Origin of the sequence: Arthrobacter sp. StoSoilB13, from assembly GCF_019977255.1 — a bacterium.
Taxonomy (GTDB): Bacteria; Actinomycetota; Actinomycetes; order Actinomycetales; family Micrococcaceae; genus Arthrobacter.
Window position 1 is genome coordinate 1 of the sequence record NZ_AP024648.1, and the last position, 115,343, is coordinate 115,343.

Consider the following 115,343-nt stretch of genomic DNA (forward strand, 5'->3'; position numbering starts at 1 on the left):
AGCTGCTCCAGTGGCGTTACCCAAGCTGCCTGACGGTAAGCTCGATTTATGCAGGAGACGAAGCCGCACCGGCAGCGAAAACGTGCCCGCTTTGTGGTTCCAAGCCGCAGCGACTCCCTGCTTCGTAACTTCACGGAGGTTGTAGGCGGGCCCTTGGGGCCGCCACTCTGCTCCAGGACAGATCTCCCCCGCGCCGTTCACGGTTGAACGCGTCCTCGTTGTCCTCACAGTGATCGCTGCCCTGCTTGCCGTGCTGGCGAAGGACTATTGCCGCGTCAATGGCTGGGAGACGCCCACACAGTTTTACGCCACGTGCTACTCCGACTTCCCTGAGCTCTTCCGCAACCGTGGCCTGGGCGATGGCGTGTTCCCCTTCTTCACGCAGGGCAGCTTGTTTGAGTACCCGGTCCTCATGGGGATCATCGCAGGCTTGACCGCGCTCCTCGTACCAGGACAAGGGCCGGGCACGGAACGCATTCTGGGCTACTTCGACGTCAACGCAATGCTGATTGTTGCCGTATGGATAATTACCGTCCTCCTGACCGCCCGAATGAACAAGCGTCGCCCCTGGGATGCCGCCATGGTGGCCCTGGCCCCCGGAATCGTGCTTGCGGGGTTCATCAACTGGGACATGTGGGCTGTGGCCCTGCTCGCGTTGGCCATGTACTTCTTCTCCCGCGACAAGTTGATCCTGGCGGGAATCTGCATCGGGCTGGGAACGGCCACCAAGCTGTACCCCGTCCTCATTCTCGGTGCCATTTTGGTGTTGGCGCTACGCACTGGTCGTCCTCGGACCTTCTGGATGACTGCCGCTGCGGCTGCCGCGGCATGGCTGGCCGTCAACCTGCCCATCGCCGCGATGAACCCATCAGGCTGGCGCTACTTCTTTGAATTCACCCAGGAACGGCCCGCCGGATACAGCTCGCCGTGGTTCGCGTTCAACCTCGTGGCCGATCGGCTTCATTGGACCCAACTTGACGCCGCCACTATCAACTCGCTTGCGCTGAACCTCTTTGTCATTGCGTGCGCATTGATCGGTGCACTGGCTTTGACGGCGCCCAGGCGCCCCCGCATCGCCCAGCTGGCCTTCCTGATTGTGGCGGGGTTCATCCTCACAAACAAGGTGTACTCCCCCCAGTTCGTCATCTGGCTCATTCCCCTCCTTGCCCTTGCGAGACCGCGCTGGCGGGACTTCCTGGTTTGGCAGGCGGCTGAAGGCCTGCACTGGGCTGCCATTTGGATGTACCTGGGCATGGCCACCAGCGGTGGATCCGTGCAGCACAACATTGATATGTCCTACTACGTACTGGCTGTGGCGCTGCACATGGTTGCAACGGCGTACCTGATGGCCAGGGTGGTGATGGATATCCTGGATCCAACGCAGGATCCCCTACGCGCTTTGGGCGAAGACGATCCCCATGGCGGGCCCTTCGAAGGCACCAGGGATTGGCTCAGGATTAACCTTCTTCATCCGTCCATGTCGGTTCTGCCCTGGCGTTCAATGGTTGAGCCTGCCGCACCCAAAGCACCCAAAGCACCCCAACAGTCGGAGGTGGGTAGCGATGGCTGATGTCGCCGTCGTTGGTTCTGGTCCCAATGGTCTGGCCGCGGCAGTGACCATGGCCCGCGCCGGGCTGGAGGTGCATCTGTACGAGGCCGCCGATGCCATCGGAGGCGGGACCCGGACAAGCGAGCTGATCGAACCGGGATATCTGTACGATGTATGCTCCGCGGTGCATCCAATGGCATTGGCGTCTCCTTTCTTCAAGGAATTCGACCTGTCTAAGCGCATTGAGCTGCGCGTGCCTGACGTCCAGCACGGCACGCCGTTGGACGTGGGAGGTGCCGCCCTCGCGTACCAGTCGTTGGAACGGACCACCATGGAGCTGGGGGCGGACGGCCCAGCGTATCGTCGCCTGATTGCGCCGCTCCTGGCACGCGTGAATGGCGTGGTGGACTTTACGTCGAACCAACTGCTCCGCGTGCCCAAGGATCCCCTTGCTGCTCTGTTGTTTGGGCTCGCGACCCTTGACCAAGGAACACCGTTCTGGGGCCGGCGCTTCCGTGAAGAAGCTGCTCCGGCTTTGTTGACCGGCGTAATGTCCCACGCGTTGGGTTCCCAGCCCGCGCTTAGTTCCACGGGTGCCGGACTCTTGCTCGCCGTCCTGGCCCACGCCGGCGGATGGGTGGTGCCCGTGGGCGGATCCGCGGCTATCGCAGGTGCAATGGCCGAGGACCTCGTTGCCCACGGCGGCACCATCCACACCGGTGAGCGCGTGGATTCTTTCGACCAGGTCAGGGCCGGCAAAAGCCATCCTGCTGGATGTTGCTCCTCCGACGCTCGCACGTCTGGGTGGTGCTGAAATACCGGACAACTATCGTCGGGCATTGGATGCATTCCGCTTCGGGAATGCAGCCTGCAAAGTCGACTACATCCTCTCCGAACCTGTTCCCTGGCTTGCCCCTGGCCTGAGGCGGGCGGGGACGGTTCACGTGGGCGGTTCGCGAATGGCCATGGCCGAATCCGAGAACCTCGTGGACATGGGCAAACACCCAACGGAGCCCTACGTGCTGGTTTCCCAGCCGTCCCTCGTGGACTCGTCGCGGGCACCGGCCGGGCGACACGTTCTGTGGACGTATTGCCATGTGCCGGCTGGCTCCGATGTGGACATGGCCGAAGCCGTCACTGCACGGATTGAGCGATACGCTCCAGGCTTCCGGGACGTGGTGGTTGCCTCGAAGACCACGACGGCGGCTGATCTGGCCGCGTACAACGAGAACTACGTGGGTGGCGACTTCAGCGCAGGTTTGTTGGATATGCGGGGTCTGGTGCAGAGGCCAGTAGTGTCCAATGTTCCGTGGCGTACACCGATGCCGGGCGTCTACTTGTGTTCTTCATCCACCCCGCCCGGGCCTGGTGTTACAGGGATGCCCGGGTACCATGCGGCGAAGCATGCCCTCAAGGACATATTTCAGATGCCGGTACCCGGGCTCGGCCTGACTGTCGGTTAGCTGGTGTTTTGCAGCCGCGAAACGTTAGTTTGCAGCCGTGAAGCGTGCCCGGCGGTGGGCCGGGCTTTCGATTTCATCCAGCATGGCGACGGCGTAGTCCTGCGAGGAAATGGTGGTGCCGGCAGGAGTGTCCTTGGCCACGTTGTATTTGCCGGTACGCTCACCGGGCTGGATAACGGCAGCGGGGGCAAGGACCGTCCAGTCGACGTCCTCGGGAGTCTGCTTGACCGCTTCCAGTGCCTTCGCGGCGGTGGTGGCTTCCGCCTTGTATGCCTCGGGGAAGTCCGGGGAATCGAGGAGTCGGACGCCGTCCACCTCGAGAGTGCCTGCACCGCCAACGATCATGAGGCGGGTTCCTTCGGCGTTGCTGTATGCAGTGGCCATGGCATCGAGCCACTCTCCATGGTCCCCGCCGGTGCGGCTGGGACCCGTAGCCAGCACAACGACGTCGTGGTCCTTTGCAATGGAGGCGAAGACCTCCGCGTCGGCCAAATCGGCTGCCTGGGCCGTTGCGCCGGTGATCTCGGCGCCCTTGCGGGAGATGGCCGTGACTTCGTGGCCGCGGGTGATGGATTCATTGACGATTTCACTGCCGACCATGCCCGTTGCGCCGTAGACTGCGATTTTCATGACTCTCCTTTGGATTGCTATCCTTGCGATAACACGAAGGTATCTATTGGATACTGATAGCTTCAAAGGAACTGAGTTACCTCATGGATACTAATGCCCTGCCAGGGAACATCCTGGATCCCAATTGCCCATCCCGCGTGATCTTCCAAAGAATCGGCGACAAGTGGGCGTCTTTGGTGATCCAAGTCCTCGGTGACGGGCCCGTGCGGTTCTCGGAGCTGCGCAAGATGGTCCACGTTGTCACGCCGAAGGTCCTGACGCAGACGCTGCGTGCCCTGGAACGCGATGGGCTCATTACGCGGACCGTCCACGCCCAGGTGCCGCCGCGGGTGGATTACGAACTAACGCCGATGGGTGAATCCCTCCTGCAGCCCCTCACCCTTCTACGTCAGTGGGCGGAGAGCCACGTCCCTACGATTCTCGAAGCCCGCGATACGTACGACGAGGCGCAGGACGATCTGCTGCTCGGCTCACCCAACTAAGTAGCAGTTAAGCGCGTTCTGAACGTCCAAAACGCGCTCTACTGCGACCTAGTTGGGCAGAACGGACGGGTGGATGGCGGGGCTGATTCGTCCGTCACGCATGGTGGCCACTGAGTCTGTGAGGGGCAGGAATTCGGCGTCGTGCGTGACCATCACAGTAGCGGTGGAGAACTCGTCCGTAATCCGCCGCAACAACCTGACGATCGATTCACTGCGTTCGTGGTCCAGGGCTGCGGTAGGTTCGTCCACCAGCAACACGGTGGGGCGGCCCATGAGCGCCCTGGCGATGTTCACCCTCTGACGCTGCCCGCCCGATAGCTGGTGCGGCCTCTTGTTAGCCGATGCGGCCAAGCCCACGATCTCCAGGAGTTCATGCGCTTTGCCAAGGGGCCGCGCGGACAGCCTTGCCGCGCAGGTGGTCCCGGATAAGCAGCTGCTCGACGGCGGTCAGGGACGGAAGAAGATTGGGCTGTTGGAAGATGATGCCCACCTTGTCGCGCCGCAGGGCTGTGCGTTCGGCATCCTTGAGCGCGGAAACGTCCTGGCCATCGATGACGACGAGTCCGGAGGTGGGCTTCACGAGCGTGGCCGCAACAGCCAACAGCGAGGATTTGCCGGAACCGGACGGACCCACCAAGGAGAGGAACTCGCCCCGCCCAACTGCAAGGCTTACAGCGTCCAGGGCCTTGAGCGTGGAATCGCCGTCGGGGTACTCCAGAGTGATGTTGATGAGGTTCAAAGCAGGGGTCACAATGTATGCCTTTCTGGGAATGTTCAAGACCTAGTTACCGCCGAGGGCAAACAGTGGATCGACTTTGGTGACATTGCGGACCGCGAGGACAGCGCCGCCCAGGCCCCAGGACAACGACGCCGGCAACGGGCACCAAGGTGGTCAAAGGCGTGACGAGGAAAGGCGCTGCGCTGGCCGCGAAAAGTCCGCCCGCCAAGCCCAGCAAACCGCCACATGCTGCTCCGGTCAGCAGCACGATTGCGGCCTGGCCCAACGCATCACGGAGGACGTACCCGGAAGAGCCGCCAAGTGCTTTGAGGACCGCGATGTCACGAGTCCGCTGCACTGTCCACACGGTAAGGAAAGCCACGATCACCAAGGCAGAGATTCCGTAAAGAAATGCCTGCATGAGCATGAGTGAACCGTTCTCACTCTTGTACGAGGCCAGAGCCTGGAACGAGCCGACGGGATCCATGCTCACCGTGCCAGCCGCAGCGTTGGCGGCATCAACGCTGACTGAAGCACCGGCGTCGTAATTTACGGCCAGGACCGTGGCGGTGCCCTCAGGAGCGTGGGCGATCTTCCGCCAGGTATCGAGCGTCGTCCAGGCCACGCCGGTGTGCGAGTACCACTGGTCCTGCACAACTTCTGAAACAGTCAGCTCCGTCCCGCCGACGCGGACACGGCTGCCGACCTGGAGCCCCAGGTCCTTGGCCACGGTTTTGCCGATCACGACCGTCCCGTCCTGGACGGGGGCAGGAGCCGTCAAACCGCCAAAGATTGCGACATTTGCGGTCCCGTTTGGAGCACCACCGCCAGCCAAGGATTGGATGGGGGTTTGGCTGATGCCGACGGCGTGTGCTGATGAAACGCCGGGTTGCTCCCGCCAGGCCTCGAGCTGGGCATTGGAAACCTCAGACTCGGTGTAGGAGGCCTTCGGCTCCCCGCCCGCCGGTGCACCGAAGACGATCTGCTGTGCGGGCAGTGATTCAATAGCCGATGTCGACTGGTTTCCGAGTCCCGCAGTAAGCCCCGAAAGCATGACCAGCAGCAGGGTAATAAGGGCCACAACGCTTCCCATGAGTGCGAAGCGGCCCCTGGCGAAGCGGATGTCGCGGATGGCTAGAAACATCAGAATCCTTTGCTTGGATGCGGGCTTGGTCCCGGCTGAATCCACTCTTCCGTCCAATGGATCCGGGCACATCGGGAACCTGATGGATTCGAGCACTTCGAGGGGTTGAACCGGCCATCATCCGATTGGTTGATTCCTGCCTCGGGACGCGGAATTTCGAGGGAGTGGAGCGACGGGCGGGGATAGGCTGGGACGCATGCAGGAGACTCCTACCGGCACCGCCACCATCCTCCGTGTGCTGCGGATAAGTCTCCATGTTGGCTTCGCCGTGCTGCTGCTGGTGGCAGTGGTGCGGCTCCTGGCAGGCACTGCGGGCAGCCCGTCGCCGTTGGCGGTCATTGGTGGACTGGCGCTGTCAGCCGCCTTGGCCCTGGTGTACCTCGTGGGAACCGTCCTCGAGAAACGCCACGCGGGCAATGCCACCCGGTTCGATCCCACACCTTACTCAGGCTGGTGGCTTGGTGCCGTGATGGTCCTGTGGCTGATGCTTCTGCTGGTCAGCGGCGATTTCACATGGGTTGCCTTCCCACTCTTCTTCCTCCAATTGCACATACTCCCCCGGCGCCTCGCCTTGCCGGCAATCGTGGTGAGCACGGCTCTGCTGATTGGTGCTCTCTGGTTTCACAGCCGGGGCCCGGCCGACGGCGGTCTGCAGCTCGCGATGGTTCTGGGACCCATATTCGGGGCTGGGTTTGCTGTGGTCACCGGACTGGCATACCGTGCCTTGTTCCTGGAGGCCGAGCACCAACGCATTGTTGCTGACGATCTCCGGCGAACACGGGCAGAATTGGCCAAGACCCAGCATGACGCCGGGGTCCTGACAGAGCGCGAACGGCTGGCCCGGGAAATTCACGACACCTTGGCGCAGGGATTCTCCAGCATCATCCTGATGGGCAGGTCTGCGGGGAAAGCGTTGGACGAGGGGGACCTGAAGACCGTGAATGAACGGTTGAGGATCGTACAGGAGACCGCATCAGCCAACCTTGCCGAGGCCCGGAGCTTCGTCCGCGATCTTCGGCCACCCGCTTTGGAAGAGTCTGGTCTGGTGGATACCTTGCGGAGGCTTTGCGAAAAGACCGAGACCGAAGCAGCCGCCCGGGGAACCGCACTGCGCTGCCGTTTCGAGCTTGTGGGCACGCCCCTGGACCTGCCCAATGCTTACCAGACCACCCTGCTTCGGGCCGCCCAGGCTTCCCTTGCAAACGTATGGGCGCACGCCCGCGCAAGTGCCGTCGTCGTGACTTTGTCCTTCCTCGGTTCGGAGGTAACCCTGGATGTTTTCGACGACGGCATCGGTTTTGAACCGTCGACGGCGGCCGGTACAGCGCGCGGCGACGGCACCGGCGTCGGGCTTCAAAGCCTTCGCGAACGCCTGGCTGCGCTGGATGGCAGCCTGGATATCGAATCGGCGCGTGGCGAGGGAACAGTGGTTGCCCTTCGGGTGCCGCTGCCTGCCCGGGAGGGCGGGGCATGAGTGACATCCGCATCCTCCTGGTGGACGACCATCCTGTTGTGCGGGCCGGACTCCGGGCGATGCTCGCCGATTTTCCTGGTGTCAGCGTGGTGGCCGAGGCCGCGGACGGTGACGCGGCTCTGGCCGAACTGGGCAGGTTGAACACCCAGGGCGAGCCTGTGGACCTGGTGCTGATGGACCTGCAAATGGGTACCGGTATGGACGGCGTGACGGCCACAGGCAAGATCAAAGCAGGGCTGGCCGGGACTCCCCCGCCGCCTGTCCTTATCCTCACCACCTACGACACGGACGCTGACATCCTCGCCGCTGTTGAGGCCGGCGCCAGTGGCTACATGCTGAAGGACGCCCCGCCTGAACAGATCCAGCAGGCTGTGTTATCCGCGGCCGCCGGTCAAACCGCGCTGGCACCGGAAGTGGCGGCCCGGCTCATGGGCAGGATCCGGAATCCGTCACCTGCATTGAGCCCGAGGGAAGTCCAGTTGCTGGAACTCCTGGCCACCGGAATGGGCAACCGCGCCATGGCCAAGCAGTTGTTCATTTCCGAGGCAACAGTGAAGACGCACCTGGTGCATATCTACTCCAAGCTGGGCGTTGATAACCGAACCGCGGCGATAGCGGTGGCGGCGCAACGCAGGATCATTCGCGGCCACTGACGGCCACTGACGCCCAGGCGTCTTGAGGGACAGTTAGCGTCCTAATGAGGCCCCGACAAAGCAAGTGCCGTCCCCAGTGGCGAAGAAATTCTTTGTTAAACGATTGACCTTTTGCCTTTTTGCAGTGACGATTAGTGCACGTTTCGCCATGAGTTAGATCACAAAAAGTCACTCGTCGAAAGTTGGCCCCCATGTCCGCACCCCTCAAGGGCTTATCCAGTGCTGCGCCCAACAGCCCTGGATGCGTCCGCAATTCTTTCCTCAAGAAAGCAGCGTCCCTCGGATTGGCGTCGCTTCTGCTTGCTGGCGGCATCCCCGCCCTGACCTTCGCAACGGCAGCAAATGCCGCTCCCGGCGACCCCGCCCCCATCAAGGCAGTCACCCCTGAAGTACCTGTCGATGCAGCGGGAGTACCCCTCGGAGCGGTAACCGGATTCACCCAGTCCGGAAACGTCGTCGACCTCTCCACCGAGCGAGGCGCCATCCGCGTCACGTTCCTGGACGACGGCAACTTCCGCCTCGAAGCCGATCCCAGCGGCAAGTTCACCGACCCCGCCAACACCGATCAAGGGGACCCGGCACGGACTGCCAACATCGTGGTGGGGAAGGACAAGTTCCCCGGCAGCGCACCAACAGTCACTGACGGTGACTGGCTGGTCCTGAAGACTGCCAAGATCAGTGTCGAGATCAACAAGGCCACCACCCAACTCCGGCTGCTGAGGGCCGATGGGTCCCTGGTCTTCGAGGAGTCCGCCCCCATCACCTTTGGTGCGAACTCGGCAACACAGCACCTGGCCCCGCAGGACGGTGAGCAGTTCATCGGCGGCGGCATGCAAAACGGCCGCTCCGTCCACACCGGCGCGCTGATCAACATCGCCCGGAATTTCGACTGGGATGACGACGGCTATCCCAATGCGGTTCCGTACTATATGTCTTCCAAGGGATATGGCGTCCTGCGGGACACGTTCGCCCGCGGCTCCTACAATTTTGGTGGCCAACCCACCACCACCCATGAGGAAAAGCGCTTCGACGCCTACTACTTCGTGGGCGACTACAAGCAGTCCCTGAACGCTTACACCACGTTGACCGGCAAGCCGATGATGCCGCCGGTCTACGCCTTGGAATACGGCGACGCCGATTGCTACAACCGCTCCAACCCCGGCTATTCGTCATCGGGATTCGGCGATCCCGACGGCGCCAAGCAGCGCACGCCCGACGCCATCAAAACGGCACGGAAGTTCGTTGAGAACGACATGCCCGCGGGCTGGATGCTGGTCAATGACGGCTACGGCTGCGAGTATCAGCAACTTCCCGAAACCGTGAGCAACATCGAGGAAGAAACAGACCTCAAAGTTGGTCTGTGGACGCAGCGTTCCCTCACCAACCAAGAATACGAAGTAGGCGAGGGCCGGTGTCCGCCTGCGCAAGCTCGACGTCGCTTGGGTGGGCCAGGGCTACCGTCAGGCACTCACCGGCTGCGAAGCTGCGCATGGAGGGATCGAGCAGTACTCGAACGCCCGCGGCACGTCCTTGATGGTTGAAGGTTGGGCCGGCTCGCAGCGTTGCGGCATGCAGTGGACGGGTGACCATTCAGGAAACCTCGACGCCGTTCGCTGGCAGGTCCCGGCCCTCACCGGTGCCGGCAACTCGGGCCTGGCGTTCACCACCGGCGACGTGGATGGCATCTTCGGCGGATCCCCGGAGTCTTACGTCCGCGACCTCCAGTGGAAGGCCTTCGCCCCGGCGCTCTACTCGATGTCCGGCTGGGCAGCGACGGACAAGCGTCCATGGCTTTACGGCGAGGAAGCCACTGCCATCAACCGTCAATACCTTCAGCTTCGGCAGCAGCTCATGCCGTTCATCTACTCACTCGCGCACAACGCTTCTGACACAGGCGTCTCCATGATGCGTTCCATGGCCCTCGAATTCCCTGACCAACAGTGGTCTTACGGCGCCGAGGCGAATAACCAATTCATGCTCGGATCCGACTTCCTGGTGGCCCCGGTCTTTACCCAGACCGACGTCCGCAACGGCATCTTCCTTCCTGCCGGCGAGCAGTGGGTGGACTACTGGACAGGCAAGCTATACCAGGGTGGCCAGATCCTCAACGGCTACAACGCACCACTGGACAGGCTGCCGGTATTCGTCCGTGCAGGTGCGGTGATCCCACAAGGCATCGTGGCCCGCAACGCGTCCTTGGTTCCCGAAGATTCCATGATCACTTTGGATATCTACGCCAAGGGGCAAAACACTTTCACCCTGTACGAAGATGACAAAGTCACGCGGGAATTCAAGGACGGAAAGTCTTCCACCCAGCTCCTCGCCGTGGAGGCACCCGGCACGGGCAACGGCAGCGTCAAGGTAACTATCGGTGAGCGAAAGGGCGAGTACACGGGCAAAGCTGCCGCCCGCCCCTACCAGCTCAGGGTCCATGCAGGTGCGGCGCCCAAAGACGTCAAAATTGGAGGCACCACACTGGCCCGGCACGGCACCAGGGACGCCTACGATGCCGCTGCCGCCGGCTGGTTCTTCGATGAGGCCAACAACGGTACCGTCCTCGTGAAGACAGGTGTGATCGCCTCCAGCCAGTCAGCCACCATCCAGCTTCAGCAGGCCGGACCCCTGGGCGGCAAGAGCCAGGAAGATACGGCAGCCGAGGTGCGCGTAAGCACTGGCCAGCAGGTATTCCAGGACCAGGAAACCACCGTCACTGCAGATTTCGTAAACACCGGGATCAAGGCCAAGACAAACGTTGTGCTGACGCCGGTGCTGCCCGACGGGTGGACCGTCATCTCCTCCTCCGGGGCTACTGCCGCGAAGGTTGAGGGCGGCGCGACAGCCACAGCGACATTCGTCATCAAGCCCGGCCCCACCGCGAAGGCGGGTCAGCAGACCGTGCGGGTCTCGGCGTCGTACGCTGCTTCTGACTCAAGCGAGCAGTCGGTGACTGGGGGCAACCAGATCTACGTGGCCTATGGCTCCTTGGCAGCTGCGTACAACACCGTCGCCGTGACCACAGTGGCGGGGAAGGCGCTCGGAAACTTCGACGGCGGAGGGGCCACCTTCGCTGCCGAGCAGCTGGCTGCCGCTCCCATCCCGGCAGGCGGCGTACGGCCGGGCAGCACTGTGACAGTGGAAGCGGGCACGCCCAAGCAGGTGGACTACACGTGGCCCGCCGTCGGTGCTGACGTCCCCAACTCCGTTGCGCTGTCCGGACAGACAATCGCGGTCAAGGGTAAGGGAACGCACCTTGCTGTTCTCGGATCAGCGGCTGTTGGCAATGGAACAAGCCCTGAGTTGACCCTGACATATGCCGATGGAAGCATGGAAAAGCAGTCGATCTTCTTCCCCAACTGGTTGCAGCCCTCGGTCCTGAATGGCGCCGTGGTTGCGGTGTCCGAACAAGGCCGCAACAACGCAAACGGACCGTCGCCGGAATACACGCAATACAAGTACCAGGCGTTCTCCAACACGGTCCGGCTCAACCCCACGAAGGAACTTGCCTCTGTCGCGCTGCCCACAGACACGCGGGTGAAGTTCTTTGACTGGAAGGTTACTTCGCAGCCGCTGCCCGACGTGCCGCACGGATCGGTCTACGCGTCTGAAACTCCGTGGATCCAGGCCATCAACGGCTACGGCGTGATCGGCAAGAATGTGGCAAACAAGGATTCGGCGTCGTCACCGGACAAACCGCTGACCATCAACTACATCGATCCTGCAACAGGCCAGCAGCCTTCCTTCGCAAAGGGTCTGGGCGTTCACGCGGCCTCCAGGATCACGTATTACCTGGGCGGAAAATGCACGTCGTTCACCTCGCAAGTGGGCCTGGAAAGCGGCTTCGGTGGCAACATCATCTTCAAGGTCAATACCGACGGCGTGAACAAGTACCAGTCGCGAACGTACACGCCCGGGTTCGCTCCGGAAGCCGTTTCCGTAGACCTGACGGGTGCGGCATACGTGGAACTCGTGGTGGACCCCTCCGGATCCATCAACGGCGCGCACGGTGTCTGGGGTGATGCCAGGTTCACGTGTGCCCCGTAATCTGACTCGCCAGAGCCCGCCCGCCCAGCTCCTTTGGGTGGGGCGGGTCCGGGTTGTGGTCCCGGAGAGAAACTGTCGGGGGAACGGGGCATAATGTCGCAAATGGGGAAAATGAGAACACGGAATCTTGTCCTTGGCTTCGTAGCGCTGGTGATGGTTGGTTCGCTGACGGCCTGTGATGACGGCCGCGCCGGTGCGAAAAGTGCAGCGAAGCAGCTCGCCTCCTCTCTGGCCGCGCTCGACGTCGGTTCACTCGCCGTAGAGGGCAAGGACGCTTCCGCGGCCAACGATCAACTCAAAGCGGTGTTTGAGGGACTCGATGCCAAGCCATCGGTTCAGTCAGGTGACGTGAAGCTCGACGGCGAGACCGCCACCTTCCCTTTGAACTACAGCTGGAACATTGGCTCAGCAAAATGGGAGTACAGCTCCGAGGCCACGTTGAAAAAGTCCGGCGATAAATGGGCTGTCCAATGGAATCCCCAGCTCCTTGCCCCGGAGCTTTCGGACGGCGAGACGCTCTCCGTCAAGACGGTTCCTGCCCAGCGCGGACAGATCCTCGGCGCAGGGGATGCCCCCATTGTCCAAGACCGTCCGGTTTTCCGCGTTGGTATCGACAAAACCAAGCTTGCCGCTGATCAGGCGGATTCCGCCGCGCGGGCAATGGCTGCTTTGCTCGGCCTTGACGTTGAAGAGTATGCCAAGCAGGTGGCAGCCTCGGGTCCACAGGCTTTCGTGGAGGGCATCGTCCTCCGCGCCTATACCCCCGAAATTACCGAAGCAAAGATCACTGCCATTCCGGGCGGCGTGAGCATCCTGGACTCCATGGCGTTGGCACCAACACGCACCTTCGCCAGGGCACTCCTGGGAAGTGTCGGCCAGGCCAGTGCAGAGCAAATTGAAAAGTCCAACGGTGCCCTGCGGGCCGGGGACACCACAGGAACCGGCGGCCTTCAACAGAAATACGATTCTCTGCTCCGCGGGAAGGACGGCGTGGAGGTGGTCGCCAAGCAGGAAGCGAAGTCGGAAGGCGAGACCCCTGCAAGCAAAGTATTCTTCTCGTCCCTCCCTGTGCCCGGAACAACCCTCAAGACCACGCTTGACCTGAAGCTGCAGCAACTGGCCGAAGAGACGCTTGCCGGGGTTGGGCCGGCGTCCGCCATCGTGGCGCTTAAGCCGTCTACCGGAGCTGTTCTGGCGGCCGCGTCCGGTCCGGGCAGCAACGGCTACAACACGGCGATGCTTGGCCAATACGCTCCGGGGTCCACGTTCAAGATCGTCGATTCCCTGGCGCTGTTCCGCGACGGCGCGACGCCTGATTCCAAGGTCGAATGCACCCCGACGCTGACAGTTGACGGCAGAACCTTCAAGAACTCCGAGGGCTACCCGGAAAGCTCCTTGGGTTCCGTAACGCTGCGGGACGCTTTTGCCCATTCCTGCAACACCGCTTTCATCAATGCCCGTGACACGGTCAGCCAGGACCAGCTCGAGTCTGCCGCCATGGCATTGGGCGTGGCCGTGGAAGCGCCCAAGCTGGGCGCCGACGCCTTCCTCGGTTCAGTCCCCGGCGCCGCAGAGGGAACCGAGCACGCGGCATCCATGATCGGCCAGGGGAAGGTGCTCTTCTCCCCACTGTCTGCGGCGATCATGGCAGCCTCCGTTGGCAACGGCGCTCCGGTGTCCCCTCAACTCGTGCTGAACCCTGAAGCCGGGAACTCCAGCGCGGCAGCTACGCCCACGGAAAGTGGCAGCGCGCCGGCGTCGTCCGCTTCCGTTAGCGCAGCGCCCGCGTCACCGCCCTCAAGCAAGCCGATCACCAAGGAAGAAGCGGCCGCGCTATCCGACATGATGCGGGCCGTGGTTACCTCCGGGCATGCTGGATTCCTCGCCCAGGTGCCGGGAGCGCCCGTCGGGGCAAAAACGGGTACTGCTGAGTTCGGCAATGAGGACCCGCCCAAGACCCACGCGTGGATCGTTGCCGTCCACGGAGACCTGGCGGTTGCTGTGTTCGTGGAAGACGGCGGCCTGGGGGCAACCACCAGCGGCCCGTTGTTGAAGTCGTTCCTCACCGCCGCCGGCTAAATCGGGAGAAGCCATGGGAAGCAGCACGCAGTGCGTTGTAGTTGGCGGAGGTCCGGCCGGGATTGTGCTGGGCTTGCTCCTTGCCCGGGCCGGAGTTGAAGTCACTGTGTTGGAGAAGCACGCCGACTTCCTGCGGGACTTCCGTGGCGATACTGTGCACGCCTCCACTATTCGACTCCTCGACGAGTTGGGGTTGGGCGAAGGGTTCCGGCAGCTACCGCAGAGCAAGCTGGGTAATTTCCAGCTGCCTGCAGGCACCGGGGATTCCGTGATCCTCGCTGATTTCGGGCTCCTCAAGGAGCCGTACAACTATGTGGCAATGGTGCCGCAATGGGACTTGCTGAACTTTCTGGTGGAGGCAGCCAAGCAGGAACCCACGTTCACGTTGCGGATGAACACTGAGGTCACAGAGCTGCTCCGCGACGGGTCCGGCGCAGTATCGGGTGTGGCGTACAGAACCCGGGACCCCCTCACCGGCGAAAACCTGGGGACGGGCGAACTGAAGGCTGCATTGACGGTGGCGTGCGACGGCCGTAGTTCGATGCTTCGTGCACGGGCGGGTTTGGTCCCACGCGAATTTCCGGTGCCGTTCGACACGTGGTGGTTCCGGCTTCCGAGGAACGCCGATGAAAGGGATCCCGTGGCGTCGATTGCCCCGAGTTTCGGGACTTCGGACGTTCTGCTGAGTTTGACCCGCAAGGACTTTTATCAGATCGCCTACCTCGCGGCCAAGGGACTGGATCCGAAGTTGCGGGCAGAAGGCGTAGAAGCGTTTCGTGCACGCGTCGCAAGGTTGCGGCCAGACCTATCAGACCGTGTGGACAACATCCGCTCCGTGGATGATCTCCACCTGTTGGACGTGAAGCTCAACCGCTTGTCCGAGTGGCACAAGCCGGGCCTGCTGCTTATTGGCGATGCTGCCCATGCGATGTCCCCCGCCGGTGGGGTGGGGATCAACCTGGCGGTGCAGGACGCCGTCGCAGCGGCCCGGATCATTGCTTCGCCGCTGCTGAGTAAAACGCTGGACGACCGCCACCTCGCCGCCGTCCAGAAGCGGCGCTGGCCTCCAACCGTGATTGTGCAGACGTTTCAGCGGGTGCTGCATCGCGTTATCTTCGCACAGGTCATGGCGGGCAAGCAGCCAAAGCCCCCCAAGCTGTTGCTCATTGTGCTCCGTAATTTTCCCGGCCTCCGGAAGTTGCCTGCACGGATGATTGCCTTCGGCCCACGACCCGAACATGCACCGCAGTTTGCCCGGCGAAAGCCTGACGCTTAGCTCACTCGGGGCACCCAGGCCAAAGTTCCGCCGTCGGGCCTTAATACCTGGGCATGGGAAGATTGGGCGGTGGCCCATATTGACGTTTCCGGCATCGACTACTTCCTCTCCGACGGCACCCAGCTGCTCAACGGCGTGACTTTCAAGGTGCCTGATGGCACTAAGACCGCGTTGATTGGGCCCAACGGAACCGGCAAAACGACGCTGTTCAAGATCATTTCCGGCGACCTCACACCCGACGAAGGCGTCGTAGGCAAGTCCGGGAACATGGGCATCATGCGGCAGTTCGTGGGCCAGGTCCGGGATGAATCAACCGTCCGGGACCTGCTGGTCTCAACGGCCCAAGCCGGGCTGGCGGCAGCTGCCAAAGCGGTTGAAGAGGCCGAACTCGCCATGATGGAGCACGACGACGAACCCACCCAGATGAAGTACGCCCAGGCGATCGTGGATTGGGGAGACGCCGGCGGTTACGACGTCGAGACGGTCTGGGACGAGGTCTGCATGGCGGCTTTGGGAATATCCTTCGACAAAGCACAGTTCCGACGTGCCTCCACGTTGTCCGGTGGCGAGCAGAAACGCCTCGTGCTGGAAGCCCTGTTCGCGGGCCCGGATGAACTCCTGCTCCTGGATGAACCGGATAACTACCTTGACGTCCCCGGTAAGCGCTGGCTGGAGTCAAAGCTCAACGAATCCAAGAAGACCGTGCTGTTCATTAGCCACGACCGCGAGCTGCTCAACAACGCCGCCGGACGAATAGTCACGCTTGAACCAGGCATTAACGGTGCCGGTGCGTGGATCCACGGTGGCGGTTTCGGCTCCTACGTGGAGGCGCGTGCCGACAGGAACGCCCGGTTCGAGGAACTCCGCAAACGCTGGGACGAGGAGCATGTGAAGCTCAAGGAACTCGTCAACATGTACAAGAACAAGGCTGCGTTCCGGTCCGACATGGCCAACAGGTACCAGGCGGCACAGACGCGTCTTGCCAAGTTCCTGGAAGCTGGGCCGCCCGAGGCCCTGCCAATCGAGCAGAACGTCAAGATGCGCCTCAAGGGCGGGCGAACAGCCAAACGCGCCGTCGTGGCGGAGAAGCTTGAACTCACTGGGCTCATGAAGCCGTTCTCCACGGAAATCTGGTTTGGCGACCGTGTGGGCGTACTCGGTTCCAACGGTTCCGGAAAGAGCCACTTCCTGCGCTTGCTCGCCACCGGAGGCACCGACCCTGAGCGGGAGCACTTGCCGGTGTCGGACGTTGTCATTGCTGAAGTGCCGCACGAAGGAACTGTGAAGCTGGGCGCCCGTATCCGCCCGGGATTCTTCGCACAGACGCACGTTCGCCCGGATCTGCTGGGCCGGACTTTGTTGGAGATCCTGCACCGCGGCGATGAACACCGATCGGGCCTTCCCCGCGAAGCTGCCGCAGGTGCCCTGGACTCCTACGGTTTGGCTGGCCAATCGGAGCAAAAGTACGAGTCCCTGTCCGGTGGCCAGCAGGCGCGGTTCCAGATCCTCCTGCTGCAGCTGTCCGGAGCAACCCTCTTGCTCCTGGACGAGCCTACCGACAACCTGGATCTGCACTCCGGCGAGGCCCTGGAGAGAGCAATCGATGCTTTCGAGGGAACGGTCCTTGCTGTCACCCATGACCGCTGGTTCGCCAAGTCTTTCGACCGCTTCCTGATCTTCGGCTCCGACGGCAAGGTCTACGAGTCCGAGGAACCCGTCTGGGATGAGAAACGCGTGGAGCGCGCCCGCTAGTCCGCACGTTCTCTCACATCATTGCCCTTTTCGCCCGATGCTCTCTCAGTTGATGAGAGAGCATCGTGGTTTAAGGGGGGGGATGTGAGAGGGCATCGGGGGTTAAGGGGGTGGGATGTGAGAGAGCATCGGTGATCAAATGATCACATTTCATGATTAAATGAGCGTCGGCCTGATACCGTTGAACTATGGGAACTCCTGACCGCCATCGGCTCATTGGCGAGCTGCTGCGCAAACGCGAAGAAGTATCAGTGGACGAGCTGGTAGCAGCCACTGGAGCCTCGGGCGCCACGATCCGCCGCGACCTGGAAATTCTTGCGGCCAACGGAGTACTGAAGCGGGTGCACGGCGGTGCCCGCAGTTTAGTCGCGCGTGGTGACAACCCAGGCTATGGGCAGCGCGAACTGGAAGACCACGAGACGAAGCTCAAGATCGCAGCAGTTGTTGACGCTCTGCTGAAAGACCGCGAGCACGTGTGGTTGGACAGCGGATCCACTGCCACGGAAATTGCTCGGCGGCTGAGCCAGCGTGAACTCACTGTGATGCCGATGTCCTTGCACGGCGTCGAGGCACTGACCCACGCCAAGGAGGGCCGCCGGCCCGCAGCTCATTCTCCCCGGAGGAAGCCTCATTCCCGGCGAACAGTCTTTTCGCGGACCCATGACCGAGGCGAACATACGCTCGTTGCGATTCGACACCGCGGTGGTCACCCCGTGCGCCCTCAACCTCAAGGACGGACTGCTGGCCCATGACCTTGACGACGCCGCAGTGAAGCGCGCTGGCCTGGAATCGGCGTCGCGGGTCGTCGTTGCCTCCTCCGGCAGTAAGTGGAATGCCAGCGCGGTCGCCCTGGTTGCCGCGATAGAGGCCGTGGACGTCATCGTGACGGACCTGAAGCCATCCTCCGAAGATCTTGCCCGGCTCGACAAACTCTCTGTGGAAGTTGTGATTGCATGACCACCAGCACCAGAAGCACCACCAACGTCAACGCCGCGGCGGTGGCGACGTTCCTGATCTTCGCCATGAACGGCCTGGTGTTTGCAAGCTGGGCGGCACGCATCCCCGCCGTCACCGAAGCTCTCAGCCTAACGTCCGGCCAGATGGGCACCCTGCTGCTCTGCACCGCCGTCGGGTCCTTGATGGCTTTGCCTTCCGCAGGTTGGGTGGTGGGCCGAATCGGTACAGCCGGCACGGTTCGCCTCGCCGGGATCGTGGCGGGTGCCGCAGGTGCTGCGATTGCCTTCTCCCTCATGGCTGCATCGGTTCCGGCCACGGCCATCGCCCTCTTCTTCTTCGGCATTGGCATTGGGCTGTGGGACGTAGCCCAGAACATCGAAGGGGCCGACGTCGAACACCGGCTCAAGCGGACCATCATGCCGCAGTTTCACGCAGCGTTCAGCGGCGGGGCGTTTGTGGGTGCTTTGATCGGTGCGGGGCTCTCGCACCTTGGAGTTGGCCTCCCTGAGCACCTGCTTGTGATCGCCGGACTTGCTGTCCTCCTCGCGCTAACCGTGCCGCGGTACTTCCTGCCGCACGAAGCGTCAGTGGCTGAAACGCTCGACGACGGTGCGCCGGCTCCCAAGGGACCCACGGCTTGGCGGGACGGCCGGACGCTGCTCATCGGTGTGGTGGTTTTGGGTGCGACCCTTACGGAGGGGGCCGGCAATGACTGGATTGCCAAGGCGGCCGTTGATGGACTCGGTACCTCCGAAGCGACCGGCGCCCTGCTCTTTGCGCTCTTCGTTGCTGCCATGACCGGGATGCGGTTCCTCGGCGGCAAGGTCATCGACAGGTTCGGCCGCGTGGCTGTACTCCGTGCCAGCATGGCAGCGGCCGCGCTGGGCCTGCCGCTGTTCGTCTTCGCCGGCAACGTGGTGCTGGCTGGCCTTGGTGCCGCGCTTTGGGGCGTTGGTGCGGCGTTGGCCTTCCCCATGGGCATGTCCGCTGCGGCCGACGATCCCAAGCACGCAGCGGCACGCGTTTCCGTGGTCTCAACCATTGGCTACGTGGCGTTCCTGGCCGGCCCGCCGCTTCTGGGTTACCTCGGCGACCAAACCGGAATTCACATGGCACTGCTGGCGATCGGATTGCCTATTCTTGTTGCCCTGCTTCTTGCTGGCGTTGCACGGCCCTTGCGCGCCAAATAGCCGCCCGACCAGCGCTTTCATTCTCCTGAATGCATATGTTGCAGAACGGCCACCACAACAGCAGGACGACACCGGCTGCTAGGCACGCACCGCCGAGGACATCACTTAACCAGTGAGCGGACAGGTAGGTTCGGCTGACCATCATCGCGAGTATGCCAAGAACTGCCACCACTTTCGCCCACTGCCGGCCGATGAGCAACGCCATCACGACAAGGAAGGCGGTGGTCGCGGAAACATGCCCCGAAGGGTATGAGCCTGTATCAGAGAGGACCCTGGCGCCTTGAGGCCGATCACGCCCAACAAGTGCCTTGGCCAGTTGAGTGAGGCCCAGGGCAGCAAGGCCGGCGAGTGCAGAGAAGGCAGCAGCCCTGGGACGTCGCCAGAGGAGTAGCGCGGCCGCCAAAACACCATGCAGCACCAGCATGCCCACATACCCGGCCCAGTTGAGCGCCACGTTTACCGCGTCCCAGAACGGCGCGTGCAGGGTGAAGGAATAGGCCTGCCATGTTGTATCAATTCTGTTGAAGGCGGGCTCCCCTTGACCGGCCACAATCAGGCCTCCCGGTACCGCGAACGCGCACAGCAAAAGCAGGGCAGGCGTGACAATCTGCCAGCTGGGGCCGCTGGCGTGGACGCAGGACGCGAATCATTCACTCATCGTAGTCACGGCCGTTGGGCAAGGTTGGTGGAGTTCTGGAATGCCGCCGGGTCCTGCCGCCGGGCTCGCGCTACTGTGGTGGAATGCGAGGTTTCCTGGGCAAAGGCCCCAAGCACGTGGCAAGGTTCGATCATTTCCTTGTCAGGGCGGTTTCGCGCCAGCCGCAAGGCGAACATGATGATCTCTTCCGGCGGCTCTCAGCAGCGGCCACCAAGGGAAAGCTCTGGTTTGGCATCGCGGGAATCATGGCCACGGTTCCAGGAAAACCGCGCAGGGCGGCCCTGCATGGACTGCTTGCCCTGGGCGTTGCCTCCGGGGTCACTAACCTCATCTTCAAAACGGCGCTCCCCCGGCGGCGGCCTTTGCCGGAACACCTGCCCGTTTTCAGGTTCGTACACCCGCAGCCGGTCAGTTCCTCCATGCCATCCGGACACTCAGCTTCGGCCGTGGCTTTTGTCGTGGGAGCAGGGATGGTTTCGCCCGTCCTGGGCGCCGTCCTGGCGCCCATCGCCGCGGGCGTTGCGTATTCCCGTGTGCACACAGGTGCGCACTGGCCGTCAGACGTCGTGTTTGGTTCTGCACTTGGCGCGGGTGCTGCCCTGCTGACACGCACGTGGTGGCCAGCCAAGCCCGCCGAACCCAAACCCCGCCGGACGCCGGCAGAGGCCCCGGGAATTCCCGACGGCGAGGGGCTGAGCATCGCTGTTAATGTCCTGGGCGGTTCCTACTCCCCCGAAACCGGCGAACTGCTACAGGAGGTATTCCCCAAAGCGCATATTCAAGAAATCGCTGAGGGCGAGGATGTCGCCGCTGAGATTGAAGCAGCCGCGGCCCGGCCAGGCACCGTAGCGCTTGGCGTGTGGGGTGGTGACGGGACGGTTGGCACCGCGGCCGCTATCGCCGTCGAGCATTCCCTGCCTCTTCTGGTATTGCCGGGTGGCACCCTCAACCACTTTGCCCGTGACCTCGGGACCAATTCCATTGACGCCGCAATCAAGGCAGTCACAGAGGGGCAGGCCGCGCTTGTGGATTTCGGGCATGTTGCCGTCCATCGAGGTTTGCCTGACAACCCTGAGTCCAGTGAGATCGCCATGCTGAATACGGCCAGCGTGGGTGTCTATCCGAACCTCGTACGCCGCCGGGAGCGATTGCAGCCTGCCATGGGCAAACCCCTGGCCAGTCTGGTGGCATCGCTGCGGACTTTCGGAGTGAACTCGCCCACGACGCTCACCGTTAACGGCGTGAAGCACAAGCTGTGGATTCTGTACCTGGGACGTGGGCGTTACTACCCCAGCGACCATGCCCCACTTCGACGCCCTGTGCTGGACGACGGCGTCTTCGATCTCCGCATGATCACTGCGGATGAACCATTTGCCCGTGCCCGGCTGCTTTGGGCCGTCATGACAGGCACCGTTGCGGCTTCCAAAGTCACGCATCTGACCGAGGCCACTACCGTCACCATTGAGGCGATCGGAGAACCGTTGGTCCTCGCCGTGGATGGTGAGCCCAAGCCCGGGGTGCGCAGTGCCGTGTTCACCGTCAAGAGCCACGAGCTACGCGTGTACTGTCCGCTGCCGGTGGACCCAGCTTCGTAGCGTCATCCGGGAGGACTACCCTGACTGGACCCTGAATCATCCCTGAGACAGGCGATTTCCGCACCCTCTGTGACTAGCGTTGTCAGTACAGTCAACAACTCATCTGCACGTACACGTGCTCCGAGGAGGGAACGCTTCCATGATCGAAGCAACAGGCCTGACGAAGGTCTACGGCGAGAAGACCGCCGTCGGCGGTGTCAGTTTCACCGTCCAAGCCGGACGGGTAACGGGTTTCCTGGGCCCGAACGGTGCCGGCAAGTCAACCACGATGCGCATGATCATGGGACTGGATACTCCCACCGCGGGTTCGGTGACCGTGAACGGTGAACCGTTCGCCAAGCACGTTGCGCCACTGCGTGAAATCGGTGCACTGCTTGATGCCAAGGCGGTCCATACCAGCCGCACGGCGTACAACCACCTGCTCGCCATGGCCGCGACGCACAGCATCCCCAAGAGCCGGGTTCGGGAGGTCATCGAGATGACCGGGCTGGGAGAAGTCGCCAAGAAGAAGGTGAAAGGTTTCTCGCTCGGCATGGGCCAGCGCCTGGGCATTGCGGCAGCGCTGCTGGGTGATCCGCAGACCATCATCCTGGACGAGCCGGTGAACGGCCTGGATCCGGAAGGCGTGGTCTGGGTTCGCAACCTGGTCAAGTACCTCGCTTCCGAGGGCCGCACCGTGTTCCTGTCCAGCCACCTCATGAGTGAAATGGCATTGACTGCAGACCATCTGATCGTGATTGGCCGCGGCAAAATCATTGCGGATGCACCCATCGCAGAGATCATCACCGGCAAGGGCCACGCCCGCACACGAGTCCGCACGGACCAGCCGGAGCAGCTCATGCAACTGCTCGCAGGCACGGGTGTATCCGTGGAAGTCCACGAGCGTGAGCTGCTGGAAGTTTCGGGCCTGGATCCTCGCGGAATCGCCCGGACGGCCCTGGAGAACCAGATCATGGTCTACGAGCTGACCCCGCTCCAGGCAAGTCTCGAAGAGGCGTACATGGAGTTGACCAAGGACGAGGTGGAATACCACTCGCACATCACCGCCGGGACCTCTGTTCCCGTTCAGGCCGGAGGGAAATAGACATGAGCACCACCACTTTGGACCGCAAGTCCATGCGTAACTCCGTTGGGCCGGGACCGGCCTTCCACCGCGTACTGAACTCCGAGTTCATCAAGTTCCGCACGTTGTTGTCCACGCTGATTCTCCTGGCGTCCACGGCGTTGGTCATGGTTGGCTTCGCAGCACTCTCGGCTTGGGGTACGGGACAGTTCGCCGAGCAAGCTGCGAGGGATCCCGAAGCCGCCGCAGCCATTGCTGCGCAGGGCGGCGACATCGCAGTCAGCATTCCCACCTCCGGCATCGCATTCGCCCAGTTGATCCTCGGTTCGTTGGGCGTCCTGCTCATGAGCTCGGAATTCACCACGGGAATGGCGCGCTCCACTTTCGCTGCGGTCCCGAAGCGGCTCTCGCCGTTCCTGGCCAAGCTGATAGTCGTGATGGTCAGTGCCTTCCTGTTGACGGCTGTGTCCACCTTCATAGCCGGCCTCGTGTCACTCCCCATCGTGGATAACTACGATCTCAAGCTGGACCTCAGCAGCTCGCAATCGGTCAAGCTTTTGCTCGTCAACAGCATTTACGTGGCGGCCGTGGCAGCGATTGGCATGGCACTGGGAACCATCGTCCGCAACTCGGCGGGAGGCATCATGAGCCTCGTGGGCCTGTTCTTTGTGGCCCCGATTGCATTCCAGCTCATTCCCGGCGATTTCTTCGTGGAAGCCCGCAAGTACCTTCCGGGCAACACCATCAACCCGATGACCGCCGTCGAGCATGTTCCTGACACCCTGGAAGTCTGGCAGGCCGCCCTGGTTCTCGGCGCCTGGGTTGTGGTGCCCGTTGCCTTGGCCATGGTCCTGTTGAAAAAGCGGGATGTCTAGGCCGTTTAGGCTCAATCCATGACTGAAGCTTCCCAAGTGAAGGACGCGCCGGCTGTAACAGCTGACGCGTCCTTCGCTGAAATTGCCCAGCGCCGCAGGGGCCGGATCCGTCGCTATTTTTTCGAACGTCCCCGTGCGATGGATGCGGTGGTTGTCCTTTGCTACGTCCTTTTGGCCTTGCCCACCATCATTACTTCGATCATCGAGGGCAAGTGGCTCGTCGTCGGGCTCTTGCTGCTGATCGCGACGGTCCTGATATTCCGGCGGCGCTACCCGCTTCAGGTGGTTGCCGCCGTCGTGGTTCTGGAAGTCCTGGCCACTGTGCTGAATCCGTGGGGCTCGAACGTGTCCGCGGGGTTGTGGTTTGCTCTCTACGCGGTCGCCACAACCCGGAAGCGGCCAATTTCGCTGGTGGTGTTTGGCGCTGCGAGCCTGCCGCTCAGCCTGTTGTACCTTTTCATGTGGACAAGTCCCAGCAGTATGAACACCCTGCAGGACGTCCCCGAGAACTTCCACCTCATCAACAACATCGCCACTGCCGTGACCATCATGTTGTCCAACCTGCTGGCCACAGGTATTGGTATCTCGGTCCGCCAGCGGCGGGAGCATGAGGCAGAGATCGCCGCATGGGCAGCGCGGACAACGCAGTTGGGCAAGGTCACCGAGCGCAACAGGATTGCGCGGGAAATGCACGACGTCGTTGCTCACTCCCTGACGGTAATGATCAGTTTGTCGGACGGTGCGGCAGTGGTGGTCAAGAAGGATCCCGACCGCGCCGGCGACGTCCTGGGTGAGCTGTCCCGAACGGGCAGGGCGGCACTTGCGGACATGCGGCGGGTGCTCGGAGTCCTGCGTGACGATTCCGGCCGCCCGGCGCCACTGACTCCGCTCGAGTCCGGGCTTAACCTTGCCAAGCTGCTGGATGGTTTCCGTACGGCAGGCCTGCCGCTGCACTACGCGCACACTGGGCCCGCGCTTCCGGCCGATCCTGCTTTCGAGCTCACCGTGTACCGGATTGTGCAGGAATCGCTGACCAATGTTCTCCGCTACGGGCGCTCGCTCAGCCGCGTGGACGTGCAGGTAGCCCGCGACGGCGATCTGGTCACCATCGACGTGCACGACGACGGCCGTGGAACCCGGGAAGGTGGCGAGTCGATGGACAGCCTGGGAACACGGCAAGGCATTGCCGGAATGCGTGAACGGGCTGGAATCTATGCTGGAATCGTTACTGCCGGTCCGGGTAAAAGGGGAGGCTGGGCGGTCCACGCCGAGCTGCACTGGAACGGCGAAAAGGGGGAATAGTGGTAGATCAGGGCGTCATCAAGATCCTGCTGGTGGATGACCAGCCACTGCTGCGGATGGGCTTTCGACTCATTCTTGAAGGTGAAGAGAACTTCCATGTGGTGGGCGAGGCATCAGACGGGAACGAGGCCGTCCGGAAGGTTGAGGAGCTGCAGCCGGATGTGGTGCTCATGGACGTCCGAATGCCCACCATGGATGGCATAGAAGCGACGCGCCGCATTTCGGACGCCGGTTCCGAAGCCCGGGTCATCATCCTCACCACCTTTGACCTGGACGAATACGCGTTCTCGGGACTGCAGGCGGGTGCTTCTGCATTCCTGCTTAAGGATGTGGCCCCGGTTGAACTCGTGCACGCTGTGCGGCTTGTGGCCAGCGGCGACGCCGTTGTGGCCCCCCGCGTAACGCAGAGGCTGTTGGAGACGTACGTACGCGGCGGCAGCGTGCCCGGCCAATCGCCCAGCCCACACCGCGATCCGTTATTGGACGATCTCACACCACGCGAGACCGAGATCCTCACGACCATCGCCGAGGGGCTTTCCAACGCGGAGATAGCCCATAAGTTCTTCCTGTCCGAGGCAACTGTCAAGACCCATGTCCGCCGTATCCTCAGCAAGCTGCAACTGAGGGACCGGGTGCAAGTGGTTGTGTACGCGTACGAGACCGGACTTGTTGTGCCGAGCAACCCGGACTACTAATGCGTTAGGCACTTGGCGTGCAACATATGCATTAACAAATGTTTTTAATGACCACATGCGGCGAAAATGTGTTACCTTCGTCACTACAGACGCCCTCTTTGGCACCTTAAGTCCGGATGTCCTCAGGCGTACCGTTCGCATCTGTCATTAACCGGAGACACCACATGGAACCTTCAGCACCCCTGCAACTGGACCATCTACCTGATGCTCCCGCTTCTCCCGGCGCTACTGCCTCGTCCACCGCTCCTGCCGAAACCGGCCTCCGCCGAACGATGGGTCCGCGGCACCTCATCATGATCGCGATGGGAGGTGTTATCGGATCGGGCCTGTTCCTCAGTTCGGGCTACACGATTTCCCAGGCAGGCCCGCTCGGTGCTGTCATTGCCTACCTCGTGGGGGCATTCGTGGTCTATCTGGTGATGGCCTGCCTTGGAGAACTCGCGATCGCCTACCCGGTATCGGGTGCCTTCCACATTTACGCCGCACGATCCATCGGTCCGGCCACGGGCTTCACCACGGCCTGGCTCTATTGGCTTTGCTGGGCGGTCGCGATCGGCTCCGAATTCACGGCGTCAGGACTGCTCATGCAGCGGTGGTTCCCTGGCGTCGAAGTCTGGGTGTGGTGCGTTGTGTTCGCAGCAGTCCTCTTCGGATTCAATGCCATCTCCTCCCGGTTCTTCGGAGAATCTGAATTCTGGTTCTCCATCGTCAAAGTGGGGGCGATCATTGCCTTGATCGTCCTTGGCGGAGCCGCACTCCTTGGATTCCAGCCCCTCGCGGAGTCCGGTAACCATCCGTTCCTCTTTGAGAACTTCAACACCTCAGGCGGACTCTTTCCCAACGGCTTCTCCGGAGTACTGGTTACCGCCCTGGCGGTCTTCTATGCCTTCTCCGGGTCTGAACTCATCGGGGTTGCTGCCGGAGAAACCACCGATCCTGCGCGGAACATCCCCAAGGCCATGCGTAGCACTGTCGTCCGCCTCCTGATCTTCTTCGTCGGTGCCATTGCCGTCATCGCAGCAACTGTTCCTTTCGATCAGGTGGGACTGGATGAGAGCCCGTTCGTCACCGTGTTCTCCTCTGTGGGTATCCCCTACGCGGCCGACATCATGAACTTCGTCATCATCACGGCACTGTTGTCCGCCGGAAACAGTGGCCTGTTCTCCTGTGCACGCATGCTGTACTCGTTGTCTGATGAAGGGCACGCACCAAAGGCCCTGAAGCGACTGACGCGGCGCGGTATCCCCCTCGTTGCCCTTTCTGTAAGCATGCTTGGCGGGCTGGCATCGCTGATCAGCAGCGTGGTTGCACCGGAAACGGTGTACCTGGCCCTTGTTTCCGTGGCCGGATTCGCGGTGGTGGGCGTATGGATGTCAATCACGGCATCGCACTTCTTCCATCGCCGGGCCTTCGTCCGAAAGGGTGGGCAGGTGGCCGACCTTGCTTACAAGGCCCCGTTCTTCCCGCTGGTTCCGATCCTGGCATTCACTCTTTGCCTGATCTCACTGGTAGGTATCGCGTTCGATCCAAATCAGGTTGCTGCTCTCTACTTCGGTATTCCGTTCGTAGCCGCCTGCTACATCTACTTCCACTTCAGGCACGGGCGGCACGCGGTTAAGCAGGTCGCCTGACCAATCCAGCACAGGGCTTCGCGGCCGGACTTCAGAGAGAGTCCGGCCGTGAAGCCGTTCATCGTCTGCCCATGAGGTCCTGATTCCTGCCGCTGACATGGGCGTGTGAGAATGGCGTGAGCGCTTGGCGGAAGGAGCGGGATTCTTGGAGGTGTCACCGGAGGCGTCGTCGTTGGCGCAGGGGCTTCGTCTCGTTCGGCTGGTTACTGACCGCGAAAAGCAGGGCCGTCAGTTACTTGGCGTATCCCAACTCGCGGCCGAGCTGGACATGGAGCAGAGCAGGGTTTCGCGCCTGGCCCAGGAACTGTGCGATTTGGGGTTACTCGAGCGGCTGGAGCGCGGGCCTTTCCGTGCGGGACCTCGGTTCTTCAGCCTGGCCGCCTCCCTCAATGTTGGCTGGGTCCATGATTCGCGTGCGGAGCTGGAAGAGTTGGTCTCGTCCCTGGGACTTAGGTCCCGGCTGTCAGTGCGGGATGGTGTCAGGGTTCTGCTGCTGCGTTCCTCCACCAACAATTCAGTCCTGGGCGGGTTCGCAAAGCCGGGAATGGTCACGCCCGTGTGGTGTACAGGTTCCGGGCGGGCGTTGCTGTGGGACCACTCCCGGAACGAGCTGGAAGCCCTGCTTAAGGACGTCAACTTCATCGGCGTCGGCGGGCCTGCTGCAGCGCATTCCCAAGCGGAAGTCGACGCCCTCATGGAGCGCGACAGGCTTCGGGGTTTTGTATTGGCTGCTGAGGAGTTCGAATACGGTGTATGGGAACTGGCCGTACCTGTCCGGGATCCTTCAGGCGGCATCCTTGCTGCGCTCAGTATCCTGGGTACCCGTTCCGATCTTGAGGGGGGCGCACCGGAGCTTGCCCCGCTGCTGCATTCGGCAGCGCACCGGCTCGGTTCCGGGACTTAAGCTCTTGGCGGCTGTTGAAGCCGTCCGCCAACCATCGACTCAAGCCACTCCTGCCAAGCATGGAGGGCGACTGCGTAAGTTTCGCGGTGGGGCTCAATGCGGGACTTCGGGCCCACTATCTGAAGGGCTGCAGCAACCTCTCCCTTGAAGTCGCGTACGGGGGCGGCCAGTGAGTAAAGTCCCGGCTCAGCTTCTTCGTCCACGATTGAGTAGCCGCGCACGCGAGCTTCCTTGAGTCGCGCCAGGAAGTCCTCAACAGAGGAAGGGGTATTGGGTCCATGCTTCACGAACTCAACAGATTCGAAGATCTTACGGACTTCTTCGTCCGGGGCGTCCCACAGAAGTGCTTGGCCGGCGTCACTGCAATAGGCAGGATACGGACGTCCAAGCCACGATCCTACGAGGTTGGCGCTGGCTGGCACCTGTTCACCGATGGTGACCGTACTGTTGCCGCTGAGCACGCCAAGGAAGCACGCTTCGTTGGTTTCAGAAGCGAGACCCTCGAGCGCCGTCAGCCCGTCCGTCTTCAGCCGTTGTTCAGCGACCAGTTGGGCGTCCGTGAGGATGGTCCAACCCAAGCTGTACTTCCGCTGATCCCTGCGGGCCAGGAATCCCTCCTGCAAGGCACCCTTGAGGCTTCGCGATACTTGGCTGCGGTCCTTGTCCAGGTCGGCCGCGACGTCGGCGACCGTCCCGCCGTCGTGTCCTTGCGCGTGACGGGCACCGACCGCAAGGATGGCCATCATGCCCCGGCCCATGCTTGAGGTCTTTGACATGGATTGATTCTAGCTTTTGGGCGGAAGGTTCTTCGGGACCGGCACCGGGGACCAGCCCCGGGGGACGGCCCCGACGGCGGGCCTGAATGGGCAGGTCCTAGTGGATGGCGAAAACCCTGGCAGGAAATCCACTGCCTTCCAAGGGCTTGGCCCATGTTGCCACCAGGACGCCGCCGGCCTCGGGCACGTTGTCCAGATTGGCAAGAAGTTCAATCTGCCACTTGTCACGGGCCAGGACATAAGTTTCCAGGCTGAAGTCCTGCTGGGAGGTGGCGACGCCCGGATCAGTGTCCGTTTGTTCGTGGCCCACGGCAGCCACGGCACGGGTCTCGATCAGGAATTCCAGAACCTCCTGTGACCAGCCGGGAGTGTGGCTGATGCCGGCTTGGTCCTTGTTTGCCATTGCTTGGGCATCAGGCCAGCGATGGCTCCAACCAGTCCGGAGTGCCACAAATGAACCTGCCGGAATCTTCCCGTTCCGCTCCTCCCAGGACTGGACGTCGGCGAGTGTTGGAGTGGCATCTTCATCGAGGCGAATACGGTCACTGATATCCAGGACAACCAAGGGCAAGAGCATTTGTTCCACGGGTATCTGGTCCAGTGTTCGGCCGCCCCGCACAAAGTGCGACGGCGGATCCACATGGGTTCCCCATTGGCCGACGATCGAGTACCGGTGGGCAGTAAAGCCGTCCCCCTTTTCCATGTCAAAGAGGGCTTCGCGGGACTCATCCGGGAAGGCAGCGAAGCGCGGCTGACCAGGATGGAACGCATGCGTCAGATCGGTGTACGTCCTGCCTTCGAGCAGGGGTGCGAGCTGCTGCCATAACTGGGAACCCATCAGGCCACCCGGCTTTCAATGGCAGGAGCGTGGGCACTGCTGGAGACACTCAGCGGCCCGGAGACTTCAATGACGGGAACTTCCCACGGGTGGATATCCACGATCCGCTGGACGAGTTCATGAACGGCCTGGTCCGGGAGCGAGTCGTCGAAGTATGTGGTGAAGACAAAAGTCGGCGAGATGGTCCTCTGCCCAACGCTTCCCAGCGTGGGATTGGCGCCTTCCGCGACGGTAAAGCCCTCGAACCCCGCCGAGGACTCGAAGACGTGGTGGTAATTGCCGAAGCCTCCCAGCTCCGGCGTTGCGGTGAGCACTTGCAGCAGGGAAGCGATGCCAGCGTCGGACTCCAGGGCGCCCAGATCGCCACTGGCCAGTTGCGTCATCGTGTCCAGCGGGATGGGCCAGTGGATGCGCAGCTTTCGCACGGCTTTCAATTCAATATTCATGGGGGGCAATGCCTTCCGTGGGTGTGCTTACTGGGAGCAATCGTGGCACAAGGTGACGAGCATTACAAGCATATGAAGATGTTTATATTGCACATATGGCCTTTGGTGGCTGGTAGTCGCCGCTTTCACAGCTCCACCACTGGTTTGGCATGTACAAGTCACAGCGCCCGTGGGTTTGATGGACGCATGACGTTCCCGCAGCCCCATCCAGACCACGATCGCGGCCTCGAATTCGATCTCTCCACGCTACTGAGCCGTCGGCGAACGCTCGGCATCCTGTTCGGCGCCGGGACGGCAGCAGCCCTGGCTGCCTGTACGCCCGGTTCCGGAGGTGGCGGCGCATCGCCGTCGTCGCCTTCCAGCGCTGCCGCTACCGCAACACAAAGCACGACGGCGGCCGTATCACCTTCCGCTACCAGTACCGTGACGCGCGCATTCGCCGAATGCGGAGTCGAGATCCCGGAGGAAACCCTCGGTCCCTATCCCGGCGACGGTTCCAACGGGCCGAATGTGCTCGAGACATCGGGAGTAGTTCGAAAGGACATCACTTCAAGCTTCGGCAGCTCTACCACCAAGGGCCGAAGGCGTCCCGCTGACTTTCACCCTCACCCTGCTGGACAACGCCAACGGTTGCTCACCGCTGGCAGGTGCGGCGGTCTATGCCTGGCACTGCGACCGGAACGGCAAGTATTCCCTTTACGATTCAGGGCCGAAGAACGAGAACTATTTGCGCGGCGTCCAGGAGGCCGACAGCAACGGCCAAGTCACTTTCACCACCATCTATCCCGGCGCCTACAGCGGGCGGTGGCCTCATATTCACTTTGAGGTATTTGAATCCATGAGCAACACTTCCGCGGCGGGGCAGGTATTGGCGGTTTCCCAGATCGCTCTGGCTGAGGCCGCATGCAAGGACGTGTACGGCTCGCCGGGATACGAGTCGAGTGCCCGAAACTTCGCAAGAAGCACCCTGGCAGGGGACAACGTCTTTGGTGACGATGGAGGCATATATCAGCTGGCCACCATGTCGGGTTCGGTCCAGGGAGGCTACACAGCCGCGCTGAACGTCACGGTTTGATGCGAAGCGGTCAACAAGCGCAGCTAGACTCGGGGGCATGCCTTCGAATGCCCCCGCAGCAGCTGACCACATCCAGGACCTCGGCGCGTATGTTTCGGCTTCGCCGTCCAGCTTCCATGCAGTGCACGAGGCCGGCAGGCGGCTTAATGGCGCCGGCTTCACCGCGCTGGATGAACTGCAGTCCTGGGAAGGTGGCGCGGGTAAGTTCTATGTCATCCGCGACGGCGCCCTGATCGCGTGGGTCACTCCCGAAAGTGCCGGTCCCACCACGGGCTTCAATATCCTGGGTGCCCACACGGACTCCCCCTCCTTCAAGCTGAAGCCGAAGCCCACCACCGGGAAGTTCGGTTGGCTGCAGGCCGGCGTCGAGGTGTACGGGGGGCCGCTCCTTAACTCCTGGCTGGACCGTGAGCTGCAACTGGCCGGCCGCCTGGTGTTACGCGACGGCACGCAGCACCTGACCGCAACCGGCCCGCTCCTGCGCTTCCCGCAACTCGCCATCCACTTGGACCGTACGGTTAATGACAACGGCCTGCTTCTGTCCAAGCAGCAGCACATGAATCCGGTCTTCGGGCTCGGTGATCCGGCCAACGAAGATCTTTTGGGCCTGCTTGCAGGGCGCGTCGAGGGCGCCACTGTTGATCCAGCAGACATCGGAGGTTACGACGTCGTCGTGGCGGACACGCAGGCACCTGCGGTTTTCGGCGCCAACGGTGAGTTCTTCGCCTCCGGCCGTTTGGACAACCTTTCCTCCACACACGCTGGCCTGGTGGCATTGATCGAACACGCGAAAGCCGGGCCGAAAGACGGCCCCATCGCTGTCCTCGCGGCGTTTGACCATGAAGAGATCGGTTCCAACTCGCGCTCCGGTGCCTGCGGGCCCATCCTTGAGGACATTTTGACCCGAATCTCTGACGGTCTTGGCGCCTCGGTGAGCCAACGGCGGCAGTCCATGGCGGCGTCGTTCTGTGTTTCCGCGGACGCCGGCCACGCCGTCCACCCGAACTACGCCGAGAGGCACGATCCCGTCAACCGTCCGCTACTCAACGGTGGGCCGCTGTTGAAGATCAACGCAAACCAGCGTTATGCCACCGATGCCACGGGGGCTGCGCTTTGGGCGCGGTTGTGCGGGGAAGCAAATGTGCCGTACCAGGAATATGTATCCAACAACGACCTTCCTTGTGGCTCCACCATTGGTCCCCTGACTGCGACGCGGCTGGGGATAAGGACAGTGGATGTCGGCATCCCCCTGCTGTCCATGCACTCGGCTCGGGAATTGTGTGGTGTGGAGGACCCGTTCCGGCTGTCCTCCGTGGCGGAGCGGTTCTTCCGCACTGAGGTCTGATTTCCCGGGCGCGGCTAACAAAGCCTCAAAGAGTCATTTCAAGGGAGTTTCTAAAGTTTCCTATATGAAACTTTAGATGCTTATAGTCATACTTTTTGTGCATATTTCCTTTTTTGGGATCGCCAAAATGTACATCCGCACAGGATTTTGCCCTGCGCGGATGGCTACTGTGGGAAAGCCATGTGGCCCGCTGCACATCAACTCGGGCCCCTCTCCAAAGACACTAAGGACGGCGCCGACCCATGCACGCTGACCAACAACTTTCACAGTCCCTGAAGCCACGACACCTCTCCATGATCGCCATCGCCGGCGTAATTGGTGCTGGGCTGTTTGTGGGTTCCGGCGCCGCTATCCAACAGGCTGGCCCGGGTATCCTCGTCGCCTACTTGGCTGCTGGCCTGGTGGTTATCCTCGTCATGCGAATGCTCGGCGAAATGGCTGCCGCCAACCCGGAAACCGGCTCCTTCTCCACATACGCGGATAAGGCCCTGGGCCGCTGGGCCGGGTTCAGCATTGGCTGGCTCTACGCCTGGTTCTGGATCATCGTGCTCGGCATCGAGGCCACCGCCGGCGCTGCCATCATGCATCGCTGGGTGCCGGGCGTCGACCAGTGGGTTTGGGCACTGGTGCTCATGGTGCTCCTGACATTGACGAACCTTGGCTCCGTGAAGTCGTACGGCGAGTTCGAATTCTGGTTCGCGTCCATCAAGGTGGCCGCAATCGTCATCTTCCTGCTCGCAGGCATTGCCGCCATCCTTGGCTTGATCCCTGGCGTTTCCGCGCCGGGCGTCGCCAACCTCCTGGACCAGGGAGGCTTTATGCCCAACGGTCCGGGTGCGGTCCTTGCCGGCATCCTCGTGGTGGTCTTCTCGTTCTTTGGTGCCGAGATTGCGACGATCGCCGCGGGTGAATCCGAAAACCCCGTAGACGCAGTCAAGAAGGCTGTGAAGTCCACCGTATGGCGCATCTTGATTTTCTACATCGGCTCCATTGCCATAGTGGTCACACTCCTGCCGTGGAACAGCGCTTCGGTCGCCAAGAGCCCGTATGTTGCCGTGATCGAGCTCTACGGAATCCCGGGTGCCGGGACCATTATGGACATCGTGGTCCTCACGTCGGTGCTCTCCTGCCTGAACTCGGGCCTGTACACGGCAAGCCGGATGCTCTTCTCGCTCTCGCAGCGTGGCGACGCCCCCAAGTCCTGGACGAAGATTTCCAAGCGCGGCGTGCCTGCGGCAGCAGTACTTGCCTCCACCGTGGTCGGGTTCATCACTGTCGGCCTGAACTACGTCGCTCCGGACACCGTGTTCCTGTTCCTCGTCAACACCTCCGGCGCCATCGCCTTGTTCGTGTGGCTGGTCATCGCCAGTTCACAGCTCATCCTCCGCCGACGCATGGGCGCCGCCGCCAAGGATCTGGACCTCAAGATGTGGTTCTTCCCGTACCTCACGTGGATCGCGATTGGAAGCATCGTCGCGCTCATCATCGGCATGGTGATACTTGAATCCACGCGGGAATCGCTCTTCCTCTCGCTGGCCCTTGCCGCGGTCGTCGTCGCCATTGGCGTGTACCGATACCGCAAGGGCGGCACCCCTTCCACCCCGGTGGGTGACGGGGAAGCCGAGCACGTCACGCTAGGTTCCGGACCGGCGTCGTAAGCGTCCTTTTCGTCCGGGGCAGCCGCCGTCAGCGTTCGACGGCGGCTGCCCCGTTCGTGTTTAAGGCACTTCAACGGGGAGGTACTGGATGGGTCCGGGGCATTGTGCGCCGGTGGTATCCGGAACACCCGGTATGGCAGGGATGTCGAAGACTGCGTCCCGCTGGCGTTTGCCTGTCTCCTTGACCACAACGCGGACCTTGGCCACCACGGCAGGCCGGGAGGCTGTTTGCCCGGCAGGTAGATACGGAGGCTCCTGAGGGACGAGCCAGCGGCCATCCGTCTGCTGTTGGACGGGGCCGCGGTGTGCAGCCGTCTCCGAAACATGCTTGGACGCGGCTCGGCGTCGAGCCTATCTTCAGCTCGATCGGAGTGTCGTTTCCCATGGCAGGGCACACGCGCGACTTGTCCACCGCGAACCACACAACTACGCCGATCGCGGCCACCAAAATGATCGCCGCAACCCAAATCAGCCGGGGCTTCATGGCAAGTAGCCTACGCCTGGGCGCGGCCGGGAACCGGGCATTTCGGGCGGCGGGAACTTCTGTGGGCTACTGGGCCAAGCCGATGACCAGGTTGATGGTGACGGCCAGGATGACCGTGCCAAACAGGTAGGACAGAAGGCTGTGCTTCAGGGCCTCGAGCCGGATCCGGTGGTTGCCCAGATTGGTGTCTGAGACCTGGTACGTCATGCCAAGGCTGGTGGCGAGGTACGCGAAGTCGGTGTACTGCGGCGGGCGGTCCTGGTTGAAGCTGATGCCGCCCACTTCACCACCGGCATCGGCTTCAGGGCTGTAGTACAGCTCGGCATAACGCAGAGTGAAGAGGGTTTGGACAAGCATCCAGGACAGGGCTACGCACGCAAGGGAGAGCGCAGCCGAATAAAAGCGGGTGTCCGTACCTTCAGTGTGCGAGTTGACGATCACCGCGGCAGCGGCGGCGATGCTGGCCAGGTTTGCGATGAGGATCAGTACATCGGTAACCCCGCGGGAAGGGTCCTCGGAGGTTGCGTGTTGCTGGGTTTCAGAGGGGTCCATCCGCGCTATCACCAGCCACACCCAGGCAACGTAGATCAGCGCTGCCGTGGCCCAGCCGACCGCCGGGGCGTCCACCCAGCTGCCTGCGAGGCCCGTGACCACGAAGGCCGCGGCACCGGCAGCCACCATGACAACGAAACGCACCCGGCTGCGCCTCACTCTCAGTGCATCCATGCCCCCACCCTAGCCCGGGTTCCCCGTTCAATCCGGCGTATTGGGATGCAGGAATCCACGAAATGGGCATCCTCGTGTTAGTGTCTTTGTCGCTGTTACGGAGAAAAGTGAAACACTGTTTCTCCGAATCACCCTGCGCGGGTGGCGGAATGGCAGACGCGCTAGCTTGAGGTGCTAGTCCTCGAAAGGGGGTGGGGGTTCAAGTCCCCCTCCGCGCACAGGAAACCCCTGGAAGATCGCTGATCTTCCAGGGGTTTTGTCGTTTCCCGGCTTGATTGGAGGCTCCGGTCAAGAGCCGGGCCGCGGCGCGAACATGATGATCCCGACGCCCACAATGCAGAGCACTGCGCCAACCACGTCCCAGCGGTCCGGCCGGAAACCATCGACGAGCATTCCCCATGCGAGGGAACCAGCAATAAAGACCCCTCCGTACGCGGCGAGGACGCGGCCGAAGTGGGCGTCGGGTTGGAACGCCGCGACAAAGCCGTAGATGCCCAACGCCACCACCCCGAGACCAGCCCACCACCAGGCCTTTCCCTCACGGACCGACTGCCAGATGAGCCAGGCGCCACCTATTTCTGCGACGGCGGCCAGAATGAAGAGGATGGTGGACTTCAGGACGGTCATGCTCCCAGTATTCACGGTCGCTGGAGTCAGTTATCCACATACGCCGTTTGCCCGGTTCCGGTCGTGGATTCCACCGAATAGCTTTGAGTGCAGGAGATGCACTAAGATATTGAAGTCTGTGTTGCGCCCTCCTTCCGAGTCTTCGGCGGGGGAGCGAGCCACAGCATCGCAAATGAACCTCCTGTTACGGAAATACCGTAACCGCTTAGCCCAAAGGAGGTGGGTTCACATATGCGTCCTTACGAATTGATGGTAATCATCGACCCCGAGGTCGAAGAGCGTACCGTAGAGCCGTCGCTTCAGAAGTTCCTCAATGTCATCACCACCGATGGTGGAACCATCGAAAAGGTTGACATCTGGGGCCGTCGCCGTCTGGCATACGACATCAAGAAGAAGTCCGAAGGTATCTACGCAGTGGTGAACTTCACCGCTGAGCCGGCTACCGCCAAGGAACTTGACCGCCAGCTGTCTCTTAACGAGACGATCATGCGCACCAAGATCATCCGCCCCGAAGACCAGAAGGTCGTTGCTGAGTAATCAGCCCCTTCCAGATCTTTACACCGCAGGAACGAACAAGGAGGCAGTAGATGGCAGGCGAAACGACTATTACGGTCATCGGTAATCTCACCAATGACCCGGAGCTGCGGTTCACCCCGTCTGGCTCAGCAGTAGCGAACTTCACCATCGCTTCTACTCCCCGGACCTTTGACCGTCAGTCGAATGAGTGGAAGGACGGGGAAACCCTGTTCCTCCGCGCTTCCGTCTGGCGCGAAGCTGCCGAGAACGTGGCCGAGTCCCTCACCAAGGGCATGCGCGTCATTGTTTCCGGCCGTTTGAAGAGCCGTTCCTACGAAACCAAGGAAGGCGAGAAGCGCACCGTTATCGAGCTTGAGGTCGATGAAATCGGCCCGAGCCTGCGTTACGCAAACGCCAAAGTCAACCGTACCCAGCGCTCCGGTGGCCAGTTCGGCGCCGGAAACGGTGGCCAGGGTGGCTTCGGTGGCGGTAACGCCGGTGGCTTTGGAGGAGGCGCTGCAGCTGGTGCAAGCCAGGGCGGCAACTCCGGTGGAAACTGGGGCGGCAACCAGCCCGCACAGCAGGATGACCCCTGGGCTACGCCCGGTGTCAGCAATGCAGGCGGCTGGGGCAACGGCCCCGGATTCCGAACCTCCCTTCTAAACACCAAGAAAAAGTCCGACGCCGGAACCCGCCGGGATTGCCGCAAGGCACCCGGGCGACTACCGCCGTCGAACACCACCATCCCGTGGATCAATATCCACGGGCTCCATAGAAAAGGAGCTCCACGATGGCTAAGGCTGAACTCCGTAAGCCCAAACCAAAGTCCAACCCCTTGAAGGCCGCTGACATCACTGTCATCGACTACAAGGACGTAGCACTGCTGCGCAAGTTCATCTCCGACCGCGGAAAGATCCGCGCTCGTCGCGTTACTGGCGTTACCGTTCAGGAACAGCGCAAGATCGCCCAGGCAATCAAGAACGCCCGCGAAGTTGCTCTGCTGCCTTACTCCGGCGCTGGCCGCGGCTAAGGGAAGGGATTAACTAACATGGCAAAGCTCATTCTGACCCACGAAGTAACCGGTCTCGGTGCTGCTGGCGACGTTGTCGAGGTCAAGGACGGTTACGCACGTAACTTCCTGCTGCCCCGCGGCTTCGCTCTGACCTGGACCAAGGGTGGCGAGAAGCAGGTTGAGTCCATCAAGGCTGCCCGCGCTGCTCGTGCCCACGCTTCTGTTGAAGCTGCACAGGCACAGGCTCAGGCTCTGTCCTCCAAGAAGGTCAAGCTCGAGGTGAAGGCCGGCGAGTCCGGTCGTCTCTTCGGCACCGTCAAGCCTGCTGATGTCGCTGCTGCTGTTGAGGCCGCTGGCCTTGGCGCCATCGACAAGCGCAACGTTGAACTGCCGAACCACATCAAGTCTGTCGGTTCGTACCAGGCCAACGTTCGCCTGCACGAGGATGTTTCCGCTGTTATCGACCTCGAGGTCGTAGCAGGGAAGTAGTCTCTGACTGCTAAGAAGGACCCCCGTCACCGGTTTCCGGTGGTGGGGGTCCTTTTGCTTACGAGGTCGGCGTGTGGAGCTCCGACATGACGTGTTGGTAGCCCGTCCTGATCATTTCTGCGAGGACCTCACGGTCCACGTCGTCCAGCCGGTTGATGTACAAACATGCAGCCCCGGTCTTGTGTTTGCCCAACTCAGGAAGCAGTCGATCGGCGTCGGGACCGTACGTGAGGCCATAAAGTGCCAGGTTTGCCTTGCGCGGTGAGAATCCGACGGCGGCGGAGTCACCTTCGCGTCCACTCTCGTATTTGTAGTGGTAGCTGCCGAATCCGACGATCGTCGGCCCCCACATGACGCCTTCCTTTCCAGTGATCTCCTGCATCATCCGCCGCAGCTCCAACCCGTCGGCGCGCCGGCCGGGGTGTTCCACCGCGGACAGGAATTCATCCACGGACATGCCCGTGGGCTGGGTCTTGTTCTCTGCCATGCTCGTAGTTTCGCAGACACGCGGTTGGCCGGCCACCCAGTGATAGCCTGCAGCGGTGACTTCAGAATCCTTGCGTATCCGCCCCTTCCACCAGGTCGACGTCTTCTCCGCCCAGCCGTATCGCGGTAATCCCCTCGCAGTTGTGGTTGATGCAGAGGGACTGAGCAGCGAGACAATGCAGCACTTCGCCAACTGGACCAACCTTTCCGAGACCACCTTCCTTCTTCCTCCCACGGATCCGCGTGCCGATTACCGTGTGCGCATCTTTACTGGCAGCGAGGAGTTCCCGTTCGCCGGGCACCCAACCCTCGGTTCCGCCCACACCTGGCTGCAGGCCGGTGGAGAGCCCAAGACGGATGGCGTGCTGGTGCAGGAATGCGGCGCAGGTTTGGTTCGAGTGAAGCACGACGCCGGAAGGCTGGCTTTCGCTGCACCACCACTGACCCGCTTCGAAGCAGTGGACGCTGCCGTTCGTTCCCAGCTGGCAGCCGGTCTGAGGCTTTCGGAGGACGCCTTGCTGGACGCATCATGGCTGGTAAATGGCCCGGAGTGGGTTGGTGTCCTGCTTGAGTCTGCAGAACAGGTCCTGGCGATCGAACCGGATCTCGTGGCGATGGGTGACCTCAAGGTCGGGGTGATCGGCCCACACGAGCCTGGGTCCGACGTCGACTTTGAAGTGCGCACGTTCATTCCGGGCGACGCCATGGTGGAAGATCCCGTGACCGGAAGTTTCAACGCCGGTGCAGCGCAGTGGCTGATCGGCACGGGGCGGGCACCTGATGAATACGTGGCGGCGCAGGGCACTGCCTTGGGCAGGGCGGGGCGCATCCATGTGAAGGCTGAGGACGGTGACATCTGGATCGGAGGGGCATCGGCTACGTGCATCCAGGGCACCGTGCTGCTCTAGCCCCCCAAGTAGGTAGCAGCTGATGCCCTTATGAACGCTCAAAACGGCATCACCTGCTACCTACTTGGGGGATGGATTGGCGTCCCCCCGGGCGAGCGTTTAGCGTGAGACTTATGTCAGCATCCGATGCTTCCGCGAAGGCCAACGGCAACCCTTTGCTTGTCCTTGGCAAGATCACGTCCATCCTGGACGCCTTCTCCCTGTCGAAGCCGGTGCTGCAGCTGAGCGACATTCGTGAGCACACGGGGATGCCGACCTCCACGGTGCAGCGTCTCGTCACCAACCTGACGTCCCAAGGATTCCTGGACCGGGAAGGCGACGCGTACCGCATTGGCATGCGGATGGCGTATTGGGCAGCTCCGGCCACCCGTGGCATGGAAGTGGTTGACATTCTAAGCCCGCTGCTCAAGACGTTGCGCGATACTACCGGTGAGACTGCGTGCTTCTTCAAAGCAGAACAGCACTACCGCGTTTGCGTCGCCATGGCAGATACCCGTCACGCGCTCCGGCGCGAGATGCACCTTGGCAAGATCATCCCGCTTCATGCGGGTTCGGCGGGAAGGGTCCTGCTTGCTTGGTCTCCTGAACTGATGGAGGCTGTCCTTCAGGACCCGTTGGAGCCGATCACGGACTACACCATCACCAGTTCCGAGGAATTGGAGACAGCAGTCAAGAAGACGCGGGCGGATGGCTTTGCTATTACCGTGGGGGAGCGGGAAGACGGTGCCTCCGGGCTATCGGCGCCTGTGTTCGATTCAGCTGCTGCCCTGGTGGGAGCAGTCACCATCAGCGGCCCGACGCTGCGGATGCCGCTGGAGACGTGCCAGGCGTGGGTGGAACCTTTGCTCGCAACAGCGGAACACATGACCAGACTCATCGGCGGGCGGTTCCCGGGGGAGTCGTAAGGGCTATTAAGAGCTAACGGGTAGTAACCAAACGGGCGTACACGCAAGGAGCACATTATGCATTCTGCACGGAATTTTGAATCGATCGCCATTATTTTCAATCCCAACAGCACAGGTGATGCACCCGAACTGGCTGAGCAATTACAGGTCAAGCTGAAGGACATGCTCTCCTACGCGCCAGAGATTACCCTGCAGCCTACTGAACACGCTGGACATGCCGTTGAGCTGGCCAGGACGGCGGCGGCAAAGGGAGGCGACGTCCTGGTTGTCTCCGTGAGTGGTGACGGTGGCTATAACGAGGTTGTCAACGGAGTAATACAGGCCGGGAACCCGCAAGCCGTGTGTGCGGTCATGGCTGCGGGCAACGCCAACGATCACCGACGGATCACGGGAACCAAGCCACTGGAAGAAGCTATTGCTGAGGGCCACGTCCGGAAGATTGACCTCTTGAGCATTCACACAGGCCAAAAAGAAGGCCAGCCTTTGGAATATGCGCATTCCTATATCGGATTTGGTCTCACACCTGTTGTGGCCACCGAGCTCGAAAAGGGCAGCAAGGGAGCCCTGACTGAAATGGTCTCCGTCATTAAGACGTTTTCAAAATTCGAGCCATTCGCCATCCGAACATCCGATGGCAAACGCAGGAAATTCGACAGCCTGGTTTTCGCCAACATCCCCGAAATGGCCAAGTACGCCACGCTCAGTGAGGCCGAAGACCACCCCTCTGACGGAAAATTCGAAGTCATCGTCTTTCCACACATGCCCAAATGGCGTGTGCTGCTGACAGCCCTCCGCGCAACCACCCAAGGGCCTGGGCGATCAGCCGAGCGTGAGCAGCTATGAATTCACTACGCTCAAACCCTTGCCGTACCAGATGGATGGTGAAGTGAAGACAGTGGAAGCCAATGTGAAAGTCAGGGTGGAATGCGCTCCGGCCGCTCTGGCTACAGTCGGCTAACGCCAGCCTCGTTGGGCTGCGAGATCGGCTACATGGATCGTGCGGTCTACTCGTCCATAGTGAGTCTCTGGAACGTGTTCTGCTCGTCCGGTTCTTAGGCAAGAATCGCCGTTCAATGCGCATGAAATTCTACGTGTTGCCATCGATCAAATCTCAACGCTGCGGCACTAACGGTCAAGCTGGCCCGACATGCCATTCGAGCGCATAGGCCGCACTTCCAGCGCGGCCTATGTCTGCCGGTTCTTGAGGGAAACTCCGGCTCGATGATGCCGCAAAAAAAATTCTCCTCGATCCTGGGTAATGAGAACTGCGTCACGTTTCCGTGTGCGCGCACACCTAGTAGGTGTCGGCACGTCAGTGTTGGCCTGGTGACGCGGGCGGAGTGAGGCAGTGACGGCAGTATTCTATTGTGCGAAAACGTATATAGGGAATTTAGGTAGTAAGGCGAGTTTTGAATTCGAGTCATCGGAGGATTTTATGCGTCTCTTACAAAAAACATTACTGGCAGGAAGCCTAGCGACAGCCCTGGCACTGTCGCCCACTGCTGCGCACGCGGGTAATGCGCCCGGAGATCGAGGTGTCTACACGGTTAGCGGAATTCAATATTGGAATCAGGCCAACGTCATCGTGCAAAGTACTCAGGCTTGGGGAGAAACGAGAAGCGGACCGGACACGCATTGTGTCTCAGCAGGTTCGATCGCTGCTAAAGCGAAGCTCTTTGAGAGTTCGGCGAGCGGCACTGGCGCTGCTTTGAGGTCTGAAGGTCCTTGGTACTACACCGAGGTCACCCTCTGTCCTGGCGAGTGGCGGGGGTACACGGCTTACTACAACTTTGGTGGAGGAATGCGGTACTTCTACAGCCACGGTGAAACCATGGCTTGGAACACGTGGTCAAGCTCCTATAACCAGTACTCGACTATTCCAGGGAAAGTCCAGAACCCATGATTTCGGAGCGGCAAATGAAACGTCTGTTGAAAACCCGAACCACAACTGTCCTTTTAGGAGCAATTCTTCTCGGCGGTGCCGGAATCGGAGTTGCCAGCGCTACATCCCAGCCCACAGTCACACCCGAAGTATCGCCCCAATCGCCCGCCGTCGTGTTGAGTGACGCCCCCTTCGAGAAAAATGCCGCTGGCCAAACGTATGGGCTTCCAACTGAGGTCGAGGGGGTTTCCGTTGAACCGGACCTGATTCGGGGCCCTATGCAACCAACGATCGAATTGGGTACGTCAAGAACAGCGAACGAAAAGTAGCAAGTGGCGATCCGTCGCTATTCAAGTCGCCAGAAGAAGCATTGCATTGGCAGGCAAACCGACCGAAGGGTCCGGTGAGTATCCCGGTCTACGACCTCGACGGCGTCACGGTCATAGGTGAGTTCGTCTTCTCAGAGGGGACCGTCACTTCGAGTACTGACAAATAGATAAGGCGGGATTGAACGGCTCACCCCGGAGCGCAGCCAGCTTCGGGGTGACGTCTGTCCTTCCGGCAATCGACATCAAGCGAACCCTCACTTTCCACCGCAGGCCGCCGTCACGAAGTCGTAGATACGCCCACGTAACTCATTCGGTGCTGCAACCTTCAGCACGCCTTCCCGTGCGCCCACCGAAATCCTCAGCGGCAACAGCGTTCCCACCTTATCCTCGGCCACTGCATGCGGGTCGCATCGCGCCGGACGGATCGTCACGGGTAACTCCCGCATGGCCGCGTCAGAGGCTATCGTGATGTCGCGGGGCCAGGGATCCGCAGGCGATTCGGCCAGCAGGGTGGTTCCGTCGATGGACTTGATCATGAGCTTTTGGGGCGACTGACCGGGGGTGCTCACAGGGGTGATGACAAGACGCACGACGGCGGTGCGGCCATCCGGGGCCACCTCAAGGGCGGGGTCCAAGACGATGGCGGCTACGGAGGCAGCATCGGCTCCCAAACACAGCTCGTCGCTGTTCCGGGGCAGGACGTTGAACGGATCCCGCGCCTCAACCGAGGTTTCCGTGGGTCCCTGAGTTGGTTCCGAATATTGAACGACGGCCTTGACGGGTTCAGAAGATAACTGCCTGCAATGCGGAGCAGGCAAATTGGCGGGAAGGCTCTTGGGCTGCCGGGGTGGTAGCTCCAGAACGCCCGTTGTTGGCTCCCAGATAATGTCTTTCTCAAACAACGGGGAGCTCAGCCGCGCACCACTCACGGTAAGGGGATTGTCTGTGGTATTGGTGAGCTGTATGAGGATGGCTTGCTTGCCGTATTGGTCGCGGGACTGATTGACCTCCACGATGATGGGCTGATCCTTGGAGGTGGTCGGCGGTTCCTGGCGGCGGACACCGTCACATGACGCCAGAGGCAGCATGGACACCAGAGCTACGCATGCCGCCCAGTAACGCCACTCCCTGATGACCATGCCAACAGTGTAGGCGGGCTATGGCAGTCAATTTGTAAGCATGCTTAGCTTAGTCTCACCACAGATGCCGAAGGCACACAGAAGGGAAATCCATGTCCACCGTTACCCAGCTGTTCAACACAACTGCCGCCGACGTCTGGAATGTCATCGCCGATGGCTGGCTCTACTCCGGGTGGGTAGTTGGCGCCTCAAGGATTCGTGCGGTGGATGATCATTGGCCACAGGTCGGTTCAAAGCTGCATCACTCCGTGGGAGCCTGGCCGCTCCTTCTCAACGACAGCACCAGCATCACCGCCGTGGAACCTGGACGGAGCCTGGAACTTTTAGCCCGTGGCTGGCCCGTAGGTGAGGCAAAAGTGCGCATTACCTTGAAGGATCTGGGTGGCAACCAGTGCCGCGTTTCCATGGCTGAGGACGCCACCCGGGGCCCGGGAAAGGTGGTGCCGAAGGTGCTCCGGGATCCCATCATCACCGTCCGCAACCGCGAGACACTAAAACGGCTGGAGTTGATGGCAGCCGGCGGAGCGGGGAAGCCAAGCTAGAGCCTTGCGACGGCCAGCCCGGCAGCCCGCATCGCCTCGGCATCAGTCGCTACCAACACCGAAGCAAAGTTCTCCGCATATCTGCCCAAGTCGTCTGCGACGCACCCCACTACGGCCACCACCGGGATCTCCCGCGGACTCTTCCGAACGCGTTTGAGGATGGCGGAGATGATCTTTCCCTCTCCGGTTTGCGAATCCAGCCGGCCTTCACCAACCACCACGGCCTCAGCCGATTCAAGGAGCCTGTCAAAACCGGAGGCGTCAAGCACCGCCTCCGCTCCGGATACGAGTTCTGCGCCGAAGTGCGCCCAGAGGCCGCCGGATAGCCCTCCGGCCGCGCCGGTGCGCGGCACGTTTGAAGGGTCTCGAGGAAGGGACGTGGCGAGCTGCCGCAATCGTTCTTCCAACAGCTGAACCGTGGCGGGATCGGCGCCTTTCTGCGGTCCGAAGATCCTTGGCGCATCCAGGAACGAGGTGGTCACGTCGGAAAGCACAGTGATCCTGGCGCGGCCAAGGCCCCCATTTTCCTTGATGGCTCGAACGGCTCCGAGGCCTCCATCTGTGGTCGCGGAGCCGCCCGCCGCCACCAGAACACTCGACGCTCCAAGGTCCACGGCAGCAGCAATCAGGAGCCCCGTCCCATAGGTGCTGGCGGACATACTGTCCTGGGGGCTGTTCCGCGCGGCAGATATCCCGCTCGCCTGCGCCACCTCGACGACGGCGGTCCCGTCGGGTGCCATCCCCAGAATCGCCCGGAGCGGCTCGCCCCAAGAATTGACGACGTCGACACTCACCGGCGAGGCGCGAAGGCTGCGGCAGAGTGCTTCGAAAGTCCCCTCACCGCCGTCGGCGACAGGTAGCTGAGTAGCCGAGCCGCCGCCGTCGTGAATTCCTGCTGCGATAGCAGACGCAACCTCAGCTGCCGTAAACGTGCCCTTGAAACTGTCCGGGGCAACCAGAATGCTCATGCTCTGGCGAGAGGGTTGACGGCGTGCAGTGGCAGGTTGCCCTCGGCGATAGCGATCGCGTTGAGGGCGCTGAGCCTGGCCATTTCGGCGCGGACAGGGACGGTTGCGCTGCCGACGTGTGGCAGGAGAACCGTGTTTGGCAGGTCGGCGAGTCCGGGCGAGAGGCGGGGCTCGTCCTCGAACACGTCCAAACCAGCCCCGGCGATGACACCGGCGCGGAGGGCCTCCACGAGAGAGGCTTCGTCCACCACGGGACCTCGGGCAGTGTTGATGAGGATGGCATCGGGCTTCATCCGCGCCAGCACGTCGGCGTTTACCAGGTGTCGGGTCTGTTCGTTCAGCGGAACATGCAGTGAGAGGAAGTCGCTGCGCTTCACCAGCTCGAGCCAAGGCACTTGCCGGACCTTTCCTGCGAACTCACCGAGTTCCCGGTCGGAGACCGGACGGTCGCCGGGTGGCCGTGGGGCGAAGAGCACTTCCATGCCGAAACCCAGGGCCCGCCGAGCTACGGCGCGGGCGATCCTGCCGAAACCAGCCAGGCCCAGGACGGCGCCTGAGACGTCCCGCCCGAGCATGAACTCCGGTTCCCATCCGAGGAACTTTCCTTCGCGGACAACCCTGTCGGCTTCCACCACGCGGCGTGCAGTACCGAGGATGAGCAGCATGGTGATATCCGCCGTCGCGTCGGTCAGGACGCCGGGTGTATTGCCAACGAGGATGCCGTGCCGGGTGGCGGCTTCGACGTCGATGTTGTTGTAGCCCACGGCGTAGTTTGAAACGCCTTTCACCCGCGCCCCGGCCAGCAGTGGCTCGTCGATGACGTCGCGTAATTGGGTGAGGACAACGTCGTAGTCTCCCGAAGCGCACAAGCTTGAAAGTGTTGCGTAATCAGGCGGCTGGGGAAGGACCGTGACCTGACCGGCGTCGGAGAGCAATTGCAGACCGGGCTCAGGGATGGCCGTAGTGACAAGGAAGTGGTTGCCCACGGTTAGTTGCTCCCTGTGGAGGACGGGATGACCCAGTCGAAAGCTGCAGCCCGGGAGCGCGCGCCTTGGGCAGCCTTTGAACGGTTGGGCTCGCCCAGCTCGGCAAGCAGCTTCTCTGACAGGACCACGAGTTCGCCAAACACGTCCGGCGTGAGCCATTCGGGACGTGTGGCGAACAGGATGTCCTCGCTGGAGGTGTTGCCGCTGGCGCCGGGCGCGAACGGGCAACCGCCCAGGCCACCCAAAGCGCCGTCCACCATAGCGGCGCCCGCCTGGATTGCAGCGAGGGTGTTGGCCACGCCCAGGCCCCAGGTGTCGTGACCGTGATAGACGATCCGCCGGGCAGGGGATTCATCCCGTACCCGCGTGATCAGGCTGGACACCTGGGCGGGAACGGCCTGCCCCAGGGTGTCGCAAATGACGATGTCCGTGGTGCCCTCGGCCCGGGGATCGTTGGCGATCGAAAGGATCCGCTGCTCCGGAACGTAGCCCTCGAAAGGACAGGTGAAGGACGTTGCGATGCAGAGTTGTATCTGGCCTCCGACTGCCCGGGCGTACTCAACCGCCTCGGGCAAAGCCGCCAGGCTTTCGTCCGTGGTGCGGCCAATGTTCGCCTTGTTATGTGAATCGGAAGCAGACAGGCAGTATTGGAAATTCCGTGCGCCCGCAGATGATGCCTTGGCAACGTGGCCGGGTGTCGCTACCCAGATCCAGCACTTTTCCAGTTCCTCGGGAGTGAGTGCCTGGACTACTTCCAAGGTGTTCGCCATGGTGGGGACCAGGTCAGCCCGGGCCATGGATCCCAGCTCAATGGCCGGCACGCCCAGCCGCAGTAACTCCCGCACAGTTTCGATCTTCTGCTCAGTGGGCAGGAGTTTGCCGGTGAGCTGAAGCCCGTCCCTCAGGGTGACGTCCCGCAGGATGGTGTTGCCCAGAGTGTTGCCCAGTGTTGTGGCAAGGGGGCTTTCAAAGCTGGTCATGGTCGGAGAGCCTCCTCGCGGCCCGAAGCCGCATCGATTTGCGCAGCATCCAAGTGAAGGAGCCCGCCAAGGATTTCTTCAGTGTTTTCGCCGAGGTCCGGTCCCAGATTGCGGATGGGCAGGGACTGGTCTCCGATCACGGGAACGATGCCCGGGAAACCTACCCCCGGAAGGATCTCCTCGCCAGTGGAAACGTCGAACTTCTGGATCATGTTGCGGGCCGCGTACTGGCTGTCCGTGCTGATGTCCGCGGCTGTGTAGATGGGACCAGCCGGAACCCCAGCGGCGTCCAGGGCTGCCAAAGCTTCAGGAGCTGTCAGCTGCGCGGACCATTCGCCGATGGCTTGGTCCAGTTCCTCGCGGCGTGCCCAGCGTCCTGCATTGCTCTGCAGCTCGGGATCCTTGGCGAGGTCCGCCCGGCCGATGGTTTCCATGTACCGCTGGTAAATGGAGTCCCCGTTGCCGGCCACCACAATGCTGGCACCGTCCTTGCAGACATAGGCGTTGGAGGGAGCGATCCCTTCCATGCGGCCGCCAACGCGCTGCCGGTCCACGCCATAGGCCTGGTAATCCGGAATGAGCGATTCCATCATGGAGAACATCGCCTCGTTCAGCGCGACGTCGATGATGCGCTCGGTGAGCGGCACAGCGCCAGCCGAGTCCCGGCGTCGTGCTTCACGCTGGTACAGGCTCATCATGGAGCCGAAGGCGGCGTAAAGGCCCGCGATCGAGTCTCCGATGGAGACGCCCACGCGGACGGGCGCGCGGTCCGGATCGCCCACCAGGTTGCGGAACCCGCTATACGCTTCGGCGACGGCGGCAAAACCGGGCCGCTCGGACAGTGGCCCCGTCTGCCCAAAGGCTGAGATGCGGGTGACGATGAGGTCCGGATTGGCCTGGTTGAGGACTTCGGGGCCGAGGCCCCACTTTTCCAGCGTTCCAGGACGGAAGTTCTCCAGCAGGATGTCGCATTTTGCAACGAGCGCCAGCACGGCCTGCCTGCCGGCTTCCGTTCGGAGATCCAGGACCACTGACTTCTTGTTGCGGTTCAGCGTGCGGTAGAGCATCGACGTGTTGCCCTTGTGGAGGCGCCAATTGCGGAGCTCGTCTCCGGTGCCTGGACGCTCGACCTTGATGACTTCAGCGCCGAAATCGGCGAGCAGCCTGCCAGCCGTGGGAGCGGCGATGTAATTGCCGAGCTCGAGGACTCGGACGCCGTCCAAAGGGGCGATTGTTTGGTGTGTCATGGTCTTCTCTCGTGCGTGCTTCGTGATGGGACGGTTGGCGGGGCGGTCAGAACAGCAGGCTCATGGGCAGGATCAGCAAGATCGCGACCACCGAGGCTACCGAAACTCCTACGGTGACCGATTTCAATGCACCCCTCACACTCTGGCCCAAAAGGGACTGCAGGAGCCAGAACGTGTTGCTGGTGACGTGAACCATGAAGAGCGATCCGGCGCCGGCTGCGAGGGCGAGCAGTACTGGATCCAGGCCGATCGCGGGAGCGATGGGTGCCAGCAGGCCGGCTGCCGTAATGGCGGACAGGGTGACCGACCCGACGGCGATGTGCAGCACTGCGGCGATGGCCCAGACCACCAGGAGCGGGGCGACGGTGCTCGCTGAGAAGAAGCCACCAAGGATATCGCCGAGGCCGGCGGCCTTTACCGTTGCCGCGAGGGATCCGCCCACACCGGTGAGGATCAGGATCTGGCCGCTTTCCTTGAAGCCGACAGTGATGGCCTCCTCAACCTTCTTCTGCCCGATGGATGCGCGCGTGACAAGGCACGTACCAATGAGTCCGATGAGAAGGGCGATGACGGGTTCGCCAAGCAATTGGAGCCAGGGCAGATCAATCTTGAAAATCTGCAGGATGGCTCCGGCGCCGATGAGGATCAGGGAAGTCAGGAGCGGTGCAAAGAGCATGATCAGCGGCTTCTCTTTGCTCTCGCGTTCGGCAACAGCCACTGCAGCGCCGGTTGGCTTCGTGTTGGAGCCGACTGCGGACTTGCCGGCGGTATTTGTTGCGGGGAGGGGGCCGCTGGTGGGCTCCTCGCCCTCGCTGTCTTCCTCGGCTACGAAGGTGTGGTCCTCGTCCTTGGTTTCATTCCAGAAACCGCGGCGGAAGAGGAACGTCATGATGGCAATGGAAATGATGATGGTCGGAATAACCAGCAACAGGCCGAAGAGCAGCATCTTGCCGAGTGGAACGTTGAGAAGGCCTGCCAACGCCAGCGAGGCAACGCCCGGAACCGTAAAGACAATGCCGCATTCCAGGGCGATGGCCATGGCGGTTGCCATGCGGGCTGTACCCAGCTTTCCGATTTTTGGGGCGAGTTTGCGGGCCAGCGGGGCTGAGATGACGAGCAGGACGTCAAGGAAGATGGACTGGAGGAGCGTGCCTATTGCCAGGCCCATCGTGTAAGGCAGGCGTTTCGGGCCAAAGGTCTTGAGCAGATGCTCCACAAGGCGCCGGATGGCGCCACTCTGATTGAGGATGGAGCCCATTAGGACGCCGAACGCGATGAGCAGGCCGACGTCCACCATGATCTCACCGAAGCCGGAGGTGATGGTTTTGACGGTCTCTTCGACGCCGAGGCCGACGGCCAGGCCCAGGTACACGGAGGCGATGACCAGGGAGATGACGGGGTTGACTCTGAAGCGGACGATCAGCACGACGGCGGCCAAGACCGCTACAGCTGTGTTGATCAGAACAGCAATGTCTGACATGGGGGGAATCCGATCGTTGGGCCTTCCACTCTGAAGGCTTGGAATTGATGCGCGCCGTGAGACAGGCCACATCACTGATCCCATATTATGAGTTTAAACTCATATTGCAAGCCTCTTCGACAAATTAGACTGAGCCAATGGCTCTCCTGATACGTCCGGCCCTGGAGAATGACGTTGCGGCCATGGCCGGTGTGGAGGTCGCCGCGGGTCGCACTTCCGCAGGTGCTGCCAGCCGTTTTGAAGCAGCGATCCGTGCCGCGATCAGCGACCCTCGACGGCTGGTCCTGGTAGCCGAAACGCCGGCGGACGTGCCCTGGAACCCAGGTTCCGCCGTCGTGGGTTGGGCCAAAACACACTTCCATGACTACGACGCCGGCCCAGCGCCGGCTGGCTACTATCTCGGCGGAATCACCGTGGCGCCGGATTTTCGGCGCCAGGGAGTTGCTGCGGCCCTGACGGAGAAGAGGCTGGAGTGGATATGGGCAAGGACGGACGAGGCCTGGTATGTGGTCAATGCACGCAATGCGGCGTCGCTCAAACTGCACCAACGCTGGGGCTTTCGCGAGGTCGCGCGCGGATCCGGCTTTCATGCAGTGACGTTCGACGGCGGTGAGGGGCTTTTGCTCAAGGCGGGCCGCCCGCTGCCCTGAACTTGCGGGACGCGGGGGATCTCAATCGGCCGGTCCTTCATGATCCAGCCCCGCAGACTTAGCATGGTCCACAGGTACACCAACTGGGGGAGTGTGTAGTGGGGCCATTGGAATCGACTCAAGCCAACGTGACTGGCGGGGCAACAGCCCGGACGGATGAGGGGGGTGGTTCCCCTTTAGGTCCCGGTTCCAGGGCAGCTGTGCAGGCCAAACGACGGCGTCCTGCCCGAGTGAGGAAACTCGACCTCGCCATCATTCTGATCTTGGTCATCCTGCTTGCCCTGTCGGCGACTCCTTGGCCCTCCGCCATGTTGATTCGCAGTGTTTTTGAGCGCGGAGCGCAGTCCACCATTGACGAGATGGCGCCCTACGTCCCGGACACTCCGTTGGAGGAGCGGGCCGGTGTGGTTTATAAGCCCGCTTCTACTTTCGATGTTTTCAGTCCTGCCGGCACTACCGAGGCGCTCCCGACGATCGTCTGGATCCATGGCGGTGCGTGGATCTCGGGGGCTCAAGGCGATGTGGAACCCTATCTTCGGATTCTTGCTGCCGAGGGCTACACGACCATTGGGGTGAGCTACCCGATCGCGCCGGAGGCCGTCTACCCCACCGCGATACGGGACATCAACGATGCGCTCGGCTACATCAAAGCGCACGCCAGTGAATTGAACGTGGACACCACCCGGATTGTTCTGGCTGGCGATTCAGCAGGCGCGCAGTTGGCCAGCCAAATGACCACTCTCACTGTTAACCCCGAGTATGCAAATCTGATGGGGATCCAGCCCGCGCTCCAGAAATCGGACCTCGCGGCCACCATCCTGCATTGCGGTGTGTATGACCTGCGGGCAATGGCCGACCTCAATGGCCTGGTTGCGTGGGGCTTCAAAACCTCGCTGTGGGCCTACACCGGAACGAAGGACTGGTCCTCCACATATGCGGGCAGCACCATGTCCACCATTGATTTTGTAACCAAGGATTTCCCGCCAACCTTCATCAGCGGCGGCAACGGCGATGGTCTGACGTGGCTTCAGTCGGTTCCCTACAGCAATCGCCTGAAGGAAGCGGGCGTTCCGGTGACCGAGTTGTTTTGGGCCGCAGACCACGAGCCCGAGCTGCCGCATGAGTACCAGTTCCACTTGAACTTCCCCGAGGCGCGCGATGCCAGGGACAAGACCTTCGACTTCCTGTCCACGCACGCCGCCAGGTCGAAGTGAGCTAAATGCGGGGAAGAGTGGAGTACGGCCGGCTTGGGAGGTGTCCGGCTGACCATGGCCGAACCGGGGGTTCCAGTGGAATCTCCCCGCGACCGTCGCGGATCACCAATGCCACCGTGCCTATCGCCGCGGCAAGGGAAGCCGCACCGAACAAGACCAGGACAACAATAAAAGCCATAGACATCGCCATGCACCTCTAGCGTTATTCTACCGTCGTTCGTCGTTCGTCGTTCGTCGCCCGACGCCCGGATGCGACCTGGCTCTTCAGCTGGGGAAGCGCTGACCGTACCTATGGGAATAGTTCGTGATGCTCCCCCGTTCACTCATTTAGATGCATATGCATGTAAGCTGGGAATGAACGAGCAACAGGAGAATGCCATGGAAACCCGCCGCATCACCGTCCTTTCCGCCGGACTCGGCGTCCCGTCGTCGAGCCGCCTGCTGGCTGACCAACTGGCCGCCTCTGCCGAGCGGCAGTTGCGCGCGGCAGGATATGAGGTGAGGATCGACGTCGTCGAGCTGCGGGACCTGGCAGTGGACATCGCCAACAACTTTGTGACCGGCTATGCCGCGCCCCGCCTCGCAGAAGTGATCGCCGGCGTCGAGGATTCAGACGGAATCATAGCCGTCAGCCCTGTTTTCAGCGCGTCCTATAGCGGCCTCTTCAAGTCCTTCATCGACGTCCTGGACCCCAAGTCCCTCGATGGCAAAGCCGTACTGCTTGGCGCCACAGGTGGCACCGACCGCCACCAGATGGTCCTCGACTACGCCATGCGGCCGCTGTTCAGCTACCTCAGGACCCGCACGGCTGCCACCGGCGTCTTCGCCGGGGCCCCCAGGACTGGGGAAACGACGACGGCGGCTCGCCCCTCTCAGCGCGAGTGGACCGGGCGGCCGGTGAACTCGTGCAACTGCTCAGTGGCGCCCAGCCGGGGCGCAAAACTCCGGCGCTGGAGTCACTGCCATTCGAACAGCTGCTGGCCGGCATTTCAGCCGGCAGGTAGTCCGAACTTTTCACCGGGTCCGATCGTTGGGCCAAGCATGAAGTGTCCTGTGGATTCCATTGACCTGGTGATGAGCGAACGGAGCGGCGTGGAGATTGACTACTGCCCGCAGTGCCGGGGTGTATGGCTGGACCGCGGTGAGCTGGACAAGATCATTGATCGCGTCGCTGCCGAAACCATGCCGGCCCCTGCGAGGCAGGCGCCGGCCCCGCCGCAGCCTCCGATCGCACCGCCGCCCGTCTACAACCCCTTTGAATCGCGGCCGCAACAACCCCGCTACGATGACCGCGGCGATCGACGCGACTATGACCGCCGGGATTATGAGCGCAGGGGTGACTATGACCGTCGCGACGAATATGGCCGTAAACGCAAGAAGAAGGAAGGCTTCCTGGGAGACCTTTTCGATTTCTAGCCGCGGTTAGTCTTCCAGGAGCTCGATGAATTCACGGGCCTGTTTGATGGTGATGTCCGAGTGGCGTGTCAGTGCCAATGCTGCGCCCTCCACATCACCGCTTTTTGCCAAGGTACGGATTCGTCCGTAGATCTCGTCGTTGAGCATGTTGCTGCTCACTTCGCGCGTCACATCGCCCTTGCTGACTATTGCCCGGTACCGGTACGGGAAGCGCTCGGGCTCGTCGTCGTCGTCCGACAGGAGATCCTTGGGCTGCGCCTCCGGCGTGAAGGGCTGGGGGTGTGCGGCCAGAGCGCCCACGGCGTCGCGTGATGCCCGTAGACCCTCACCAGTGGCCTGCAGATACAGCTTGATCGCTGCCATGCCCTGGCCCTGGGCAATAAGCGAGTAGAGCCGCCTGTGCTGTTCCTCGTTCAGCTTCGCCGCCGATTCTTTCGCCAACTGCACTGGATCCTTGGGTGGGTTGGCCGCAGCGGCGCCGGCCTTGGTCTCGGCCGAACGCTTGCTGAAGGAACGCATAAGCAGCAATACGCCCGCAATGACCGCGATCAAAATTACGAGCGGGATAAACAAGGAATCCATGGCGTTGTCAGAGCCGATCTACGTAGTTCTTAGCAGTGAGTAAGTCTGAATGGGTTGCCTGGCGGAAGACCTTGATGGCTTCGATCTTGCGCCCGCTGCGGACCAGGTTCTGCAAGTCGAAGGCGAGCTGGGGATTGAGCTGGCCATTGGGAAGCACCGCTGGCTGGTGCCCGCTTTGGGCGCCGGCCGTCCTGGCTGCTTGAGCCTGATGAGCAGCGCGGCTTTGTTCCGTCTGCTGGGTGTGCTGGGCCTCGTTCTGGCTTGGCTTGGTGGAAGCCTCGATTTTGGCGCGGGCAGCAAGGGCCGCCTGAACCTGGGAGGCTTGGTGCGCTGCGGACCGGGCCGCAAGTTCGTGTTGATAGCGCTCGGCATCCGAAAGGCCTGTGTCGCGCGGTTTAAAAGCCGCTGAAAGCGCCCACAGCAGGCCCAGGAGGACAATTAGCGGAAGGGCAATCATCAGCACGTCACCAAAGTTCATCCCCATGCTTAGAGCTTATGCCAGAACTTGGTTATCCACAGCACATTCCATTCCCGGCATAGACTTCTGAGAGGACAGTGTCAAATTAAGGCCCTCTTTGTAAGACGCATCACATTTGCGGCATGTTTAGCATGGATTTTGGGCTACGACGACCAGCCGGCCGTGCCGGGTCTGTGGATGATTTTCCACCAAAACTTTCTTTGCTCCACAGGCTGTGATGAGTGTTTCCGCAGGTCAGAAGCTAGTTGCCGCAAAAAGAATTTCTCTATCCACAGGGTAACGCACAGACTGTGCACAACGTGGGGGCGGTATTCCACAGGTTATCCACATGTGGGCTTGACAGTGGACTTTGCGCCCGGACTGCGCACCGCTAACGTGGCTCGGGTACCTGTTTCAGTATGGAATTTGCCCTCTCAGTGACCTTCAGGCAGCCGCGCGCAAACGTGCTTGGGGAGACTTCTGTGGATAAGTTGTGGAAATTGGGGAAAGCCGAAAATTGTCGGACCCCCATGGATATAACAGGAGCACTCGGCTGGTCCGGAGGCTCGGGCAATCCATCCCAGGTACACCTGCGCTTTACGCACCACTGAGGACTAACTCTCTGCAGCGGTACACAAATGGAGGACGGCTTTGTCAGTTACGCACTTGGACTCAATCGAGGGCGCACGCGCTTCGGACTCGAGCCGGAAACCTCCGCAGGACATCCCCGCTGAGCAGTCAGTCCTTGGCGGCATGATGTTGTCCAAGGACGCAATCGCAGACGTCGTCGAAATTGTCCGTGGCCACGACTTCTACCGTCCCGCCCACGAGACCATTTACGAGTCGATCATTGACCTATACGGCCGCGGCGAACCTGCCGACGCAGTTACGGTCTCCGATGAGCTGACCAAGCGCGGAGAGATAAACAGGATCGGCGGACCGGCCTACCTGCACGAGCTCATCCAAACCGTTCCCACAGCCGCCAACGCAGGCTATTACGCCGAGATCGTGGCAGAGCGCGCAGTGTTGCGCCGACTCGTGAACGCCGGCACCAAGATCGTCCAGATGGGCTACGGCCAGGACGGCGAAGTGGAAGACCTCGTCAACCAGGCACAGGCCGAGGTCTACGCGGTTGCTGAAAAGCGCACGGCCGAAGACTACGTCGCGTTGAAGGACGTCATGGAGTCCACCGTGGACGAGATCGAAGCTTCCGGGCATCGCGGCGAAGGCATGGTTGGCGTTCCCACCGGTTTCTATGAGCTCGACGAACTGACCCATGGACTCCACCCGGGCCAGATGATCGTTATCGCTGCCCGCCCTGCCGTCGGTAAGTCCACGTTCGCGTTGGACTTCGCCCGCTCCGCCGCTATCAAGAACAACCTGGCCACAGTCATGTTCTCCCTCGAAATGGGCAGGAACGAGATCGCGATGCGCCTGCTTTCCGCCGAAGCGACCATCGGGCTGCAGGACCTTCGTAAGGGCACGATCAAGGACGAGCAGTGGTCCAAGATCGCCACCACCATGGGCCGAATGAACGATGCCCCGCTCTTCATTGACGACAGCCCCAATATGTCGCTCATGGAAATCAGGGCAAAGTGCCGTCGGCTGAAGCAGCAGCACGACCTCAAACTCGTGATCCTCGACTACCTCCAGCTCATGAGCTCGGGCAAGAAAGTAGAGTCCCGCCAGCAGGAAGTCTCCGAGTTCTCGCGTGCCCTCAAGCTGCTCGCCAAGGAACTTCAGGTCCCCGTCATTGCGCTGTCGCAGCTGAACCGTGGTTCCGAGCAGCGCCAGGACAAGCGCCCCATGGTCTCCGACCTCCGTGAATCCGGCTCCATCGAGCAGGATGCCGACATGGTCATCCTCCTCCACAGGGAAGACGTCTACGACAAAGAATCGCCGCGTGCAGGCGAAGCCGACATCCTCATCGCCAAGCACCGTAACGGCCCCACGAAGGACATCGTCGTGGCGTTCCAGGGTCACTACTCGCGTTTCGCCAACATGGCTGGCGATGCCGGTGGTGGGGGCGGGTTCTAGCTGCAGTCGCGGGGCCCCGGCGGGCTGGTCAGGGCCGGGGAAGCACCAGCAGGTACCCGGCGGGGAGCGCACTGCTCCAGCGTCGCGGCTCCCGGACCACGAATTGTGTCGCCAGCTGATCCGGGGTCAGCAGGCTGTTGGGGGCCGGCGATGGCCCCCACTGCCCGCTCCCATACGGATACAGCGGATCCAGCACGCGTACTCCGGTCACCGGAAATTCAGGGAACTGGGCAGGATCGCCGAGTGACTCGAATCCGCTCATTACCCAGGCGTGGCGACCACTCCACATGACCAGCCCCACCGGGCGGCCCGTACTGGCCATGGACCGCGCCGCTGTCTGGAGGGCATCGTCGTAGTCGGCAATGCTGACAACTTGGTAGGGGCCCATTCCCACCGCGGTCAGCACTGCTGCCCAACCGAACGGGTTGGCGCCGTTGAATGAATCGGAAGACCTCATTCGCGCCATGTCCCATAGCTCGTTCTGCTGGGCGCGGCCGGCCCAGGTACCGCCGCCGGTGTCATCGATGAGATTGTGCATCATCTGTATGCTCGCCGCTACGCACCAGTCGAACGTGTATTGCGGTACGAAGTCGCCCTGTTGGTAGAGGTTAAGGGAGTACGGCTGAGGCGTCGCGACTGGTGCCGGGAGAGGTGCCGGGACTGGTGCCGGCACCGAAGTCGGGCTGGGGGACGCCGGCGGGGGTGCTTGAGTGGCGAGGGCGACTTCCCCTCCGGCTGCCTGCGCGGAGTCGGCTGGTTGCGCCGACTCGACTGGTTGCGGCTGGTTGGAGGCGGCCTCGTCCACGCCGTTCGCGGACGAGCAGCCTGAAAGGAGGACGGCCAGGGAGAAGAACCAAGCCAGGAGACGGGCACGGGCACCGGTCATGGTCCAGTTTAGCGCGAGGCAGGAGCGCCCCGAAGGCCTAGCAGCCCTCGAAGTCGCTCAGAACCCTGACCTTCGCGGCCGAGCTGGATTGGGGGTCGAACGCGTAGCCGATCCATTCCTTTGCGAGCCGACGCGCCAGCTCCACGCCCACAACGCGCTGGCCCATGGTGAGGACCTGGCAGTCGTTGGACAGGATGGACCGCTCCACAGAGAAGGAGTCGTGTGCAGCGGTAGCCCGGATGCCCGGAACTTTGTTGGCGGCGATGGCGACGCCGATCCCGGTCCCGCAGAACAGGATGGCCCTATCGGCCTTGCCGTCGCGGATCATTTACCGGCCGCGATGCCCACGTACGGGTAGGGCTTGGTGAAGTCCTCGTCCGCACGGTTCACGCCGATGTCGATAACCTCAGCGATCCGGGCATCCTCCCGAAGGTCGGCCAGGATCCGGTCTTTGTAATCAACGCCTGCTTCGTCGGCGCCCACAATGATGCGCATGTGATTCTCCTAGTTGCTTGCTGCGAAGTTGCCCGCAGTGGCGGGAACTGCGGTGAAATGCGGCCCGACGGCGGCAAACACCATGGCGAGCGACGTCGCCCCTGGATCCGGCGTGCCGATGCTCTTCTCGGCCAGCGGCCTGGCGCGGCCCTTCAACGGACGGAGTTCTGCCGTGGCCGCAGCTGCCTTGGAAGAGACGTCAGCCGCGGAAGACCAGGCCTCCTCGGCCATGGATCCGGCAGCAACGGAGGCCGCGAACGTCGAAGCGAACGGCAGCACGGCATCCACCATGGTCTTGTCGCCAAGGTCCGCCTTGCCGAGGCTCGTGATGCGGTCCGCGAAGGCGCGAACAGATTCGGCGAGGACTACCGGCGTCGGGGTTTCTGCGTCTCCCAGCCGCTCGCCAAAGGCGCGCAGTCCGGCACCCCACAGGACTCCCGACGTACCGCCGGCCTTGTCGGCCCAGGCGTCTCCGGCAGCAATGAGCAAGGAGCCGGCACCGGCTCCACGTGCATAAGCAACAGATGCCGCTGCGAGGGCTGCCGCGGATCCGCGGACCATGCCGCGTCCGTGGTCGCCGTCGCCAGCGATTGCGTCCATGTCGCCCAGTTTTGTTTCGGAGTCCCGCAACAGGGCGGCAGTTGCGTCCAGGGCGGAGAGGCATTGCCCAGCGTATTCGCGCGATTCGCTGGTGGAGGAGTAGTCAACAGCGTCAGTGGCAGAAGCGTCGACGCCCGGGTCTTCGAACGAAGCAGCCTCGAAGCCAACAGCCCCACGACGGTACGCCGGCGTCAGCGCGGGAGCGGTCCAGTACTGCTCGAGTTCGTCATCCAGCCACGTGAGCGTCAGCGAAGCGCCGGCCATGTCCAGGCTGGTCACCAGTTCGCCGACCTCCGGCATGACCAGCGTGTAGCCAGTCTCGCGGAGGAGGGGAGCCACAGTGCGCCAGAGAACGAACCGTTCCTCGTGCTTCGTTGAACCCAATCCATTGAGGATCACGGCCAGCCGCGTTGAACCGGACCCGGGCGTCTCAGCCAGCACGCGCTTCACCAGCTCCCGGCCAAGTTCGACGGCGGACGGCAGCTCGGTATCGAATAGTCCAGGCTCGCCGTGGATACCCAGGCCCAGGCCCATCTGTCCCTCGGGAAGCTTGAACAATGGCTGGTCGGCGCCAGGGAAGGTGCAGCCACTGAATGCAGTGCCGATGGTCCTGGTAAGGCTGTTGGCCTTGCGTCCCACGCGGACCACTGACTCGAGATCCAGCCCGGCCTCCGCGGCCGCACCCATGACCTTGAAGACCACGAAGTCCCCGGCAATGCCGCGGCGCTTTTCGATCTCCTCGGGGGAGGCGCTGGCGATGTCGTCCGTGACCAGCACGTTTTCCGCCGGGATGCCTTCGGTGTTCAAGCGTTCGCTGGCCATGCCGAAGTTCATGACATCCCCGGCGTAGTTGCCGTAAGTGAAGACGACGCCGGCGCCGGAGTTGGCAGCCTTGGCCACGGAGTAGGCCTGTTGGGTGGAGGGCGAAGTGAAGATGTTGCCCACCACGGCGCCGTCAGCGAAACCCGGTCCGATGATGCCTGCGAAGGCCGGGTAGTGTCCGGAGCCGCCGCCGGTAATGACGGCGACCTTCGGTGCTGCGGGGCGGCTGCGGCGGACTGCGCCGCCTTCTACCTGGCGGACGAGGTCCGAGTGGGCGTCACAGAAACCGGCGAGGGCTTCGTCAGCGAAGTCGGCGGGATCGTTGAAGATTCTGGTCATGGTGGGTCCTGGGTTTCCTTCGAGCAGCTCGAATTAGTGGATGTGGCTGCCGCCGTTGATGTCGATGGTGGTGCCCGTCAGGTACGCGGAGTCCTCGGAGGAGAGGAACGTGATGACGGCGGCAACTTCCTCGGTGGTGGCGTTGCGGCCCAAGGGGATGCCTGCGTTGATGGCAGCTTCCTGCTCTTCGGTGCTGCCGACGCGGATGTTGGTGTCCACGGCGCCGGGAGTGATGGCATTGACGGTCACTCCGGTCTCGCCGATTTCGCGGGCAAGTGCCTTGGTGAAGCCGAGGATGGCTGCCTTGGCTGCGGAGTAGGGGACCTTGCCGAACACTCCGCCGCCGCGCTGGGCAGAGACCGAGGACATGTTGACGATGCGGCCCCAGCCGTTGGCGATCATGTCCGGCAGGAATGCCTTGGTGACCAGGTAAGTACCGGTCGCGTTGACGTCCATGACCTTGTGCCACAGCTCGAGGGTGGTCTCCAGGAACGGGATGGGCGAGGTGATTCCGGCGATGTTGGCCAGGGCGCCCACGGGCGGGAGGTTTCCGGCGGCAACTTCCGCGGCGACGGCTGCCTGGGCTGCGGTGACGGAGGCTTCGTTGGCCACGTCGATTTCGTAGCCGAACGAGGGGACGTTGAATTCGTTGGCGATCTCCGCGGCAACCTTGGCGGACTTCTCGCCGTCGAGGTCCAGAATGACGATGCCCCAGCCTTGGTTGGCGTAGCGGCGGGCGGTGGTCAGGCCGATGCCGCGATCGGAGGTAGCTCCGGTGAGGACGGCGGTGCGCTGGATGGTGGTCATGGTGCTCCTTGAATGGTGGTTGGTGGAAAAAGTTCAGATGAGGTCTGTGATGTAACTGGCCGCCTTGGCTGCGGCTGCCGGGCGTTCATCATGGGTGACGTCCCTGGTTTCGAGCTCCAGGGAGAAGTGGCCGGTGTAGCCAACGTCCCGCAGGGCTGCGAGTCCGGCAGCGAAGTCGGCCTTGCCATTGCCGATGCTGAGGTTGATGTTCCCCGGCTCGATTTCCGTGACGGGCACAGCGTCCCGCAAGTGGACGTGTTTGATGCTGGCGGAGAAACGATTGACGAAGTCCACGGGGTCGCCTCCGGAGGCGACGATGTGGCTGAAGTCCATGACGATTCCGACGTCGGAGCCCGCCAGGCGGTCGGCGAGCAGTTGGGCGCGCTCCGTGTTCCAGCACAACCGGTAGTAGTGCAGGGATTCGGTCCACAGCTCGACGCCGAACTCTTTGGCGCGGGCAGACGCGTAGATCAGTTGAGCTGCCACAGCGTCGATGTCCTCTTCCAAGCTCTTCACCGGGTCATGGTCGATCGCGCCGCACGGCAGGACCAGAGCCTTCGCGCCGGTCTTTGCCGCCAAGGCGAGCAGCATCTCCAGGTGCCGATCGCGCGCTTCATGCGCACCGCCGTCGAGCACTGCGTTCAGGTCCCCGACGTCGCCATTGACCGAGCGGACCCGCAGGGCCCGCGTTATTGACGACGGCGGCAACCGTCTCGACTGCCTCAGCGTCCAGTACGTAGGGCACGTGGTCGCAAACGCCGGGCAGCGCTCCAAGGTCGATTTCTTCGAAGCCGAGGCCGCCCATGGTTTTCAGGGCTGTGGCCAAATCCTGGTGGCGGAAGCTGATGGAAGAACAGCCCAGTCGGTGATGGAACATCGTCGTTGATCCTCAAGTTGGGGCCCTCGGCGGAGAAGGCCTTAGTGATGGAGACCACGTTAGCTGGGTTGACTGTTGACAGTCAACCTTTGAAGTTGACTGTTGACATTGCTGGTGTCCTCCGTCACAGTTGACGTATTATGTTGACTGTCGACAGTGAAGTTGCCTAAGAAGCGCCTCACTCTTCGAAAGGGAAATACACAAATGAGCAATGAAGCTCTGACCATGCGTGGTCCGGTTCATGGAACCAAGGAAGCAAAGCGCGTTGCCGTCGGTTCGGGCGTTGGCGCAGTCATCGAAACCTACGATTTCAACGGTTTCGGCACCGCCGCTGCACTGTACTTCGGTACAGCGTTCTTCCCGGGCGCCGACCCGGTGACTGGCACCCTGGCATCCTTCGCGACCCTCGGCGTCGGCTTCGCTGCCCGTCCGTTGGGTGGCATCATAGGTGGCCACCTCGGCGACAAGCTCGGCCGCAAGCCGGTCCTGGTGGCTTCGCTCATCCTGATGGGCCTGGCGACATTCGCTATCGGCCTTCTGCCCACCTACCAGCAGGTGGGCCTCCTGGCTCCCGCCCTGCTGGTGATCGTGCGGGTCATCCAAGGCCTGGCCTTCGGTGCTGAGTGGGGCGGCGCAATCCTCATGAGTTACGAGCACGCACCGTGGCGGAAGAAGGGCCAGTTCACGGGAATCGTGCAGGCCGGCTTCCCGGTTGGCCTGTTGCTCGCAAACCTCGTCTTCCTCAGCAGCGTGGGACTCGGCAGCGAATGGGCCTGGCGCGTACCGTTCCTCGCAAGCATCGTGCTGGTTGCCGTGGGCCTCATCATCCGCTCCAAGGTTCCCGAGTCGCCGGTCTTTGAGGACGTCAAATCCAAGGGCGACATCGTGAAGTCTCCCATTGTGGATGTCATCAAGACCGACTGGCGCAACATCGTCCGTGGCATCGGCCTCCGTATTGCCGAAACCGCCGGTTACGCAGTGTCCGTGACCTACATGATTTCCTACCTTCACACCAACAAGCTGGCGGACAAGACTGAAACCCTGGTGGCGCTCTGCGTGGCAGCCGGCATCGGTATCTTCGCCACCTACTTCTGGGGCAAACTGACGGACCGCGTTGGTCGCCGTCCTGTTTACATCTGGTCCACCGCGTTCGCCGTCGTCTTCGGAATCCCGATGTTCATGCTGGTCAACACGGGCCTGTTCCTGCTGATCATCGCGACAATCGTCGTCGCTTACGCCGTGTGCCAGAATTCCCTCGCCGGAGCCCAGGGAGCATGGTTCCCCGAACTCTTCCAGGCCAAGACCCGCTCATCCGGAGCTTCGCTGTCATACCAGATCTCCGCGATGGTCTCCGGGTTCACCCCCTTCATCACCACCCTGCTATTCGTCAGCATGGGCTGGATGGGACCGGCGCTGCTGTTCAGCTTCTACGCAGCCATCGGCCTGTGGGCAGCACTCATCACCCGGGAAACCTGGGGCAAGCGTGAGCGTTCGCTCGCCGAAGAAGCCGCCAGCAAAACTCCCCAGACGGTAAACGCCTAAGCAGCCATCGACGTCGGGCGCGTACTCCCCATCGGCGCGCGCCCGGCTCCGAAAGGAAACCAGTGACTCTCTCATCAGTTGAAACAGCTCCGGCCGCTCCCGCGGCCGAGCGGGTAGAGCGCATCCGTGCCGCCGCCTACCGCATCCGCCACCACGCCCTGACCATGGGCGAGGTCCAAGGCCAGGGTTACGTTGGCCAGGCCCTCGGCGCCGCTGACATGCTGGCCGCCGTCTACGCCGGCCAGCTGACATACCGTGCCGAAGATCCGCACTGGGAGGGACGCGACCGCTTCCTTCTCTCCACGGGCCACTACGCAATCGGCCACTACGCAGCATTGGCCGAAGCCGGAATCGTGCCTGTCGCGGAGCTCGAAACGTACGGCTCCGACGATTCCCGCCTCCCAATGTCCGGCATGTCCACCTACACGCCGGGCATGGAGATCTCCGGCGGTTCGCTGGGACACGGCCTGACGATCGCCGTCGGAATGGCTTTGGGCCTGCGTCTTCAGGGCTCCGCGTCCCGAGTGATCAACTTCCTCTCCGATGGTGAGTTGGATGAGGGCTCCACGTGGGAGGCCGCCATGGGCGCGCATCACCACCAGCTCGGGAACCTCACCGCCATGGTGGACATCAACGCCCTCCAAGCCGACGGCGCCACGGATACCGTGCTGCGCACCGAGCCGGTCACGGAGAAGTGGGAAGCGTTCGGTTGGTACACGCAGCGGGTGGACGGGAACGACGTCGGTGCGCTGCTGGCAGCGTTCGACAACATCAGTTCGCAGTCAGCTGCAGTCGGGCGGCCATCAGTGATCCTCTGCGACACCAAAGTTGGACGCGGCGTGCCTCTCTTGGAAACCCGCGAAAAGGCCCACTTCATGCGCATTGAAGAACACGAATGGCAGATCTGCCGCGAGCAGCTGACCGCAGGATACGAAGGGACGGCTTCCGCATGAGCACAGTGACGACAGCGGCGGGTTCGCCGGGTTCGCCGGCCAAGCCGAAGCTGAAGACCTCGGCCATGATCGCGTCCTTCGCGGACCCCGGCCAGAAGACGACTTCGGCGCCGTTTGGGCACGCGCTCGTCAAGGCAGCCGAGGCTGACTCCAGGATTGTTGGACTCACCGCCGATCTTGGCAAGTACACGGACATGCACATCTTCGCCAAGGCCTTTCCGGACCGGTTCTTACAAATGGGCATGGCGGAGCAGCTACTCTTCGGAGCCGCAGCAGGCATGGCGGAGACGGGACTTATTCCGTTCGCGTCAACGTATTCGGTGTTCGCCGCCCGCCGCGCGTACGACTTCCTGTGCCTGGATATCGCCGAGCCGAACCTCAACGTCAACATTGTTGGTGGGCTTCCCGGCCTGACCACCGGCTACGGACCGAGCCACCAGGCAACCGAGGACATGGCGATCTTCCGCGGAATGCCCAACCTGACCATCGTGGATCCTTGCGACTCGGTGGACATTGAGCAGGCTGTCCCGCAGCTTGCGGCCTCGGACGGGCCGACGTACCTGCGCTTGCTGCGCGGCAACGTGCCCACCGTCCTGGATGAGTACGACTACACGTTCGAGCTCGGCAAGGCCAAGGTCCTGCGAGGCGGCAACGACGTCGTCTTCGTATCCTCAGGTCTGATGACCATGCGTGCCCTGCAGGCTGCGGATGCGCTTGCTAGGCACAACGTGGATGTCGCCGTGGTGCACACGCCCACCATCAAGCCGTTCGACTCCCACACTGTATTGGCCGAGCTGAACACCGACCGCCTGGCCGTCACGCTGGAAAACCACACGGTTGTTGGCGGTCTGTTCGAAACCGTTGCATCCGCCGTCGTAACCGCCGGTCTCGGCAAGCGAGTGGTTCCCATCGCGCTTCCGGACCAATTCCTCGACGCCGGTGCATTGCCAACGCTGCACGAGCGGTACGGGCTGTCTGTTGACCGGATCGTGGCGAAGGTGCTGGCTGAATTGGGCTGAAGTCTTGTTCGGACAGCGGTGCGGGATCGGCAATTACTGCCGGTCCCGCACCGCTGCCCGTAGTATCAACAGTTAACACCGGACTGTTAGCAGTCGCCAATAGAATTTGAGGACACACACGATGGCCGTCACCGCATCCCTGCTGGGACTGGAGAAGAAGAGCCTGCGCGAGCAGGCACTCGCCGCTCTGCGTAGTGCGATCACCAGCGGTGAGCTTGAGCCTGGGCGGCACCTCGTGGAAACCGAACTGTCTGAAATGCTCCAAATCAGCCGAGGCACACTCCGGGAAGCCCTGCGCCAACTGGAGCAGGAAGGCCTGGTCTCCGCCGGTGCCCGGGGTCGGCTTTCCGTGCGGCACCTCGACGTCAAGGAGATTCGCGACATCTTCGCGGTTCGAGGAGTCCTTGAATCACTCGCCGCCCGCACCCTGAGCGAGATGCCGGACAAGGAGACCGCGCTCGCGGAACTGCGTGCCGCCGTCGACAATATGGACAAGGCAGCGAAGGCATCCTTGGAGGAACGGATCGAATCCGACCTCGAATTCCACCGCACGCTCTGCCGCCTGTCCGGAAACGAGACACTGCTGCACTCGTGGGAATCCCTGGAGGGCTCCATCCGGATGTCCATCATGTTTGCCGGGTTGGAGCGCGCCACCCGGAACATGAGCGTCGGGCCGGCATCACGACATTGTCGCTGCGATCGAAACCGGTAATGCCGCGAAGGCGCGGGAGACCATCATTTCGCACATGGATGGTGCGGCGGAGAATCTGGTGGGGTAGGGATAGCCACGGCTGGCGCCTGGTGCGCCGCGGCGCTTCGGTGGGAAGGTGCCCGCCGATGGAAAGATGCCCGCCGTTCCTCCGCTGCCGGGTGTGCCGCTGCGCCTATTTTGAACAGGTGACTCTGATTAGGGTGTCAGGTTAGGGGCTAAGACACCGTTCGTGGGGTGTCAGAGAATTGCGGTTTGGATCCTTGCCTGACGTCCTATCGAGGCGTGGCCGACGTCAGGTTGGGGTGTAGCCAGTTCCCATGTATTACGGGTTTAGCCGTGGGACTTTACGGTCGTTCACCTCCCATGTGGGAACTTACCGCCCAGGACAACGAACCTCGTGCGGCGGCTGGCCCTCGTCGCTGGTCGGATGCCGCCATCAATGCCATCTTGTCTTGAGGGAAACTGCCAGCCTCAGTCGCACCTCATCGAGCTATGGTGCCGGGAGGAAGTCAGGCGTAGCGTCGATTTTAGCGACGAAGGACGAAGGCTTGAGCGGGACTCGAAGGTTCTCCGTTGGCACCCAACTGACCAGCCGTTGAAGGGACTGCACGTGGCTGGATGGAATGCCGATACATTGGCAGGTACGCCCGGATCCAGAGCCGTTACCTTGGTGGAGGGTTCGTCCTTCTGTATCTCTTCTCCGAATGGGGACATGGATCCGGCACTTCCGCACGGATTGTTTGTCCATGACACGCGGATCATCTCTTGCTGGAATCTCACGATCAACGGATTGGCTCTTGAGCCTTTGGCAGCGGGGGGAAAGGAACCCTATAGGGCCCAGTTTATTTGCCGTGTCCCTCGAACCGACGGCCATGCGGACAGCTCTCTGATTGTCGAACGACTGCGGGAGGTGAGTGAGGGAATGTTGGAGCAGATCACAGTGCGCAACTATTCGTCGGAGCCGTTCCATTGTGTCATTCGGTTTAGCGTAGAAGCGGATTTTGCTGATCTGTTCGAGGTTAAGGAGGCGAGGATTCAGCACCGCTGGGACAAAACCCACCAAGCGAACGAAAATTCACTACAAATTCGGGCGGCTTGGGAAGAGGTCCGCAGGGGCGTTGACATTAATACCGCCGGTGCTGTCGTCGAGCCTCGGAGTGTGACTTATCAGGCGGTCGTTTCACCGCGCGATTCCTGGACCACTGGACTGACCGTTGTCCCCGCAGTTGAGGGAAGGGAGGCACTACCGTTCAGGGGATCGGATGAAAAGGGCTTATCCCCCCAGGATCGCCGCCGACAGGAGTGGGTAGCCAAGATCCCGGCAATGCGTATGGGCAACAGTTCTGTTGAACGCACTTTACAGCGGAGCTATGACGATCTGGGCGCTCTGAGGATTGAAGATCCTGATCAACCGGAGCGGGTTGTTGTGGCGGCTGGCGCCCCTTGGTTCATGACTCTATTTGGACGTGACTCGTTGTGGGCTTCTGAGATGGCGCTTCCTGTGGACCCCTCTCTCGCCCTTGGCACTTTGCAGACCCTTGCCGACCGCCAGGGCAAGGCTGTAGACCCGCTGACGGAGGAAGAACCTGGAAAGATTCTTCACGAAGTCAGGCTCGGTGTCTCAAGTGGATTGTCATTGGGTGGTAAATCCGTTTACTACGGCAGTGTGGACGCCACGCCCCTCTTCGTGAACACCATAGGGGCGCTTAGTCGTTGGGGCTTTGCCTCCGATACGGTAGCTGCCCTGCTGCCGCATGCGGATCGCGCGCTGTCCTGGATTCGCGATTACGGTGACAAAGACGGTGACGGCTTTGTTGAATATGAGCGTCTTAACGAGCGGGGACTGATCAATCAGGGCTGGAAGGACTCGTGGGACGGCATCAACTTCGCCGATGGGACTCTCGCGGAACCTCCCATCGCACTGTGCGAAGTCCAAGCCTACGTCTATATCGCATATCTTTCGCGTGCTTGGATGGCTTACGACGCCGGCGATGACTCTCTGGGGTCCGAGTTGGCGGAAAAGGCTGCGCGACTCAAGAAGCAGTTCAACGAACAGTTCTGGATGCCGGAACGCGGCTATTACGCGATTGCGCTGGATGCAAAGAAACGGCAGGTTGACGCTTGCGCATCGAACATGGGCCACTGCCTGTGGATGGGGATCGTGGATGAGGATAAGGCGCCCCTCGTTGTCGACCGTCTGATGTCGCCAGAAATGTTCAGTGGCTGGGGGGTGCGGACTTTGGCGAGTGACATGGGGGCCTTCAACCCGGCGAGTTACCACAATGGTTCCGTGTGGCCGCACGACAACGCGATCATAGCCACCGGCCTCGTGCGATATGGATTCGTGGCCGAGGCACAGCGTATAGCCGTAGCTCTGTTTGAGGCGGCTGAGTATTCGGATGGCCGTCTTCCGGAGCTGTTCTGCGGATTCGGTCGGGATGAATTTCCGCAGCCCATACCTTATCCCGCCGCTTGTTCGCCCCAGGCGTGGGCTGCCACGACGCCGATACACCTGGTCATGAGCCTGCTGCGCTACGACGCCCATGTTTCCCGAGGGGGCTTGTGGATGGACCCGGCTATTCCGGAGTCATTTGGCGATCTGCACATCATCAACGCACCGACAGGCAGAGGTCCCATCACTATTGAAGTCATCGGCTCCCAGGCTACCGCTCAAGGCCTGCCCGAGGGTCTGACGTTTCGACAGGGCCATCGACCCTGGATGACGGAACTGGTCGAACAGGCCCGTCTTTTCGGGGAAGGTCAGCCACGAGGAGCAAGCTAGGGATTACGGGCAACTGGCTGGCGATCGCAGTAGCTGGGGCCTTTACCGGCGAAGCGCTGGTCGTTGTTGTGCAGCGCTTGGTGGGTAGGAAAGCCATGCTTGGTATGCCAGCCAGAGTGCGGCGAAGTCTGCAGAGGTAGAGGTGTCCCGCCCGGTTGTCTCTTTTATTTTGGCAAGCCTGTAAGACAGTGTCTGTCGATGGATGCCCAGCTCAGCGGCAGTTTCGTTCCAGCGGCGGTCATTCTTCAGGAAGCTAAAGAGGGTCTCCCTTAGGGCCGTCGTTTTCGGGTCCAGGTCTGCAAGGCTTCCGAGTACCTGCCGGACAATACTGTCTGCTTCTTTCCTGGATCTTGCCAGAAGCGATACAGGTACGCCGGTGAAGTCGACCCAGTTGTCGTTCGTCCCGCCGGAGGACAAGACTTTGTGTGCTTCCTCGGCTGCGACTTTTGCATCGCGGATATCCAGGTATGTCGAGGATGCTGCGGCGCGGATCCCGAGATCTTCGAGAAGTTTGCGTGTATCCGGAAGGGCCGGTTCCGGCACCATTAGGAAATAGGAGTGCCGCCCTGTTCCGGTGAGTACAGGCAGGGCAGCAATCGAGACTGCCCTCGCTGTTTTCGGACCGTCTTCGGTCTTGATGGCTATTAGTTTGTATCCCTCCGCCATCGCATTCGGTTTGAGGACGTCGTCGATATTCTCAGGTATCCGTCCTTCCAGAATCGCCTCAAGCATGACCTTAGAGCGATCGGCCCTTTCCCGGATTGTGGTCAAAAGTTGACTCACGGCTACGTCAACGACCTGCAGGATGTGAATGAGCAGGAAGCTGCTGACCTCTTCCCCGGGGAATTCTGCAACTACTAACTTCACGCCACGCTCACCAGGAAGTGTATAAGAGCGTTGCCGTGCCGTTGATGTCAGCGTGGGCAATGGCGGTCCTTGTATGATCGTCAATCCGGTCTGGGTGTCAAGTACGGTGAGCCTGGACCTAAAGAGTGCCTGCAGGTCGTCCATCAGGCGTGCTGGGTCCGCATGGGCATAGGTCGAGAGCTGGTAGAGCTTGCTCAGCTTGAGGACCTGGAGTGTTTGGGTGGTGGCCGTGGCGGCTGCAACCGTGCGCCCTATCGCGGCAAACGGTGTTTCCTCGTTTGTCAGCAGGACCGGGAATCCCAATCTGTCGGCCTCGTCGAGGAGTTCTTGTGTCAACGGGGGCAGGCTGGGGTGGTCACCTAGTGCGACGCCTGCCAGCCCGGCTTCATTGAGTCTTTGAATGAAGGTGCTCTGCTCCTTGGCACCATGCGGGACGCAGAGCCCGACGGTCATCAGCAATTCATGCGGACCGAGCCACCTTGCCGGGTCGTTAAGTTCGCAGCTATGCGCCCAGAGAACCTGGCGTTCCAAGCCGGCGGCTCCGGCCAGTACGCGGGTGCCCAAGCTTTGAGTGCTAACGAGATCGTTGACGGTCAACACTGACTGTTCCATGCAAAAACCTTACTGCAACACTAATAAGCATCAAATTTCTTACGTCTGTACCATACTTCTCTTGCGTTGCGGTTACTAGTGTGAGTCACACAACAAATAGAATCGTCAAAGGAGATGGCTCCGACATGTCACCAGATACTGCACCTTTCTCCATGCAGCGGACCGCAGTATGGCGAATCGGTGGCCAAGCGCGAACGGCTTTGGTCCACACGATGAACGTTGCATCATGAGCGCCCTTCGTCAGGGTTCCCGCATCGCGGTTTTGGGAGCTGGACTTGCAGGCTTGGCAGCTGCTACGCAGCTAAGAGCCGATGGCTTCGATGTGACCGTTCTTGAGGCCAGGGACAGGTCCGGGGGGCGCGTCTGGTCAGAATCAATCACGGCCGGGCGCGAAGAACCCTGCGTTATCGAACGGGGCGCCGAGTTCGTATTGCATGGTTACACGACGATGCGGCGCCTGCTTGATTTGACCGGCTTGTCCCTGGTTGACACCGGCATGAGCTACTACGTTCGTGCTCTGGCGGACACCCCCGACATCAGCACGCAAGACGTGGTAGAAGCAGGCCGAGCAGCTGCCGCCATCGCCCGAACCTACCCCTCACCACCGTCCGCAGAAAAGGTCCTGCAACGTTTGGACTGCGATGATCGGCTCGTGGATGCACTTCGCGCTCGTATCGAAATCTCCACCGCTGTCGCGGCAGATCAAGTCAGCGCTGACACTCTTGAGCACATTGCATCCTTCGAGCCGCGTCCGAGTTGGAGGATCAGCGGCGGAAACCAGGAGCTTCCTAAAGCCTTGGCTGCCCGTCTCGGCGACTCGGTGCACTACCGGGAAACCATTCACGCGGTTACAGACCTCGGCGAAGAAGTCCTCGTGGAAACATCGGCAGGCAGCGCGACTTTCGACGCCGCCGTCGTGGCGCTCCCATTGTCCATCGTGCGGGACCAAGCGACTCTTGCCCTGTCGGTTCCGGAATGGAAGACCAGCGCACTGAACCGGGTACTGCAAGGGGATGCGGCCAAGCTTCACCTCCCGCTGCGATCCGTCCCGGCAACGAGCGCGGTGATGTCAACGAACGGCCGCTTCTGGACATGGACTGCGCAGGACAATACCGGTTCGGTCACTCCTGTGCTCAATTCCTTTATGGGCTCTCCTGGCGCTTTGGACCGGGCACAAGGCGACGGGGATTTCAACGCGTGGATAACCCATGCCCGGCACATTCGCCCGGAACTGGACTTCAGTGAGAGTGACGCCGTCGCCACGGTTTGGCGCAACGATCCTCTCGCCCGCGGCGCTTATGCAGCTTTCGCCCCAGGCGGAGGAAGAACTGATGCGGAAGAACTGGAACGCCCGGTAGGCAACCTCCTCTTCGCCGGCGAGTACGCTGATCCTGACTTCACCGGCCTGATGGAAGGCGCACTCCGCAGCGGCGAACGAGCGGCGGTCAGGATCAGGAATGCTGTCCAGGGTCTCAAAGTTGAGGCGGCCAGCGCATGAACGCGGCCGTAGCAACTACAGACGATATCCAGTGGCCCGAGCAGGTGCCTATAAGCCCGGAGCGCGTCCTCTCCGGTGCCCCTTCGGCAAGCACTCTGGTCCTGTACGGCGATCCTGGCACGGAAGCCGGCCTTTGGAAGGTCACTCCTGGCGAATTCACCACCAAGCTGACTGGCTACAGGGAGTTCATTCACATCGTTGACGGCCAGGGTCAACTTATCGATGACCAAGGGCAGGAAACCAACCTGCGGGCGGGGACAATTGTGGCTCTCCCTGAGGGCTGGGCGGGCCGCTGGAGCGTGCAAACAGAGCTCGTCAAGTCCTACTCGATCGTCCGGGCACAGTAGAGCCGCCGGCAGCGCCCCAACCACTCTTTGCCTATACCAATGAACAACGTAAGGAACCACTCATGAATGCCAATCTCGAATTCGCTCGAGTTAGCAACACCTTCTTCCATAACGGAGAGTACATCCCCGTATCGCAGGGCCGCGATGTCGTGGACCCTTCCAACAATAGAGTCATCGGCCAAATGGCTGAGGTCGGCCACGACGACATTGAAGCCGTCGTTGCTACCGCCAACGCTGCGCAGAAGGCATGGTACGCCTATACGGCACTGGATCGTGCCGAGATGCTGCACAAAGTGGCAGCGGAGATGAAGAAGCTCGCACCCGAAATTGCTGAACTACTGACCCGTGAAACGGGCAAGCCGTATAAGGAAAGCTCTGACGAAATGGCTTGGTCAGGTTCTGCAGTGGACTATTACGCAGAACTCGGTCGGCACTCGATTGGTTCGGTTCTGGGCACCTCTGTTGTCGGCCAGACCCACTACACCTTGAAGGAGCCCATGGGCACGGTGGTCAGCATCCTTCCTGCGAACTTCCCCATTCTGTTGCTGATGTGGTCCGCGGCAGCTGCCCTGGCAGCGGGCAACTCTGTGATCGTCAAACCCTCGGAAAACGCCTCCCTGACGACTCTTTCCTTCATGCGGGTCTTCCGGAACCTGCCTACTGGGTTGGTCCAGTGTGTCTCCGGTGGTGCCGACACGGCGAAGCAGCTCGTCTCCCACAAGAACACCCACATGATTGCCTTCACCGGAAGTGTTGCGACCGGCCAGGCTGTTTCACGGGCCTGTGCTGAGCACTTCAAGCCGCATCTGATTGAAGCTTCGGGCAGTGATGCTTTCCTGGTTATGCCGTCTGCCCCTATTGACGTGGCAGCCCGCGCGGCTACCTTTGCGTCCTTCTTCAACGCCGGCCAGGTGTGCACCTCTGCCGAGAAGATCCTTGTCCATGAGGACGTTTACGACCAGTTCATGGAAACGTTTGTCGCTAACGTGAAGCGGTTGCGGATCGGCCACGGCCTCGACAAGGTCGATTTCGGCCCGATGGAAAACGCACGTGAGGTTGCCCGCGTAGAGCAGCTGGTCGCCCGGGCCGTTGAGCAAGGCGCCGCCGTCACCATCGGCGGACACAGGTTGAACCTCGGCGGGGAGCTGCAGGACGGGTTCTTCTACGCGCCCACAGTCCTGGAGGGCCTGCGCCCGGACATGGACATCTTCACCACCGAGGTGTTCGGACCCGTTGCTCCGGTCTATAAGGTCTCGAGCTTCGAAGAGGCCTTGAAGATCGCCAATGACTCGCCTTTCGGTCTCGGCGCTACCTTGTACTCCAAGGACATCGAAGAGATCACCCGAGCCACCAACGAAATCGTTAGCGGCATGGTGTGGGTCAACGCGCCGATCCTCGACAACGATGCAGGACCCTTCGGTGGCCGCAAAATGTCCGGCATTGGCCGCCAGCTGGGCGCCGAAGGGCTCGACACCTTCCGTCACACCAAACTCGTCATGATCGATCCGGCAGCTTCCAGCCACGACTTCTGGTGGTTCCCCTATAAGGACAAGGAAGCCTGGCGTGGTGCACAGGGCAGCGAAGAAGCTGCCGTCCAGAACTCCCACAGCTACGTAGCCGCTGGAGCCTGACCCCGCAACACATGAGGTCATCGGACCACAACAAGTTTTCAAACTTGTTGACAGGACTGGATGGATGACCTTCCAGGTGCAACGGTGCTGGTGAATCCAGCACCTCCTGCCGCCGTGTCTTGACTGGAATACCTATTCAGAACGCGGCGGCAGTACTTTCCCCACGGCTGCCCGGACTGGTTCAACACCGGGACGTTTATCCCCCTTTCCCAAAGGAAGAATCCCATGATCTCCACGATCAACCCGGCTACGGGCAAACAACTTCAAACGTTCGATACGCACTCATACTTCCAGATCGACGGGATCCTTACTGCCGCCGTTGACGCGCAGAAGGCCTGGCGGCTGGTATCCGTTGAGGATCGCGTACAGATCCTCCGGAACACAGCCAAGATCCTACGTGAAAACGTCAACGAATACGCGCACCTGATCACGTTGGAGATGGGCAAGCCTATTTCCGAGGCTCGGGCCGAGATTGAAAAGTCCGCCGTCGCCGCGGACTTCTACGCCCAAAACGCCGTCAGGTTCTTGGATTTCGAAAGCATAGACGCCGACGTCAAGGAAAGCGGTGTGGTCTACGAGCCGCTGGGCGTCGTGCTGGCCATCATGCCATGGAACTATCCTTTCTGGCAGTTCTTCCGCTTCGCGCTCCCGGCGCTAGTGGCCGGGAACGGCGCGATCCTCAAGCATGCGAACAACGTGCCCCGTTCAGCGTTGGCCGTACAGGACATTCTCGACAAGGCGGGTTTGGCCCCTGGTCTTTGTGCCACGGTCCTGATCGAACCAGAGAAGGTCGCTGCTATTATCGCTGACGACAGGATCGCCGCGGTCGCGCTCACCGGTTCCACTCAAGTCGGCGCCATCGTCGCTTCCCAGGCCGGAGCGGCCCTCAAGAAACAGGTCCTGGAGCTCGGTGGGTCCGACCCGTTCATCGTTTTATCCGATGCGGATATCAAGGACGCCGCACGGACCGCAGTTAGGGCCCGCTTCACCAACGCGGGACAGGCATGCATCAACGCCAAACGCTTCATCGTCGATGAAGAGATCGCCGACGAGTTCGTTGCCGAGTTCGTGATCCAGACTCGGGAACTTATCCTTGGCGATCCGTTTGACCCTGCCACCGACATGGGACCCATGGCCCGAGAAAACCTCCGCGCCACACTTCACGATCAGGTCCAGCGCACCCTGGAGGCAGGAGGACGGCTCCTGCTGGGTGGAGAACTGCCTGAGGGGCTCGGGTATTTTTACCCGCCAACGATCATCGACCGGGTCGTTCCGGGGCACGCCGCCTTTGACGAAGAGACCTTTGGCCCGGTAGCTGCTATCACCCGCGTCTCGTCCACCGAAGAAGCAATCGCACTGGCCAACCAGACCGAGTTCGGACTGGCCGCTTCCTTGTGGACCCGAGATACGGACAGAGCAAAGGCAGTCGTGCGCCGACTGGATGCCGGAGCGGTTTTCGTCAACGGAATGGTGGTCTCTGACCCGCGTCTTCCTTTTGGTGGCATCAAGAAATCGGGGTATGGACGCGAACTCGGCCGCCAAGGCATCCGCGAATTCACTAACATGAAGACCGTCTGGATCGGCCCTGACACGACCGGGACGAAGGGGAAGACATGGGCACAGTGAACCGCCCGTTGGTCAACGAGATCTCCGACTGGACGGACCTCAGCCCGGGTCAACCGGTTCAGGTGGATAACGGTGATGGCCAAGTCACCCGTGCACTCGTGGATACGCTTTTTGAGGATGGAAGCATTATCTGGCTCCGCAACGAACCGGGGTCCCGGTCGCTGCACCTGCGAGACGATCCCTTGACCCTCTACGCGATTTGAAAGTCCGAACCTGCAGCGCCGGCCTTGGAACGGCCGGCGCTGCAGCGGTTTAAACGCCTCCTGTCACAGCAGCAGGCTCGGGCAGAGACGAGAGATGCCCCGCTCCCTAAGGGGCGGGGCATCTGTTGCGATGACCTCAATTTTCTTGAGCCGTCGCTGTTCGTCGTGGGCTTGCGCAGGGTTTATGTGGGTGAGCTTTGTTGCGAGCTTCGCCTGCCGACGACGAATTCCTTCTGGTTTACTGTCCGTTCGGAGTTGTTCGTGCGGCTATGTCCACGACATTGACGAGGAGCATGGCCCGGGTCATGGGACCAACACCACCGGGATTCGGTGAGTACCAGCTGGCGACCGCTTCGGCGCCGGTCTCGACATCACCTTGCAGCCTGGACTTACCGGTGGCCTCGTCAACGCTCCGAGACACTCCCACGTCCAGAACAATCACTCCTGGCTTGAGCTGGGGGGTCTTGACGATAGCGGGCACGCCCGCTGCGGCAATGACTACATCCGCGCGGGCGATCAGCCTGCCAAGGTCAGTTGAGCCCGTATGTGCCAGGGTCACAGTGGCGTTGATGGCACGACGTGTCAGCAACAGGCCCAAGGGCCGTCCGACAGTTACGCCGCGCCCGATCACGAGCACTTCCATCCCGGTCAGGGCAATGTTGTGCCGTTCGAGCAGCTCGACAATGGCGCTCGGCGTGCAGGGGAGGGGCGAATCGATGGTTTCTCCGACGTTCAGCACGAGTCGGCCCAGGTTGGTTGGGTGCAGCCCGTCGGCGTCTTTGTTGGGGGCAATCTTTTCCAGGACGGCGTTCTGGTCGATGTGTGCCGGCAAGGGAAGCTGGACGATATACCCGGTGGTGGCAGGGTCCTCATTGAGCTCTAACAGGACTGCTTCGAGGTCTTCTTGTGAAATGTCGGCAGGAAGATCCCGGCGGATGGATTCGATCCCGACCTCAGCGCAATCGCGATGCTTTCCAGCTACGTAGGAGTGGCTTGCCGGGTCGTCTCCGACCAGAACGGTGCCCAGCCCGACAGCGATGCCGGCGTCTTTGAGCGCAGCGACGCGTCCGCCCAGTTCTGCCTTGATGCTTGCTGCGGTTGCTTTGCCGTCGAGAACGCGGCCCGTGCCGCGCAGGGCAACGGATGTTTCACGTTCCATCAGATTCTCTGACAATGGTCAGTCCTTTCGTGTGGCTCATAGGGCTCCGCTGTCCGGGCCCTTGACGGGGGAGTCCGCAGCTCCCTGAGGGGAACTGCGGACTGCCTCGGGTGTCAGCCGCGCAGACGTTCACCCTTGGGGTCATAGAACGGACGGCGCGAGACGGTGGCCGGGTACAGTCGGCCCTTGCATTGGACTTCGAATGAACCGGTAAGGTCCGTTTCGGGGTCGATTGCTGCAATGCCTACCGCACGGCCAAGTGTGTGGCCGTAGCTTCCGCTGGTCATCCGGCCGACGGGAATGTTGTTGCAATAGACGGTTTCGTCGTGAACAAAGACCGGTTCGGGATCGTCGATGGCAACATACACGGTGCGATGCTCGGGTGTGGCGGGATCGAGTTTCAGCAACGCCTCTTTGCCAACGAAGCCGCCGGGTTTATCCAGGGCAACGGTGAAGCGAAGACCGGCCGAGTAGGGATCGTCAATGGGGCCGATGTCGTGTCCAAGGTGCCTGAATCCCTTTTCGCTTCGGAGCGAATCGAGGGCGTGGTATCCGGCCAGACGGATGCCCAAGTCCTGGCCGGCGTCCCAGAGGGCATCGAAAATGTTCACTGCAAGATCAGCACTGGGGTACAGCTCGTAGCCGAGTTCACCTACGAAGCTGACCCGCAGGCTGTAGGCGTAGCCGTCGGCAATTTCAACGGTCCGGCCATGGGTGTATCCCTGGGCGTCGTCGGACCAGTCCTCCGGTGAAATCCGGGAAAGCAGTTCCCGGCTTTTCGGTCCCATGACTCCGATCGTGGCCAGGGCGGCTGTGCAGTCGAACACCGAGGCGGCCCGGCCCTTGGCCAGTCGCTTCAGATAGGCAAGGGTCTTTTGCTGTGTAAAGGAGGGAGTGACAACGAGAAAGCGTTCCTCTTCGAGGCGCGTGATGGTGCCGTCGAGCTCGATTCCTGCAGAGTCGTTGAGGAACAGGGTGTAGACCGCCTTGTTCACCTCAACGTCGACGTCGGCGGTAGAGGCTTGCTGGCAAACAGCCAGCGCGTCACGCCCGGCCACCTCGAATTTCGCGAAGGGGCTCAGGTCAAAGAGCACGACTCCTTCGCGGGCGGCTTTGTGTTCCTCCTCGACGCGGGAGAACCAGCCAGGGCGGCCGTAGCTATAGTCGTAGGCCGGATACGTGCCGGGGTCTCCGTACCAGTTGGCGCGTTCCCCACCGTTGACCTCGCCAAAGCATGCTCCGAGTTCGGCCAGCCTGGAGTGCAGGGGAGTGCGGCGTACGTTCCTAGCTGTGTCCATTTGAAGGTTTGGCCAGTGCATGGCATAGAGCCGACCAAGCCCTTCCTTGGTGCGGGCTTTGAGGTACCTACGGCTGTTCTGGTGCCGGGAAAACCGCTGCACGTCTACGCTGGATGAATCGAAACGGGGCGTCCCTGAGATAATCCACTCTGCGAGTTCCTTGCCTACGCCGGGGGCATAAATGATGCCTTGGGAATTGAAACCGGCTGCGACATACAGATTCGATACCTCAGCGGTCTCTCCGAGGGCGAAATTCGCATCAGGGGTGAAACTCTCGGGAGCGTTGAGAAAGCGGTCATATCCAGCTGTCGCCAGGGCGGGCACCGTGGTTTCAGCCTTCGCCCGGATGGGAGCGAAGTGGTTCCAGTTGGCGTCGAATTCGGCAAAGCCTGCTGTGGAGATATCCTCGACCGGGCGGGGTAGCCCGTCGGGTTCAAAAGCACCTACCAGCAGCCGGCCTTGTTCATGGCGCAAATAGTAGCTGCTGTCCAGGTCCCGGAATACCGGCAGCTGCGGCGCTGCTCCATCGATCTGCCCGGTCCTGACGTGCACATGCTCGGCTGCGTACAGCGGCACGTGAACGCCAGCTGTTGCGGCCAAATCCCGGGTCCACAAGCCACAGGCGAGGACCACACGATCACAGTGGACGGCGCCCTGGTCAGTGAGGACGCCAACGATCTTGTTGTTCTCACGCAGGATCTTCTCGACCGTGACACTCTCACGGATCTGGGCGCCCAACTGATGGGCAAGCTTGGCGAAGGCTATGGTGGCGTAGCCCGGGTTGATGTGTCCGTCATCCGGCAGCAGAAGCGCACCAAGGACGCCTGCGTGGCTGGCCAACGGCCACACCTCATGGAAACGGTCTTCTGTGAGCCACTCCGTGCGGACGCCTTGCTGATCAGCTACGTCCTTGGCGTAGAGGAGTTCATCGACGCGGCCGGGCGTGCGGGCGACGCTGAGGGAACCGGACCGTTGGAAGGACACGTCAATCCCGGACATCTGCTCCAACTGGGTGTAAAACTCCAAGCCGTACTTTGAGAGCTTGGTCATTGTGGATGATCCTCGGGCGCCGGTTACGAGGCCTGCCGCGTGCCAGGAGGTGCCGCTGCCGAGAACATTGCCTTCAAGTAAGAGAATGTCGCTCTCGCCCGCAGCAGCCAGGTGATAGGCGATGCTGCTTCCTACAATCCCACCTCCCACGATGACGGTCCGGACCCGGGGCGGAAGCGGATCGCGGGAGGTCTCGGTGAAGGCTTTGGCGCTGATGGAGCGGTCGACGAGGCGGTCCATAGGAATTCTCACTTCTGTTTGATCGGTGCACCGCGAGGGGCGCAAGGGTGATTCGTTAGTTGAAAACGACAGTGCGGTTGCCGTTCAGCAGGACCCGCTGTTCGGCATGCCATTGCACGGCACGTGCCAGGGCTAGCCGTTCAGCATCTTGTCCGGTGACTGCCAGTTGCGCCGGGCTGTAGTCATGTCCAACCCGAAGCACTTCCTGCTCGATGATGGGCCCTTCATCAAGCTCGGCGGTCACGTAATGAGCCGTGGCGCCGACCAGTTTCACGCCGCGGTCGAACGCCTGGTGATAGGGCTTGGCACCCTTGAAGCCGGGAAGAAAAGAGTGATGGATGTTGATGGCCTTGCCGGCAAGTTCGCTGCAGAGGTCATCGCTGAGGACCTGCATATAACGGGCCAGGACGGTCAGATCGACCTGGTGTTCGGCGATCAAGGCAAGAAGCTTTTCTTCTGCTGCCTCTTTGGTCTCGGGTGTCACAGGGATGTGGAAGAAGGGGATACCGTGCGCTTCGGCCACGGGTTGGAGTGTTTGGTGGTTGGATGCGATGAAAGGGAAATCGACTTTGAGTTGCCCGGACCGCCACCGGAACAGCAAGTCGTTCAGGCAATGTTCAGCCTTGGAGACAAGGAGTGCGACCCGGGGCCGGTCGGCTGCGTCGGACATGGTCCAGTTCATGCCGAACTTGTCCGCCGTCGTCTGGAAGGCTGCCTTCAGCTCACCAACGGCGACCTCGGAAGGGTAGGTAGCTTGGACGCGCATGAAGAACCGTTTGATCGACGAGTCATCGAACTGCTGGCTGGCGAGAATGTTGCAACCGTGTTCGACCAGGAAGCCTGAGACGGCGTGGACGATGCCCACGGTGTCTTGGCAGCTGAGGGAAAGAATCACTTCGCGGGTGGTGACGTGCTCCACAGTACTCCTAGAGGATTTCGGTGCGCGGCCTGGGCGGCCAGGAAGCGCCCTCGGGTAATTGACAAGAGAGCATCGGATAGACAAGCCATATCCGGTAGCTGAACAGACTCGAACTTACGCGAGCAAGACCACTGCAGCCATGCTGAAAATGCCACAAAAGATAATCCTTTTCATATCAATGCCGGATCCGTCGATTTTGTGGTGGGGGTGAGCCCGTGGCAAAGAAATGTTGGAGCCATCCAGCCTCGACACCCGAGCCCATCACTCTGGGATCGTTCCCATGTCCCAGCGCCGAAGTCCCAAACCCGTGGCCTGAACCAGGCCTGCCGCAACGCACGGCTAGCTTTAGACATCCGTATGAAAAAAATCAAAGATATGTAACTTGCCACTATTGGTCTGCTGTAGGTCAGGTGGTTTTCTTGATGTAAGAAATGAGACCCAGCGCACATTCGATCAGCCGGTACACCACTAACGGCGCCGGTGCCGACCTAGAGAACACGAGCATCAGCTGATCCTGAGGAGCGTACGGGTAGGCAGCGCACACAACATGTCGAGACGCAGCCCGGCCAGCCATGCCGGCATCGACTGCATTCCCTCCGCAGCAAGGCCCGGCTTACCCCGGCCATAATTTTTGGAGCATAGAAATGACAACTGTGAATGAACAGAAAGAAATCCCTGAATCGCCGCCTGAGGGAGTGGCGACGAAACGGCTTACCGGCAATCTGACAACATCGGGGATTGTCTTCACCGTCCTGGCCTTCAATGCGCCTCTTACTGTCTTCGTGGGCCTGATACCCTTCATCATCGGCTCCGGGAATCAACTCGGAACCCCCGTCACATACTTGGCGGCGTGCGCGTTAGTGCTTTGCTTCGCTGTCGGATTCACGAGCATGGGCAGGCGCCTGTCCAATCCAGGTGCGTTCTACGCATATATCACTGCAGGACTCGGCAAACCGCTCGGACTCGGCGCATCGTTCCTGGCCCTTCTGGCTTACTTCTTTTTCCTCGCAGGCGCGTTCGCATTTGGTGGCGTATCCCTGGAGTCGTTGGTCACAGACGTGTTCTCAGGACCTGACATCCAATGGTGGGTGTACACCTTCGTCTTGATCGCCATCGTCGGAGTGCTCGGTTACGTTGAAATCTCCCTCTCGGCCAAAATATTGACCGTCTTCATGATCTTCGAAGTTGTCATCATCGTTGCCTTCGACGTGGCTTCGTTCGTCAATGGCGGGGCCCCGAGGGTGTGAGCGCTGCGCCTTTCCTGCCGTCGAACATTTTCTCCGGAAACGTGGGCCTGGCTGCTCTGCTGGGCGTCATGTGTTACGCCGGTTTTGAGGCTACGGCAGTCTTCCGCGAAGAGGCGCGCAATCCAGAACGTACGATCCCGCGGGCAACTTACATCTCCATCTTGTCCATGGGATCCATGTATGCGATCAGTGCCTGGGCCCTTATCACCGGAGTGGGGGCAAGCAGCGTCGTTGCCGCATCTGCAGAAGACCCGAGCGGAACCGCCACCGGGGCCGTCGCACTTTACCTTGGCAAGATCGCCTTCGATGTCGTCCTGGCCCTGGTGTGCACCAGCATTTTCGCGGCCATGATTGCCACGCACAATATCAGTGCCAGGTACATGTACTCCCTGAGCATGGACCACGTGTTCCATGCATCTCTACGGAGGATCCACGTGAAGCATGGTTCCCCCCATGTGGCCTCACTTGCCACGAGTCTTGTCGCTCTGGTCTTCATCGCGGTACTGGCAATTGCCGGAGTAGATGGAACGTCCTTGTTCGGCATTCTCGAAGGGATCGCTGCTTATCCGCTGATCCTCCTGATGCTTCTCACCAGCGTTGCTGTCATCGTCTACTTCCGCCGGAATCCGCAGTATCAGGTGGGGGTATGGAGGAGCTTGCTGGCCCCAGGTCTGGCCGCTATCGGGTTTGCCGTGGTGGCCGTGATCGGTACGCAGAACATAGCCCTTTTGATCGGGGGCAATGAGGTCCTGGCCGGCATACTTCTGACGTTGTTCTATGGTTCGCTCATAGCAGGTATCGCTCTCGCTCTGATCTATCGCAGAAAGAACCCCGGGGTCTACGCCCGAATCGGCCGGCAGGGAGCCTAACCCGGCCAGCTGCCCCTCGAGGCCTCTCAAATCGACGAACACCTCCCGCTGAAGGGCCAGTGTCGACGCGCAAGCGTTTGCCTGGCCCTCAGTCATGCGCAGGTACAAGAAATCAGCCAACCAGACGTGCCCCAAAAGGCTCCTGTCACGGATGCAGCCCTCATAGAAGAGCATGTCGATACTCGTCCCGCGTTTCCACGTCGACAAGGGCCAAAGTTGTCACATCGTATGACCGCGCCTCACTGAGTACGGTGGATCAGAAAGCCACCGTGGACCCAACTGCGAATAACTTGTTACACATGCCGGATATGGCACTGAAATTCTTGCAAACGTACTATTCGGAGGGTCCTCGCTTAGGCGTAAGGTGAATCACATTAAGAGCTACTGAAGGAGATCACTGATGGATGGGTGTGGGCCACGCTGGTTCCTTGGCCCTGCCCCGCGAGAGATCGAAGTCGGCGTGCGGAAACACGTGAAGTTCGGTCATAGATAGTTCAGTCTATGTGTACCTGTTTCGCGAAGATGCAGCGAACTACTAGCCAGCACGCCGCTGCAGCAAGGCTGTCGCAGATCGGCCAAACGGCAGACGGACTTAACTATGAGTGTTTGCCAACTATGAACCCAAGAGTTGAGGCCATCTGTGGTCTCAAAACCATCAGCCGGGACCCCGCCAGCCTGCCACGTCCGATTAACAATCGCCGTGAACAGTCTGTTGACGGGCTGGCTCGTCGCTGAAGTAACAACAAAGAGGAGATGACCAAAATGGAGTCATTTGATGTCGTTGTCGTTGGATGTGGATTCGCTGGTGCAATCGCAGCCCGCGAATCAAGGGCTGACGGGAAGTCCGTGCTTGTGCTCGAAGGCCGCGAACGCCTCGGCGGACGCACCTGGTACAGGAAGTTCCAGGGAACAGACCAGGGAGTTGAAATCGGCGGCACCTGGATTGCCCCCGACCAGCAGAAGTTCGTACAGGCGGAGCTGGAACGCTATAAGGTCCAGACGTTCCAAAGCCCCGTGGCATCAAACTTTGGCTGGGGGCCCTCAACGGTGAGATGCTGAACACGGCCTTCCCCATCCCAGCCGACGAATGGGCCGCGCTCGAGCACGCCATCGTGCAGATCGACAAGGACGCAGACCGCATCCGCTTTTATGAAGCACCCCTTGGGCAACCAGGTTTGGAAGACCTGGACATACCGTTCTCGGCTTACGTTGATGCCCTCAACGTCCCGGCCAAGACACGCGACTTCCTTCTGGCCTGGCCCACCTTCTACTTCGGCGCCTACCCTCAAGAGCTCTCCGCCCTTCACGTCATCTCCTGGGTGAGCGGCTTCGGAAGCTCCGTGGGCTGGTACACCCTGCTGACTGACAAATTCGTCGGGGGAACGAAGAGTCTTATCGAACACATCCTCGCCGAAGCTGAAACCGAGGTGCGCTACGACACGGCTGTGGCATCGATCGCGGATGAGGGTGCGCAAGTACGAGTCGTTACCCGGGACGGCCAGACGATCCTCGCCAGGTCCATCATCGTAACCGCCCCCGTCAACACCTGGGAACGAATCAACTTCGTCCCCGAACTCCCCCACGCGCACCGTGCCATGGCCACCGAAAAGCAAGCAGGACAGTCCGTGAAAGTCTGGGCACTTGTGCCCAAGTTGGAAAACGACTTCTACGGCATCGGCATCGACACCACATTCAAATGGATTGCATCGGAATACACAACCGAAGACGGGACCTACCTTTGCTGCTTCGCCAGCGCCGAAGCTGACATTGATGCAACGGACCTGGACGCCGTTACCAATGCCGTACGCCAATTCCTCCCCGAAGCAACCGTCCTCGCGGTGGACTCGCACGACTGGAACAAAGACGAATTCTCTTTGGGAACGTGGATGGCGTACCGGCCAGGCCAAGTCATGAAGTACTCCAACCATCTTCAAGTACCCCACGGGCGCGTTCACTTCGCCAATTCAGACTTGGCCTCCGGCTGGGCCGGGTGGATTGACGGTGCAATAGAATCCGCATTCACGGCAGCAAATGCGTCGAACCTCATGCTGGCCTCCGAGCGCATGCACATTCCCAATCCTCCGAAGCAGGCGAAAGTATCAACCCTGTAGGGCAGACCAGTGACGGGAATGCCAGCACTAGCCCTCTTCCGCTGCGGCTCCCATTGGAAAGAGTACCCGGATCGTATCTCGACAGGTCCGGGCGATCTTCCCCGGCTGGCATCCTGCACTGCGAAGTCGTTAGCTCCCCAGCAAAGCCATGCGCAGGCTGAACTGAACCACTTACGGTTCCGTGGGGCGAGTGTTTCAAGCCAACATTCGCCCCACCAACCATCGCCAAGGCGCTCCACGCCGTAGCGACAATTAGCACTACTGACGGTCACCGAATGCAGGGATGACTTAGAGAGAACTCATCCCATTTTACGAACATTCTGCGATTCTTAGCCATTAGGCCGCACGAAGCTCCCGAGGAAGTCGATGTGGTCGACGTCGAGACCAGCCGGTCCAGCGCGGTCGAACGAGCGCGGCAACGATGGTGGTCCGGAAGGCTGAACAACCCGACCATTGGGCGGCAGGATCGTCCCGGACGCCGTCATCGACCACTGCTATCTGAGAGGGGCGGAGTCCGACTGCGCCGCCAACGCGCTGAAACTCGCCCAACTGGCCGCTGAGGCCGTCGGGCGCGGGACCTGCGACGGTTCGACGTCGATCAGGCCACCGGCGAAGTGCACTCCAGTACCGTCACCAACCTCGAATAGAACAGTCACGGTGCCGACGCTTGCGTCAGAATCGAACTGAATTCGGTTTCCCGGACGGCCGCTCATCATCTTCTTCCATCTCATCCCGACAGTCGAATGGTAAGAAAATGAGATGGAGCAGGGCCCGCGAACAGGGAAGTAGCCCAAAGAACACGGACTTGATGAGTCCACTTCGAGCCGTTCGGTAGGCATGCACACATCCTGACTGGTCGGACCCCTGATAAATATGAGAGTCTCGCCGCTAGCCAAGTCCGCCCCACGTCAGACCACCTTGACGTCAGTTTGGGGTGTAAATAACCAAGGCGGGGGCTTCTGGCCAAGACGCTTCCTCTGATACTTATGCTTTGGCCGCGGCACGGGACTGTGTGCATAGCGCGGGGCTGAAGCTCGGAGAGTCCGGAGAACCGTCGTCGCACCTCTCCAACCTGCGCGTTACCAGGGTGAGCCCGGCGTGAGTCCTACCCGGGCCGGAGAGCGTCATTGGGTGGCGGCGGACGGATTCCAATTTCCTGGCGACGGCGTGGGTTCCCAGCGTCGACTAGACCCTAGCTCCCATTTCGCTGCCGGCCGACTCGACTGAAGGCTTACTACTACGAGGGGATGAGATTTCCCGGGCGCCATCACCCCTTGGATGCTCTACCGCTGTGCAGGAAGGACACTCGTTGTGGTGCGTTAGTGCGACCACGCACCACAACGGGTGTCACCGGGCGGCCGGTGCACAATCAGCTGCCGCGTCCATTTTGGGACTACAGTTGCAAGTCGCTGGTGTTGGAGGGTTTGCTGACAGGCTGCTTGGGTAGTTTGCCGAGCGGGTACTTGAGTGGTTCCGTCTTCTCCACGTAGTTCCGCAGGGCATCACGAACGGCGAAGTACGCCGGCTTGGGGTTGTAGTTCTCGTCGAACAGGCACGGTTTCGCTCCCGGGAGCCATGTGTAGAGGTGCTTGTCCGTGAAGCCCCAGACGCTGATTTCCTTGATGCCGGCGTTGAGCGCCTCAGTGACGATGTTGCCGTAGATCTTTGCTTGGGAGACGGGGTCGTATGTGTGCACGTCCAGTTCCGCGATGGAGACTTCGAGTCGCAGGCCGTGGAAGAAGTTGGTCATCTCGGTGATGGCTCCGGGCGGAGGCCCCTGGAGTGTTTCGTGCATCTGCAAGGCCACGCCGTTGATCGGCACCCCGTCGGCAACGAGACCGGAAACGAGGTCGTACAGTTCCTGCCGCTTCCCTGGGAGTGATTCCACAAGGTTTTCGTTCAGGAACAGCTTGGCCTTCGGGTCCGCATCATGGGCGATCCGGAACGCGTCTGCGATGTAGCCTGGGCCGAGGGCGTTGTAGAAGTCGTTGTGCTGAAGGCCCCCACCCATCGTCTCCAGCGCCTCGGTTACGACGTCCCAGCGGTCCATCTTGTTCTTGTAGCGCTTCATGATCGTATTGAAGTGATTGACCATGGCGGCGCGGAACGCGACAGGGTCATTGACCTTAGATACAAGGTAATCGGGGTTGCAGCAACCCGAGATCAGGCCGTGGCCCTTGACCTGCATGTCGTTCGCTTTACCGAAGGCTGCCAGTCGGTCCAGGCCCTCGAAGTCGAAGATGCCCTCTTGCGGCTCAACGAATTGCCACTTCAGGTCGTTCTCGGGGGACAGGCTGTTGAACTGCTCGGCCAGCACCTCCGCGAACTGAGGTTCTGCCAGGTAGTTCGAGGGCCGGCCATCGGCCGTTGATGTCATGCCCTTGATTGAACCGGATCCGATGATGAGGCCAGCCTTCGCGCCCTCCTCCCGGAGCGAGCCGATGCCACCCTCGGCCCCCACTGCGGGAAGCGCGTCTGAGGTTGGGCTTGGCGTCGTCGTGGCGGTTGCAGCCTGGCTGGCGAATGCCGACATCGTCAGGCCAAGACTGACCGTGGCGAGCATGGCTAGAGTTTTTCGCGTCTTCATTGGGGCGAATTCCTTCGAGTAAGTGACTGCCAACAGCGCGTTCGGCCGCAAGGTGACTGCTCGAAATACGAGCCAGCTTCCGGTGCGCTGGGATGGTTTCTGACCCCGGGTGGGGGCAGCCGTGCCATTCCGCCGCGGCCGGGTAAGGCGGCGGCAGCGAGTTCTGCTTCGGTGGTGAAAAGGTAACCCGAAATTGTGACGGGTGCAACAATTTCTTTTGTTTGCTTGCCTGCGCACGTTGATTTGAAGCGCTGAAGACATGCGTGGGGTTCTTGCGCAGGGCGCGGGGGTCAGAGGCCCCGATCCGGAGGAAGAGGCCCCTGATCTGCCTCCCGAGGTTCAGCGCGGAACCTGTGAACCCGCCATTGTCTGTGTCGTCGGGGTCGGCGCAGTCGTGTTCCGGACGTGCTTTCCGGGTATGCCGATTGCCTTGGGGTCTATCTACTGGCGTCGTCGTGTCGCTGGCGGATCAACCCGAAGGGGACAGCGGGATGAGCACGCACGATATATCTGCCCGTCTCGATCCGTGTCACGAGGATCCCTATCCGGTGCTTGCGTGCGGCCTTCTGCACGACGGATATCGCCTCTTCCAGAGCGTTATCCACCTCAGAGGCGTCCTTGACCTGTACCTCCAGCATGCCGGGCTGTTCCAGCTCTCCGGTCGTGATTTCCATGTGTTCCTTTCACCGCACCGAGTGCGGCGGTGCGAGGCGAAGCGAGGGGCGCTACGGCGGACGCATGCCAAGCTCGATGCAGCATCCAGCAGTTGCAGGGGAGCCGGGGTCAAGAGCCCTTGGACTGGTGGGGCGTCGGGATGAACGGGTGGGTGGCCCCGAGGGAGCCGTTTACAGAAGTGCTTTGTGTCCGGCCGGGTAAAGACATTTATCGGCTGCGAGGCCAGTGTCCGGAGCGACGGTCCGGACGTCATTCATTGCCATTGGCAGTGCGATTGGCAGCCGTCCGACTGGTGTGATTTCGCCACTGAGGACCCGCGATAGTGCAGAATCGGATACTCCAAAACTGGCCGTGAGCGCGGATGTGATCGTTGAGATCGGGGTAAGGATGGCGCCACGGTCAAGGGCGACATCCACGATCAGGGGTATGCGGGAGGATATCGCGTTCAGTCGGTAGATGAGGCCGGGCCGGAATTCAAGCCCTCCCTGGTGAAAGAATGATTCGAGGAAAAGGTCGTCTCTGGCGTCGAATGGTGCGGCGATTCTGATAATTGCTAGATCTGCTTCCTCCGGCGTGGGGACGATGGTTCCGAGCGTGCCGGCTATGGCGGGATCGATTCCCTCTATGTAGAGACGTTGGCCCGGCGCAACGGGAAGGGTCGGTTCAGTTCCGTGGAGCTTGTTCTCGAGGACACAAACGGAGCGTGATTGCGCCAGCTCGCCCGCGGCACGGTGTTGCGGGCTGCCAACGACGCGGGCCGCTGTATCTTCGTCGACGAAGGGGTTGTCGAAAAGCCCAAGCCGGAACTTCACCAGCAGCAGTCGTCGAGCCGAAGCGTCGATCCGGGATTCCGCGACGAGACCTTCATCGACCAGGCTGCGGAGGATTTCGACGCATTCTTCGCCGCCGAACTGGTCCGCTCCTGCTTCAAGGATTTTCAACATGCGGCCCCGGGCGTCGAGGTGTTCTACTCCCCAGGGCCCGGGCGGGTAGGACCTGGTCGCCAATAACGTTGTCGTTGACGAGTTCCCAGTCCGTCACAATGACACCTTCAAAGCCGAGGTCCTCGCGCAGGAGTTCCTGAAGTATCTGGCGGTTGTAGCCGAAACCTACTTCTTCCACCGGTTGTCCGTTTATTTCAAGACCCACCGGCATCCCGTAGTACGGCATGATGGCCGCGGTGTCATGCTCGATGGCAGTCCTAAAAGGTGCCAGATGGTCTTCGAATCGGCCGCCCGGGTACACCTGTTCGCGACCGTAGGGGAAGTGGGCGTCCTCGCCGTCCTTTTGCGGTCCCCCGCCCGGGAAGTGTTTAGTCGTGCAGGACACGCTGCCGGGACCGAGCGTGGCGCCTTGGAAGCCGGCCAGGTAGGCGGCCGTATGGGCTATGACCCGATCGAGGCGGGAACCGAAAGTTTGCAGTTGCCGCCCCCATCGGGGCTCGGTGGCTAAGTCGATTTGCGGGTGAAGCGCAGCACGGATTCCGACCGCAGTGTATTCGGCACGGGCGATCTCGGCGAAATGGCGGGTGGTTTCAGGTTCATCGATCGCGGCCAGGCCCAGCCCTTCCGGCCATTGCGAAAACGGGCCTGCGGAAAATCCGACGCCGACGTTTTCGGCGAATGCGTGGCGAGGGTCCGTGGAGATTGTGACGGGAATTCCGTGAGGCGTTTGAGCTGCGAGTTTTTGCAGGGCGTTGTTCCACCGGGCGGCTTCGCGTGCGTCGTCGAGTCCGTGGACATTGAAGTGGGTCATGTTCTTCGCCAGAACCACTACCGAGGTTGGTGATTTGCTGATGTGCCCGGCTGTCTCCAGCAAGGAGCCGCCTGGTCCTGATTCGATGACGGTCTGAAACATGAGGCCGATTTTTTCGTCTAACGAGAGCCGGTTGAGAAGGTCTTCGGTGCGCTCTTCGGGTGTTCTCCGCGGGTCCTCAAAGGGGTCCATGATCCCGTTCCCGTTCAGGTCGCGGTACTGGATTCCGTCAGGTGTTGTTGCCAGATTTAGGTGGGTCATGTGGATCCTCTCCTGGATGGGCGGTTTTATTTTTCGTTTCGGCGAAGACGCGCCGAACCCCGAGATCGGAGCGAGTTATTGTGCTTTTAGTGAGAAGGCGAGGGCACGTCCGGCAGTGTCTTTGCCGTAGCGATCGTGGAAATGGACTTCACTACCCGTCCCGCAGCGAACTCACCACTACCCCTGCGAGCCGTGCGGGCGATCCACACGCACGCTGCCCGGTTCCGGCCCGCTCATGGAAGGATCTCCTCGTTGAGGGGTCACGATGTCGTCGCGACAGCACAAGCGACAGCGCCCACCTTACGACGAAATTTGAACGACTGCTACATTTTTCGGAGTTATGGTTCCGCTAAGGCCGCACTAACCACGCGGCACTGGAGCGGGGGAAAGAAGGATCGGGCAGATTACCGGGCGGCAGATCGGTTCGGAACGCCAGGGAGATCCTTCACCGATTCCGGAAGGGCCCATTCAAAGAATGCCCTCATAGACCTGGTCATATCGGCGGTCGGGTCGATCAGCCATTGCAGCTGTATGCCGTCCCAGGTACCTATGAGCAGGCGGCTAAGGGTGTGGGGGTCTCGGGTTGGGCTGATTCGGCCTGCGGCCTGGTCGTAGGTGAAGGCGGCCGAAAGTTCTTCCGTTTTGCGCCGGTAGCGGGCGACGAACCAGTCATGCGCGGGATGCGTGGGGGTGGAGGATTCCGCTGCCAGGATGGCGAAGAGGCGCAGCAGTTCGGGCCGCTCGATGCTTGACTCCACCCGCTCCAGTGTGGCGGACGCGACCCCGCGTTCGGCGCAAGCGGCGTCGAAGTCGAACTCTTCGTTGCCGGGAGTGGTCCTGTCGGCCCGCTCGAGCACGGCCTCGAGAAGCTCGTACTTGGACCCGAAGTGGTGGACGATGCTGGTCAGGCTGAGGTCGAGGGAGCGCGCGATGTCCCGCAATGAGCCGCCGTGGTAGCCGTGTGTTGCGAACACAGTGGCGGCGGCATCGAGGATGTCACTCGATCGCTGCGCCGATTTTGCGTACGGACCCCGGGCGCCGGGGCTCTTCTGTTCACTCATGCTAGTGACCTTACTAACTATAGCCCGGCGCCTTGGGCAACACCGGCCCTTTGAAACTGCTTGAATAAAATTGTAGCAACTGTTTCGTTTTCGTGTAATGATGATCACGATCACCACGGCGACCCAGTTCCGGGCGCCCCATGTCACAAGGAGGTAGACATGCCTACACCAGCAGCAACACTCAAGCGGCGTACCTTTGTCGCGGGCTCGTTCATTGCAGCAACAGCCCTACTTGCCGGGTGCACCGCCGGCGGCGGTGGCGCCAGCAGCCCGTCGGGGGAGACCACTTTGACCGTCATGGTCGGAGCCAAGGATCTCAGCGCGGAACAGGTTGCCGAGTTCGAGAAGAACAACCCTGGCATCAAGATCAACCAGGTTCTGTTCGATGCGACCCGGCTGAACACCATGCTTGCTTCGGGCAACCCGCCCGACATTACTGTTGGCGCCGCCGTCGGCAGCGCCAACTTCAACGCGCGGGGATTGGCTACGGACCTCACCCCATACCTGAAGAAGAGTGATGTGCTGAAGGAAGACGACCTTCAGCCCGTCAACAACAGCTTCCGCTGGAACGGCACCAAGAGCGGCGAAGGTCCCCTATACGGCGTCGTCAAAGACTGGAGCCAGGACTCGACACTCTGGTACAACACCGCCCTTTTCGACAAAGCCGGCGTCCCCTACCTGAGTGACACCGAGGCAACCAGCTACGACAACCTCCTGGAAATCGCCAAAAAGCTCACTGTCACCGAGGGCACAACAACGAGGACCTTCGGACTGGGCGTCGAATGGGACTGGTCCCTCTCCCAGCCCATGTCGGCGATGGTAATGCAGCAAGGTGGGCAGCTGTACAACGAAGACCTGACCAAGATCGACTTCACCTCGGCCGCCGCCAAGCGCGCCTTCCAGTGGTACGTCGATTTCGGGAAATCAGGGGTGGGCCCGACGTCCCTGAACCCGCTTCCGGACGGCTCTGACTACTCGACCTTCGCCGCACAGCGCATGGCGATCAGTCAGGATGGCTATTGGTATGGCGGCAACTTCGCCGCCCCCGATGCGCTGAAGACTGTCCGAATGGCTCCTTCACCTGTAATGGGAGACACCCGTGTCGCGCCGACGTTCTCCGGGCAGGGTTGGTGGATCCCGGAGAAGGCGAAGAACAAGGATGCAGCTTTCAAGCTCATGGAGTATTACATGGCCGGCACGCCGGCCAAGGAGCGTGCCGCGAGTGGTTGGGGGCCCTTCCGGGGCTGAAGTCGCTGAGCGATAAGTTGCCGCAGGATCTTCCATTCCAGAAGCAGGCGTACCAGGTCGCGCAGAATGAACTGCAGTATGCGAAGCCCTTGCCCGACTCGCCTTACATCTCGACAGATCTCTTGAACGCCACGATCAAGACGTACCTTGAGAAATCAATCAAGGGTGAACTGAGCGTAGACCAGGCATGCTCGGCGCTCACTGATGACTTGAACAAAGCCCTCGCGCAGGGCAAGAAGCAGATCGGCTAACAGTTATGGCACGCAAGTGGTCCCGCTACCCCAAGAAAGCGTTCTACGCATTCGTCGGGCCTTGGGTAATAGGTTTCGTGCTGCTGACGGCGTTGCCCATGGTGTTCGGGCTGCTTGTGAGCCTTACCAACTTCGACGGCAGCTCTCCGCGCTTCAAGTGGGTTGGCCTGGATAACTACGTTGAACTGTTCAGTGACGGCGAGGCGTGGATGGCGCTGCTGAGGACGCTGCTGTTCACTGCCATCGTTGTCCCGCTGACCATCGGCGGATCTCTTGGCCTGGCGATGATCATCAACCGGCGGCTGAGGGCATTGGGACTGTGGAGGACTCTGTTCTTTCTGCCCTCAGTCGTCCCGGTTGTCGCCATGGCAATCATGTGGAAGCTTGTCTTCAACAGGGATTCAGGAATCCTCAACGCCATCCTGGGGGTCGTCGGCATCCAGCCGATCGCGTGGCTTCTGGACCCTACCGCCTTCTACGCTCTGGTGATCCTGATGCTCTGGGGTCTGGGCGCAGGCATGATCATCATGCTCGCCGCTCTTCAGGGCGTTCCGGCCGAGCTCGAGGAAGCGGCCACCATCGACGGCGCGGGACGATGGTCTGTCTTCCGGCACGTGACAGTACCGATGATTTCGCCCATCCTCTTCTTCCAGGTGATCACGGGCGTGATCGCGGCGTTGCAGGTCTTCATCCAGCCCCTGCTCCTGACCAGCTCGGCCGGTATCTCGAAGGTCAGTGGGGTGCCGGACAGCAACAACCTGTACATGGTGCAGGTCTACAAGGAGTTCTTCCTCAGCAACCGTTTCGGCTACGGATCGGCAATGCTGTGGGTGTTCTTCCTCATCATCCTCGGTCTGACGTTGCTCTTCCTGCGCTCGAGCCAGTCATGGGTGTACTACGAAGTCGACACGGAAGCCGAGAAAGAAGGAGCAACCCGATGACCACGACTGAGCGTGAAACACCCGCCGGGCTGGCACCCGAGGCCAAACATATCCGGAAAGCCGAAAAGGTCCGGAAGGACAAGCGGCCCCCGGCGATCCTCTACATATTGATCCTGCTCCTGTCGGTGTTCTTTATCGGCCCATTCCTGTGGCTGATACTTGCGGCGCTGAAGACACCCGCTGAATGGGCCTCGTTTCCGATCCAGGTCCTGCCTGATAAGGCGCAATGGAACAACTTCGTCGAGGCCGTTACCCAAATGGACTTTGTGGCCTACACGGCCAACTCTTTATTCCTCGCGACAACGTATTCGGTGCTGATAACCATATCGAGCGCTACGGTCGGCTTCGGTTTCGCCCGGCTAAGGGCCCCCGGAAAAAAGGCCCTGTTCCTGGTTCTGCTCTCAACCATGATGATCCCGCAGATTCTGACGCTGCTGCCAACGTACGTTCTCTTCTCGCAAATCGGGCTGGTGAACACCTACTGGCCCTGGATTTTGTGGGGGCTGGCCGCATCACCGTATATGGTGTTCCTCTTCCGCCAGTTCTTCTCGTCGCTCCCGCGCGAACTCGAAGACGCGGCAATTATGGATGGTGCCGGCTGGCTGAGAATCTTCGTCCAGATCTTCCTTCCCCTCTCCCGCCCGGTGCTGATTACCTCGTTCCTTTTGTCGTTCACGTGGACCTGGGGCGATTACATTGGACCCGCACTGTTGTTGGACACGGACCACACGACCCTCGCGGTGGCCATTACCGCGTGGTACCAGGACCCTAACGGGAACACCATTCCCACCGTGCAGGCCGCTGCTGCCGTGCTGTACATCCTGCCCGTGCTGTCGATCTTCTTCTTCGCCCAGCGCTACTTCATCCGCTCCACCGTCTCCTCCGGAGTCAAGGGCTGAAGTCCGGGCCAAGTAGATACGTCGGCGGCCGGTAGCGACTCCTCCCCGACGTTGGCAACCGGCCCGGCCGCCACACCACACCACACCACACCAGTAGATGCCTCGGGCTGATCAACGTCCAAGCGAGAGGCCACCTCGGTGAGCCACACAGCAAGAAACTTTAGGAGCAATACGTGGAGGAAGCGCGCTTTCGGGCCGTTGATCTGATCAAACGAATGACAATCTCGGAGAAGGTTGCACAACTCACCTCTCTGGTGCCGACGATGCTGTTCGACGCAGATGGCATTCGCCCCGGAATCGCCGCCACCAAGCTCGGTGATGGGATCGGGTACGTGGAACCCCATATGGGGGGATTCCCGCGGACTGCTGCCGAGGTCGCGCGGCTCAATAATGAGGTTCAGCGATACCTGGTAGAGAATACCCGTCTGGGGATTCCCGCCATCATGCACGTCGAGGCACTGAATGGTGTCAACGCACCGTCATTTACCTCGTTCCCCACAGGGATCGGCCTTGCGGCGACGTGGGATCCAGAAGGGGTCGGTGAGATGGCCGCCCTGACACGCCGGCAGATGCGCTCGGTTGGTTTCCACCACGCGCTTTCGCCGGTCCTTGACGTTGCAAGAGATGCAAGGTGGGGGCGAGTACACGAGACGTATGGCGAGGATCCCTACCTCGTGAGCGCTTTTGGAGTCTCGTTCATCCGCAACCTGCGTGGAGCGTCGCTGAAGGATGGGGTGATTGCCACTGGCAAGCATTTCCTTGGTTACGCGATGAGTGACGCAGGGCTAAACATGGCGTCCGTGACCCTAGGCGAGCGAGAGCTCCGGGAGGTTTATGCGCGTCCGTTCGCTGCCGCCATCACACTGGCCGGCCTGGATTCGGTCATGAATTCCCTCTCCGATTGGGATGGCGTGCCCGCTGCCGCTGACTCGCGGATATTCCGCCACCTGTTGCGGGACGAACTGGGCTTCGACGGGACAGTGGTCTCCGACTGGGGATCAATCGAGAACCTGGTCGTCCACCACCGGGCCGCCAGCAATGCGCGCGAAGCAGCGGTGCTGGGACTTCGCGCTGGCATTGACGTAGAGTTACCGGCTCCCTTCGGGTACGGGGAAGCCCTTATCTCCGCCATCCAGGACGGGGAGATCAGTGAGGCACTTGTAGATGAGGCGGTCTTGCGGGTCCTCACTCACAAGTTCGAGCTCGGCTTGTTCGAGAATCCGTATGTGTCCACCGATCAGGTCACGGTGATGTCAATTGCCAAGGAGGGCCGCGAGCTCTCGTCGCGGCTGGCGCACGAGTCGGTCACGCTGTTAAAGAACGACGGTGTCCTGCCCCTCGGCAATGCACAACGCATAGCCATCATTGGTCCTCACGCCGATGCGGTGGGTACCGCATTTGCACCATATACGTTTCCCGCATTCATCGCCCTGACCCGCGCTCTGCGCAGTGGAGTGGCCAGCTCCATGGTCGGAGTGGATGAAGGTACGTTCCAGCCCGATAACTCCTACGTTGAAGGCGAGATCGGCGATCTCCTGTCAATGGGCGAGGACGAATACGCACGAGTCCAGTACGACGCCGCGTCGCTCAGCGAGGCCCTGCGGACCGCACTGCCGAATGCGACGGTAGTGGTTTCCGAAGGTTGCGACGTTGACGGCGGCATCGACAAAATCCCGGCCGCGGTTGACGCGGCGCGCGGCGCAGATGTCATTATCCTGGCGCTCGGCGGACTGGCCCGCTGGTTCTTCGCCGAGCGCACCGAAGGCGAAGGCGCAGACACCTCCGATCTGCGACTTCCTGAATCACAGCGCAAACTCGTCGATGCGCTCCATACCCTGGACACACCGATGGTGGGCGTACTCTTCTCAGGCAGGCCCCTCGCGCTGGGCGTCATCGAACCAAAACTGAACGCGCTCGTACTCGGATACTATGGCTCCGAATTCGGCCCCCGCGCCGTCACGGACGTTCTCACTGGCGCCAGCGAGCCGCAAGGACGACTCCCGTACACCATGCCCCGATCAAGCGGTCAGGTACCAATCCACTCCAGCCAACGATTCGGCAGCGGCTACCGCCGCCGCGAAGGCGACGACCATGGCGGATATGTCGATGAGGGGCCGCCACACCACTGTTTCCGTTCGGGCACGGTCTCACCTACACCCGCTTCACGTACTCAGCACTGGCCCTCAGCACGCCATCAGTCGCCACGGACGGAGAGGTCGAAGTGACGGTCACGGTGATCAACAGCGGCAGCCGCACCGGCACCGAAGTGGTCCAGCTGTACGTCGAGGACGAAGCACTCGGAATCTCACGACCTGCGCTTCAACTTGCCGGCTTCCAGCGCATCACGCTGGAGCCTAGCCAGGAAGCAACACTGGTCTTCACCCTGCAGCTGGCGCTCCTGGCCTACCTCTCGCTTGAAGGCAGGTGGATCGTTGAGCCAGGCCCAATGTCCATTTCAGTCGGCGCGTCTTCGGACGACCGCCCACTGCGCACTCTGCTGGACGTTACCGGCGGAACTGCGGACGTGACGGACAGCAGGGCATACCTGACTGAATCAAAGTCTCTGACCCTCACCGCGGATTTGCCATGAACCAGCCGCTGCCGCGGAACCAACGCGGTCACGCGACCGACGCGAAAGGACTGACCATGTACCACGGTCTCCTCGATAGCGGACACATCGATTTACCGCCCTCCTTCATTCTTGGCGCCGCGACCGCCGCCTACCAGATTGAGGGCGGCGCAACCGAAGGGGGACGGGGCCCCTCCATTTGGGATACCTTTAGCCACACTCCAGGGAAGACCGAAGGGGGCGCCACGGGAGACGTCGCCGCCGACCACTACCACCGTGTCGAGGAGGATCTCGGGTTGATGGAGGCCCTGAACCTAACCGCTTACCGGTTTTCGATCTCGTGGTCGCGCGTCATGCCGACCGGTGAGGGCGAGGTGAACGCTGAGGGCCTACAGTTCTATTCACGCCTCGTTGACAGTCTGCTGGCGCGCGGAATCCAACCGGTCGTAACGCTCAACCACTGGGACCTTCCACAAGCGCTGGAAGACAAGTACGGCGGCTGGCGCGGACGCAAGACCGCCTTCGCCTTCGAAAAGTACGCAGAGATCATGGGCGCTGCTCTCGGTGACCGCGTCTATATCTGGTCGACCCACAACGAGCCTTGGAACAACTCCTTCTCCGGATACGGCAGTGGAGCATTTGCACCCGGTGGAACAAGCCATGAAGATGCGCTCATCGCAGCGCACCACCTCAACCTTTCGCATGGACTTGCCGTCAAAGCGCTCCGGCGAACCATCACCCGGAACGACGCGCAAATCTCTGTGGCACTGAACATCTTCCGCGTAGCCGCTGAAACCCCGGAAGACGCAGAAGCTGCGCGCCAGTTCGACGCGGTGGCGAACCGCGTCTTCACCGGGCCCATGCTGAACGGGCAGTACCCTGCCGACCTTCTCGCCGACACACGGAAATTCACGGACTGGAGTTTCGTCCTTCCCGGGGATTTGGAAACCAGTCATCAACCGATCGATCTCCTGGGCGTGAACTATTACGAAGTCATGCATGTACGCCTGAACCCCGCCTATGACCCGGAAACCGAAAAAGACGGCGGCACCGCCTTCCCGGGCTCGGAAAGAATTGAGTTCCTTCGACGAGGAGACCTCGAGCGGACCGGGATGGACTGGGGGATTGAACCCCAAGGCCTCGAAGACCACCTCGTGGCACTTTCTGCTGAACATCCTGGTTTGCCGATCATGGTGATGGAAAACGGAGCAGCTTTTCCCGACACCGTCACCTCGTTGAACGGCAACAACGTTGTCCTAGATTTTGACCGTACCCGCTTCCTCATCGAACACGTCACGGCAACTGACCGCGCCCGCCACCGCGGGGCCAACGTTGTTGGCTACCTGGTCTGGTCACTCCTGGACAACTTCGAGTGGGCCGCCGGATACGGACCGCGATTCGGCATCATTCACGTCGATTACGACACCCTCCAGCGGACCCCGAAACTCAGCTCCCACTGGTTCTCTCAACTCTGCGCATCAAAAACCATCCCAACCCTGCGCGAGTTCTCACTCGACAGCAGGCCCGATCAGAGCCGGGCGCCTACTACTCACACAGAGGACGCCCTCGTGGCCAACCTGAGTAAGGATTAGAAACGACGTGATCGTCTAGCGCGGGGATTACACCCGCATGTGGCGTGTCTTCCTGGGCACAGATTCAACCGAAGCCGCGCGTTTGGGATTTCACCTGACGCGACACCGTGCTCGGCCGATTCAATGTTGACGGCGTCTGGATGCCCCTGGCCACAACCGCGAAATCCCCGCCGGCGGATGGAACCGCAAGCTCCGGGCGCCTCTTCCTGAAGTTGCTGGACCCCACCTGCTTAAAAGGAGAACAACATGCACGTTACCGACAAGGTCGTTCTTCAAAGACATCGCCCTCATCATGTTCGGCGTGCTCATCTCGGTCGTGCCGTTGCTGGTGCTGTTCTTCATCCGCGGCAAGCAACTCGTCGCTTGCGTTATGCAGGGAGCCGTCAAGGGATGAGGCAGCAATCCGCACATCAAAAGACTGAAATAACGCCCCGTAACAGCCGAAACAGGCTTCCGGGGTTCGCCGAAACAACAGCTAACCCCGATGTTTCAGAACCACCCGCAAAAGGAAGAACAATGTCCTATTCAATTCAGCTCTACACCCTCCGGGATGCCATCTCCGAAGACCTCCCCGCAACTCTCAGGAAGGTTGCGGAGATCGGTTTCACCCAGGTTGAGCCCTACAACTTCGTCGCTACGACCAAGGAGCTCGGCGCCGCGATGAAGGACAACGGCCTCACGGCGCCCTCCGGCCATGCGCCGCTGCTTTCCCAGGACCAGGATGAAATCTTTACCGCGGCGAAGGAACTGGGCATCAGCACCGTCATTGACCCCTACCAGCCAGCGGACCAATGGCAGAACGCCGAAACCATCCAGTCCACTGCGGCCAAGCTCAACGCCGCTGCGAAGAAAGGCGCCGAGTATGGCATTCGCGTGGGTTATCACAACCATGAGTGGGAACTCGAGTCCATTGTTGACGGGCGAACGGCGCTGGAATACCTCGCCGAGTACCTCGACCCCGCGGTAATCCTGGAGGTGGATACCTACTGGGTGGCCGTGGGCGGCCACGACCCCGTGGATATCCTCACAAAGCTCGGCGACAGGGTGAAGTTCATCCACATCAAAGACGGTCCCATAAACAAGGACAACAAGGCACAAAAAGCAGCAGGGCAGGGCAACGTCCCGGTCCTGGAGGTGATCGCCGCGGCACAATCCCTCGAAGTTGGCGTGGTGGAATTCGATGACTACTCCGGCGACATCTTCGACGGCATCGCGCAGAGCCTGGCCTTCCTGAACAGCAACGCGGCCAGCGCCGGTACGGGCGCTACCGAAGGAGCCAACGCGTGAGCATCCCCGCAGCATCCAGTCCGTCCACCTCGTCTTCCCTTCGGGGGCCGGTGGGCGTCGGCGTCATCGGAGCAGGCAACATCAGCAAGGCGTACCTGGACAACCTCACGGTTTTTCCGGACCTGAAGGTTCTGGTCATCGCCGACCTCTTCGAGGACGCCGCCGAGGCGCGCGCCAAGGAATGCGGCGTCCCCGAGTGGGGCGGCCCGGAAAAGGCGCTGAACCATCCCCACGTCGAAATCATCGTGAACCTGACCATCCCGGCAGCACACGTCGAGGTCGCCACGGCTGCGGTCAACGCCGGCAAGCACATCTGGACGGAGAAGCCTTTCTCCCTGGACCGCGAGTCCGGACTGGGGCTGCTCAAGGCAGCAGATACCGCCGGCATCCGCCTCGGAACGGCGCCGGACACGTTCCTGGGTGCGGGCCTGCAGACCGCCCGCCGCATCATCGAGTGCGGCGACATTGGAACTCCGCTGACGGGGATGACCACTTTCCAGACCCCCGGTCCGGAATCCTGGCACCCGAACCCGGCGTTCCTGTTCCAGCACGGCGCCGGCCCGTTGTTCGACATGGGCCCGTACTACCTCACTGCCCTGATCCAGACGTTCGGCTCGGTGCGCAGGGTTGCCGCCGTCGGCTCCTCCGCAAGGGCGACCCGGATCATCGGTTCCGGTCCGAAGGCCGGCGAGGAATTCGCCGTCGAAGTCCCCACCCATGTCTCCGCGATGGCGCAGTTCGAAAGCGGTGCGTCCTCCCACAGCGTGTTCTCCTTCGAGTCCCCCCGCCAGCGAATGGGGTTCGTGGAAATCACCGGCACCGAGGCCACGCTCTCGCTGCCGGACCCGAACTATTTCGACGGCGGCCTCAAGCTCTGGCGACCCGGCGCGGAAGAACCCGAAATCATCCCCGCCACCGGACCGGCCAACGGTCGCGGCCTGGGCGTGCTGGACATGGCCCGTGCCCTGCGCTCCGGCACTCCACACAGGGCCACCGGCGAACTGGCCTACCACGTGCTGGACACCATGGTCTCGATTTCCGAATCCGTGGAATCGGGCTCATTCGTGGACGTCACCAGCAACGCGCCCTCCTCCGAACCCGTCCCTGAGGACTGGGCGCCGGAAACCGCCACGCTCTAAGAATCAGCGAGGAACCACACCATGACCACCCCAGTCCGCCCATCCGACCAAACGCCTTCCCCGGCATACCGCCCAGCATCTGCCCCGCTGGGTGTGGCCGCCATTGGCTACGCGTTCATGGGGAAGGCCCACTCGAATGCGTGGCGGAACGTGGCCAGCTTCTTCGACGTCCCCGCCTTCGAGCAGAAAGTCCTCGTCGGCCGGGACGCCGAATCCGTTGCGGAGGCGGCCGCCAAGTACGGCTGGGCAGAGTCCGCCACCGACTGGCGGTCCGTCATTGCCCGGGACGACATCCACATCGTCGATATCTGCGCTCCGGGCTGGATGCACGCCGAAATCGCTGTTGCCGCCCTCGCTGCCGGGAAACACGTCCTCGTGGAAAAGCCGCTGGCGAACACGATCGCCGAGGCAGAAGCCATGACCGCAGCCGCGGCAACGGCCCGCGCGAACGGCGTGCAGTCGATGATCGGCTTCAACTACCGCCGCGTCCCCGCTCTTGCACTGGCCCGCGAACTGATCGCCGAAGGCCGGCTCGGCACCGTCCGCCACGTCCGGGCCGCCTACCTTCAGGACTGGCTCTCCGACGCCGAGTCCCCCATGACCTGGCGGCTCCGCAAGGAAACCGCCGGCTCCGGCGCCCACGGCGATATCGCCTCCCACGCCATCGACCAAATCCAACATCTCACCAATGAGACAGTTACCGAGGCCACCGGAACACTGCGGACATTCGTCGCAAGACGTCCCGGGCCCCACGGCCCCGAAGATGTCACGGTAGATGATGCTGTCTGGGCCACACTTGGACTGACGGGGGACGTCGGTGCGTCAGTTGAGGCGTCTCGAGTCGCGACCGGCCAAAAGAACAGCCTTCGCATAGAGATCTACGGCACTGCTGGTTCGCTCGCGTTTGACTTGGAAAACTTCAATGAGCTCCGTTTCCTGGACGCTACCGTTCCAGTCCGCGAACAGGGGTTTCGCCGGATTCTAGTCAACGAACCCGAGCACCCCTATCTGGCGGCGTGGTGGCCGCAGGGCCATATCATCGGTTGGGAACACACCTTCACCCACCAGATCCGGGATTTCCTCACCGCCATCCAGGAGCAGACCCCGCCCTCGCCGTCATTCGAAGACGGACTGCAGATCCAACGTGTCCTGACCGTCATCGAGGAATCGGCCGACAACCGCGGTGTTGTCACGCCTGTCCTACAACCAACCTTCGCTACGCAAGGAGCCTGACATGCCCCGCCCGTACACCCTGTTCACCGGCCAGTGGGCCGACCTCCCCTTCGAGGAAGTCGCCCGCCTTGCCTCAGGCTGGGGCTACGACGGCCTGGAAATCGCCATCTCCGGAGACCACCTGGACGCCTGGCGCTGGGACGAACCCGGCTACGTCGAATCCAAACTCGCCATACTGGAAAAGTACAACCTCAAGGTGTGGGCCATCTCCGGAGACCACCTCAAAGGCCAAGCCGTCTGCGATGACCCCATCGACTTCCGCCACGAAGCAATCGTCGGATCGCGCGTGTGGGGTGACGGCGAACCCGAAGGCGTCCGCCAACGCGCCGCCGAAGAAATGAAACACACCGCCCGCCTGGCACGCGCACTGGGAGTAGACACCGTCGTCGGGTTCACCGGCTCCTCCATCTGGCAATACGTCGCCATGTTCCCGCCCGTCCCCGAAAAGGTCATCGACGCCGGCTACCAGGACTTCGCCGACCGCTGGAACCCCATCCTGGACGTCTTCGATGAATGCGGTGTCCGCTTCGCCCACGAAGTCCACCCCTCCGAGATCGCCTACGACTACTGGACCACCGTCCGCACCCTCGAAGCCATCGGACACCGGCCCGCGTTCGGCCTGAACTGGGATCCCTCACACTTCATGTGGCAAGGCATTGACCCTGTCTCCTTTATCTGGGACTTCAAGGACCGGATCTACCATGTGGACTGCAAGGACACCAAGCTCCGGCCCACTGGCAGGAACACCGTGATCGGCTCGCACCTGCCGTGGGGCGATCCCCGCCGCGGCTGGGACTTCGTCTCCGCCGGACGCGGAGACGTGCCCTGGGAATCCTCCTTCCGGGCCCTCACCGCGATCGGCTACGACGGCCCCATTTCCGTGGAATGGGAAGACGCCGGCATGGACCGCCTGCATGGCGCCCCCGAAGCCCTCGCCGCCCTGAAGAAATTCGACTTCCCCGCCTCCCAAACCAGCTTCGACGCCGCCTTCAGCAGCAACGACTCGTGGGGGCTACCGATCTCGGCAGAAAGGTTGCCGGGGCGGCAACGGCAGTCCCCGGCGATACGCTAGTGCACGGTTTTCACACTTCTTCGGTACCAAGCGCATGGACATTGCATTTATCCGCGTTGACATTGGAGGCACGGGTATCAAAGGAGGGCTGGGAGACAAGAATCAAGGCAAAAACTCCTCGGTGACCGTACCGACTCCGCACCCGGCGACCCCCGAAGCAGTAGCCGCGGCAGTTTCCTTGGTGATCGAATGTATCTCAGTCCACCCGCAGGCTCCGGCTGCGTCTGCACCGGTAGGTGTGACATTTCCCGGCATAATCCGGCATGGCGTTGTGCACTCTGCGGCGAACATGGAGCAAAGCTGGCTGAACACTGACATCAACCAACTCCTAAGCGCCCGGCTGTGTCGGCCGGTACAGGCTGTAAACGGCGCTGATCCCGCAGGTAATGCCGAAATCAGTTACCGCGCTGGCATGTGCATAGACGGTTCGGTCCTAGCCATCACGCTGGGGACTGGCATTGTATCTGCGTTGTTCCTCAACGGTCAGCTCGTCCCCAATTCCGAGTTCGGACACCTGGAAGTAGATGGTGTTGCGGCCGAAAAGCGGGCTTCAGCAGTGGCACGCGAAAGGGACGGACTTTCCTGGAAGGAGTACAGCGACGTGCTGCAGCGATGCTTGTCACACCTGGAATTTTTTGTTCTCGCCCGAACTCGTTATCATCGGTGGAGGCATTCACAGCACGCCAACGATTACTTACCCAACCTCAAATTGGGAACCGCAGTACTTCCTGCCACGCTCCGCAATGATGCCGGCATAGTCGGTGCAGCACTTCAGGCCACCATCGCGCACTGAATCGGTTTGACGACCGCCATGATGAACTCGATTGGTAGCCACCGAAAGGATGTGCAGTGATTGCTGCTCCGACTTCGCGAAGGGCTCCCTCGCGGAGTTCGTAAGGCAGGTTCTCTCATCTACTTCTACTCGTCCTACTTAACTGGCATGCACGGGTATTCATGGGACGGGAGTAGCCGCCTCCGTGATTTGCCGACGGTGAACGGCACTCATACTGCTCGGTGGCGGGGCCGGTGTTAGCTCATGACAGAAAGCTCCTCCGGCTGTAGGCTCCGAATATGCCTGAGGGTCGGAAGCGCCTTGAGCCGCGTATGACGCGGGGCGGATTTCGCTGGCAGCTGGTCATGGTGTCCTTCATGGCCGTAAACGCAATCGTGCAAATTGCATTCCGGTGGAATCAAGCTTGGGGTCCCTTTCTTTACCTCATGCTGGCAATGCTGATTATCTGCGCGGTCTTCACCGCCTATCTGCTCTATGTGCGCCACTACGACGGTCATTTCTGGGACGAGGAAGAAGCCCGTCGCCAGGACTGGGATCGTCGGGGCCGGCAGCTTTAGGTATGTCCTCACGGACGCAAGCGAGACGGAGCCGTTCTAGTTTCTCGGGCTTTCGTGCAGGACGGACTCGTTTACTGCTGCGATGTACCGGGCATAGGCGGATGCCGAGTCGGTGGCGTGGCGTTCGATGGTAGTCGGGGAGTAGCCGAGGGTTTCGGCGATGATGGCCACGGGTGCGAGTTTGGTGAGTTCGTGGAGTGTTCCGAGTCGCGCGGCGCGGGTGTTGAAGAGCTTGCTGAGTCGGGTTGTGAGGTGCCCTGGGTGGATGTGGCGTCCGGGTGATGTTCCGCGGAATACCCACTTGGTGTTGGGGTGTGCTGCGGTCAGTTCGTGGCCTGGGTTTGCGGCGAGCTCCCGCCATGGCTGGGCTAACGGGTCCGGCAGCGCAATTTTGGTGGTTCCGAGTTGGATGGTGACTAAGTCTTCAGTGACTGTGACGTCGTCCCAGGTCAGCCGGGCGATGTTTTCGGCTTGTTGTCCGAAGACGAGGATGAGGATCGCGGCGGCCCGGTCACGGGTCTCCGGTCCGTTGGTGTGGATGATTTGTTGGAGCGCTTTGTCTTGCCCGATCTTGGGGAGTCTTGGGCTGGTGCCGCGGCGGTGCGGGACGATGGTGAGCCCCGCTGGGGCGGCCTTGGTTTTGATGGCCCATTTGAGGAAGCGCTCAGCGATGCGTCTCGTCGTGGGCCCCTCGGATTGCCATACATCAAGGTGGGACTGCTGCAGTTCCGGCAGTTTGATGTCATGACCGGTGAGCCAGTTCAGGAGGTCGATGGCGACGGTGACTTCCTGTTTGGCGCGCAGGAAAGTGCCGCGGGAGACTTCGTCCATGAGGTTCATGCGTCGCTGGTGATGCCATCGGATGTAGCGGCGGATCACGTCAAGGTTCTGTGGGTCGCTGACGCGTTCCATGGCTTGGGTGGCCCAGCTTTCGTAGCGAATCAGGAACGCATTTCGCTGGGGGAGCACCCCGTGCTCGATGAGGAGCCCTCGGACGTACTCGCGGGTGCGGGAGTCGGGCAGTTCATCGAAGGTGTCGTGACTGATTTTGGGTGCGGTAGCGAGGTTACGAAGGAAGGCCGTGACGTGCTTTTGCCGGATCCAGGTCATGCCGCTGTTGGCCCGTTTCATTGACTTCAGTGCCGCCGCCAGCGGGATCAGTTCCGTGGCCATGACTCCCGTAGCTGGGTCTGTAAGCAGGTCGTCTACGATGTCGCCGAGGACGCAGGTCCAGCAGCGTCCACCACTGTAAAGTTCGTCTTCGGCGCCGCAGCCCACACAGTCAACGTTGAGCCGAACGCCCGAGCAGCTGCGGCATGCTGGCTCCTCATCGATAATTCCCGGAAGAACACCTTCATGGCCGCAGGCGCAGACTCCACGGGTGCGCTTTGCCTGCTGATAGCAGTAGCCGCAAACGCCGCCGTCTGGCCAGCGCGCGACGGTTTGATGGTGCTGACCGCAGCGACTGCAGGGAACCGGCCAGCGGATCGGGTCCTCTGCTTTGCGTGGCCTACTCACCGTCCTCAGAAGCGACGAGGCGGACACGTCGTGCGATGGGGTTGCCTGGTTGGATGCCGAGGTCTTCACTGCGCTTCGGGGCATTGGCTGTCGCCGCGGCGCGCATCTCCACGAATGGTTCGAACAGGTCGTTGGGTGTGCAGTCCAGGATGTCGCAGAGCGCCGCGAATGTCTTGGCCGGAATGCGCTCCGGAGTCGATGTGACCAGCCTGTAGACCTGACTTTCGGAAAGGTTGATACCACGAGATTTCAGGAGCGGCATCAGTTCGGTGGTCTTCCACAGGTTCTGCTTTGCCATCAGGGCTCGCAAGTTCCAGCGGTAGCCAATCCGGCGCTGTTCAGGCATCTGGGTCCTCCAAGTTCGCGATGCGGCGTGCAATCATCTGCTGCACGGATTTCTGCTTGAAGTCCGACGATACCGACGTGTAGAGCCCGGTGGTCGAGGCGTAGGAGTGGCCAACCTGAGTCTGCACGAAGGCCGCGTCATAGCCGGCTTCGATCAGGTGGGTCACGTAGGAATGCCTGAGGCAATGCAGACCCAGCTCCTGGGGCAAGCCGACGGCATCCCGGGCAGCGGCGAACGCATCCCCGAAAGAGCCCAGGGACATCCGGGCACCCCGCTCGCTCGGCCAAAGAGCCGAGGACCGTTCAGCTGTCGGAAACTGCTGCCGCAGCCCTCCGGATGTCCAGGTCTTGAGCTGGTCCACGACCCAGTCGAACTCCGGAACGGTCAGCACGGTGCGCCGTCTGGGTCCTGAGCCTGCCGTTCCCTTGGCGAACCGTACCTGAACTGCTCCGAACCGGCCGTAGTCACTGACGTGCGGGTTCGGGCCGAAGTCTTCCAGGTCCAGCATGGTCATCTCACGTCGGCGAAGCCCATAGGCATAGCAGACCTTGAACGCCACAGAGTCGCGGAAAAGGGGCAGCCATCGTTTGCTGCCAGCGGCGTATTCCCGGTCGACAAGGTCATCGATGTAGTCGAATAGTCGCTGCAGTTCCGCCTTGGTGAACGACCGCTTCTTCGCCGGGACGGCATCATCGGTGGTGTGCCTTGGCATATTCCACTCGAAGCAGATCTGGCTCGGAATATCGCCGAAAGTCCGTTCGCAGAACTCGCCCCAGCCATAGCCAGGATGCGTCAGATAAGAGCAGAACATCGCCACGGCGTTGCTGTACGAGCGCAACGTTTTCAGGCTGATCGGTTTCTCGCCCGAGCGCAGATCGGCCAGGAAGTCATCGATGTCGGCGTGGCGCCATTGCCATGGGAATTCACCCGTGAAGCGCTGAAAACGCTCCAGCAGCTGGCCGCGCTGCTTGATGGTCTGAGTCGTGAGGCCACGTGCCAGCATCTGCGGCGCCAGCCATCGAGCATGGCAGTGAAAACCCGTTCATCAGCCCGGAACAGCCCAATGTCCGGATCCACCAGCATCCGCGGGACGAAACCCGGAACGGCATTACCCACCACGACCCCTAAACCATGGAAACATGCATTAGATGCAGGAAACCTATAGCCATAAGCGATCCGAGGGCAAATTCAGTCGTTGGCGTGAGGAATGCGCGCGCCGGGCAAAGCCCGGCTGACCTGCGGAAACGCTGGATTCGTCATGGGGCGGGAGTTCTCGCAGCTGCTTCTACTCCCGTTGTTTGAACGCCGATAACCGACGTTATGTCGTGTTAATGCTTGAAGCTTCAACTAACTTTTATTTTTGAGAGTCTACCTCAGGCCCTCTCCCCCGCGATCGCCCTTGCTGTTTACGCCGTACGGCAAGGATTTCAGCCATTTGCGCAGCAACCCGCTGCGCAAAGGAAGCCGGCCCGAACGACGGCAACGCCAAGGCATAAAACGCCTGCCTGGCCGCCCAATTGTCCAAAGTTCTTTGGACAATTGGCCGAAGCGATTGGAACCCGGAACTATTCGAGCGCCGGCCGGGAACCCGGTGCTTCGTTGAAGCCTGTCCACTCTGACGCCGTTGGGACATGAATGTCTTGACGCTGCTTGCCAAGGACTCTCAAACTCAAAGGGACGGCGGCGGGAGGATTCCGGTGAATGGTCAACGAATCGGATACGTGCGAGTGAGCACTCTCGACCAAAACGAGAAACGCCAACTCGATGGCGAAGTCCTGGATCGCGTCTTCACGGATAAAGCCTCCGGCCGGGACACGGCAAGGCCGCAGCTTGCTGAACTTCTGCGGTTTGCCCGCGAAGGCGACACCGTGGTCGTGCACAGCATGGACCGGCTCGCCCGCAACCTGGACGATCTGCGCTCCTTGGTCCAGGGCCTCACCCGCAAAGGAGTACGCGTGCAGTTCGTCAAGGAACACCTCCTCTTCACCGGGGAGGACTCCCCCATGGCCAACCTCATGCTCTCGGTCATGGGTGCCTTCGCCGAGTTCGAACGCTCCCTCATCAAGGAACGCCAACGAGAAGGCATCGCCCTCGCCAAGCAACGCGGCGCCTACCACGGACGCAAAAGGAGCCTTAGCCCCGAACGCGCCGCCGAGCTCGTGCTAAGGGCGGACAGCGGAATACCAAAATCTGTCCTGGCCAACGATTACGGCATCAGCCGGGAAACTGTTTACCAGTACCTGCGCCAGGCAAAGCAGACGTGAGTACTTGATCGATGGACGGCCCCGATGGCTCGTCCATGCAGACCGCAATGCACGCTCGTCCGTGAGTCCGCAGAGGACGCAGTCGTGAGCTTCTGCCGCAGGAGCCCGCGGTCGTAGTTCATTCCCAGGCTGGACGGAACGTCGGTTATCGGCCCCCAAATAGGACGAGTAGACGTCCCTCGGCTGGGCCAAGAGGATTTACTCGGCAGCGCAGAGGGTTCCTAACGTCCGCGCTTGGCGCAGATACTGTGGGCCGTCTCCCTGGTGATCCGGAAGTCGGGGGCAAGGACGACTTTTGAATCACTACTGACGTCCCGCTGGAGCAGCTCGACAGCCCGCTCCGGAGTTAGGGTCTGTTTCGGCCCCAGACAGGCGCCTCATTGCTTGGCCAGGGCCATCCTTGCACGGCTCTGAGGGAAATGGTGCCTCGTTCCTCTAGTTCCAGAAGCCGGCATGTGGTTTCGCGGCTTCTTCTTCGATGTGCGGGCCCCGAGACCTCGGTGGGGCGGCCTCCATCGGCGAATACAAGCCTGCAGGGGTGAGACAGAGTGGGGTTTTCCGGATGACTGCCGGTTATCGCCAGCAAACCGGTTTCTGCCAGGCCGTAAACTACCCGGCCGATGCCGGCCCAGTAGATCGCGCCCGCACACATGGCGCAGGGCTCACAGGATGTGTACAGGGTGTGGCTGGGAAGCTCATTGTGGGGGATGGACCGGGATGCCAAACGCACCAGGTTGGTTTCGGCGTGGTTTGTGACGTCGTTCTCGGTTGTCACGGTGTTCTCAGCTTCCAGGACGATGTTGCCGTTGGCGTTTACGAGAATTGCGCCGAAGGGGTGGTTGCCGTTGTCCCGGGCGTTCCGGGAAACGATGATGGCGCGGCGGAGATATTCGAGGTCGTTGTTCATGCTGGTCCTTTCACCTCAACGGCGCCAGAGACATTGGCGGTGAGGTCTTTCGTGGTTCCGACGGGTCTTTATGCCCGGGTTCATGCAACGATATGCAGCCAAACGCTGAAGAAGAAGTGATTTACTATCGGAACAGACGATAGGTGAGTGATGATGCGGTACTCGTTGGAGCAGGTCGAGGCTTTCGTGATGAGCTGCAAGTGGGGTTCCTTCTCCGCTGCGGCCAGAGCATTAGGGCGCAGCCAGTCCACCATCAGTGCTGCCGTGGCCAACCTGGAGATAGCTCTTGGGCTGGAGTTGTTTGATCGGACGACACGTATTCCCACCCTGACCCCAGCCGGCGAAACGATGCTGGTCGAGGCATTAATTGTTTACGATCGATGCCAAGCACTGGAAAGCCACGCGGATGCCATGTCGGAAGGCGACCCGGCGAGCCTCACCATTGCGGCAGGCATCCCGTACCAGAACCTGGTGGCCGTTCTGGTGGAATTCGCCGAGAACTTTCCCCACACGGACCTTGTTATCCGAAATCCTGAACACGGTGACGTCGCCGGCTTGGTCCAACGCGGTGAGGCCGCCCTGGGGATTGCTTTTGCCCAGCCCCGGTATCCCCGGGAAATTCAGTTTCATCAACTCGGGAAACTGATCCTCACCCACGTCGCCCATGCCCGGCATGCGTTGGCGGCGAAGACCACTGTGAGCTTTGACGACTTACGCGCGCACAGGCACATTGTTTACACCGCGCATGCTGCCAGCTTGCCGACCACTGAATACCTGCAGTCCGCACAGGTGTGGCGTGCCGATAACTATGAGGCTCTCATTTCGATGGCATCGGCGGGCTTGGGGTGGGCAACTTTGCCACGGCAGCTGATCGTGGACCAGATAAACGGCGGCCAACTGATCGAGCTACAACTGGAGGCTTACCCCTATACGGATTGGCTCGTATCGGTGGACCTGTTGTCTTTGAGGGGACGCCGGATAGGGAAGGCGGAAAGCTGGCTGCTTACCCGGCTCAGAAACCATAAGATTCAGGAGCTGGATAAGCACGGGAAGCCCACTACGTGGTAACGGGTTTCATGTCTCCTGTTCGATGATGGGGCCCTCCGGTGGATGTGTCGCGTCGCTTCGTAAATTCCGAACCGGGGGTGCTGCTTTGGGAGGCACAGCGGTGCTTTGGCGGACAACGAGCTGGGTGGGGATGAGGGTGACACCGCGTTTGGTGGTCTTGGTGCGGATCTGCTGTAGGACGTTGTCGACGCACTGGTTGCCGACGTCGGCGAAGTTCTGGTGGACCGTGGTGAGCGGGGGAGTGAAGGAGGACGCTTCGGGGACGTCGTCGAAGCCGACCAGGCTGATGTCTCCTGGAACTGATTTCCCCTTTTCGCGGAAGGCCCGGAGCATGCCGAGCGCCATGTGGTCGTTCGCGGCGAATACCGCGGTGCAGCCGGGCTCGTCGGCGAGCCGCAGACCGACGGCGTAGCCGGAGTCCGCTGACCAGTCGCCTCGCAGCAGCGGCGGGACAGGCCTGCCGGCGTCGGTGAGCGCCGCGTGCCAGGCGGCCGCGCGGCGTTCGCTGGCGAAGGACGCTTCGGGGCCGGCGACGTGCCAGACGGTTTCGTGGCCGAGGTCCAGGAGGTGTTTGACGGCCTTGCGGGCGCCGCCGGCCTGGTCGGTGTCCACCACGCTGTACTGCTCACCGGCGTCGGGATCGACGACGACGACCCTCACTCCCGGGGGCAGAGTCGCTGTCGCTGCCTCGAGGAGGTGGACCTCCATGATGGCAATCACCGCGTCGACGGCGAGTTCGCCGATGCGTGAGAACGCACCCTGGATACCGGCTTGGGTGGGGGCGGTGACGGGGATCAGTGTGATGGCGAAGTCCTGCCGGGCTGCGTGCAGCGCGATTGCCTCAAGCGTACGCATGGTCCCCAAGGACGACAACGAGAACGTGATCACGCCGATGGTCCGGAAACTTCCGCGCCTCAGCGCCCGTGCCGCACTGTTGGGCCGATATCCCAATTCATTCATCGCAGCAGTGACGCGCCGCCTGGTGTCATCGTGCACATCGCGGCTCCCGTTCGCCACCCGGGACACGGTCTGCGTCGAAACTCCGGCCCGTACGGCAACATCCACCATCGATACACGATCAATGACGGTTGCGGCAGGTTTGGCGAAGGTGGTCTTCGGTCCCGCGCCCGAGTGGAGCCGATCGCCTGGCCCCAAATCAGGATGCCGCAACTGTTCCCGTTGCTCCGGGGGCGGGTTCTCGTCAAGGTCCCAGCACATCTGTCCTACCTGGTTGGCCGCGGGCCGCTTCGATGCGTCCGCGGGAAGAAAGATACTTCCGAGTTAGCGATAAATCAGGATCCTTATCACTGACCTGATCATGGGATACCTCTGACTTTCCCTTTATTTTGCAGGACCTATTCGGAAAACGCCAGCTTCATTAAATTTTCCTCCAGCCTCTTGATAGTGCGCTAACTCAGACTGTAACGTGACTCTCGTGCCCCAAAGTTGGGGTGATCACGAACACAAGGGAGTGTTGTTCATGCAGAGAACTACAACTGGAATTCGTCGAAACAAGAGACTTGGCAGAGCGGCACTGTGTGCTTCTGTCCTGACGGTCTCCATGCTTGGGCTGGCTGGCTGTAAGGGCGGCGCTGCCGCGGACGACGCGGGGGAGAAGGCAAGCGGCAAGGGGCTGGTCATCGGCTGGAGCCAGCGCGGCATCAGCGGCAGTGACTGGTGGAAGACTCTTGTTGAGGGCGGCCAGGCCGAGGCCGGCAAGGTCGGCGCGCGTGTGGAGCTGCTGGACGCCAACGGTGACACAGTCCGGCAGAACGCCGACGTGCAGACCCTGATCACCAAGGGTGTGGACGTGGTCGTTATGAACCCAAATGATCCGCTTGGCGTTGGTCCCTCGATTCAGGCCTTGAAGGACGCGGGCATACCCGTTGTGACGGTCAACTCGAGCGTAGATAAGTCCTTGGTTCCGGACATGTTCTGCTACGTTGCCGAGGATCAGGAGCACACCGGCTCGCTCGCCGGCGAGGTAGCTGCACAGCGCGCGCTGGAGAAGTACGGAGAGAAGGGCGAGATTAAGCTCGTCGGTATCGGCGGCTTCCCCGGAGATGTGCTGAGCGACCTTCGGTTCAACGGTTTCATGACCGGATGGAACCGCATTATGGAGAAGCACCCCGGTGTCACCACCGTCAAGCTTGACACCAAGTACGGTGAGTGGAAACCGGACAAGGCCCTGGCCCCAATACGTGACGTCGCCACCGCCAACCCCGACCTCAAGGTCGTCTACAGCATGAGCGATGTCATGCACGGCGGCATCGTCCAGGGCCTGCAGCAGGCCGGCCTGTGGGGTGACGGGATCATCATGGCCAGCTACGACGGGGGCATGGGCGCCATCAAGGAGATGGTGGACAACCCGAAGGGACCGCTCCAGGCGGATGCATCCAACCAGCCTTGGGACCAGGGAGCCGCAGCAGTGCGAATGGCAGTTGCCGCCGTCCAGGGTGACCAGGCCCAGTGCCCCGGCAAGACCAAGTACATCGATACAACCGTGGTGACGCCCGCTGACGCGGCCAAATACTACGTCCCCGGTGACACGTACGTCCGCGCCAAAGATTAAGAACCTGCCGGCCCGGACAGCAATCTTGCGCCGAAACCCTCCCGGCCCCGAAAGTCCTAGATAAGGAACATCTATGTCCGCCAACAACCAGGCACCGGTGGCATCAGCCACCGGGACCGTGGGGAAATCCCATTTCAGCGCCCCAGAGCTCGAACTCGAGGGCATCACCAAGTCCTACCCCGGCGTTAAGGCGCTGAAGGGTGTCAGCTTCAGCGTCGGCCGAGGATCGATCCACGCGTTGGCCGGACAAAACGGGGCCGGCAAGTCCACGCTCGTCAAGATCCTTTCCGGCGCCGAATCACCGGACTCGGGGAGCATACGCCTTGGTGGCGAGCTCCAGCGCTTCCGGGATCCAATGGATGCCCAGCAGGCAGGTATTCACACCATCTACCAGGAGCTCTCGCTCGTTCCTTCCCTGTCCGTGGCCGAGAACATCTTCCTGGGCCAGCTGCCACTGCGCGGCGGCGCGGCCGTGGACTGGCAGCGGATGCAGGCCCAGGCGCGGGCCGCCCTGGACCGGGTGGGTTTCGACCTGGACGTTCGCCGCCCCGTAGCAAGTTACTCCACCGCGGAGCAGCAGGCCGTGGAGTTGGCCAAGGCCTTGCACAAGGACGCCCGGGTGCTGCTGCTGGACGAACCCACGTCCACGTTGCCGATGCCCGACGTCGAACGGCTCTTCACGGTCCTGAGGTCCCTGTCCGAGCAGGGTGTGACGCTGCTGTACATCTCGCACCGCATGGACGAGCTCTTCTCGCTCTGCGACGCCGTGACTGTGCTGCGCGATGGCGTGAACGCCGCGGATTTGAAGACTGCAGACTCCAAACCCGCCGATGTCGTCACGGCAATGGTCGGCAAGAGCCTTGAAGGCTCCATTGCCGAGGCGGCCCTGCGCGGGGAACGCTCACCCAGCCTCGGTGCAGGGCCCCCCGGGAGAGCGTCATCCTCTCAGCCCGCGACCTCTCCGAGGAGGGGTACGTGGACAAGGTGTCGTTCGAACTGCATGAAGGCGAGGTCCTCGGCATTTCCGGGCTCATCGGCAGTGGCCAGTCAGAACTCGCTGGCCTCATCGCGGGTGCGCGGCGCCGGACCTCAGGCGAGATCCGCGTCGACGGGAAAGCAGTGGACTTCCGTGCCCCGCGCGATGCGATCCGCCGAGGGATCGGGCTGCTGCCGCAGGACCGGAAAGCCGCAGGCTTCATCCCGGACATGGGCGTCGCCGGCAACATCACCTTGGCCAGCCTTCCGCAGTTCAGCCGGCTGAGCGTTATCCAGTCCCGGCGGGAGCGCGGCGTGGCCGGCGAGATGGTGGCACGACTCGGCATGAAGGTCTCCGGGGTGAACCAGCCGCTCAAGACGCTGAGTGGGGGAACCCAGCAGAAGGCCATCCTGGCCCGCTGGCTTGTCCGCCAGTCACGCATCCTCGTGTGCGACGAACCAACCCGCGGAGTAGACGTCGGCGCGAAGGAGGACATGTACGAACTCATCCGCGAGTTCGCGCAGGCCGGAGGAACCGTCGTAGTGGCGAGCTCGGAGATCACCGAGGCGATGATGTGCGACCGCGTCCTCGTCATGGCCCGCGGCCGGGTCGTCGCAGAACTCGCACACGATGACATCGACCCCTCCGGCAACGCCATTCTCGAACGCTTCGCCTGACGGCGCTATCCATCAGACTTTCTACACAGGAGAACAACCATGTCCCGGACCCTGTCGCCCCTGCCCCAGCGCAGTGACACCACGTCCCAATCCTCAAGCATCACCTCGCGGCTGCGGGGCAGCGCCCTGCGCGCCCTGCCCAAGAGTTATCTGATCCTGGTCCTCCTCGCGATCATCGCGGTGGGCTACTACGTCTCCGATGACTTCCTGACGTTCCGCAATGCCGAAAACGTGATCACGGCCGCATCGATCGTCGTCGTGCTGGCCATCGGACAATACTTCGTTATCCTGACAGGCGGCATTGACCTGTCTGTGGGGTCGATCCTGGCCATGTCCACGGTCCTTACCGCACTCACCTTGCAGGCCGGAATGCCCGCTGGCGCGTCCGTCGTGTTCGTACTGGCCTCTTGCGCTGTCGCAGGACTGATCAACGGCGTCCTCGTGGTTTGGCTGAACATTCCGCCCTTCATCGCAACGCTTGCCATGATGAGCGCCGTCAAGGGCTTCAGCTACATCATCCAGTCGACAAGCTTGATCGAGATCCGCGACCAGGGACTCATTCAGGCCTTCTCCCGCGGCAGCTTCCTCGGTATCCGCAACCCGGTCCTGATCTTCATCATCGTGGCCGTGGTGGCGGCGCTTGTGGCCAAATACACGACGTTCGGCCGCTCCCTCTACGCGATTGGCGGCAATCCTGAAGCCTCGCGGCTTTCGGGCCTGCCGGTCGCGCGGAACCTGATCATCACCTACACCATCTCCGGCGTTCTTGCCGGCTTGGCCGGACTTGTTGCGGCGGCCCAGCTACGGCAGGGCAGCTCACTCATCGGCGTAGGCTACGAACTCGACGCGATAGCAGCCGTCGTCGTGGGCGGCGCCTCCCTGATGGGCGGCAAGGGCGACCCCCTAAACGCAGTGATCGGCGTATTCATCCTGACGACCATCATCAACATCATGAACCTCGTCGGAATCTCCTCCGAACCGCAGCTGCTCATAAAAGGCGCAGTGATCATCCTCGCCGTCTTCCTCTCCAGCGCGGGCGGCGTCCAGAGGATTTCCGGATTCTTCGCCAAACATTTCCGGCGCCCCCGGGTTGCTTAAAACCCAAACCGTCAACCCATTCAGCTCCAGAAAGCAGGAATCATGTCCATTCGTCCCCTGGGCCGCACCGGCCTGACTGTCTCCGATATCTGTGTCGGCACGAGCGCGCTGGGCAGCTTTCCCGCCCAGTACGGTTACGAAGTCGATGAAGGCAC

At 61.4% G+C, this 115,343-nt stretch carries 89 protein-coding genes, 1 tRNA gene and 18 pseudogenes (1 of these 108 running past the window's edge); 69 read left to right on the forward strand and 39 right to left on the reverse strand.

The genetic code is table 11. From position 1 onward, the window contains the following. Window positions 1–48 precede the first annotated feature (48 nt). Window positions 49–1,570: pseudogene (locus LDP01_RS12205) on the forward strand (glycosyltransferase family 87 protein). Beyond that, a pseudogene (locus tag LDP01_RS12210) lies at window positions 1,563–3,012 on the forward strand (phytoene desaturase family protein). The pseudogenes LDP01_RS12205 and LDP01_RS12210 overlap by 8 nt, the downstream one beginning before the upstream one ends. A 24-nt stretch (window positions 3,013–3,036) precedes the next feature. On the opposite strand, the gene LDP01_RS12215 reads toward LDP01_RS12210, so the two are convergent. Beyond that, complete coding sequence (locus LDP01_RS12215; protein ID WP_224092457.1) at window positions 3,037–3,642, reverse strand: NAD(P)-dependent oxidoreductase; 606 nt, start codon at window positions 3,640–3,642, stop codon at window positions 3,037–3,039. Window positions 3,643–3,725: 83 nt separating this feature from the next. On the opposite strand from LDP01_RS12215, the gene LDP01_RS12220 reads away from it, so the two are divergent. Then, complete coding sequence (locus LDP01_RS12220) at window positions 3,726–4,124, forward strand: winged helix-turn-helix transcriptional regulator (protein ID WP_224092459.1); 399 nt, start codon at window positions 3,726–3,728, stop codon at window positions 4,122–4,124. Between the two features lie 48 nt (window positions 4,125–4,172). On the opposite strand, the pseudogene LDP01_RS12225 reads toward LDP01_RS12220, so the two are convergent. After that, window positions 4,173–4,875: pseudogene (locus LDP01_RS12225) on the reverse strand (ABC transporter ATP-binding protein). A 30-nt stretch (window positions 4,876–4,905) separates the two neighbouring features. Then, a pseudogene (locus LDP01_RS12230) lies at window positions 4,906–5,986 on the reverse strand (ABC transporter permease). A gap of 196 nt (window positions 5,987–6,182) precedes the next feature. Here LDP01_RS12230 and LDP01_RS12235 point away from each other — a divergent pair. From LDP01_RS12235 to LDP01_RS12275, 9 genes and pseudogenes are all read left to right on the forward strand, one after another. Further along, window positions 6,183–7,460, forward strand: coding sequence for a sensor histidine kinase (locus tag LDP01_RS12235; RefSeq protein ID WP_224092461.1), 1,278 nt, complete (start codon window positions 6,183–6,185; stop codon window positions 7,458–7,460). After that, window positions 7,457–8,113 (forward strand): response regulator, encoded by a 657-nt coding sequence (locus LDP01_RS12240; protein ID WP_224092463.1) that lies wholly within the window; start codon window positions 7,457–7,459, stop codon window positions 8,111–8,113. Before LDP01_RS12235 ends, LDP01_RS12240 begins: the two co-directional genes overlap by 4 nt. 191 nt (window positions 8,114–8,304) lie before the next feature. Continuing rightward, window positions 8,305–9,654: an alpha-glucosidase domain-containing protein gene (locus LDP01_RS12245; RefSeq protein ID WP_224092465.1), complete on the forward strand. Its 1,350-nt coding sequence runs from the start codon at window positions 8,305–8,307 to the stop codon at window positions 9,652–9,654. Further along, on the forward strand, window positions 9,557–12,154 hold the full coding sequence (locus LDP01_RS12250; RefSeq protein WP_224092468.1) for an NPCBM/NEW2 domain-containing protein: 2,598 nt from the start codon (window positions 9,557–9,559) through the stop codon (window positions 12,152–12,154). The genes LDP01_RS12245 and LDP01_RS12250 overlap by 98 nt, the downstream gene beginning before the upstream one ends. 102 nt (window positions 12,155–12,256) lie before the next feature. Continuing rightward, a complete protein-coding gene (locus tag LDP01_RS12255) occupies window positions 12,257–14,233 on the forward strand; it encodes a penicillin-binding transpeptidase domain-containing protein (RefSeq protein ID WP_224092470.1) in 1,977 nt (658 codons plus the stop codon). 13 nt (window positions 14,234–14,246) lie between these two features. Next, on the forward strand, window positions 14,247–15,509 hold the full coding sequence (locus LDP01_RS12260; protein WP_224092472.1) for an FAD-dependent oxidoreductase: 1,263 nt from the start codon (window positions 14,247–14,249) through the stop codon (window positions 15,507–15,509). A 69-nt stretch (window positions 15,510–15,578) separates the two neighbouring features. Further along, the gene (locus tag LDP01_RS12265) at window positions 15,579–17,261 is read left to right on the forward strand and encodes an ABC-F family ATP-binding cassette domain-containing protein (protein ID WP_224092474.1); all 1,683 of its coding nucleotides are present in this window, start codon (window positions 15,579–15,581) and stop codon (window positions 17,259–17,261) included. Window positions 17,262–17,449: 188 nt separating this feature from the next. Next, window positions 17,450–18,218: pseudogene (locus LDP01_RS12270) on the forward strand (DeoR/GlpR family DNA-binding transcription regulator). Beyond that, a complete protein-coding gene (locus LDP01_RS12275; RefSeq protein ID WP_224092476.1) occupies window positions 18,215–19,408 on the forward strand; it encodes an MFS transporter in 1,194 nt (397 codons plus the stop codon). The pseudogene LDP01_RS12270 and the gene LDP01_RS12275 overlap by 4 nt, the downstream one beginning before the upstream one ends. On the opposite strand, the gene LDP01_RS12280 is transcribed toward LDP01_RS12275, so the two are convergent. Continuing rightward, window positions 19,353–19,958, reverse strand: a complete 606-nt coding sequence (locus LDP01_RS12280) for a phosphatase PAP2 family protein (protein WP_224092477.1) — start codon at window positions 19,956–19,958, stop codon at window positions 19,353–19,355. The two genes, LDP01_RS12275 and LDP01_RS12280, sit on opposite strands and share 56 nt — an antisense overlap. 191 nt (window positions 19,959–20,149) lie before the next feature. Here LDP01_RS12280 and LDP01_RS12285 point away from each other — a divergent pair, with 191 nt between their 5' ends. The 7 genes from LDP01_RS12285 to LDP01_RS12315 all read left to right on the forward strand — a co-directional run bounded on the left by LDP01_RS12285 (window position 20,150) and on the right by LDP01_RS12315 (window position 28,131). Further along, a complete protein-coding gene (locus tag LDP01_RS12285; RefSeq protein WP_224092487.1) occupies window positions 20,150–21,661 on the forward strand; it encodes a bifunctional phosphatase PAP2/diacylglycerol kinase family protein in 1,512 nt (503 codons plus the stop codon). Window positions 21,662–21,800: 139 nt separating this feature from the next. After that, window positions 21,801–22,745 carry an ABC transporter ATP-binding protein gene (locus LDP01_RS12290; protein ID WP_224092489.1) on the forward strand — a complete coding sequence of 315 codons (945 nt, stop codon included), beginning with the start codon at window positions 21,801–21,803 and terminating at the stop codon, window positions 22,743–22,745. Between the two features lie 2 nt (window positions 22,746–22,747). Then, a complete protein-coding gene (locus tag LDP01_RS12295) occupies window positions 22,748–23,599 on the forward strand; it encodes an ABC transporter permease (RefSeq protein ID WP_224092491.1) in 852 nt (283 codons plus the stop codon). Window positions 23,600–23,617: 18 nt separating this feature from the next. Beyond that, window positions 23,618–24,901, forward strand: coding sequence for a sensor histidine kinase (locus LDP01_RS12300; RefSeq protein WP_224092493.1), 1,284 nt, complete (start codon window positions 23,618–23,620; stop codon window positions 24,899–24,901). A 56-nt stretch (window positions 24,902–24,957) separates the two neighbouring features. Next, the gene (locus tag LDP01_RS12305) at window positions 24,958–25,596 is read left to right on the forward strand and encodes a response regulator (RefSeq protein ID WP_396133564.1); all 639 of its coding nucleotides are present in this window, start codon (window positions 24,958–24,960) and stop codon (window positions 25,594–25,596) included. Window positions 25,597–25,760: 164 nt separating this feature from the next. Next, the gene (locus LDP01_RS12310; RefSeq protein ID WP_224092504.1) at window positions 25,761–27,227 is read left to right on the forward strand and encodes an amino acid permease; all 1,467 of its coding nucleotides are present in this window, start codon (window positions 25,761–25,763) and stop codon (window positions 27,225–27,227) included. Between the two features lie 145 nt (window positions 27,228–27,372). Continuing rightward, entirely contained in the window at window positions 27,373–28,131 is a 759-nt protein-coding gene (locus LDP01_RS12315) for an IclR family transcriptional regulator (RefSeq protein WP_224092506.1), read from the forward strand. On the opposite strand, the gene LDP01_RS12320 is transcribed toward LDP01_RS12315, so the two are convergent. The 3 genes from LDP01_RS12320 to LDP01_RS12330 form a co-directional block, all read right to left on the reverse strand. After that, window positions 28,128–28,907 (reverse strand): IclR family transcriptional regulator, encoded by a 780-nt coding sequence (locus LDP01_RS12320; RefSeq protein ID WP_224092513.1) that lies wholly within the window; start codon window positions 28,905–28,907, stop codon window positions 28,128–28,130. The genes LDP01_RS12315 and LDP01_RS12320 overlap by 4 nt on opposite strands. A gap of 97 nt (window positions 28,908–29,004) precedes the next feature. Further along, window positions 29,005–29,745, reverse strand: coding sequence for a cyclase family protein (locus LDP01_RS12325; protein WP_224092514.1), 741 nt, complete (start codon window positions 29,743–29,745; stop codon window positions 29,005–29,007). Continuing rightward, entirely contained in the window at window positions 29,745–30,191 is a 447-nt protein-coding gene (locus LDP01_RS12330; protein ID WP_224092516.1) for a hypothetical protein, read from the reverse strand. The genes LDP01_RS12325 and LDP01_RS12330 overlap by 1 nt, the downstream gene beginning before the upstream one ends. Before the next feature lie 186 nt (window positions 30,192–30,377). Between LDP01_RS12330 and LDP01_RS12335 the strand changes: the two are divergent. The 3 genes and pseudogenes from LDP01_RS12335 to LDP01_RS12345 all read left to right on the forward strand — a co-directional run bounded on the left by LDP01_RS12335 (window position 30,378) and on the right by LDP01_RS12345 (window position 34,269). Further along, window positions 30,378–31,266: pseudogene (locus LDP01_RS12335) on the forward strand (intradiol ring-cleavage dioxygenase). Window positions 31,267–31,303: 37 nt separating this feature from the next. After that, window positions 31,304–32,611 carry a M18 family aminopeptidase gene (locus LDP01_RS12340; RefSeq protein ID WP_224092518.1) on the forward strand — a complete coding sequence of 436 codons (1,308 nt, stop codon included), beginning with the start codon at window positions 31,304–31,306 and terminating at the stop codon, window positions 32,609–32,611. A gap of 242 nt (window positions 32,612–32,853) precedes the next feature. Further along, on the forward strand, window positions 32,854–34,269 hold the full coding sequence (locus LDP01_RS12345) for an amino acid permease (RefSeq protein WP_224092520.1): 1,416 nt from the start codon (window positions 32,854–32,856) through the stop codon (window positions 34,267–34,269). A gap of 60 nt (window positions 34,270–34,329) precedes the next feature. Here LDP01_RS12345 and LDP01_RS12350 read toward each other — a convergent pair whose 3' ends face one another. Beyond that, the gene (locus LDP01_RS12350) at window positions 34,330–34,479 is read right to left on the reverse strand and encodes a hypothetical protein (RefSeq protein WP_224092526.1); all 150 of its coding nucleotides are present in this window, start codon (window positions 34,477–34,479) and stop codon (window positions 34,330–34,332) included. A 340-nt stretch (window positions 34,480–34,819) separates the two neighbouring features. Continuing rightward, window positions 34,820–35,479 (reverse strand): DUF1345 domain-containing protein, encoded by a 660-nt coding sequence (locus LDP01_RS12355; protein WP_224092528.1) that lies wholly within the window; start codon window positions 35,477–35,479, stop codon window positions 34,820–34,822. Between the two features lie 135 nt (window positions 35,480–35,614). Here LDP01_RS12355 and LDP01_RS12360 point away from each other — a divergent pair. Next, window positions 35,615–35,697 (forward strand) — tRNA-Leu (locus tag LDP01_RS12360). Window positions 35,698–35,767: 70 nt separating this feature from the next. Here the strand turns inward: LDP01_RS12360 and LDP01_RS12365 are convergent. After that, window positions 35,768–36,106: a YnfA family protein gene (locus LDP01_RS12365; RefSeq protein ID WP_224092530.1), complete on the reverse strand. Its 339-nt coding sequence runs from the start codon at window positions 36,104–36,106 to the stop codon at window positions 35,768–35,770. Between the two features lie 231 nt (window positions 36,107–36,337). Between LDP01_RS12365 and rpsF the strand changes: the two genes are divergently transcribed. The 4 genes and pseudogenes from rpsF to rplI all read left to right on the forward strand — a co-directional run bounded on the left by rpsF (window position 36,338) and on the right by rplI (window position 38,123). Then, entirely contained in the window at window positions 36,338–36,643 is a 306-nt protein-coding gene (gene rpsF / locus LDP01_RS12370; protein WP_021473324.1) for a 30S ribosomal protein S6, read from the forward strand. A 50-nt stretch (window positions 36,644–36,693) separates the two neighbouring features. After that, window positions 36,694–37,285, forward strand: a pseudogene (locus LDP01_RS12375) (single-stranded DNA-binding protein). A gap of 127 nt (window positions 37,286–37,412) precedes the next feature. Next, a complete protein-coding gene (gene rpsR / locus LDP01_RS12380) occupies window positions 37,413–37,652 on the forward strand; it encodes a 30S ribosomal protein S18 (protein WP_003800144.1) in 240 nt (79 codons plus the stop codon). 18 nt (window positions 37,653–37,670) lie between these two features. Beyond that, the gene (rplI, locus tag LDP01_RS12385; RefSeq protein WP_223935139.1) at window positions 37,671–38,123 is read left to right on the forward strand and encodes a 50S ribosomal protein L9; all 453 of its coding nucleotides are present in this window, start codon (window positions 37,671–37,673) and stop codon (window positions 38,121–38,123) included. A gap of 58 nt (window positions 38,124–38,181) precedes the next feature. Here rplI and LDP01_RS12390 read toward each other — a convergent pair whose 3' ends face one another. Continuing rightward, a complete protein-coding gene (locus tag LDP01_RS12390) occupies window positions 38,182–38,610 on the reverse strand; it encodes a DUF1801 domain-containing protein (protein WP_224092532.1) in 429 nt (142 codons plus the stop codon). 55 nt (window positions 38,611–38,665) lie between these two features. Here LDP01_RS12390 and LDP01_RS12395 point away from each other — a divergent pair, with 55 nt between their 5' ends. From LDP01_RS12395 to LDP01_RS12405, 3 genes and pseudogenes are all read left to right on the forward strand, one after another. Then, the gene (locus tag LDP01_RS12395; protein ID WP_224092534.1) at window positions 38,666–39,517 is read left to right on the forward strand and encodes a PhzF family protein; all 852 of its coding nucleotides are present in this window, start codon (window positions 38,666–38,668) and stop codon (window positions 39,515–39,517) included. A 113-nt stretch (window positions 39,518–39,630) separates the two neighbouring features. Then, on the forward strand, window positions 39,631–40,422 hold the full coding sequence (locus LDP01_RS12400) for an IclR family transcriptional regulator (protein ID WP_224092536.1): 792 nt from the start codon (window positions 39,631–39,633) through the stop codon (window positions 40,420–40,422). 57 nt (window positions 40,423–40,479) lie between these two features. Further along, a pseudogene (locus LDP01_RS12405) lies at window positions 40,480–41,380 on the forward strand (diacylglycerol/lipid kinase family protein). Between the two features lie 1,507 nt (window positions 41,381–42,887). Here LDP01_RS12405 and LDP01_RS12410 read toward each other — a convergent pair. Continuing rightward, the gene (locus tag LDP01_RS12410) at window positions 42,888–43,772 is read right to left on the reverse strand and encodes a hypothetical protein (protein WP_224092537.1); all 885 of its coding nucleotides are present in this window, start codon (window positions 43,770–43,772) and stop codon (window positions 42,888–42,890) included. 92 nt (window positions 43,773–43,864) lie between these two features. Here LDP01_RS12410 and LDP01_RS12415 point away from each other — a divergent pair, with 92 nt between their 5' ends. Continuing rightward, window positions 43,865–44,314 (forward strand): SRPBCC family protein, encoded by a 450-nt coding sequence (locus LDP01_RS12415; protein WP_224092539.1) that lies wholly within the window; start codon window positions 43,865–43,867, stop codon window positions 44,312–44,314. On the opposite strand, the gene LDP01_RS12420 is transcribed toward LDP01_RS12415, so the two are convergent. From LDP01_RS12420 to LDP01_RS12440, 5 genes are read right to left on the reverse strand one after another with little or no spacing between them, the layout of a single operon-like run. Beyond that, window positions 44,311–45,282: a glycerate kinase family protein gene (locus tag LDP01_RS12420; protein WP_224092547.1), complete on the reverse strand. Its 972-nt coding sequence runs from the start codon at window positions 45,280–45,282 to the stop codon at window positions 44,311–44,313. The genes LDP01_RS12415 and LDP01_RS12420 overlap by 4 nt on opposite strands. Further along, entirely contained in the window at window positions 45,279–46,268 is a 990-nt protein-coding gene (locus LDP01_RS12425; RefSeq protein WP_224092549.1) for a 2-hydroxyacid dehydrogenase, read from the reverse strand. Before LDP01_RS12425 ends, LDP01_RS12420 begins: the two co-directional genes overlap by 4 nt. A gap of 2 nt (window positions 46,269–46,270) precedes the next feature. Continuing rightward, on the reverse strand, window positions 46,271–47,248 hold the full coding sequence (locus LDP01_RS12430; RefSeq protein ID WP_224092551.1) for a hydroxymethylglutaryl-CoA lyase-like TIM-barrel protein: 978 nt from the start codon (window positions 47,246–47,248) through the stop codon (window positions 46,271–46,273). Beyond that, on the reverse strand, window positions 47,245–48,495 hold the full coding sequence (locus LDP01_RS12435; RefSeq protein ID WP_224092553.1) for a CaiB/BaiF CoA transferase family protein: 1,251 nt from the start codon (window positions 48,493–48,495) through the stop codon (window positions 47,245–47,247). The genes LDP01_RS12430 and LDP01_RS12435 overlap by 4 nt, the downstream gene beginning before the upstream one ends. A 46-nt stretch (window positions 48,496–48,541) precedes the next feature. Continuing rightward, window positions 48,542–49,975, reverse strand: a complete 1,434-nt coding sequence (locus tag LDP01_RS12440; protein WP_224092555.1) for a GntP family permease — start codon at window positions 49,973–49,975, stop codon at window positions 48,542–48,544. A gap of 137 nt (window positions 49,976–50,112) precedes the next feature. Between LDP01_RS12440 and LDP01_RS12445 the strand changes: the two genes are divergently transcribed. Together LDP01_RS12445 and LDP01_RS12450 are read left to right on the forward strand one after the other, a co-directional pair. Further along, window positions 50,113–50,625 (forward strand): GNAT family N-acetyltransferase, encoded by a 513-nt coding sequence (locus LDP01_RS12445; protein ID WP_224092564.1) that lies wholly within the window; start codon window positions 50,113–50,115, stop codon window positions 50,623–50,625. A 230-nt stretch (window positions 50,626–50,855) separates the two neighbouring features. Then, window positions 50,856–51,839, forward strand: coding sequence for an alpha/beta hydrolase (locus LDP01_RS12450; protein ID WP_224092566.1), 984 nt, complete (start codon window positions 50,856–50,858; stop codon window positions 51,837–51,839). Between the two features lies 1 nt (window position 51,840). Here LDP01_RS12450 and LDP01_RS12455 read toward each other — a convergent pair whose 3' ends face one another. Then, window positions 51,841–52,017, reverse strand: a complete 177-nt coding sequence (locus LDP01_RS12455) for a hypothetical protein (protein ID WP_224092574.1) — start codon at window positions 52,015–52,017, stop codon at window positions 51,841–51,843. A 200-nt stretch (window positions 52,018–52,217) separates the two neighbouring features. On the opposite strand from LDP01_RS12455, the pseudogene LDP01_RS12460 reads away from it, so the two are divergent. After that, window positions 52,218–52,843: pseudogene (locus tag LDP01_RS12460) on the forward strand (FMN reductase). Between the two features lie 37 nt (window positions 52,844–52,880). Next, complete coding sequence (locus LDP01_RS12465; RefSeq protein WP_224092576.1) at window positions 52,881–53,255, forward strand: TFIIB-type zinc ribbon-containing protein; 375 nt, start codon at window positions 52,881–52,883, stop codon at window positions 53,253–53,255. 6 nt (window positions 53,256–53,261) lie between these two features. Here the strand turns inward: LDP01_RS12465 and LDP01_RS12470 are convergent, their stop codons facing one another. Together LDP01_RS12470 and LDP01_RS12475 are read right to left on the reverse strand one after the other, a co-directional pair. Further along, window positions 53,262–53,837 (reverse strand): hypothetical protein, encoded by a 576-nt coding sequence (locus tag LDP01_RS12470; RefSeq protein ID WP_224092578.1) that lies wholly within the window; start codon window positions 53,835–53,837, stop codon window positions 53,262–53,264. A gap of 7 nt (window positions 53,838–53,844) precedes the next feature. Then, entirely contained in the window at window positions 53,845–54,315 is a 471-nt protein-coding gene (locus tag LDP01_RS12475) for a hypothetical protein (RefSeq protein ID WP_224093934.1), read from the reverse strand. Window positions 54,316–54,945: 630 nt separating this feature from the next. On the opposite strand from LDP01_RS12475, the gene dnaB reads away from it, so the two are divergent. Then, window positions 54,946–56,331: a replicative DNA helicase gene (dnaB, locus tag LDP01_RS12480; protein WP_224092586.1), complete on the forward strand. Its 1,386-nt coding sequence runs from the start codon at window positions 54,946–54,948 to the stop codon at window positions 56,329–56,331. 28 nt (window positions 56,332–56,359) lie between these two features. On the opposite strand, the gene LDP01_RS12485 is transcribed toward dnaB, so the two are convergent. The 5 genes and pseudogenes from LDP01_RS12485 to LDP01_RS12505 all read right to left on the reverse strand — a co-directional run bounded on the left by LDP01_RS12485 (window position 56,360) and on the right by LDP01_RS12505 (window position 61,157). After that, window positions 56,360–57,217, reverse strand: coding sequence for a hypothetical protein (locus LDP01_RS12485; RefSeq protein WP_224092588.1), 858 nt, complete (start codon window positions 57,215–57,217; stop codon window positions 56,360–56,362). Window positions 57,218–57,254: 37 nt separating this feature from the next. After that, window positions 57,255–57,712 (reverse strand): annotated as a pseudogene (locus tag LDP01_RS12490) (ribose-5-phosphate isomerase). Between the two features lie 9 nt (window positions 57,713–57,721). Further along, window positions 57,722–59,473: a dihydroxyacetone kinase family protein gene (locus tag LDP01_RS12495; RefSeq protein WP_224092606.1), complete on the reverse strand. Its 1,752-nt coding sequence runs from the start codon at window positions 59,471–59,473 to the stop codon at window positions 57,722–57,724. Window positions 59,474–59,506: 33 nt separating this feature from the next. Continuing rightward, window positions 59,507–60,280 (reverse strand): SDR family NAD(P)-dependent oxidoreductase, encoded by a 774-nt coding sequence (locus LDP01_RS12500; protein ID WP_224092608.1) that lies wholly within the window; start codon window positions 60,278–60,280, stop codon window positions 59,507–59,509. Window positions 60,281–60,313: 33 nt separating this feature from the next. After that, window positions 60,314–61,157 (reverse strand): annotated as a pseudogene (locus LDP01_RS12505) (sugar phosphate isomerase/epimerase family protein). A gap of 204 nt (window positions 61,158–61,361) precedes the next feature. Between LDP01_RS12505 and LDP01_RS12510 the strand changes: the two are divergent. The 5 genes and pseudogenes from LDP01_RS12510 to LDP01_RS12530 all read left to right on the forward strand — a co-directional run bounded on the left by LDP01_RS12510 (window position 61,362) and on the right by LDP01_RS12530 (window position 68,165). After that, on the forward strand, window positions 61,362–62,699 hold the full coding sequence (locus LDP01_RS12510) for an MFS transporter (RefSeq protein ID WP_224092609.1): 1,338 nt from the start codon (window positions 61,362–61,364) through the stop codon (window positions 62,697–62,699). A gap of 62 nt (window positions 62,700–62,761) precedes the next feature. Continuing rightward, window positions 62,762–63,652 carry a transketolase gene (locus LDP01_RS12515; protein WP_224092610.1) on the forward strand — a complete coding sequence of 297 codons (891 nt, stop codon included), beginning with the start codon at window positions 62,762–62,764 and terminating at the stop codon, window positions 63,650–63,652. Further along, window positions 63,649–64,671 carry a transketolase family protein gene (locus LDP01_RS12520; RefSeq protein WP_224092612.1) on the forward strand — a complete coding sequence of 341 codons (1,023 nt, stop codon included), beginning with the start codon at window positions 63,649–63,651 and terminating at the stop codon, window positions 64,669–64,671. Before LDP01_RS12515 ends, LDP01_RS12520 begins: the two co-directional genes overlap by 4 nt. A 121-nt stretch (window positions 64,672–64,792) precedes the next feature. Continuing rightward, window positions 64,793–65,450 (forward strand): annotated as a pseudogene (locus LDP01_RS12525) (GntR family transcriptional regulator). 543 nt (window positions 65,451–65,993) lie between these two features. Then, window positions 65,994–68,165 carry an amylo-alpha-1,6-glucosidase gene (locus LDP01_RS12530; protein WP_224092613.1) on the forward strand — a complete coding sequence of 724 codons (2,172 nt, stop codon included), beginning with the start codon at window positions 65,994–65,996 and terminating at the stop codon, window positions 68,163–68,165. A gap of 42 nt (window positions 68,166–68,207) precedes the next feature. Here LDP01_RS12530 and pmfR read toward each other — a convergent pair whose 3' ends face one another. Further along, window positions 68,208–69,644 (reverse strand): transcciptional activator PmfR, encoded by a 1,437-nt coding sequence (gene pmfR, locus LDP01_RS12535; protein WP_224092615.1) that lies wholly within the window; start codon window positions 69,642–69,644, stop codon window positions 68,208–68,210. A gap of 226 nt (window positions 69,645–69,870) precedes the next feature. On the opposite strand from pmfR, the gene LDP01_RS12540 reads away from it, so the two are divergent. The 5 genes from LDP01_RS12540 (at window position 69,871) to LDP01_RS12560 (ending at window position 74,949) form a co-directional block, all read left to right on the forward strand. Continuing rightward, on the forward strand, window positions 69,871–71,142 hold the full coding sequence (locus LDP01_RS12540; protein ID WP_275964888.1) for a flavin monoamine oxidase family protein: 1,272 nt from the start codon (window positions 69,871–69,873) through the stop codon (window positions 71,140–71,142). Continuing rightward, window positions 71,139–71,489, forward strand: coding sequence for a cupin domain-containing protein (locus LDP01_RS12545; RefSeq protein WP_224092618.1), 351 nt, complete (start codon window positions 71,139–71,141; stop codon window positions 71,487–71,489). The genes LDP01_RS12540 and LDP01_RS12545 overlap by 4 nt, the downstream gene beginning before the upstream one ends. 62 nt (window positions 71,490–71,551) lie before the next feature. Next, on the forward strand, window positions 71,552–73,120 hold the full coding sequence (locus LDP01_RS12550; protein ID WP_224092620.1) for an aldehyde dehydrogenase family protein: 1,569 nt from the start codon (window positions 71,552–71,554) through the stop codon (window positions 73,118–73,120). Window positions 73,121–73,345: 225 nt separating this feature from the next. Continuing rightward, entirely contained in the window at window positions 73,346–74,746 is a 1,401-nt protein-coding gene (locus LDP01_RS12555; RefSeq protein ID WP_224092622.1) for an NAD-dependent succinate-semialdehyde dehydrogenase, read from the forward strand. Continuing rightward, window positions 74,734–74,949 (forward strand): hypothetical protein, encoded by a 216-nt coding sequence (locus LDP01_RS12560; RefSeq protein ID WP_224092623.1) that lies wholly within the window; start codon window positions 74,734–74,736, stop codon window positions 74,947–74,949. Before LDP01_RS12555 ends, LDP01_RS12560 begins: the two co-directional genes overlap by 13 nt. A 238-nt stretch (window positions 74,950–75,187) precedes the next feature. On the opposite strand, the gene LDP01_RS12565 is transcribed toward LDP01_RS12560, so the two are convergent. The 3 genes from LDP01_RS12565 to purU form a co-directional block, all read right to left on the reverse strand. Beyond that, window positions 75,188–76,108: a bifunctional methylenetetrahydrofolate dehydrogenase/methenyltetrahydrofolate cyclohydrolase gene (locus LDP01_RS12565; protein WP_224093935.1), complete on the reverse strand. Its 921-nt coding sequence runs from the start codon at window positions 76,106–76,108 to the stop codon at window positions 75,188–75,190. A 113-nt stretch (window positions 76,109–76,221) separates the two neighbouring features. Further along, complete coding sequence (locus LDP01_RS12570) at window positions 76,222–78,696, reverse strand: GcvT family protein (RefSeq protein ID WP_224092633.1); 2,475 nt, start codon at window positions 78,694–78,696, stop codon at window positions 76,222–76,224. A 55-nt stretch (window positions 78,697–78,751) separates the two neighbouring features. Next, window positions 78,752–79,615 carry a formyltetrahydrofolate deformylase gene (gene purU, locus LDP01_RS12575; protein ID WP_224092635.1) on the reverse strand — a complete coding sequence of 288 codons (864 nt, stop codon included), beginning with the start codon at window positions 79,613–79,615 and terminating at the stop codon, window positions 78,752–78,754. 644 nt (window positions 79,616–80,259) lie between these two features. On the opposite strand from purU, the pseudogene LDP01_RS12580 reads away from it, so the two are divergent. From LDP01_RS12580 to LDP01_RS12590, 3 genes and pseudogenes are all read left to right on the forward strand, one after another. Further along, a pseudogene (locus LDP01_RS12580) lies at window positions 80,260–81,731 on the forward strand (amino acid permease). Between the two features lie 762 nt (window positions 81,732–82,493). Next, complete coding sequence (locus LDP01_RS12585; protein ID WP_224092647.1) at window positions 82,494–82,790, forward strand: FAD-dependent oxidoreductase; 297 nt, start codon at window positions 82,494–82,496, stop codon at window positions 82,788–82,790. Beyond that, window positions 82,784–83,842 (forward strand): flavin monoamine oxidase family protein, encoded by a 1,059-nt coding sequence (locus tag LDP01_RS12590; protein WP_224092656.1) that lies wholly within the window; start codon window positions 82,784–82,786, stop codon window positions 83,840–83,842. The genes LDP01_RS12585 and LDP01_RS12590 overlap by 7 nt, the downstream gene beginning before the upstream one ends. A 494-nt stretch (window positions 83,843–84,336) precedes the next feature. Here LDP01_RS12590 and LDP01_RS12595 read toward each other — a convergent pair whose 3' ends face one another. The 5 genes and pseudogenes from LDP01_RS12595 to LDP01_RS12615 form a co-directional block, all read right to left on the reverse strand. Next, window positions 84,337–84,498: a hypothetical protein gene (locus LDP01_RS12595; RefSeq protein ID WP_224092664.1), complete on the reverse strand. Its 162-nt coding sequence runs from the start codon at window positions 84,496–84,498 to the stop codon at window positions 84,337–84,339. A gap of 737 nt (window positions 84,499–85,235) precedes the next feature. Then, window positions 85,236–86,429, reverse strand: a complete 1,194-nt coding sequence (locus LDP01_RS12600; RefSeq protein WP_224092672.1) for an endo-1,4-beta-xylanase — start codon at window positions 86,427–86,429, stop codon at window positions 85,236–85,238. Between the two features lie 437 nt (window positions 86,430–86,866). Continuing rightward, window positions 86,867–87,103, reverse strand: coding sequence for a hypothetical protein (locus tag LDP01_RS12605; RefSeq protein WP_223948826.1), 237 nt, complete (start codon window positions 87,101–87,103; stop codon window positions 86,867–86,869). Between the two features lie 171 nt (window positions 87,104–87,274). Then, window positions 87,275–89,120: pseudogene (locus tag LDP01_RS12610) on the reverse strand (glycoside hydrolase family 3 protein). Window positions 89,121–89,524: 404 nt separating this feature from the next. Continuing rightward, on the reverse strand, window positions 89,525–90,181 hold the full coding sequence (locus tag LDP01_RS12615; RefSeq protein ID WP_224092673.1) for a TetR/AcrR family transcriptional regulator: 657 nt from the start codon (window positions 90,179–90,181) through the stop codon (window positions 89,525–89,527). 159 nt (window positions 90,182–90,340) lie between these two features. Between LDP01_RS12615 and LDP01_RS12620 the strand changes: the two genes are divergently transcribed. The 13 genes and pseudogenes from LDP01_RS12620 to LDP01_RS12680 all read left to right on the forward strand — a co-directional run bounded on the left by LDP01_RS12620 (window position 90,341) and on the right by LDP01_RS12680 (window position 103,762). Next, the gene (locus tag LDP01_RS12620; RefSeq protein ID WP_224092682.1) at window positions 90,341–91,429 is read left to right on the forward strand and encodes an extracellular solute-binding protein; all 1,089 of its coding nucleotides are present in this window, start codon (window positions 90,341–90,343) and stop codon (window positions 91,427–91,429) included. Beyond that, window positions 91,408–91,680, forward strand: coding sequence for a hypothetical protein (locus LDP01_RS12625; protein WP_224092685.1), 273 nt, complete (start codon window positions 91,408–91,410; stop codon window positions 91,678–91,680). The genes LDP01_RS12620 and LDP01_RS12625 overlap by 22 nt, the downstream gene beginning before the upstream one ends. Window positions 91,681–91,685: 5 nt before the next feature. Beyond that, window positions 91,686–92,621, forward strand: coding sequence for a carbohydrate ABC transporter permease (locus LDP01_RS12630; protein ID WP_224092693.1), 936 nt, complete (start codon window positions 91,686–91,688; stop codon window positions 92,619–92,621). After that, entirely contained in the window at window positions 92,618–93,520 is a 903-nt protein-coding gene (locus LDP01_RS12635) for a carbohydrate ABC transporter permease (protein ID WP_224092695.1), read from the forward strand. Before LDP01_RS12630 ends, LDP01_RS12635 begins: the two co-directional genes overlap by 4 nt. Before the next feature lie 215 nt (window positions 93,521–93,735). Beyond that, window positions 93,736–95,745 carry a glycoside hydrolase family 3 protein gene (locus tag LDP01_RS12640; RefSeq protein WP_346658934.1) on the forward strand — a complete coding sequence of 670 codons (2,010 nt, stop codon included), beginning with the start codon at window positions 93,736–93,738 and terminating at the stop codon, window positions 95,743–95,745. Then, window positions 95,742–96,110 carry a fibronectin type III-like domain-contianing protein gene (locus LDP01_RS23740; protein ID WP_346658935.1) on the forward strand — a complete coding sequence of 123 codons (369 nt, stop codon included), beginning with the start codon at window positions 95,742–95,744 and terminating at the stop codon, window positions 96,108–96,110. Before LDP01_RS12640 ends, LDP01_RS23740 begins: the two co-directional genes overlap by 4 nt. Before the next feature lie 56 nt (window positions 96,111–96,166). Then, window positions 96,167–97,681 carry a GH1 family beta-glucosidase gene (locus LDP01_RS12645; protein ID WP_224092697.1) on the forward strand — a complete coding sequence of 505 codons (1,515 nt, stop codon included), beginning with the start codon at window positions 96,167–96,169 and terminating at the stop codon, window positions 97,679–97,681. Window positions 97,682–98,197: 516 nt separating this feature from the next. Next, window positions 98,198–98,968 carry a sugar phosphate isomerase/epimerase family protein gene (locus tag LDP01_RS12655; RefSeq protein WP_224092699.1) on the forward strand — a complete coding sequence of 257 codons (771 nt, stop codon included), beginning with the start codon at window positions 98,198–98,200 and terminating at the stop codon, window positions 98,966–98,968. A 2-nt stretch (window positions 98,969–98,970) separates the two neighbouring features. After that, window positions 98,971–100,107, forward strand: a complete 1,137-nt coding sequence (locus tag LDP01_RS12660) for a Gfo/Idh/MocA family protein (protein ID WP_224093936.1) — start codon at window positions 98,971–98,973, stop codon at window positions 100,105–100,107. A gap of 21 nt (window positions 100,108–100,128) precedes the next feature. Then, window positions 100,129–101,340, forward strand: a complete 1,212-nt coding sequence (locus LDP01_RS12665) for a Gfo/Idh/MocA family protein (protein ID WP_224092701.1) — start codon at window positions 100,129–100,131, stop codon at window positions 101,338–101,340. A gap of 1 nt (window position 101,341) precedes the next feature. After that, window positions 101,342–102,343 (forward strand): annotated as a pseudogene (locus LDP01_RS12670) (sugar phosphate isomerase/epimerase family protein); the annotation flags it as partial. A gap of 103 nt (window positions 102,344–102,446) precedes the next feature. Beyond that, window positions 102,447–103,205: pseudogene (gene ppgK, locus LDP01_RS12675) on the forward strand (polyphosphate--glucose phosphotransferase). Window positions 103,206–103,483: 278 nt separating this feature from the next. Further along, the gene (locus LDP01_RS12680) at window positions 103,484–103,762 is read left to right on the forward strand and encodes a DUF2244 domain-containing protein (RefSeq protein ID WP_224092703.1); all 279 of its coding nucleotides are present in this window, start codon (window positions 103,484–103,486) and stop codon (window positions 103,760–103,762) included. 36 nt (window positions 103,763–103,798) lie between these two features. Here the strand turns inward: LDP01_RS12680 and LDP01_RS12685 are convergent, their stop codons facing one another. From LDP01_RS12685 to LDP01_RS12695, 3 genes and pseudogenes are all read right to left on the reverse strand, one after another. Beyond that, complete coding sequence (locus LDP01_RS12685; protein WP_224092705.1) at window positions 103,799–105,280, reverse strand: site-specific integrase; 1,482 nt, start codon at window positions 105,278–105,280, stop codon at window positions 103,799–103,801. Continuing rightward, a complete protein-coding gene (locus LDP01_RS12690) occupies window positions 105,273–105,626 on the reverse strand; it encodes a helix-turn-helix domain-containing protein (protein ID WP_224092706.1) in 354 nt (117 codons plus the stop codon). The genes LDP01_RS12685 and LDP01_RS12690 overlap by 8 nt, the downstream gene beginning before the upstream one ends. Next, window positions 105,619–106,709: pseudogene (locus LDP01_RS12695) on the reverse strand (site-specific integrase). Before LDP01_RS12695 ends, LDP01_RS12690 begins: the two are co-directional and overlap by 8 nt. 614 nt (window positions 106,710–107,323) lie before the next feature. Between LDP01_RS12695 and LDP01_RS12700 the strand changes: the two are divergent. Continuing rightward, window positions 107,324–107,890 (forward strand): recombinase family protein, encoded by a 567-nt coding sequence (locus tag LDP01_RS12700; RefSeq protein WP_224093937.1) that lies wholly within the window; start codon window positions 107,324–107,326, stop codon window positions 107,888–107,890. Between the two features lie 346 nt (window positions 107,891–108,236). Here LDP01_RS12700 and LDP01_RS12705 read toward each other — a convergent pair whose 3' ends face one another. After that, window positions 108,237–108,797, reverse strand: a complete 561-nt coding sequence (locus LDP01_RS12705; RefSeq protein WP_346658936.1) for a nucleoside deaminase — start codon at window positions 108,795–108,797, stop codon at window positions 108,237–108,239. A gap of 153 nt (window positions 108,798–108,950) precedes the next feature. On the opposite strand from LDP01_RS12705, the gene LDP01_RS12710 reads away from it, so the two are divergent. After that, the gene (locus LDP01_RS12710) at window positions 108,951–109,865 is read left to right on the forward strand and encodes a LysR family transcriptional regulator (protein ID WP_224093938.1); all 915 of its coding nucleotides are present in this window, start codon (window positions 108,951–108,953) and stop codon (window positions 109,863–109,865) included. Window positions 109,866–109,871: 6 nt separating this feature from the next. Here LDP01_RS12710 and LDP01_RS12715 read toward each other — a convergent pair whose 3' ends face one another. After that, window positions 109,872–110,933, reverse strand: coding sequence for a LacI family DNA-binding transcriptional regulator (locus tag LDP01_RS12715; RefSeq protein ID WP_224093939.1), 1,062 nt, complete (start codon window positions 110,931–110,933; stop codon window positions 109,872–109,874). Window positions 110,934–111,345: 412 nt separating this feature from the next. On the opposite strand from LDP01_RS12715, the gene LDP01_RS12720 reads away from it, so the two are divergent. From LDP01_RS12720 to LDP01_RS12740, 5 genes and pseudogenes are all read left to right on the forward strand, one after another. Beyond that, window positions 111,346–112,437, forward strand: coding sequence for a sugar ABC transporter substrate-binding protein (locus LDP01_RS12720; protein WP_224092724.1), 1,092 nt, complete (start codon window positions 111,346–111,348; stop codon window positions 112,435–112,437). Between the two features lie 73 nt (window positions 112,438–112,510). After that, a pseudogene (locus tag LDP01_RS12725) lies at window positions 112,511–113,023 on the forward strand (ATP-binding cassette domain-containing protein); the annotation flags it as partial. A gap of 398 nt (window positions 113,024–113,421) precedes the next feature. Then, the gene (locus LDP01_RS12730) at window positions 113,422–114,090 is read left to right on the forward strand and encodes an ATP-binding cassette domain-containing protein (RefSeq protein WP_224093940.1); all 669 of its coding nucleotides are present in this window, start codon (window positions 113,422–113,424) and stop codon (window positions 114,088–114,090) included. 39 nt (window positions 114,091–114,129) lie between these two features. Then, the gene (locus tag LDP01_RS12735; protein WP_224092726.1) at window positions 114,130–115,188 is read left to right on the forward strand and encodes an ABC transporter permease; all 1,059 of its coding nucleotides are present in this window, start codon (window positions 114,130–114,132) and stop codon (window positions 115,186–115,188) included. 42 nt (window positions 115,189–115,230) lie between these two features. After that, window positions 115,231–115,343: the 5' portion of an aldo/keto reductase gene (locus LDP01_RS12740; RefSeq protein ID WP_224092728.1), read on the forward strand. The gene runs 838 nt beyond the window's last position; only the first 113 of its 951 coding nucleotides appear in the window; its start codon is at window positions 115,231–115,233; its stop codon lies off the right edge, out of view.

Coding starts and splice junctions, on each gene's coding strand:
- LDP01_RS12305 (WP_396133564.1), top strand. CDS start 24,958: ATGGGCTTTCGACTCATTCTTGAAGGTGAAGAGAACTTCCATGTGGTG.
- LDP01_RS12465 (WP_224092576.1), top strand. CDS start 52,881: ATGAAGTGTCCTGTGGATTCCATTGACCTGGTGATGAGCGAACGGAGC.
- LDP01_RS12640 (WP_346658934.1), top strand. CDS start 93,736: ATGACAATCTCGGAGAAGGTTGCACAACTCACCTCTCTGGTGCCGACG.
- LDP01_RS12510 (WP_224092609.1), top strand. CDS start 61,362: ATGAGCAATGAAGCTCTGACCATGCGTGGTCCGGTTCATGGAACCAAG.
- LDP01_RS12390 (WP_224092532.1), bottom strand. CDS start 38,610: ATGGCAGAGAACAAGACCCAGCCCACGGGCATGTCCGTGGATGAATTC.
- LDP01_RS12320 (WP_224092513.1), bottom strand. CDS start 28,907: ATGTCAAAGACCTCAAGCATGGGCCGGGGCATGATGGCCATCCTTGCG.
- LDP01_RS12290 (WP_224092489.1), top strand. CDS start 21,801: ATGATCGAAGCAACAGGCCTGACGAAGGTCTACGGCGAGAAGACCGCC.
- LDP01_RS12240 (WP_224092463.1), top strand. CDS start 7,457: ATGAGTGACATCCGCATCCTCCTGGTGGACGACCATCCTGTTGTGCGG.
- LDP01_RS12620 (WP_224092682.1), top strand. CDS start 90,341: ATGCCTACACCAGCAGCAACACTCAAGCGGCGTACCTTTGTCGCGGGC.
- LDP01_RS12285 (WP_224092487.1), top strand. CDS start 20,150: ATGCGAGGTTTCCTGGGCAAAGGCCCCAAGCACGTGGCAAGGTTCGAT.
- LDP01_RS12560 (WP_224092623.1), top strand. CDS start 74,734: ATGGGCACAGTGAACCGCCCGTTGGTCAACGAGATCTCCGACTGGACG.
- LDP01_RS12330 (WP_224092516.1), bottom strand. CDS start 30,191: ATGAATATTGAATTGAAAGCCGTGCGAAAGCTGCGCATCCACTGGCCC.
- LDP01_RS12665 (WP_224092701.1), top strand. CDS start 100,129: ATGACCACCCCAGTCCGCCCATCCGACCAAACGCCTTCCCCGGCATAC.
- LDP01_RS12720 (WP_224092724.1), top strand. CDS start 111,346: ATGCAGAGAACTACAACTGGAATTCGTCGAAACAAGAGACTTGGCAGA.
- LDP01_RS12585 (WP_224092647.1), top strand. CDS start 82,494: ATGGAGTCATTTGATGTCGTTGTCGTTGGATGTGGATTCGCTGGTGCA.
- LDP01_RS12540 (WP_275964888.1), top strand. CDS start 69,871: ATGAGCGCCCTTCGTCAGGGTTCCCGCATCGCGGTTTTGGGAGCTGGA.
- LDP01_RS12325 (WP_224092514.1), bottom strand. CDS start 29,745: ATGGGTTCCCAGTTATGGCAGCAGCTCGCACCCCTGCTCGAAGGCAGG.
- LDP01_RS12475 (WP_224093934.1), bottom strand. CDS start 54,315: ATGAACTTTGGTGACGTGCTGATGATTGCCCTTCCGCTAATTGTCCTC.
- LDP01_RS12340 (WP_224092518.1), top strand. CDS start 31,304: ATGCCTTCGAATGCCCCCGCAGCAGCTGACCACATCCAGGACCTCGGC.
- LDP01_RS12365 (WP_224092530.1), bottom strand. CDS start 36,106: ATGACCGTCCTGAAGTCCACCATCCTCTTCATTCTGGCCGCCGTCGCA.
- LDP01_RS12565 (WP_224093935.1), bottom strand. CDS start 76,108: ATGGAACGTGAAACATCCGTTGCCCTGCGCGGCACGGGCCGCGTTCTC.
- LDP01_RS12400 (WP_224092536.1), top strand. CDS start 39,631: ATGTCAGCATCCGATGCTTCCGCGAAGGCCAACGGCAACCCTTTGCTT.
- LDP01_RS12690 (WP_224092706.1), bottom strand. CDS start 105,626: ATGCCTGAACAGCGCCGGATTGGCTACCGCTGGAACTTGCGAGCCCTG.
- LDP01_RS12435 (WP_224092553.1), bottom strand. CDS start 48,495: ATGACACACCAAACAATCGCCCCTTTGGACGGCGTCCGAGTCCTCGAG.
- LDP01_RS12645 (WP_224092697.1), top strand. CDS start 96,167: ATGTACCACGGTCTCCTCGATAGCGGACACATCGATTTACCGCCCTCC.
- LDP01_RS12635 (WP_224092695.1), top strand. CDS start 92,618: ATGACCACGACTGAGCGTGAAACACCCGCCGGGCTGGCACCCGAGGCC.
- LDP01_RS12715 (WP_224093939.1), bottom strand. CDS start 110,933: ATGGTGGATGTTGCCGTACGGGCCGGAGTTTCGACGCAGACCGTGTCC.
- LDP01_RS12300 (WP_224092493.1), top strand. CDS start 23,618: ATGACTGAAGCTTCCCAAGTGAAGGACGCGCCGGCTGTAACAGCTGAC.
- LDP01_RS12680 (WP_224092703.1), top strand. CDS start 103,484: ATGCCTGAGGGTCGGAAGCGCCTTGAGCCGCGTATGACGCGGGGCGGA.
- LDP01_RS12410 (WP_224092537.1), bottom strand. CDS start 43,772: ATGGTCATCAGGGAGTGGCGTTACTGGGCGGCATGCGTAGCTCTGGTG.
- LDP01_RS12605 (WP_223948826.1), bottom strand. CDS start 87,103: ATGGAAATCACGACCGGAGAGCTGGAACAGCCCGGCATGCTGGAGGTA.
- LDP01_RS12500 (WP_224092608.1), bottom strand. CDS start 60,280: ATGACCACCATCCAGCGCACCGCCGTCCTCACCGGAGCTACCTCCGAT.
- LDP01_RS12555 (WP_224092622.1), top strand. CDS start 73,346: ATGATCTCCACGATCAACCCGGCTACGGGCAAACAACTTCAAACGTTC.
- LDP01_RS12710 (WP_224093938.1), top strand. CDS start 108,951: ATGCGGTACTCGTTGGAGCAGGTCGAGGCTTTCGTGATGAGCTGCAAG.
- LDP01_RS12440 (WP_224092555.1), bottom strand. CDS start 49,975: ATGTCAGACATTGCTGTTCTGATCAACACAGCTGTAGCGGTCTTGGCC.
- LDP01_RS12550 (WP_224092620.1), top strand. CDS start 71,552: ATGAATGCCAATCTCGAATTCGCTCGAGTTAGCAACACCTTCTTCCAT.
- LDP01_RS12260 (WP_224092472.1), top strand. CDS start 14,247: ATGGGAAGCAGCACGCAGTGCGTTGTAGTTGGCGGAGGTCCGGCCGGG.
- LDP01_RS12345 (WP_224092520.1), top strand. CDS start 32,854: ATGCACGCTGACCAACAACTTTCACAGTCCCTGAAGCCACGACACCTC.
- LDP01_RS12705 (WP_346658936.1), bottom strand. CDS start 108,797: ATGAACAACGACCTCGAATATCTCCGCCGCGCCATCATCGTTTCCCGG.
- LDP01_RS12275 (WP_224092476.1), top strand. CDS start 18,215: ATGACCACCAGCACCAGAAGCACCACCAACGTCAACGCCGCGGCGGTG.
- LDP01_RS12455 (WP_224092574.1), bottom strand. CDS start 52,017: ATGGCTTTTATTGTTGTCCTGGTCTTGTTCGGTGCGGCTTCCCTTGCC.
- rpsR (WP_003800144.1), top strand. CDS start 37,413: ATGGCTAAGGCTGAACTCCGTAAGCCCAAACCAAAGTCCAACCCCTTG.
- LDP01_RS12495 (WP_224092606.1), bottom strand. CDS start 59,473: ATGACCAGAATCTTCAACGATCCCGCCGACTTCGCTGACGAAGCCCTC.
- LDP01_RS12255 (WP_224092470.1), top strand. CDS start 12,257: ATGGGGAAAATGAGAACACGGAATCTTGTCCTTGGCTTCGTAGCGCTG.
- LDP01_RS12355 (WP_224092528.1), bottom strand. CDS start 35,479: ATGGATGCACTGAGAGTGAGGCGCAGCCGGGTGCGTTTCGTTGTCATG.
- LDP01_RS12630 (WP_224092693.1), top strand. CDS start 91,686: ATGGCACGCAAGTGGTCCCGCTACCCCAAGAAAGCGTTCTACGCATTC.
- LDP01_RS12220 (WP_224092459.1), top strand. CDS start 3,726: ATGGATACTAATGCCCTGCCAGGGAACATCCTGGATCCCAATTGCCCA.
- LDP01_RS12615 (WP_224092673.1), bottom strand. CDS start 90,181: ATGAGTGAACAGAAGAGCCCCGGCGCCCGGGGTCCGTACGCAAAATCG.
- pmfR (WP_224092615.1), bottom strand. CDS start 69,644: ATGGAACAGTCAGTGTTGACCGTCAACGATCTCGTTAGCACTCAAAGC.
- LDP01_RS12590 (WP_224092656.1), top strand. CDS start 82,784: ATGCTGAACACGGCCTTCCCCATCCCAGCCGACGAATGGGCCGCGCTC.
- LDP01_RS12735 (WP_224092726.1), top strand. CDS start 114,130: ATGTCCCGGACCCTGTCGCCCCTGCCCCAGCGCAGTGACACCACGTCC.
- LDP01_RS12545 (WP_224092618.1), top strand. CDS start 71,139: ATGAACGCGGCCGTAGCAACTACAGACGATATCCAGTGGCCCGAGCAG.
- LDP01_RS12445 (WP_224092564.1), top strand. CDS start 50,113: ATGGCTCTCCTGATACGTCCGGCCCTGGAGAATGACGTTGCGGCCATG.
- LDP01_RS12485 (WP_224092588.1), bottom strand. CDS start 57,217: ATGACCGGTGCCCGTGCCCGTCTCCTGGCTTGGTTCTTCTCCCTGGCC.
- LDP01_RS12420 (WP_224092547.1), bottom strand. CDS start 45,282: ATGAGCATTCTGGTTGCCCCGGACAGTTTCAAGGGCACGTTTACGGCA.
- LDP01_RS12215 (WP_224092457.1), bottom strand. CDS start 3,642: ATGAAAATCGCAGTCTACGGCGCAACGGGCATGGTCGGCAGTGAAATC.
- LDP01_RS12600 (WP_224092672.1), bottom strand. CDS start 86,429: ATGAAGACGCGAAAAACTCTAGCCATGCTCGCCACGGTCAGTCTTGGC.
- LDP01_RS12310 (WP_224092504.1), top strand. CDS start 25,761: ATGGAACCTTCAGCACCCCTGCAACTGGACCATCTACCTGATGCTCCC.
- rpsF (WP_021473324.1), top strand. CDS start 36,338: ATGCGTCCTTACGAATTGATGGTAATCATCGACCCCGAGGTCGAAGAG.
- LDP01_RS12570 (WP_224092633.1), bottom strand. CDS start 78,696: ATGGACCGCCTCGTCGACCGCTCCATCAGCGCCAAAGCCTTCACCGAG.
- LDP01_RS12235 (WP_224092461.1), top strand. CDS start 6,183: ATGCAGGAGACTCCTACCGGCACCGCCACCATCCTCCGTGTGCTGCGG.
- rplI (WP_223935139.1), top strand. CDS start 37,671: ATGGCAAAGCTCATTCTGACCCACGAAGTAACCGGTCTCGGTGCTGCT.
- LDP01_RS12415 (WP_224092539.1), top strand. CDS start 43,865: ATGTCCACCGTTACCCAGCTGTTCAACACAACTGCCGCCGACGTCTGG.
- LDP01_RS12430 (WP_224092551.1), bottom strand. CDS start 47,248: ATGACCAGCTTTGAAAGCCCCCTTGCCACAACACTGGGCAACACTCTG.
- LDP01_RS12470 (WP_224092578.1), bottom strand. CDS start 53,837: ATGGATTCCTTGTTTATCCCGCTCGTAATTTTGATCGCGGTCATTGCG.
- LDP01_RS12655 (WP_224092699.1), top strand. CDS start 98,198: ATGTCCTATTCAATTCAGCTCTACACCCTCCGGGATGCCATCTCCGAA.
- LDP01_RS12245 (WP_224092465.1), top strand. CDS start 8,305: ATGTCCGCACCCCTCAAGGGCTTATCCAGTGCTGCGCCCAACAGCCCT.
- LDP01_RS12520 (WP_224092612.1), top strand. CDS start 63,649: ATGAGCACAGTGACGACAGCGGCGGGTTCGCCGGGTTCGCCGGCCAAG.
- LDP01_RS12295 (WP_224092491.1), top strand. CDS start 22,748: ATGAGCACCACCACTTTGGACCGCAAGTCCATGCGTAACTCCGTTGGG.